This window comes from Actinomadura luteofluorescens (assembly GCF_013409365.1).
Taxonomy (GTDB): Bacteria; Actinomycetota; Actinomycetes; order Streptosporangiales; family Streptosporangiaceae; genus Spirillospora; species Spirillospora luteofluorescens.
In genome coordinates, this window is record NZ_JACCBA010000001.1 from 8,562,019 (window position 1) to 8,675,717 (window position 113,699).

General features: G+C 70.4%; 105 protein-coding genes, 1 tRNA gene, 5 pseudogenes and 1 riboswitch (2 of these 112 only partly in view). Of the genes and pseudogenes, 72 read left to right on the plus strand and 39 right to left on the minus strand.

What is annotated here, in order from left to right:
* Both BJY14_RS39420 and BJY14_RS39425 read left to right on the plus strand, forming a co-directional pair.
* A protein-coding gene (locus tag BJY14_RS39420; protein WP_179848249.1) for a CaiB/BaiF CoA transferase family protein crosses the window boundary here: on the plus strand, window positions 1-1,043 show its 3' portion. 148 nt of this gene lie to the left of the window's left edge; 1,043 of the gene's 1,191 nt are visible here — the last part of the coding sequence; its start codon lies off the left edge, out of view; the stop codon is at window positions 1,041-1,043.
* Window positions 1,033-2,550, plus strand: a complete 1,518-nt coding sequence (locus BJY14_RS39425) for a carboxyl transferase domain-containing protein (RefSeq protein ID WP_312879653.1) — start codon at window positions 1,033-1,035, stop codon at window positions 2,548-2,550. The genes BJY14_RS39420 and BJY14_RS39425 overlap by 11 nt, the downstream gene beginning before the upstream one ends.
* A gap of 22 nt (window positions 2,551-2,572) precedes the next feature.
* Here the strand turns inward: BJY14_RS39425 and BJY14_RS39430 are convergent, their stop codons facing one another.
* The 3 genes from BJY14_RS39430 to BJY14_RS39440 form a co-directional block, all read right to left on the minus strand.
* Window positions 2,573-5,515, minus strand: coding sequence for a helix-turn-helix transcriptional regulator (locus tag BJY14_RS39430; protein ID WP_179848251.1), 2,943 nt, complete (start codon window positions 5,513-5,515; stop codon window positions 2,573-2,575).
* Between the two features lie 777 nt (window positions 5,516-6,292).
* Window positions 6,293-6,868: a dihydrofolate reductase family protein gene (locus tag BJY14_RS39435; RefSeq protein WP_179848252.1), complete on the minus strand. Its 576-nt coding sequence runs from the start codon at window positions 6,866-6,868 to the stop codon at window positions 6,293-6,295.
* Window positions 6,869-7,671: 803 nt separating this feature from the next.
* On the minus strand, window positions 7,672-8,256 hold the full coding sequence (locus BJY14_RS39440) for a carboxymuconolactone decarboxylase family protein (protein WP_218905794.1): 585 nt from the start codon (window positions 8,254-8,256) through the stop codon (window positions 7,672-7,674).
* 143 nt (window positions 8,257-8,399) lie between these two features.
* Here BJY14_RS39440 and BJY14_RS39445 point away from each other — a divergent pair.
* Window positions 8,400-8,531: pseudogene (locus tag BJY14_RS39445) on the plus strand (IS481 family transposase); the annotation flags it as partial.
* A 400-nt stretch (window positions 8,532-8,931) separates the two neighbouring features.
* On the opposite strand, the gene BJY14_RS47915 reads toward BJY14_RS39445, so the two are convergent.
* The 3 genes from BJY14_RS47915 to BJY14_RS39460 form a co-directional block, all read right to left on the minus strand.
* Complete coding sequence (locus BJY14_RS47915; protein ID WP_179848253.1) at window positions 8,932-9,165, minus strand: transposase; 234 nt, start codon at window positions 9,163-9,165, stop codon at window positions 8,932-8,934.
* 120 nt (window positions 9,166-9,285) lie between these two features.
* On the minus strand, window positions 9,286-10,032 hold the full coding sequence (locus BJY14_RS39455; RefSeq protein ID WP_179848254.1) for an alpha/beta fold hydrolase: 747 nt from the start codon (window positions 10,030-10,032) through the stop codon (window positions 9,286-9,288).
* 125 nt (window positions 10,033-10,157) lie between these two features.
* Window positions 10,158-10,721 carry a YybH family protein gene (locus tag BJY14_RS39460; RefSeq protein WP_179848255.1) on the minus strand — a complete coding sequence of 188 codons (564 nt, stop codon included), beginning with the start codon at window positions 10,719-10,721 and terminating at the stop codon, window positions 10,158-10,160.
* A 164-nt stretch (window positions 10,722-10,885) separates the two neighbouring features.
* Between BJY14_RS39460 and BJY14_RS39465 the strand changes: the two genes are divergently transcribed.
* The 6 genes from BJY14_RS39465 (at window position 10,886) to BJY14_RS47925 (ending at window position 14,678) form a co-directional block, all read left to right on the plus strand.
* Complete coding sequence (locus tag BJY14_RS39465; RefSeq protein ID WP_179848256.1) at window positions 10,886-12,001, plus strand: serine hydrolase domain-containing protein; 1,116 nt, start codon at window positions 10,886-10,888, stop codon at window positions 11,999-12,001.
* Between the two features lie 97 nt (window positions 12,002-12,098).
* Window positions 12,099-12,530, plus strand: a complete 432-nt coding sequence (locus BJY14_RS39470; RefSeq protein ID WP_218905795.1) for a GNAT family N-acetyltransferase — start codon at window positions 12,099-12,101, stop codon at window positions 12,528-12,530.
* Between the two features lie 343 nt (window positions 12,531-12,873).
* Entirely contained in the window at window positions 12,874-13,338 is a 465-nt protein-coding gene (locus tag BJY14_RS39475; protein WP_179848258.1) for an SRPBCC domain-containing protein, read from the plus strand.
* Between the two features lie 56 nt (window positions 13,339-13,394).
* Window positions 13,395-13,721 (plus strand): ArsR/SmtB family transcription factor, encoded by a 327-nt coding sequence (locus BJY14_RS47920; RefSeq protein ID WP_376770062.1) that lies wholly within the window; start codon window positions 13,395-13,397, stop codon window positions 13,719-13,721.
* Between the two features lie 55 nt (window positions 13,722-13,776).
* A complete protein-coding gene (locus tag BJY14_RS39485; RefSeq protein ID WP_218905797.1) occupies window positions 13,777-14,322 on the plus strand; it encodes a pyridoxamine 5'-phosphate oxidase family protein in 546 nt (181 codons plus the stop codon).
* Window positions 14,323-14,366: 44 nt separating this feature from the next.
* Entirely contained in the window at window positions 14,367-14,678 is a 312-nt protein-coding gene (locus BJY14_RS47925; RefSeq protein ID WP_179849919.1) for an aldehyde dehydrogenase family protein, read from the plus strand.
* Here the strand turns inward: BJY14_RS47925 and BJY14_RS47930 are convergent.
* A pseudogene (locus tag BJY14_RS47930) lies at window positions 14,671-14,862 on the minus strand (ABC-three component system protein); the annotation flags it as partial. The gene BJY14_RS47925 and the pseudogene BJY14_RS47930 sit on opposite strands and share 8 nt — an antisense overlap.
* Between BJY14_RS47930 and BJY14_RS39500 the strand changes: the two are divergent.
* Window positions 14,809-15,426 (plus strand): annotated as a pseudogene (locus BJY14_RS39500) (aldehyde dehydrogenase family protein); the annotation flags it as partial. The pseudogenes BJY14_RS47930 and BJY14_RS39500 overlap by 54 nt on opposite strands.
* Here the strand turns inward: BJY14_RS39500 and BJY14_RS39505 are convergent.
* The gene (locus BJY14_RS39505) at window positions 15,414-15,818 is read right to left on the minus strand and encodes a hypothetical protein (RefSeq protein WP_179848261.1); all 405 of its coding nucleotides are present in this window, start codon (window positions 15,816-15,818) and stop codon (window positions 15,414-15,416) included. The pseudogene BJY14_RS39500 and the gene BJY14_RS39505 overlap by 13 nt on opposite strands.
* A gap of 861 nt (window positions 15,819-16,679) precedes the next feature.
* On the opposite strand from BJY14_RS39505, the gene BJY14_RS39510 reads away from it, so the two are divergent.
* Together BJY14_RS39510 and BJY14_RS39515 are read left to right on the plus strand one after the other, a co-directional pair.
* A complete protein-coding gene (locus tag BJY14_RS39510) occupies window positions 16,680-16,910 on the plus strand; it encodes a helix-turn-helix domain-containing protein (protein WP_179848262.1) in 231 nt (76 codons plus the stop codon).
* A gap of 745 nt (window positions 16,911-17,655) precedes the next feature.
* Window positions 17,656-17,919 carry a hypothetical protein gene (locus BJY14_RS39515; RefSeq protein WP_179848263.1) on the plus strand — a complete coding sequence of 88 codons (264 nt, stop codon included), beginning with the start codon at window positions 17,656-17,658 and terminating at the stop codon, window positions 17,917-17,919.
* Between the two features lie 3 nt (window positions 17,920-17,922).
* Here the strand turns inward: BJY14_RS39515 and BJY14_RS39520 are convergent, their stop codons facing one another.
* The gene (locus tag BJY14_RS39520; RefSeq protein WP_179848264.1) at window positions 17,923-18,123 is read right to left on the minus strand and encodes a hypothetical protein; all 201 of its coding nucleotides are present in this window, start codon (window positions 18,121-18,123) and stop codon (window positions 17,923-17,925) included.
* A 137-nt stretch (window positions 18,124-18,260) separates the two neighbouring features.
* Here BJY14_RS39520 and BJY14_RS39525 point away from each other — a divergent pair, with 137 nt between their 5' ends.
* A complete protein-coding gene (locus BJY14_RS39525; RefSeq protein WP_179848265.1) occupies window positions 18,261-18,614 on the plus strand; it encodes a hypothetical protein in 354 nt (117 codons plus the stop codon).
* Window positions 18,615-19,160: 546 nt separating this feature from the next.
* Window positions 19,161-19,490: a VOC family protein gene (locus tag BJY14_RS39530; protein ID WP_179848266.1), complete on the plus strand. Its 330-nt coding sequence runs from the start codon at window positions 19,161-19,163 to the stop codon at window positions 19,488-19,490.
* A 155-nt stretch (window positions 19,491-19,645) separates the two neighbouring features.
* Here BJY14_RS39530 and BJY14_RS39535 read toward each other — a convergent pair whose 3' ends face one another.
* The 3 genes from BJY14_RS39535 to BJY14_RS39545 all read right to left on the minus strand — a co-directional run bounded on the left by BJY14_RS39535 (window position 19,646) and on the right by BJY14_RS39545 (window position 22,110).
* Window positions 19,646-19,954, minus strand: coding sequence for a hypothetical protein (locus BJY14_RS39535; RefSeq protein WP_179848267.1), 309 nt, complete (start codon window positions 19,952-19,954; stop codon window positions 19,646-19,648).
* A gap of 348 nt (window positions 19,955-20,302) precedes the next feature.
* On the minus strand, window positions 20,303-21,634 hold the full coding sequence (locus BJY14_RS39540) for an MFS transporter (RefSeq protein WP_312879655.1): 1,332 nt from the start codon (window positions 21,632-21,634) through the stop codon (window positions 20,303-20,305).
* Complete coding sequence (locus BJY14_RS39545) at window positions 21,631-22,110, minus strand: cupin domain-containing protein (RefSeq protein ID WP_218905798.1); 480 nt, start codon at window positions 22,108-22,110, stop codon at window positions 21,631-21,633. The genes BJY14_RS39540 and BJY14_RS39545 overlap by 4 nt, the downstream gene beginning before the upstream one ends.
* Before the next feature lie 125 nt (window positions 22,111-22,235).
* Here BJY14_RS39545 and BJY14_RS39550 point away from each other — a divergent pair, with 125 nt between their 5' ends.
* Window positions 22,236-23,108 (plus strand): LysR family transcriptional regulator, encoded by an 873-nt coding sequence (locus tag BJY14_RS39550; protein ID WP_179848269.1) that lies wholly within the window; start codon window positions 22,236-22,238, stop codon window positions 23,106-23,108.
* Between the two features lie 359 nt (window positions 23,109-23,467).
* Here BJY14_RS39550 and BJY14_RS39555 read toward each other — a convergent pair whose 3' ends face one another.
* A complete protein-coding gene (locus tag BJY14_RS39555) occupies window positions 23,468-23,866 on the minus strand; it encodes a GmrSD restriction endonuclease domain-containing protein (RefSeq protein WP_179848270.1) in 399 nt (132 codons plus the stop codon).
* A 419-nt stretch (window positions 23,867-24,285) separates the two neighbouring features.
* Between BJY14_RS39555 and BJY14_RS39560 the strand changes: the two genes are divergently transcribed.
* Complete coding sequence (locus BJY14_RS39560) at window positions 24,286-24,798, plus strand: DinB family protein (protein ID WP_179848271.1); 513 nt, start codon at window positions 24,286-24,288, stop codon at window positions 24,796-24,798.
* A gap of 619 nt (window positions 24,799-25,417) precedes the next feature.
* On the opposite strand, the gene BJY14_RS39565 is transcribed toward BJY14_RS39560, so the two are convergent.
* Window positions 25,418-25,729 (minus strand): histidine kinase dimerization/phospho-acceptor domain-containing protein, encoded by a 312-nt coding sequence (locus BJY14_RS39565; protein ID WP_179848272.1) that lies wholly within the window; start codon window positions 25,727-25,729, stop codon window positions 25,418-25,420.
* Window positions 25,730-25,772: 43 nt separating this feature from the next.
* Entirely contained in the window at window positions 25,773-26,405 is a 633-nt protein-coding gene (locus BJY14_RS39570) for a TetR/AcrR family transcriptional regulator (RefSeq protein WP_179848273.1), read from the minus strand.
* Between the two features lie 491 nt (window positions 26,406-26,896).
* Here BJY14_RS39570 and BJY14_RS39575 point away from each other — a divergent pair, with 491 nt between their 5' ends.
* The 5 genes from BJY14_RS39575 to BJY14_RS39595 all read left to right on the plus strand — a co-directional run bounded on the left by BJY14_RS39575 (window position 26,897) and on the right by BJY14_RS39595 (window position 30,374).
* The gene (locus BJY14_RS39575; protein ID WP_246396287.1) at window positions 26,897-27,184 is read left to right on the plus strand and encodes a Uma2 family endonuclease; all 288 of its coding nucleotides are present in this window, start codon (window positions 26,897-26,899) and stop codon (window positions 27,182-27,184) included.
* Window positions 27,185-27,714: 530 nt separating this feature from the next.
* Entirely contained in the window at window positions 27,715-28,299 is a 585-nt protein-coding gene (locus BJY14_RS39580) for a helix-turn-helix domain-containing protein (protein WP_179848274.1), read from the plus strand.
* A gap of 1 nt (window position 28,300) precedes the next feature.
* Window positions 28,301-28,669 carry a hypothetical protein gene (locus BJY14_RS39585; RefSeq protein ID WP_179848275.1) on the plus strand — a complete coding sequence of 123 codons (369 nt, stop codon included), beginning with the start codon at window positions 28,301-28,303 and terminating at the stop codon, window positions 28,667-28,669.
* Window positions 28,666-29,580 carry an ABC transporter ATP-binding protein gene (locus BJY14_RS39590; protein WP_179848276.1) on the plus strand — a complete coding sequence of 305 codons (915 nt, stop codon included), beginning with the start codon at window positions 28,666-28,668 and terminating at the stop codon, window positions 29,578-29,580. Before BJY14_RS39585 ends, BJY14_RS39590 begins: the two co-directional genes overlap by 4 nt.
* Window positions 29,577-30,374: an ABC transporter permease gene (locus BJY14_RS39595; RefSeq protein ID WP_179848277.1), complete on the plus strand. Its 798-nt coding sequence runs from the start codon at window positions 29,577-29,579 to the stop codon at window positions 30,372-30,374. Before BJY14_RS39590 ends, BJY14_RS39595 begins: the two co-directional genes overlap by 4 nt.
* Window positions 30,375-31,231: 857 nt before the next feature.
* Here the strand turns inward: BJY14_RS39595 and BJY14_RS39600 are convergent.
* The 5 genes from BJY14_RS39600 to BJY14_RS39620 are packed head-to-tail and all read right to left on the minus strand — an operon-like array spanning window position 31,232 to window position 36,615.
* Window positions 31,232-32,023, minus strand: coding sequence for a DUF1295 domain-containing protein (locus BJY14_RS39600; protein WP_179848278.1), 792 nt, complete (start codon window positions 32,021-32,023; stop codon window positions 31,232-31,234).
* On the minus strand, window positions 32,020-33,339 hold the full coding sequence (locus BJY14_RS39605) for a class I SAM-dependent methyltransferase (protein WP_179848279.1): 1,320 nt from the start codon (window positions 33,337-33,339) through the stop codon (window positions 32,020-32,022). Before BJY14_RS39605 ends, BJY14_RS39600 begins: the two co-directional genes overlap by 4 nt.
* Window positions 33,336-34,592, minus strand: coding sequence for an SAM-dependent methyltransferase (locus BJY14_RS39610; RefSeq protein ID WP_179848280.1), 1,257 nt, complete (start codon window positions 34,590-34,592; stop codon window positions 33,336-33,338). Before BJY14_RS39610 ends, BJY14_RS39605 begins: the two co-directional genes overlap by 4 nt.
* The gene (locus BJY14_RS39615; RefSeq protein WP_312879656.1) at window positions 34,589-35,338 is read right to left on the minus strand and encodes a DUF1365 domain-containing protein; all 750 of its coding nucleotides are present in this window, start codon (window positions 35,336-35,338) and stop codon (window positions 34,589-34,591) included. The genes BJY14_RS39610 and BJY14_RS39615 overlap by 4 nt, the downstream gene beginning before the upstream one ends.
* Window positions 35,339-35,352: 14 nt before the next feature.
* Window positions 35,353-36,615 (minus strand): NAD(P)/FAD-dependent oxidoreductase, encoded by a 1,263-nt coding sequence (locus BJY14_RS39620; RefSeq protein WP_218905799.1) that lies wholly within the window; start codon window positions 36,613-36,615, stop codon window positions 35,353-35,355.
* 263 nt (window positions 36,616-36,878) lie between these two features.
* On the opposite strand from BJY14_RS39620, the gene BJY14_RS39625 reads away from it, so the two are divergent.
* The 4 genes from BJY14_RS39625 to BJY14_RS39640 all read left to right on the plus strand — a co-directional run bounded on the left by BJY14_RS39625 (window position 36,879) and on the right by BJY14_RS39640 (window position 41,840).
* A complete protein-coding gene (locus tag BJY14_RS39625) occupies window positions 36,879-38,303 on the plus strand; it encodes a DUF4331 domain-containing protein (protein ID WP_179848282.1) in 1,425 nt (474 codons plus the stop codon).
* 55 nt (window positions 38,304-38,358) lie between these two features.
* Window positions 38,359-39,660: a tetratricopeptide repeat protein gene (locus BJY14_RS39630; RefSeq protein WP_179842310.1), complete on the plus strand. Its 1,302-nt coding sequence runs from the start codon at window positions 38,359-38,361 to the stop codon at window positions 39,658-39,660.
* A 137-nt stretch (window positions 39,661-39,797) separates the two neighbouring features.
* Window positions 39,798-41,264 (plus strand): High-affinity nickel-transporter, encoded by a 1,467-nt coding sequence (locus tag BJY14_RS39635; protein WP_218905800.1) that lies wholly within the window; start codon window positions 39,798-39,800, stop codon window positions 41,262-41,264.
* A 294-nt stretch (window positions 41,265-41,558) separates the two neighbouring features.
* A complete protein-coding gene (locus BJY14_RS39640; protein ID WP_179848283.1) occupies window positions 41,559-41,840 on the plus strand; it encodes a hypothetical protein in 282 nt (93 codons plus the stop codon).
* Window positions 41,841-42,447: 607 nt separating this feature from the next.
* Here the strand turns inward: BJY14_RS39640 and BJY14_RS39645 are convergent.
* The 3 genes from BJY14_RS39645 to BJY14_RS39655 all read right to left on the minus strand — a co-directional run bounded on the left by BJY14_RS39645 (window position 42,448) and on the right by BJY14_RS39655 (window position 43,900).
* Window positions 42,448-42,843, minus strand: coding sequence for an STAS domain-containing protein (locus BJY14_RS39645; RefSeq protein WP_179848284.1), 396 nt, complete (start codon window positions 42,841-42,843; stop codon window positions 42,448-42,450).
* A 78-nt stretch (window positions 42,844-42,921) separates the two neighbouring features.
* Complete coding sequence (locus tag BJY14_RS39650) at window positions 42,922-43,500, minus strand: DUF5994 family protein (RefSeq protein ID WP_179848285.1); 579 nt, start codon at window positions 43,498-43,500, stop codon at window positions 42,922-42,924.
* A 67-nt stretch (window positions 43,501-43,567) separates the two neighbouring features.
* The gene (locus BJY14_RS39655) at window positions 43,568-43,900 is read right to left on the minus strand and encodes a hypothetical protein (protein ID WP_179848286.1); all 333 of its coding nucleotides are present in this window, start codon (window positions 43,898-43,900) and stop codon (window positions 43,568-43,570) included.
* A 594-nt stretch (window positions 43,901-44,494) separates the two neighbouring features.
* On the opposite strand from BJY14_RS39655, the gene BJY14_RS39660 reads away from it, so the two are divergent.
* Both BJY14_RS39660 and BJY14_RS39665 read left to right on the plus strand, forming a co-directional pair.
* Entirely contained in the window at window positions 44,495-44,929 is a 435-nt protein-coding gene (locus BJY14_RS39660; protein ID WP_179848287.1) for a hypothetical protein, read from the plus strand.
* Between the two features lie 162 nt (window positions 44,930-45,091).
* Complete coding sequence (locus BJY14_RS39665) at window positions 45,092-45,865, plus strand: transposase family protein (RefSeq protein WP_179848288.1); 774 nt, start codon at window positions 45,092-45,094, stop codon at window positions 45,863-45,865.
* A gap of 276 nt (window positions 45,866-46,141) precedes the next feature.
* Here the strand turns inward: BJY14_RS39665 and BJY14_RS39675 are convergent, their stop codons facing one another.
* Together BJY14_RS39675 and BJY14_RS39680 are read right to left on the minus strand one after the other, a co-directional pair.
* Window positions 46,142-46,861 carry a YhjD/YihY/BrkB family envelope integrity protein gene (locus tag BJY14_RS39675; protein WP_218905801.1) on the minus strand — a complete coding sequence of 240 codons (720 nt, stop codon included), beginning with the start codon at window positions 46,859-46,861 and terminating at the stop codon, window positions 46,142-46,144.
* A gap of 839 nt (window positions 46,862-47,700) precedes the next feature.
* Entirely contained in the window at window positions 47,701-48,144 is a 444-nt protein-coding gene (locus BJY14_RS39680; protein ID WP_218905802.1) for a hypothetical protein, read from the minus strand.
* A gap of 1,184 nt (window positions 48,145-49,328) precedes the next feature.
* Here BJY14_RS39680 and BJY14_RS47935 point away from each other — a divergent pair.
* Complete coding sequence (locus tag BJY14_RS47935; protein WP_376770063.1) at window positions 49,329-50,948, plus strand: zinc-ribbon domain-containing protein; 1,620 nt, start codon at window positions 49,329-49,331, stop codon at window positions 50,946-50,948.
* Between the two features lie 100 nt (window positions 50,949-51,048).
* Here the strand turns inward: BJY14_RS47935 and BJY14_RS39690 are convergent, their stop codons facing one another.
* Complete coding sequence (locus tag BJY14_RS39690) at window positions 51,049-52,002, minus strand: HNH endonuclease (protein WP_179848292.1); 954 nt, start codon at window positions 52,000-52,002, stop codon at window positions 51,049-51,051.
* 385 nt (window positions 52,003-52,387) lie between these two features.
* On the opposite strand from BJY14_RS39690, the gene BJY14_RS39695 reads away from it, so the two are divergent.
* On the plus strand, window positions 52,388-53,824 hold the full coding sequence (locus tag BJY14_RS39695) for an AbiJ-related protein (RefSeq protein ID WP_179848293.1): 1,437 nt from the start codon (window positions 52,388-52,390) through the stop codon (window positions 53,822-53,824).
* A gap of 174 nt (window positions 53,825-53,998) precedes the next feature.
* Window positions 53,999-54,625 (plus strand): hypothetical protein, encoded by a 627-nt coding sequence (locus tag BJY14_RS39700; RefSeq protein ID WP_179848294.1) that lies wholly within the window; start codon window positions 53,999-54,001, stop codon window positions 54,623-54,625.
* A 177-nt stretch (window positions 54,626-54,802) separates the two neighbouring features.
* On the opposite strand, the gene BJY14_RS39705 is transcribed toward BJY14_RS39700, so the two are convergent.
* Both BJY14_RS39705 and BJY14_RS39710 read right to left on the minus strand, forming a co-directional pair.
* Window positions 54,803-55,522 carry a PP2C family protein-serine/threonine phosphatase gene (locus tag BJY14_RS39705; RefSeq protein ID WP_179848295.1) on the minus strand — a complete coding sequence of 240 codons (720 nt, stop codon included), beginning with the start codon at window positions 55,520-55,522 and terminating at the stop codon, window positions 54,803-54,805.
* 6 nt (window positions 55,523-55,528) lie between these two features.
* Window positions 55,529-56,359 (minus strand): GntR family transcriptional regulator, encoded by an 831-nt coding sequence (locus BJY14_RS39710; RefSeq protein WP_179848296.1) that lies wholly within the window; start codon window positions 56,357-56,359, stop codon window positions 55,529-55,531.
* A gap of 810 nt (window positions 56,360-57,169) precedes the next feature.
* On the opposite strand from BJY14_RS39710, the gene BJY14_RS39715 reads away from it, so the two are divergent.
* From BJY14_RS39715 to BJY14_RS39800, 18 genes are all read left to right on the plus strand, one after another.
* Complete coding sequence (locus BJY14_RS39715) at window positions 57,170-57,526, plus strand: hypothetical protein (RefSeq protein WP_179848297.1); 357 nt, start codon at window positions 57,170-57,172, stop codon at window positions 57,524-57,526.
* Between the two features lie 2 nt (window positions 57,527-57,528).
* Window positions 57,529-57,711 (plus strand): hypothetical protein, encoded by a 183-nt coding sequence (locus BJY14_RS39720; RefSeq protein WP_218905803.1) that lies wholly within the window; start codon window positions 57,529-57,531, stop codon window positions 57,709-57,711.
* A 584-nt stretch (window positions 57,712-58,295) separates the two neighbouring features.
* A complete protein-coding gene (locus tag BJY14_RS39725; protein ID WP_179848298.1) occupies window positions 58,296-58,673 on the plus strand; it encodes an RRQRL motif-containing zinc-binding protein in 378 nt (125 codons plus the stop codon).
* 104 nt (window positions 58,674-58,777) lie between these two features.
* Complete coding sequence (locus tag BJY14_RS39730; RefSeq protein WP_179848299.1) at window positions 58,778-59,107, plus strand: hypothetical protein; 330 nt, start codon at window positions 58,778-58,780, stop codon at window positions 59,105-59,107.
* A 39-nt stretch (window positions 59,108-59,146) separates the two neighbouring features.
* Entirely contained in the window at window positions 59,147-59,716 is a 570-nt protein-coding gene (locus tag BJY14_RS39735) for a hypothetical protein (protein WP_179848300.1), read from the plus strand.
* A complete protein-coding gene (locus BJY14_RS39740; RefSeq protein ID WP_179848301.1) occupies window positions 59,713-59,982 on the plus strand; it encodes a hypothetical protein in 270 nt (89 codons plus the stop codon). Before BJY14_RS39735 ends, BJY14_RS39740 begins: the two co-directional genes overlap by 4 nt.
* 92 nt (window positions 59,983-60,074) lie before the next feature.
* Window positions 60,075-61,217, plus strand: a complete 1,143-nt coding sequence (locus tag BJY14_RS39745) for a hypothetical protein (RefSeq protein ID WP_218905804.1) — start codon at window positions 60,075-60,077, stop codon at window positions 61,215-61,217.
* A gap of 102 nt (window positions 61,218-61,319) precedes the next feature.
* Entirely contained in the window at window positions 61,320-61,967 is a 648-nt protein-coding gene (locus BJY14_RS39750; RefSeq protein WP_179848302.1) for a hypothetical protein, read from the plus strand.
* 6 nt (window positions 61,968-61,973) lie between these two features.
* Complete coding sequence (locus BJY14_RS39755) at window positions 61,974-62,903, plus strand: hypothetical protein (RefSeq protein ID WP_179848303.1); 930 nt, start codon at window positions 61,974-61,976, stop codon at window positions 62,901-62,903.
* A gap of 125 nt (window positions 62,904-63,028) precedes the next feature.
* The gene (locus BJY14_RS39760) at window positions 63,029-65,164 is read left to right on the plus strand and encodes a hypothetical protein (protein WP_179848304.1); all 2,136 of its coding nucleotides are present in this window, start codon (window positions 63,029-63,031) and stop codon (window positions 65,162-65,164) included.
* Between the two features lie 234 nt (window positions 65,165-65,398).
* Window positions 65,399-65,710 (plus strand): hypothetical protein, encoded by a 312-nt coding sequence (locus BJY14_RS39765; protein ID WP_179848305.1) that lies wholly within the window; start codon window positions 65,399-65,401, stop codon window positions 65,708-65,710.
* On the plus strand, window positions 65,707-66,036 hold the full coding sequence (locus BJY14_RS39770) for a hypothetical protein (protein WP_179848306.1): 330 nt from the start codon (window positions 65,707-65,709) through the stop codon (window positions 66,034-66,036). The genes BJY14_RS39765 and BJY14_RS39770 overlap by 4 nt, the downstream gene beginning before the upstream one ends.
* Window positions 66,033-67,004: a DNA cytosine methyltransferase gene (locus tag BJY14_RS39775; protein WP_179848307.1), complete on the plus strand. Its 972-nt coding sequence runs from the start codon at window positions 66,033-66,035 to the stop codon at window positions 67,002-67,004. Before BJY14_RS39770 ends, BJY14_RS39775 begins: the two co-directional genes overlap by 4 nt.
* Before the next feature lie 14 nt (window positions 67,005-67,018).
* A complete protein-coding gene (locus tag BJY14_RS39780) occupies window positions 67,019-67,936 on the plus strand; it encodes a bifunctional DNA primase/polymerase (RefSeq protein WP_179848308.1) in 918 nt (305 codons plus the stop codon).
* A complete protein-coding gene (locus BJY14_RS39785; RefSeq protein ID WP_179848309.1) occupies window positions 67,933-69,507 on the plus strand; it encodes a hypothetical protein in 1,575 nt (524 codons plus the stop codon). The genes BJY14_RS39780 and BJY14_RS39785 overlap by 4 nt, the downstream gene beginning before the upstream one ends.
* Window positions 69,508-69,888: 381 nt before the next feature.
* Entirely contained in the window at window positions 69,889-70,104 is a 216-nt protein-coding gene (locus BJY14_RS39790) for a helix-turn-helix domain-containing protein (protein WP_218905805.1), read from the plus strand.
* Between the two features lie 30 nt (window positions 70,105-70,134).
* Window positions 70,135-71,451: a site-specific integrase gene (locus BJY14_RS39795; protein ID WP_179848310.1), complete on the plus strand. Its 1,317-nt coding sequence runs from the start codon at window positions 70,135-70,137 to the stop codon at window positions 71,449-71,451.
* 117 nt (window positions 71,452-71,568) lie between these two features.
* The gene (locus BJY14_RS39800) at window positions 71,569-72,090 is read left to right on the plus strand and encodes a hypothetical protein (RefSeq protein WP_179848311.1); all 522 of its coding nucleotides are present in this window, start codon (window positions 71,569-71,571) and stop codon (window positions 72,088-72,090) included.
* Between the two features lie 105 nt (window positions 72,091-72,195).
* Here BJY14_RS39800 and BJY14_RS39805 read toward each other — a convergent pair.
* Window positions 72,196-72,269, minus strand: a tRNA-Pro gene (locus BJY14_RS39805).
* Between the two features lie 372 nt (window positions 72,270-72,641).
* On the opposite strand from BJY14_RS39805, the gene BJY14_RS39810 reads away from it, so the two are divergent.
* From BJY14_RS39810 to BJY14_RS39865, 12 genes are all read left to right on the plus strand, one after another.
* Entirely contained in the window at window positions 72,642-73,238 is a 597-nt protein-coding gene (locus BJY14_RS39810) for a hypothetical protein (protein WP_179848312.1), read from the plus strand.
* 214 nt (window positions 73,239-73,452) lie between these two features.
* A complete protein-coding gene (locus BJY14_RS39815; protein WP_312879662.1) occupies window positions 73,453-75,315 on the plus strand; it encodes a PP2C family protein-serine/threonine phosphatase in 1,863 nt (620 codons plus the stop codon).
* 478 nt (window positions 75,316-75,793) lie between these two features.
* A riboswitch (cyclic di-AMP (ydaO/yuaA leader) is annotated at window positions 75,794-75,940 on the plus strand.
* A gap of 11 nt (window positions 75,941-75,951) precedes the next feature.
* Window positions 75,952-76,719 (plus strand): CHAP domain-containing protein, encoded by a 768-nt coding sequence (locus tag BJY14_RS39820; RefSeq protein ID WP_179848313.1) that lies wholly within the window; start codon window positions 75,952-75,954, stop codon window positions 76,717-76,719.
* A 206-nt stretch (window positions 76,720-76,925) separates the two neighbouring features.
* Window positions 76,926-79,817 carry a bifunctional glycosyltransferase/CDP-glycerol:glycerophosphate glycerophosphotransferase gene (locus BJY14_RS39825; RefSeq protein ID WP_179848314.1) on the plus strand — a complete coding sequence of 964 codons (2,892 nt, stop codon included), beginning with the start codon at window positions 76,926-76,928 and terminating at the stop codon, window positions 79,815-79,817.
* A complete protein-coding gene (locus BJY14_RS39830; protein ID WP_179848315.1) occupies window positions 79,801-81,063 on the plus strand; it encodes a glycosyltransferase in 1,263 nt (420 codons plus the stop codon). The genes BJY14_RS39825 and BJY14_RS39830 overlap by 17 nt, the downstream gene beginning before the upstream one ends.
* Window positions 81,064-81,087: 24 nt before the next feature.
* Window positions 81,088-82,326 carry an acyl-CoA dehydrogenase family protein gene (locus BJY14_RS39835; RefSeq protein WP_179848316.1) on the plus strand — a complete coding sequence of 413 codons (1,239 nt, stop codon included), beginning with the start codon at window positions 81,088-81,090 and terminating at the stop codon, window positions 82,324-82,326.
* Window positions 82,323-83,102, plus strand: a complete 780-nt coding sequence (locus BJY14_RS39840) for an SDR family oxidoreductase (RefSeq protein ID WP_179848317.1) — start codon at window positions 82,323-82,325, stop codon at window positions 83,100-83,102. The genes BJY14_RS39835 and BJY14_RS39840 overlap by 4 nt, the downstream gene beginning before the upstream one ends.
* A gap of 44 nt (window positions 83,103-83,146) precedes the next feature.
* Window positions 83,147-83,764, plus strand: coding sequence for a TetR/AcrR family transcriptional regulator (locus BJY14_RS39845; protein ID WP_179848318.1), 618 nt, complete (start codon window positions 83,147-83,149; stop codon window positions 83,762-83,764).
* 24 nt (window positions 83,765-83,788) lie between these two features.
* A complete protein-coding gene (locus BJY14_RS39850) occupies window positions 83,789-84,946 on the plus strand; it encodes an acetyl-CoA C-acetyltransferase (RefSeq protein ID WP_179848319.1) in 1,158 nt (385 codons plus the stop codon).
* 204 nt (window positions 84,947-85,150) lie between these two features.
* Window positions 85,151-86,317, plus strand: a complete 1,167-nt coding sequence (locus BJY14_RS39855) for an NADH:flavin oxidoreductase (RefSeq protein ID WP_312879663.1) — start codon at window positions 85,151-85,153, stop codon at window positions 86,315-86,317.
* 34 nt (window positions 86,318-86,351) lie between these two features.
* Window positions 86,352-87,329 (plus strand): SDR family NAD(P)-dependent oxidoreductase, encoded by a 978-nt coding sequence (locus BJY14_RS39860; RefSeq protein ID WP_179848320.1) that lies wholly within the window; start codon window positions 86,352-86,354, stop codon window positions 87,327-87,329.
* A 19-nt stretch (window positions 87,330-87,348) separates the two neighbouring features.
* Window positions 87,349-88,155: an HTD2 family dehydratase gene (locus BJY14_RS39865; protein ID WP_179848321.1), complete on the plus strand. Its 807-nt coding sequence runs from the start codon at window positions 87,349-87,351 to the stop codon at window positions 88,153-88,155.
* 9 nt (window positions 88,156-88,164) lie between these two features.
* Here BJY14_RS39865 and BJY14_RS39870 read toward each other — a convergent pair whose 3' ends face one another.
* The 3 genes from BJY14_RS39870 to BJY14_RS39880 all read right to left on the minus strand — a co-directional run bounded on the left by BJY14_RS39870 (window position 88,165) and on the right by BJY14_RS39880 (window position 92,332).
* Entirely contained in the window at window positions 88,165-89,829 is a 1,665-nt protein-coding gene (locus BJY14_RS39870; RefSeq protein ID WP_179848322.1) for a glycerol-3-phosphate dehydrogenase/oxidase, read from the minus strand.
* Between the two features lie 112 nt (window positions 89,830-89,941).
* Window positions 89,942-91,462 (minus strand): glycerol kinase GlpK, encoded by a 1,521-nt coding sequence (gene glpK / locus BJY14_RS39875; protein WP_179848323.1) that lies wholly within the window; start codon window positions 91,460-91,462, stop codon window positions 89,942-89,944.
* A 42-nt stretch (window positions 91,463-91,504) separates the two neighbouring features.
* Window positions 91,505-92,332 carry an MIP/aquaporin family protein gene (locus tag BJY14_RS39880; protein ID WP_179848324.1) on the minus strand — a complete coding sequence of 276 codons (828 nt, stop codon included), beginning with the start codon at window positions 92,330-92,332 and terminating at the stop codon, window positions 91,505-91,507.
* 246 nt (window positions 92,333-92,578) lie between these two features.
* Between BJY14_RS39880 and BJY14_RS39885 the strand changes: the two are divergent.
* Both BJY14_RS39885 and glpK (BJY14_RS39890) read left to right on the plus strand, forming a co-directional pair.
* Window positions 92,579-93,347 (plus strand): annotated as a pseudogene (locus tag BJY14_RS39885) (IclR family transcriptional regulator).
* Window positions 93,348-93,416: 69 nt separating this feature from the next.
* The gene (gene glpK / locus BJY14_RS39890) at window positions 93,417-94,943 is read left to right on the plus strand and encodes a glycerol kinase GlpK (RefSeq protein ID WP_179848325.1); all 1,527 of its coding nucleotides are present in this window, start codon (window positions 93,417-93,419) and stop codon (window positions 94,941-94,943) included.
* A 9-nt stretch (window positions 94,944-94,952) separates the two neighbouring features.
* Here the strand turns inward: glpK (BJY14_RS39890) and BJY14_RS39895 are convergent, their stop codons facing one another.
* Window positions 94,953-96,104, minus strand: a complete 1,152-nt coding sequence (locus BJY14_RS39895; protein WP_179848326.1) for an acyl-CoA dehydrogenase family protein — start codon at window positions 96,102-96,104, stop codon at window positions 94,953-94,955.
* A gap of 120 nt (window positions 96,105-96,224) precedes the next feature.
* Between BJY14_RS39895 and BJY14_RS39900 the strand changes: the two genes are divergently transcribed.
* The 7 genes and pseudogenes from BJY14_RS39900 to BJY14_RS39930 all read left to right on the plus strand — a co-directional run bounded on the left by BJY14_RS39900 (window position 96,225) and on the right by BJY14_RS39930 (window position 103,177).
* Window positions 96,225-96,920, plus strand: coding sequence for a GntR family transcriptional regulator (locus BJY14_RS39900; RefSeq protein WP_179848327.1), 696 nt, complete (start codon window positions 96,225-96,227; stop codon window positions 96,918-96,920).
* A gap of 67 nt (window positions 96,921-96,987) precedes the next feature.
* The gene (locus tag BJY14_RS39905) at window positions 96,988-97,782 is read left to right on the plus strand and encodes an enoyl-CoA hydratase/isomerase family protein (protein WP_179848328.1); all 795 of its coding nucleotides are present in this window, start codon (window positions 96,988-96,990) and stop codon (window positions 97,780-97,782) included.
* Between the two features lie 13 nt (window positions 97,783-97,795).
* Window positions 97,796-98,974, plus strand: coding sequence for an acyl-CoA dehydrogenase family protein (locus BJY14_RS39910; protein ID WP_179848329.1), 1,179 nt, complete (start codon window positions 97,796-97,798; stop codon window positions 98,972-98,974).
* A pseudogene (locus BJY14_RS39915) lies at window positions 98,971-100,166 on the plus strand (CaiB/BaiF CoA transferase family protein). Before BJY14_RS39910 ends, BJY14_RS39915 begins: the two are co-directional and overlap by 4 nt.
* A gap of 53 nt (window positions 100,167-100,219) precedes the next feature.
* On the plus strand, window positions 100,220-101,080 hold the full coding sequence (locus BJY14_RS39920; RefSeq protein ID WP_179848330.1) for a helix-turn-helix transcriptional regulator: 861 nt from the start codon (window positions 100,220-100,222) through the stop codon (window positions 101,078-101,080).
* Between the two features lie 106 nt (window positions 101,081-101,186).
* On the plus strand, window positions 101,187-102,197 hold the full coding sequence (locus tag BJY14_RS39925) for an aldo/keto reductase (protein WP_179848331.1): 1,011 nt from the start codon (window positions 101,187-101,189) through the stop codon (window positions 102,195-102,197).
* The gene (locus BJY14_RS39930) at window positions 102,197-103,177 is read left to right on the plus strand and encodes a quinone oxidoreductase family protein (RefSeq protein ID WP_179848332.1); all 981 of its coding nucleotides are present in this window, start codon (window positions 102,197-102,199) and stop codon (window positions 103,175-103,177) included. Before BJY14_RS39925 ends, BJY14_RS39930 begins: the two co-directional genes overlap by 1 nt.
* A 33-nt stretch (window positions 103,178-103,210) precedes the next feature.
* Here BJY14_RS39930 and BJY14_RS39935 read toward each other — a convergent pair whose 3' ends face one another.
* The 5 genes from BJY14_RS39935 to BJY14_RS39955 all read right to left on the minus strand — a co-directional run bounded on the left by BJY14_RS39935 (window position 103,211) and on the right by BJY14_RS39955 (window position 106,963).
* Window positions 103,211-103,369, minus strand: a complete 159-nt coding sequence (locus BJY14_RS39935) for a hypothetical protein (RefSeq protein ID WP_218905807.1) — start codon at window positions 103,367-103,369, stop codon at window positions 103,211-103,213.
* A gap of 169 nt (window positions 103,370-103,538) precedes the next feature.
* Window positions 103,539-104,618, minus strand: a complete 1,080-nt coding sequence (locus tag BJY14_RS39940; RefSeq protein WP_179848333.1) for an NAD(P)H-dependent flavin oxidoreductase — start codon at window positions 104,616-104,618, stop codon at window positions 103,539-103,541.
* A 10-nt stretch (window positions 104,619-104,628) separates the two neighbouring features.
* Window positions 104,629-105,360, minus strand: a complete 732-nt coding sequence (locus BJY14_RS39945; RefSeq protein WP_179848334.1) for a CoA-transferase subunit beta — start codon at window positions 105,358-105,360, stop codon at window positions 104,629-104,631.
* On the minus strand, window positions 105,357-106,220 hold the full coding sequence (locus tag BJY14_RS39950) for a CoA transferase subunit A (protein ID WP_179848335.1): 864 nt from the start codon (window positions 106,218-106,220) through the stop codon (window positions 105,357-105,359). Before BJY14_RS39950 ends, BJY14_RS39945 begins: the two co-directional genes overlap by 4 nt.
* The gene (locus BJY14_RS39955) at window positions 106,217-106,963 is read right to left on the minus strand and encodes an enoyl-CoA hydratase family protein (RefSeq protein WP_179848336.1); all 747 of its coding nucleotides are present in this window, start codon (window positions 106,961-106,963) and stop codon (window positions 106,217-106,219) included. The genes BJY14_RS39950 and BJY14_RS39955 overlap by 4 nt, the downstream gene beginning before the upstream one ends.
* A 111-nt stretch (window positions 106,964-107,074) precedes the next feature.
* Here BJY14_RS39955 and BJY14_RS39960 point away from each other — a divergent pair, with 111 nt between their 5' ends.
* Both BJY14_RS39960 and BJY14_RS39965 read left to right on the plus strand, forming a co-directional pair.
* Window positions 107,075-107,848 (plus strand): SDR family oxidoreductase, encoded by a 774-nt coding sequence (locus tag BJY14_RS39960; RefSeq protein WP_179848337.1) that lies wholly within the window; start codon window positions 107,075-107,077, stop codon window positions 107,846-107,848.
* Entirely contained in the window at window positions 107,845-108,753 is a 909-nt protein-coding gene (locus tag BJY14_RS39965; RefSeq protein WP_179848338.1) for an SDR family oxidoreductase, read from the plus strand. Before BJY14_RS39960 ends, BJY14_RS39965 begins: the two co-directional genes overlap by 4 nt.
* 24 nt (window positions 108,754-108,777) lie before the next feature.
* Here BJY14_RS39965 and BJY14_RS39970 read toward each other — a convergent pair whose 3' ends face one another.
* The gene (locus BJY14_RS39970) at window positions 108,778-110,196 is read right to left on the minus strand and encodes a serine/threonine-protein kinase (protein ID WP_179848339.1); all 1,419 of its coding nucleotides are present in this window, start codon (window positions 110,194-110,196) and stop codon (window positions 108,778-108,780) included.
* 231 nt (window positions 110,197-110,427) lie between these two features.
* Between BJY14_RS39970 and hrpA the strand changes: the two genes are divergently transcribed.
* Window positions 110,428-113,699: the 5' portion of an ATP-dependent RNA helicase HrpA gene (gene hrpA / locus BJY14_RS39975; RefSeq protein WP_179848340.1), read on the plus strand. It continues 661 nt past the right edge of the window; 3,272 of the gene's 3,933 nt are visible here — the first part of the coding sequence; the start codon lies at window positions 110,428-110,430; its stop codon lies off the right edge, out of view.

Sequence of the window (113,699 nt, forward strand, 5' to 3'; positions counted from 1 at the left end):
TTGATGCTGACCAACGTGAATCGACCTACTTCCTGTCGTGCAACCGCAACAAGGAATCCGTAACCGCCGACCTCAAAACCGCAGAGGGCCGACTGCTCCTGGAGCGCCTGGTGAGGCGCGCGGACGTCCTGTGCGAGAACTTTCGGCCGGGTGTGCTCGGCAGACTGGGGTTCTCGGCCGAGCGTCTCCGGGAGCTGAACCCGGGTCTCATCACTCTGTCGATCACCGGGTTCGGCCACGACGGACCGGAAGGGGGGCGTGCGGGTTACGACCAGATCGCGCAGGGCGAAGCGGGGCTCATGAGCGTGACCGGCCCTGAAGCCGCCGTGCCGACGAAGGCCGGTGTCCCCATCGCCGACGTTCTCGCCGGCATGTACGGTGCCTTCGGCGTCCTCGCGGCGCTGCACGAACGCGCAGCTACCGGCCGGGGGCGGGTCGTGCGCACCAGCCTGCTCGCGGCGATCGTCGGGGTCTTCGCCTTCCAGGGAACCCGCCACACGGTGGCGGGGGAGGTGCCGACCGCCACAGGCAACCACCATCCGGCGATCGCCCCGTATGGGTTGTTCGAGACCGCGGACGAACCGATCCAGGTGGCCGTCGGCAGCGAGCCCCTGTGGCGGCGGTTCGCTCCGATCGTTGGCCTTGACCCGGCTCACCCCCGCTTCGCAGCCAATCCAGACCGGGTGGCCAATCGTCAGGAGCTCCAAGCGGAGATCGAGCGCGCGTTCTCCTCCGCGTCCGCGGAGCGTTGGCTGGCATTGCTGGACGGCGCCGGAGTCCCTGCCGGCCGGGTCCGCAATCTCAAGGAGGTGTTCGCCTGGGAGCAGACCCTCTCCCAGGGACTGCTCATCGACGTCCACCATCCGTCGGCAGGGCTTCTCCGGTTGCCGGGACCACCGCTGCGGTTCGACGACCAGGCATACGCCGGTGCGCGTGAACACCACCTGCCTCCACCGCGACTCGGCCAGCACAACGACAGCGTGCGCGCATGGCTGGATGGCCTGGAACAAGCCACCAGGCAGGAGGACCTTCGTGGCCGTTGACGCGGAGCCGCCCGGCGTGAGGCGGCTGATCGCTCTCATAGTGGACGAGGGGTCGTTCCAGACCTGGGATGCCCCGGTGCGCGCACTGCACCACCTCCCGGAGTCCTACGCCGCCCAGCTCGCCGCCGCCCAGAGGCGCACGGGCATGGACGAGTCGGTGATCACCGGCGCCGGACGGGTGCGTGGCCACCGGGTCGCCCTCCTCGCCTGCGAATTCTCCTTCCTGGCCGGATCCATTGGCGTGTCGTCGGCCGAACGCCTTGTGGCCGCGATCGAACGGGCCACCGCCGAGCGGCTGCCACTGGTGGCCGCACCGGTCTCGGGCGGGACGCGCATGCAGGAGGGCACGCCGGCCTTCGTGCAAATGGTGAAGATCGCGGCCGCGGTCGCCGAGCACAAGGCCGCCGGGCTGCCCTACCTGGTCTATCTGCGCCACCCGACCACCGGCGGTGTCTTCGCGTCCTGGGGGTCGCAGGGCCATGTCACCCTTGCCGAGCCGGGGGCACTTCTGGGCTTTTTGGGCCCACGCGTATACGAGGGCCTGCGCGGCCGGCCGTTCCCTGCCGGCGTTCAGGTGGCGGAGAACCTGTTCGACCACGGTCTTGTGGACGCCGTGGTCGAACCGGCGGAGCTGGCCGATGTCCTGGGACGCGCCTTGACGGTGCTCTGCGGTGATCGCGACCACCCGGACCCCCCAGAACCCGTTGAGGAGACCGTCCGATCTCATGACGCGACAGTCTGGGACTCCGTCGTGAGGTCGCGCAGGCCCGCGCGTCCCGGCGTCCTGGATCTGCTGCAACACGCGACCGGCGAGCTGCTGCCGCTCAACGGCACGGGCCGTGGCGAGGCCGATCCCGGGATGCTTCTGGCGCTCGCCCGATTCGGGCGGACGCCCTGCGTTCTGGTGGGACAGGACCGACACCGGCAGCTCGAGCGTTCTCTGGGGCCGGGAGCGCTGCGAACCGCGCGCCGAGGGCTGAGGTTGGCCGACGAACTCGATCTGCCCCTTGTGGCGGTCATTGACACCCCGGGAGCGGACCTGTCGGCGAAGGCGGAGGAGGGAGGGCTCGCCCAGGAGATCGCTGGTTGCCTCACGGACATGGTCACCCTGCGCTCCCCATCGCTGGCCCTGCTGCTGGGACAGGGCGCGGGCGGCGCCGCGCTCGCGCTCCTGGCGGCCGATCGCATCGTCGCGGCCCAGCACGCCTGGCTGGCGCCGCTGCCGCCGGAGGGAGCAAGCGTCCTCGTGCACCGAACATCCCGGCGCGGACCGGAGATGGCACGATCCCAGAGCATCGGCGCCGGCGCCCTTCTCATGCACGGGATCGTCGACCGCGTCGTGCCCGAACTGCCGGACGCGACCGACGAGCCCGAGGAGTTCTGCCGGCGGACCGGAGCCGCGATCCGCGAAGAGTTGGCCTTGCTCCTCGCGAAGACTCGATCGGAGCGCCTCCGGGAACGCCGCACCAGGTACCGGACCCTTGGCGTCGCCGGCACCCCTGTGTAGGTGTCCGGCGACACCTGAAGGTCTAGGCCGACTCCTCGAAGATCCGAAGCCGGTGCGCCATGGCTGCGGCTTCGCCCCTGTTCGCGGCGTCCATCTTGGTCAGGATCCTGGAGACGTGCACGCTTGCCGTCTTGGTGGAGATGAACAGCTCGTTGGCGATCTGCCGGTTGGTCCGTCCCAGCGTGACGAGCCGCAGTACCTCGCTCTCCCGCGCGGTCAGGCCGAGTTTCGAGCCGACGGTCTCCGACTCCTCGTCACCGGCGGGCTCGGCCAGCGACAGCTGCGCCCGGTTCGCCAATGATTCCACCGCCCCTAGTAGGCGCTGGGAGCCCAGGCTCCCGGCGATGTCGGCCGCTCGCCGCAACTGCTCTGCGGCGGCCGCCCGGCTGCTCCTGGCGAGAAGGCCCTCAGCCGAGTGGAGCAGAGCCCACGCCAGCGGGTACGGCTGGGGGGCGAGCTCCCACGCCCCGAGTTCCTCTTCTCTGGCCCGCCATCTGTCCGACGTGGGCGCCAGGGAAGCGGTGATCGCGGCGCACCACGCGCGGTCGGCATCGCTTCTGATCGGCGTGTCCGCCACCGTCCCCTTCAGGGTCTTCAAGGCGCCGTCGCGCGGCTGCGGGTGCAGCCGTGCGGGTAGCAGCCTCGCCCGGACGTCGGCCTCGGCGAGCGCCCGTGCTCCTACGGCGAGCATCGGCCACGCGCGGCTCGGCGACAGGTGGGCCGGGTACGCTTCGAGCGCGTCGAGGACCGTGTTGAGGGCGGAGCCTGCCTCTCCCTGCTGCAGCAGAACGGTGGCCTCGAAGGTCGCCTGTCGGAACTGGTTCGCCGGGGTTTCGAACTTCCCGTCGAACAGACCGCGGATCTCGGCGAGCAGGCGGGCAGCCGACTCGGTATTCCCGCGGGCGGCAAGGATCTGCCCCTGGACGGCCAGAAGTGTGGCGCGGTACGCCCGCGGAGGCTCGAGGTCGAGGGCGTGGGAGAGAACTTCGACCGCCTCGTCCCACATGCCGGACGAGAGGAGCGCCTCGGACAGGCACGCCGCGACACGGACTCCGAGCGTTCGGGCGAGCCCGACCTCGGCCGCTCGCCGCACGCCGACCCGGCCGGTCTCTGCCGCCGCCGCGTGATGTCCGAGATCTTCAAGGACCGAGGTCTCATTGATGTAGGCCGTGATGACGAGCGTGGGCGCCCCGATCCGGTCGGCCAGTTCGCGTGCGGCAGCGAAGTCGGCTCTCGACGCCTCGAGGTCGTCCTCGGCGACCAGCCCCGCGAGCGTGATGCCCGCGTTCGCCTCACTGTAGGCGTCGGCGGTCTCGTGGGCCAGCTTCAACGCCTGCTCTGAGAGATCGCGTGCTTCCCTTGTCTCGCCTTCGGCCCAGAGGCGCTGTGCGAGATGGCTAAGGAGGCGGGTCCGCAAGGGACTCGGAGGTGACTCGGGCAGGAGGCGCAACGCCGCCTCCAACTCGCTCGTCACACCGGCGACGCCGAGCCGCGATCGGATACGTGCTCGCCGTTCGAGAATCTGTGCCTCCAGACGGGTGTCACCCTCCGCCCTGGCTGCGTCGAGCGCGTCCGCTGCGAGCGACATGCCGAGGTCGATGTAACCGCTGTCGTCTGCGGCTTCGACGATGTCGCGCAGCACATCACCCCTGCTGACGCCGATGATCTTCGATGGGTCGTCGACCAGCTGCCAGAGTTCAAGGACGCGCTGGAGCATCCGGAGGCGTTCGGGGTGGGCGAGCAGATCTCTGCCGTCCCGTGCGGCCTGCCAAGTCGCGGCCAGGGCGGGCACCGGCTCCCCGGCGGCCGCCCAGTGGCGGGCCACCTCCCCTGGAGCGTGGCACAGCACTGGCGGCGCCAGTGATGGATCTCGTTCGATCGCCTCGGCAAAGCGGCGGTGGAGACGCCTGCGTTCCCCGGGGAGGAGGAGCCCCTCGTAGACGGCCTCGACGATGAGCGTGTGCCTGAAGCGGTATCCGTCATGATCTGTGGCCAGGATCCGCTGGTGCACTGCGGGCCGGAGTGCTTCCTCAAGATCGTCTTCTGAGAGCTCCGACACCGCGCTCAGGACGTTGTGCCCGACCTCTGCGCCGCCGACGGCGGCGACACGGAGGACGCGCTGAGTGGGCGCGGGAAGCCGCTCGACCGGAGCGATGAGCAGGTCGCGGATCTGCCCTCCGGGAAGCTCCCCCGGCGAACACTGCAGCAGGGCCTCTACGAACAACGGATTTCCGCAACTGCGGCGCATGATGTTGTCGAGTAGCGCCTCTTCGGGGCGACGTCCCAGCAAGGCCGCGGCCTGAAGGGCTACGGCCGCGCGTGGCAGCCCCTCCAGCTCGATCTGGAGGACGTGGTCGCGCTGCCGCAGTCCGGCCAACGGCCCCCGCAGCGGGTGGCCATGGGGAAGGTTCCGATACGTGATGATCGTGAGGAGGGGCGACTCGGGCGCGTTACTGACGACGTAGGAGAGTAGATCCCAGGTGGACTGGTCGGCCCAGTGCACATCCTCGACCATCAGCACCACCGGCTTCTCCCGTGCCAGCTTCTCCAGGAGAGTGAGGAATGCGTCGAACATCCGTGCCCGAGTGCCCTCGTACGGTGGCAGTGGCTCGGCGAAATCGGGCAGCAGCCAGGCCAGGGCGTTGACGACGGCCGTGGTGAGACCGGACCGTAGCGTGTCCAGACCGACCTGCCGGACCAGCGACCGAAGCAGACCGACGAAGGGCGCGTAGGACGGTGCGTCGCCGAGATCGAGGCATCCGCCGACCAGGAAGGTCGCGTTCGGGGCCGTTTGCTGGAACCGGCGGAGCAGCGCCGACTTGCCGATCCCAGGTTCGCCCGTGACGAACACCGCTCGTGGCACGCCCCGGCGGGCCTCCGCATACGCCTCTTCCAGGACCCCGACCGCCTCGCGACGCCCGACGAACGGAGGAAGGCACTCTTGGTCGGTTTTGCTGACCTTCATCGCGGCTCACTTCTAAGTCGGGCGCAGAGCATGTGGTCCCACCCGCGTTTGCTCCCGGCCGCCTCCAGCCCCCTCGCGGTGCTCCGATCTAGTTCCGTCGCACGGCTCAAAGCCCGTCGATTGCCTCGATCGCTACGCGAACTATGCTATACCGCTGTTTTCGCCCAGGCCATGTTGACCAAACGTTCTCTGGCTGAGGCCGGACCGAGGTCCAGGCTGCCGACCTGTGGCGCCAATCGGTCTCACCGTCTCGGACGCGTCGGAGTTAGGGCGCGTCTCGAGTGCTGGTCAGCCAGTCGTCGATGCAGCGATGTGGAGGGCTGCCTGGTGGCAGACGGCAAGCTCGTTGTATCGGGTGGCCGCGGTGCGGTGGCGCTTGAGGAGGTTGATACCGCATTCCACGGCGTCCCGCCCCGGCCGCTCAGCAGTCTGCGGTGTGGCTGACCTGGTCGGCAGGCTACGGAATCGTCGCACCGATCCCGCGCCGGCACAGGTAGGCACAGTTGGCGCGAGAGGAGTATGCCTTGTCGGCCCGTACTCGCGTTGGCCGGTCCGACTTGACGTATAGACAACGACGTCAGGGGCGCATCCGCTCGTACAGTTCTTGGTCGTGCGCGAAGCGGCGGGCAGGCTCTCCTGAACTCGGAATAACCAGGGGAGACTGAGTGCGCTTAACAGTGCCCTAACCACTTACCGGTCGTGTTCCATTCTGTCGGCAGTTACCCGAGTACGTATCCATCGAGCATTCTAGCCGCGAGGAGCAGGCTTTCTGGTCGGTTACTTAATCGTGTAGACCAGGCTCACGAGGCCGTCGGGGAGTTGCTTCACCCTCTGCAGGTCGAGTGAGTGCCGGTGTTCTATCGTGGCAAAGAGCGCCTTCGCCTCACCGGCAATGAGCGGATAGATGATGAGGCGGAGCTCGTCCAGCAGCCCCGCGTCCAAGAGGCTCGCGGTGAGGCGCGCACCGCCCATCAGGTAGATGTCCTTTCCGGGCTGCCGTTTGAGGTTGGCGATGTCGTCGGTTCCGCCGATGAAGCGGGTCTGCTTCCACTCGGAAGTGGTGACGGTACTCGACATCACGTAGTGCGGGGTCTCTGCAGCGAAGCGAGACCATTCGAGCTCGGCCGGCGTGGGATTTACACCGGTTAGCGGGTGAGGCTGGTCTGGCTGGTTCTCGATCGCGGTCCAGTACTGCTCATAGCCGGGATACATGCCGCCCCCGATCACGACCGCATCGATTTGCGGTGTCAGGCCGTAGTCTTCCGACCACGCCGACACCCAGTCCGCAAAGCCCTCTGGCCCCTCCACCTTTGAATCGAGGGACACCTTCAGTCCGGCGATCAATTTTCGCATGTCTATCCTCCTGGCAGGAATCGCAGGGTCAGGTTCAGAACTAGTTTGTGCGGCGGGCACGTCGCGCCCCAAACTCTGCTGTGACACCATTTCGCTCCTGGCTGGTTCTCGTCACAGTTCGGACCTTTCGATGCACTAACTGCAAGCCCGGCCCTTGTATTGGGACCGTATTCAGCCAGGTGCGACAACGATATGCTTGTAACGTGCATATTTTGGCGACGCGCTGGCCATCCACAAGAGGCTCGGCTGGCAAGTGAGCGGCGCTTTCATGCTGCCAATTCAACAATAGCCTATTCAGCGGTACGGCGCCACCATTCAAACGCTTGTGGTGATTGTCCTCGTGATGATTCGGTTCTTCGAATACTTCTTACCTGCGCCTGCGGCCCCTTTTCTCGGCTCTCGTCGGCGCAGGTGATGGGAGGACACTGGAAAGCGGCAAACGATCACACATGGACGGAAGATGGACCGCCTCCGGTCCGGTCCTCCGGTTGTGGAGTGGAGTTGTCTGGGAACCGCTCCGCCAGCAGGAGGCCTTCGTGTCCCACGCTTACGCTGCCTGACCCTCGCAGCCGATGGTCCGCACGATTGTTCACCTGCGATGCAAGCCGCGGCTGGGTCCAGCGCGGATCGTCTGACACCTGAACATGCCGGCCTCGGCCGTCCACGCCGCGCTGACCAGATGCTGCCTCAACCGGCTTCTCCAGATCGACCGTGCCACCGGCGAACCGATCCGCCGCTTGCGAACACGACCGGCCCGGCGCGATGGTCCACCTGGACGCTCGGCCTCCGCTATGCGGAGCCTCTTACGGACGGTTGGCCAACGGGACTTCACAGGCATCGGAGTAACCCTGCGAGGTGACGCCATGCGCGGTGTTGACCCGGCCAGCCAGGTTGGCGAAGCCGATGAACACCGTGAGCTCGACCAGCGCCGCCGGGCCAAGCTCCTTGAGCAGCCTCGCCGACAGCTCGTCGGTAACGGTCGTCGGCGTGTTGGTCATGGCCTCGGCGTACTCCAACACGGCCCGCTCCAGCGGCGTGAACACCGTCGTCTCGCGCCAGCGCGGAACCTGGCTCGCTTTGGCAAGGTCCAGGTTGTTGTTCAGCGCCATGAAGTAGTTGATGTCAAGACACCAACTGCAGCCGACCTGCGCCGCAACGGCCATGTGCGCGAACGTCTTGAGGCCCGCGTCCACCGCGCCCCACGTTCCCACTCTGCTGGCGAACTCCTGGTTCGCCATGGCCACCGCAGGGTTGTTGAACGAAATCTCCATGGGTTCGGGTACGGAACCGAGCTGGCTGAGCATGGCCTCCTTGAGCTCGACGGGAACCTCTGCCTTTGGGATACGTACAGTCACGATTTCCTCCTTGATGCCCGCATGTTCGACCATCAAGACGCCGCTGGACAGGCGGCTGTGACACTCGCTACGACATTAGTCCGCAATGTGATGACGCTCACATTCGCCCGGTGCTTCGACCAGGCGCAGCTCCTCCTGCCTCAGGAGAACTGCCTGATGACGGCTACCGCGACCGCCGCCGCACCACTAGCGGGTTCGACTACATCCACTCGGCCGTCGACGACCACACCCGCATCGCCTACAGCGAGACACCCCGACGAGAAAGCCGCCACCTGCGCCGCTTCCCACGGCGAAGAGCCGCCCTCTTCAAACTGGTCGGGCCAGGTACGCGGACGGCCCAGCCCGGTTCTGCGGATCGAAGGCCTGGACGACGTCGATTGCCGGGTGCCGCGGTTGATGTTGCAGGTAGCCACGGGGAGGGCCAGCGACAAGCCGCGCCTGTAGCGGCGGCAGGTGGATCTCGCTGGTCAGTCCGCCGCGGGACCGCGCGAGGGCTTGCCCTCCGGACGGTGATACCGGGTTGGTCCCCAAGTGGTCCCTTTGTGCGGCCGCCGGCGCCGTGCCGGTGAGGGCACGATGGTGGAGTTCGCGCGCGCACCGCCGACTAGCCCACCACCCCAAGAGCGTCGTCGTGGGCCTGGACGTGCGTCATTCGCCGGTTTCAGCCCAGCCCGCTCGCTGCCGGCGGAACCGCTGGTAGAGCTTCTGCTACGGCCCGAAACGTTCGGGCACGTCCCGCCAGCCCGCGCAGGTCCGGACCTTCCACCAGATCCCGTTGATCATCCGCCGCTGATCACACCACCGCTTACCGGAACCGGAAGCGACCGGCAGCAGCGGCTTGGTCCGCGCCTGGCGGCATCGGTCACCACTCTTCAGGACTCGTTCGACCGGCCCGCGCCCGGTCGTGGCCCGGTTCGCGCCCGGTCGCGCCGGAAAGATCATCGGGCCGTCGAAACCGCGTCCGCCCTGTTCAGCGCGACGTGGGACGGAACTGAATGAATTCAGACGGCCGGGAGCCCGGCAGAGCCGTGGGAGTGAGCGGCTGAGGGCGCCGGACGTGGGTCAGAGGCGGTCGGCCGTCGCCCGCGCCGCTTCCTGCTCCGTGGCCTCTGACTCGGCAGCCTCAAGGTGGGGAAGCAGAACCCGCAGGACGGCGGATGGATCCTCGATCATGGGCAGATGCCCGAGTCCGCGCAGGACCCGGTGGCGGCCCGCGCCTCCGGCCGCCATCCGCCGGCCGGCCTCCGGCGGGCACCCGGTGTCGAACTCGCCGGTGAGAACGAGCTTGGGGCACCGCACGTGCGGTGCCCACGCGGTCGCGTCGGACGTGTGCGCGGCTCGCAGCACGCGGCGGACCACCCGCTCGCCATGGGTGTTGGTCAGATGCCGGACGGTCGTGACGACCACCTCCGGAGAGTCCGGCGCCACCGCTTCGACGGCCAGGCGGTCGAACATCTCGTCTACCGTCATGGAGTCGAGCATGGTTTCCGGACCCGGTCCCCGTCCGCCCGGCGGCGCCTCACCGAGGGCGCTGCCCATCGCCGTCACCGACAGGGCCCTCTCCGGCAGCTCGGCGGCCAGGCAGAGCGCGATGGCCCCGCCGAGGGAGCCGCCGACCAGGTGGAAGCGATCGAGACGCAGGGAGAGCGCGGCGTCCCGGCAGTCTGAGACCCAGTTCTCCAGCGTGCAGGTCTCGTCGTCGTCCGACTCGCCGTGGCCCGGGAGGTCCACCACGACGCAGAGCCGGTCACGGGCGAGGGCCGGGACGAGCCCTAGCCAGCACTCCTTGCGCAGGTTGATCGGGTGCACGAGGAAGACCGGCGCGCCGCCCGCCCCGACCCTGGGCTCCGTGTCGCCGAGACGGCCGGCACCGACTGCGGCGAAGGCGACGTCATTGCCCCGGCGGGTCCGCAGAGTCCCGCAGCGGAACATGGTCAGTCACGCCCGTCGATGTAGGCCGAGTAGTCGGTGCGCATCCCCGTGCTGTAGGGGGTGTTGCCCAGCCCCCGGGCCTCGGCGGTGTCGTTCCCGGTCTTGGCCGGGGGGACCTCGTCGTCGGCCGGGCGGGTCGAGCAGTGGAAGTGCCACATCTTCCACTCCGGCCGCCCCTCCCCGTCGTCACGTTTGTAGACCTCGGTCGAGCGGTAGTTGAAGACGACGGGGATCTCCTCGGGCAGCGGGCTGCCGTCGTCGTCTCTGACGATCCACGACGGATAGACGCCCTCGGAGATCACGTAGGCCATGTCGCCCGACACGTCCAGCCGCATGACATGGTCCTCGCAGAGCCCCCAGCGGTCAGTCCGGGCGTAGAACGACCACAGGTTCGCCAGGTCGTCCACCCCGAAGTACGGGTGGTCGTTGAGGTTGAACATGATGAAGTCCCGTTTCCCCGGCGGGAACACGGTCCGCATCAGGGGGATATTGATATCGAAGTTCGAGTAGTACCAGTCGCGATGAAGCCGCAGTATCTGTTGTTCGTCGGATGCCAGGTCGTCCATCGGGATCCTCCACAGCCGTCGAGCGATGTGTAATTAGATTACAGACCAGTTGGCTCGATGGCCATACCCTGGCGGGAGGCGGCCTGACCACCCCTTGACGTGGGAGGGGATGCAGGTACGCTGAACTGTAATTTCATTACACCACCGCCTCCTGGAGGTCCACCGTGAGCGTCACCGGGTTCACTGCGAGCGGATACGAGCCGCTTCGGGACATCTTCGAGAGGCTCGTGGGCGATGGACGCGAGACTGGTGCGGGCCTGTCGGTGTGGGCCGGCGGCCGGGAGGTCGTCGGGCTCAGCGGCGGCTGGAGCGACACCGCGCGGACCCGCCGCTGGACCAGCGACACGTTGGTCCACACGTACTCGACCGCCAAGCCGTTCGCCGCCCTCACCGCCCTCGCCGCGGTCGCCCAGGGCGCACTCCCGTTGGACGGGCCCGTCGGGGACTACTGGAAGGAGTACGCGGCGCACGGGAAGGGCGACACGACGCTGCGGCAGATGCTCGTCCACCAGGCAGGGCTTCCGGCGTTCCCACCTTCGGCTGCGAGCCTGGACCTGCTGGACGACGACGCGCTCCGGCACTCCCTGGCCTCCGCGCAGCCCGAGTTCACGCCGGGTTCCGGGCTCGCCGAGCACGCCCTGACCTACGGGCATCTCATCGACGGTGCGCTGCGCGCGGGGGCCAGTGTTTCGCTGGAGCAGCTCTACAAGGAGACCGTCCAGCCGGAGCTCGGCATCGACGCCTGGTTCGGCGTGCCCGAAAGCGAACTGCCCCGCGTGGCCGATGTCGAACACGCCCTCCCCGGCGGACCGGAGCAGTTCGTGGCTGAACTCTGCCCCACCTACGACCGGGTGCTCGCGGTCCCGGCCGGCGCCCTGGAACCGGAACGGCTGAACTCCACCAGATGGCGCCGCGCCGTCTTCGGCTCGATCAACCTGCACGCCTCGGCCACCGCCCTCGCCGGCTTCTATGCGCACCTGACCAGCCCGGATGGCCCGGTCCGGCGGTTGCTGGGGGAGAACCTGCACGCCGAGTACCTCACGCCCCAGGTGTGCGGCCTCGACGAGACCATCGGCCTGACGGTGAACTGGACTCCCGGCTTCCTGCGCACCGACACCTTCATCGGCCTCGGCGGCCTGGGCGGCTCCGCGGCCTGGTGGTCGTTCCGCAACGACCACGCGGTCGCCTACGTCACCCGCCGGCTCCACGACCATTCGCGCGTCGCCGAGATAGCGATCGCCCTGGGCGACGACCTCAACATGGAGGTCACCTGTCAATAGGCCCAAGAGACCGATGTCCTTTGAACTCACTCCACGCGGGCGGTGACCAGCGATGATGTTGCGAAACGCGCGCCCCCACGAGGCGCCGGAGCTCGCCGTGCTCTGGCGGGCGGCATGGCTGGACGGGCACACCGGCCACGTACCGGACGAGCTGATGAAGGCCCGAGGTCCGGAGCACTTCTCCGTACACGCGGAAAAGTTCGTGGGGTCGACGATCGTGGCGACCGACGACGACGAGCTCCTCGGCCTGGTCGTTCTCGCTGAGGACACCGGAGAAGTGGTCCAGCTGGCCGTCGACCGCGCGGCGCGTGGATTCGGTGTCGGTGGAGCGCTACTGCGTTGCGCGGAGGAACGACTCTCGGGCCGGCATCGCAAGGCCCACCTCGCGGTGGTTCCAGGCAACACGCGAGCACGCCGCTTCTACGAGTTCCACGGATGGCGTGACGAAGGCCCAACGGTGTACAGGGCGCCCTCGACGGCCGGACCTATAGAGGTCCCCGTGCACCGGTACACCCAAGTCCTTGGCTGACCTGGAACTTGCCGCCCAGCAGCCGTGACCGCACTGCGCGAGCCGACCACTGCTTCCGTGGTCGGATCACGAACGGCTCGTCATAGGCGACGGCGGCGCATCTGGCCCGCGTCCTAATGGCGGCGGTCGAAGTGAGGCGATCACGGCCACGCTCGCCCCGCTCGCGGGCACGACGGGGGTCTGCCGGAGGATGTCCAGATCACTGCGGCACACCTTCTCCCTGTGGGAGATCGGCCTGGGAACGTCTGTGCCCCGCCCCCGGTAGCAACCAATGGTTGCGCATTTGGATCGAGTGTCGTACAGTCACACGCAACCAAAGGTTGCGTGTAGAAAGGGAGACGTGATGGACTACGGCAGGATCGAGCGGGAGCTCCACATCGAGGCCGCGCCCGAGGTGGTTTACCAGGTCATCAGTAAGGCCGAGCATCTGCGGGAGTGGTGGCCGGACGAGGCGGAGGTCGAGGCGGTGCCCGGCGCCCGCGGGGTGGTCTCGTTCGGTGACCCGAACGCACCGGATGCCAAGGTTGTGCCGCTGACGGTGGTGGAGGCCGACCCGCCCAGGCGGTTCTGCTTCCGGTGGGCCTACGGCCAGGGGGAGGCCGCGGAGCCGGCCAACTCGCTGCTGGTGACTTTCGAGCTGGTTCCGTCTGGGACGGGGACGCTGTTGCGCTTCACCGAGACCGGATTCCGCGACAGGGGCTGGCAGGAGGAGGTGCTGGTGGCCCGGTACGGCCAGCATGCCGCCGGGTGGGACCACTTCCTGCCGCGCCTGGTCGCCTACGCCGCCCGGACGGTGTCGAAGCCGTGAGCGGACCCGTCGACGACGACCTGTGGTCGGCGGTGGGAGACCCGACCCGGCGTCGGATGCTGGACCTGCTGCTGGCCCAGGGCGGCGGCACCGCGACCAGGCTGAGCCAGCAGCTCCCGGTCACCCGGCAGGCCGTCGCCAAGCATCTTGGTGTACTCGAACGGGTCGGGCTGGTTCATGCCACCCCGTCTGGACGCGAACGCCGCTACCAGGTCGACCAGACCCAGCTCGCCCGGGCCGTCGCTCAACTGTCGTCGGTCGGGGGCCTCCTGGGATGCCCGCCTGCAACGCATCAAGCAGATCGCCGAAGCGATCCAGCGCAGCCAGGGCGGCTGACCCCTTTCTCACCGATCGGTACGTCGCCATGCACGTGGCGACGCTGAACAATCGCGCCCACCCCTCAGGCAGGGCGCCGCGACGCAGGAAAGGCGGACGACCATGACCGCACCCATGACCGCAGCCATGAGCACCCAGGACATCACCGAGGTGATGAACAGGCCGTACGCGCGGGAGTTGCTGGCCTCGCGCATCCCCGCCCGGCTCGCCTACACCGGTCTCGACCGCACCCCGCGGGTCGTGCCGGTGGGCTACGACTGGGACGGCGCCCGCATCACGGTCGCCAGCGCTGTCAGCTCGGCGAAGACCAAGGCTCTGCAGGAGACCCCCAACGTCGCGCTGACCATCGACAGCGAGGACTTCCCGCCTAAGGTGCTGCTGCTGCGCGGCACCGCGCAGGTCGACGTCGTCGCCGGCGTCCCGGACGTCTTCCTCCGGGCATCGAGGAGGCGGATGTCGGACGACCACTGGCCCGACTGGAAGACCGGCGTGCACGCTCTGTACGACCAGATGGCGGTCATCACGATCACGCCCACCTGGGCCAAGCTCCTCGACTTCGAAACCACCATCCCCAAAGCCGAACACGACATGATGCACGCCCGCAGCCACGATGCATCAGTTGCCGATGGGGCCCTCCACCAAGGCTGACATCAGGCCGCCGCCGGCCATAGTCGGCACCCGGCGGCGGCCTGATAACCGGTGACACCGGCCCCACCAAGGCCGCCGGGCCGGCCGACGCCGCCGACGCCGTGGCCGTGGCCGTGGCCGTGGCCGTGGCCGCCGCCCGCGCCGCGTTCCCCGCATGGCGGGACCTCAACCCCGCCGAGCGGGCCGCAACACTGCGCCGCTTCGCCGACCTGATCGAAGCCCGCAAGGACCAACAGCCACAAGACCTGGATGCTGGAGGACGCCATTCCGGAGGTGCTCCAGGCCGGCCGCTTCATCGGTATCCTCATCCAACTCCAGGAGCATCCATTCAAACTCCCGTTCCCACTCGTCGATGAGTTCCGCCTCGAACCTCTCCAACTCAGGCATGCCGATGAGTTGCTCATCCAACCACTGGACGGTGTGCGTGTAGGCACGGAAGTAGTCGACAACTCGGCGGCAAGGACCCCGTGATCGGTCGCGCACAGCGCCTTCGTCAATTCGGGCCAGATCTGCACCTCGATGGAACGCGTCTACGTCCACCGCGCCATCGCCGACCGGTTCGTCGACGCGCTGGTGGACGCCGCGCGCGGGTACACCTACGGCGACGGGCGCGACGCGTCGACGGTCCTCGGGCCGCTGGTCGACCGGCGCCAGCGCGATCTGGTCCACGGGCACGTCCTCGACGCCGCCGCCAAGGGGGCGAGGATCCGCATCGGCGGGGAGGTGCCGGCCGGGCCGGGCTTCTTCTACCCGGCCACGGTCCTGACCGGTGTGGACGACTCGATGGCGGTCATGACCGAGGAGACGTTCGGCCCGGTCGCCCCGGTGCGGGTCGTCGACTCCTTCAAAGAGGGGGTGAAGCTCGCCTCGCGCTCACGCTTCGGCCTTGCCGCGACCGTGTACACCGGGAACCCCGACCACGTGACCGCGGCCCGCGCGATCCCCGCCGGGTTGCTCTGGGTGAACGAATGGCAGGGCGGCGGCCCCGGGCGGCTCTTCGAGCCGGCGAGGGACAGCGGTATGGGCGCCTGGGGCGCGCAGGCCGCCTACGACGCCGCGACCCGACCGGCGGCGATCCGCACCGCCCCGGTTCAGAGGAGCTGAGCGTGCAGTTCGTCAGCGGCGTCCCGCAGGAGCGACAGGACCTCGCCGCGCATGACCTCCGCGGAGAACCGCTCGTCCAGCGCAACGATGAGCGGCGGGTCGCGAGCAACTCCAACAGCCAGCCCTGGCGAGTCGACATTCTGATGGGCGCGGCCAAGCACAGCTTGACAAGCGCGCTGCTCGAAGCATTCGAAAACGGTCGGCGGCTTCCGGAAGCCGATCTGGAATACCTGTACCAGCCCGCCCCCGATGCCTGGCCGGAGCCCTTCCTCACGCGACGGCATAGCTTCGGAGAATGGCTGTACGGAGACCTTCTGGGGATCAGTCGGGCCGACAAGGTACTGCGAGGCGCCTACCACGCCGCCATGCCGCCCGTCGGCCGCGGCGAGCATCAGGTCGTCCCCGCGGTCCTCTCGCTCACCAACGCCTCCGAACTCGGCACGGTGTACCGGCCGGCCCAGGTGGCAGAGCTGTGTCCTTCAGGGTCTGCGCAATGCCCTGCTCACCTTGGCGGTGGAACAGGAGTTCCCGGTTGGCGATCTCGCTTTGGCGCTGAAGGCAGGGCAACGCTGCATGCCCGACATGAGCTTCGACAGGCTGCCGGCCAGCGGTGGCAGGAAGTTCGTGTTGGTCTCAGAACGAGGTCATCCAGGCGTTCTCCGAGGCGTGGGGACTGGTACGCATCCCCGCACCCGAATCCCGGTACACCGTGTACTTCGGCGACAGGTCGTTGTGGCACACCACCTCACCCTCGCGGCAAGATCCGTCGCGGCCGTCAGGTCGTGAAACTCCCGGACCAGCACGGCGACCCGTATCAAGCTCTGGTCGCTGTCGACCCGGGTCGACTGAACCTGCTCCCACGCAACATGGCCGTCGAGGAAACTCAGCACCTCCCGCCCTTGTTCATCGATCCCCCCAAAACCGCGGGGCGCCTTCCCACCCGGCTCGCTCTAAAAGACCCAGCAACCGGTGCACAAACTCCGCACGAGCAGCAGGCCGTCGGCGCACCGTGTCACCCACGCGAACGCTCCCACTCACGAACCCGCCAGGCAGCGAAACCTCAGCCACCGCACTAGTCTCCGTTACTGCTTCCTCACAACAGAACATTCCCTATCGCTCCGACGCTCCACTCGTGAGTGTCACGCACAGGTGCGGCCTTCCCGGCGGCGACGGGCGCATTTGACATCGGCTGATGCTTCGCAAGACCAGTTCACTCACAAGGACCAAGAACTCCTGGACCTGGAGGTCGACGTATGCAACCGCTGAAGAACGCCGAACTCGCCGAACTCCCCACCGTGGTCGACATCAACACCGCAGCCCGAGCCCTCGACCTCTCCCGCACCTACGCCTACCAACTCGCCAAACAGAACCAGTTCCCCTGCAAGATCCTCCGCATCGGCACCTGCTACCGCGTCCCCACAGCAGCCCTACAAGCCCTTCTCAGCTCCGACTCATCGGAGCACTGCTCCTGCCAATCGCCTTGAGGAGGCAGCAAAGGCGGTCGAGCGCTGGGGGTGCAGAGCAGACCAGCTCTGAGGCAGACGGCCCGGCGATGAGGGTCCGGCCCGCTGGGAAGACGTGAGCACTGGCCGTCCGGGGCCGGGTCTGCGGATTCGGCTCCTCGGCCGAGCGGTCGCTGGAGTTGGGCGACGCGCCTGATACCGGGGCTGCGGAGGGGATGGAGGCCTGATAGCTCGGCGTGGCTCGGTTGAACACTGGAGAGGTCCCGTCGACGGTTCTCGGGTTTTCTGGTCCTGTGTGAATTATCCGGATGTGCCGGGGGAGACGGCTCGGTTCGCTAACGAACGGACAACGGCCAGTAGTTGCGGTACAGGAAGCGGGGCGGGGAATGAATGAGCCTTGGGCTCGCCCCGGGCTCGCCATCCGCTGTTGGTCTTGGGTACGGTGTCGGCCCACGCGTCTCCGGGGTTGAGGAACCTGCGGACCGGGGTGCCGATGACGAGGATGTGCGTCGTTCGCCGACCGTCCACGGCGCCGCTGCGGTTCCATATGACCATGATGCGAAGAAGGTCATCGACTGCCGTCGTCGCCGTTGTTGTCTCCGTCGTGTTCGCCGCTCTCCCGTCCTGTTCCTCGGATTCCTCGAACGGGTCTCCCGCCAAGGGCCAGCCCGCCAGATCCGGTTCCGGGTCACCGGCGCCCGATCCCACGCCGACCGGGCCGTGCGCTGACGGGACGTGCGAGATCAAGGTCGCCGTAGGGGACGTGGTGACAGTGCCGGGAAGGTACGGCCTCGGGCCGATCAAGGTGACGGCGATCACCGGCCGCGCGGTCGAGATGGTCGCGCCGCTGACGGGGTCGGGCTACAGCATTTCGGGCTGTTCCGGTGGCGGCGGCGTTTCGTCGCAGGGCGGCGACGTCCGGCTGAGCTGCGACAAGGGAACCGCCGCGACCATCAACAACGCCATGAACCTGGAAGTCGTCAAGATCCTCGACACCGCCGCCGTCCTGCGTATCGAACCCACCGGGTGAACGCTAGAACCAGGTCTGGAACCAGCCCACACCCAACCGGCGCAGCCAGATACAAGCAGCCACCATGCCCACACCTATCAGCAGGAACAACCCCCCAAGACCGCGGATCATCATCGGATCGTTGAACAGGGTCATCCAACAACCCAAGCCGATGAAGGCGAGGCCAAACACCAAGTAGGAAAGCGGGCTCATCGGGACGAACATCAACTCAGTATCACCCTCGCCGGTCCGCCCGTCCGCCCGTCTGCCCGCTTGATGACTTCGCGTCCGGGACGATCAGCGACGCTCCCGGTTCAAACGGGCACTTACGATGCAGGCACACCTCGCTTGGGAGGGAAGTCATGGGCTATCGGGAACGACGGATCGAACTGATCGCCAAGCGGGCCGCACCGCAATTGGAACCAGGGGAGCAGATCCAGACGGGCTTCATCGCCCAGACCGGTTGGTGGATCTTCACCGTGCTGGTGGCGACGTTCGTGGCCACCGACCGCGCAATCCTGATCGTGCACCGCGACGGCGTACAGCGCCTCCCTCGTGACTTCCGCTTCGGCGAGCCGAACGGGCTTTACCACCGGATCGAACTCGACCGCACCTACAAGGTGCATCGGCAGTACCACCCTGAGATCACAGCTGCCGACGAGGCATTTCGCGAGATGCAGGCCCGCGGTGGCCTGCAGGACAGCGAGCAGCACTGAACCCCGGGATGAGCCAGTGCCACCACCATCACGGCATTCGGACGCCGTTCACCCGCTGACGGGGGCGCACGCCTCCGCCCCCGACCCCACCTGAGACTTGCTCCGCGACCCGTTAGGACCGATCGCTGTGGCGTCGCTGTGGGGGACCGATGATCAGGTTCAGCAGTGCGCCGACGAGCCAGGGCAGGTCATCCGGCGGCTGGGCGGGGTCGATGGTGTAGCTGGTGCGGCGCACGGTGCGGGTGCAGGTGAGGTACCCGTCGGTTTCCAGCTCGGTCAGAATGCGCTGGACAGCGCGTTCGGTGATGCCGGTCCGGTCGGCGTTGTCGCGGACGCGGCTGTGGGATCGTGGACGACCGCGACACTGGCATGGTTGGTCGGGAACGTCCAGGGCTTCTCAGCCGGATGCTCCGCGGGCGGCCCCCCTCTCGTCCAGCACCCCGCCGGGCGTTTCCCGTTCACCGGCCCCATTGGGCGGCGCCCCGCCCACTCCGCTCCGGACGCTCGGGTTCCAATCCAACCAGCGGCTGCCTCAGGAAGGACCTCATGCACAGCACGTTGACCGTGATCTACACCAGCAGATTGGAAGAGTGCCGCGCGTTCTACGCCGGGCTCGGCCTGGACCTGCGCCCCGAGCGACACGGCACCGGGCCGGACCACTTCGCCGCCGTCCTGGACGACGGCACGGTGTTCGAGCTGTACCCGGCAGGCGCACACGAGCCGACCGGCCGCGTGCGGCTCGGGTTCGGCGCCGACGCCGGCGTCACCGGTTTGGATCCGGGCCGGCATCTGCTGCACGACCCGGACGGCCGTTCCATCGAGATGACCATTAAGGAGGCCGTCGTGACCCCGAGTACAGGCCCGCGCAGAGATTGAAGCCGTGTTCGGCGAAGTGGGCCGCTGCGGCGGCGGACCGGACGGAGTCAGGGGGAAGGGTCACCGACCACGTCGGCTACGACAAGCACTACGCGTCCGGCCGGGGCAGCGGCAACAGCCGCGACGGAACACGGGTTAAAGAGGTCCTAACAGAATCAGCGGACGAGGCGTCGCCAGCAGAGGATGGCGGCGGCGAGGGTCATGAAGGCTTCATGGATGTCGTCGCGGATCTCCCAGCGGATGCGTAAGCGGCGGAACCAGTGCAGGAGGGCGATCGTGCGCTCGACGGCGTAGCGGTGGACGCACAGCCCCGAGCCGTGCGGGCTGCCGCGGTGGACGATGACCGGTTCGACGCCCTTGCTCCAGACCAGGCGGTGGTGCTTGTCGTGGTCGTGGCCGCGGTCGGCCAGCAGCCGCTCGGGTCTTCGGCGGGGCCCTTCGACCCGGCCTCGGACGGGCGGCACCTTGCCCGCTCGCCGAGGCAGCCGGCAAGCCCTCGACATGCACCCAGGTCGGCAACCCCAACACCCACCCCGCCTCCGCCTACGCGATCGACGGGACCCTCGCCGCCCTCAGCGGGAATCGAGGAAGCGGACCCGCAGGGCACCGGGCTCGGCTTGCCCATCGCCCTAGAGGTCGCCTGGTTCTACGACGGTTTGCTGACGATTTCAGACGGCCGCAAGATGCCCGGTTCGTTCTGCGCCTGCCCTGAACGGCGAACCGTCCAGCGACGACACTCCGAGCTGACGGTTTCCATGATCCGCCAACACCTGCGGCGCCCCTCCGCCCGGCGGAGGGGGCCGCAGCAGCCTTCAATTGGAGCGGCGGGCGGTGGCCAGGGCGGCGGCAGTCAGGGGGGAGAGGGCCGTGACCGCCAGGATGGGGGAGGGGCTCCGTGACTCCGCGAGCGCCCCGGCGAGAGCCGAGCCGACCCCGCCGCCGACGAAGAACGTCAGGTTGAGCAGGCCCATGCCCGCGCCGCGCAGCGGCATCGGGAGTCGTGCCGACACCTCACCGGTGATCACGACCTGGGTGACGGCGAACGCTGCGAGGCAGAGCGACGCCGCGACGACCGGCGGCCAGGGGCCGCCCTCACCTGTGGAAGCCGCGGCCAGTGCGGCGGCCGCGGCGAGCGCGGTGCCGGCCAGCAGCAGGCGGCCGCCCCGCGCGCCGAGAGAGCCGGCGCGCCGGGCCAGTGCCGCGCCGACCACGGCGCCCGGCAGCAGCGCGGCACCGATCTTGAGGACGTTCCAGCCGTGCTCCCCAGCAAGGACCTGTGGGACCACGTACATCGCGGCGAAGAGCCCGCCGAACACCCCGGCCCCGATCACCGCCGAGACCCGGTAGCCCGTCTCGCCGAGCACCGGGTGCGGGACGAACCCGTCCGGCCGCCGCGCCACCCGCCATGCCAGCGCCCCGCCGGAGAGGACGAGCGCCGCCGCGAGCGCGGCGACGACCGCGCCGCCAAGGTCGAGCGTCCTGGCCTGGATGAGCACGAGCATCGCGCTCACGGCCGCGGTCAGCGCGGCGGCCCCCGCGACATCGACGAAACGGCGCGACCCCGGCCGCCGCGCCAGCCCGAGGCAGAACGGGACGGCCGCCACCGACAGCACAGGAAGCACGACGGTGACACGCCAGCTCAGCCAGGTCGTCACCGCGCCCCCGGCCAGTGTCGCCGCGGAGGCGAACACCGCCATGACCGCGCCGTATCCGGCGAGCACCCTCGGACGATCGGCGGGCTCCACACCGGCGAGCAGCGCGGCGCCCACCGCCGCCGTCCCCCCGGACCCCGCCGCCAGGACGAGCCGTCCGGCCACCAGGACGCCGAGGCTCGGCGCCGCGGCGCACACGACCGCCCCGGCGGCCAGCACCGCCGCCGCGATCAGCAGCGTGGCCCGCGCGCCCCACCCATCTGCCAGACGGCCGAAGACGGCGGTGCCGACGCCGAGCGCCAGCGCGTGCGCCGTCAGCACCCATGCGACCTCCGCGGGCCCGGCGTGCAGCTCCCTGGCGATCTCCGGGAGGGCCACGGCCGCCGCCGTCACGCCGAACACCGACGGCCCGAACAGCGCGCCGAGCCGCAGCGCCGTCGGCACCGGGCCCATGCGCGGCGCCGCGACCCCGGCCTCCGCGGTCGCGGTCACCGGTCGCCCCGCAGCGACGACCAGCGCTCGTCGTCCACGAAGTGCACGTCGTAGCGGTCCTGCTCGGCCCGCAGTCCCTCGAACGGCTCCAGCCCGTGCTGGACGCGGGCCAGCCGCCGAAAGTAGCCGAAGCGCTCGACCCCGGGCGCGAGGACGGCCAGCAGGTCGGCGCCCGTGCCGGCCGCCGCGCCGAAGGCGTGCGGTAGCCGCGGCGGGACGACGACCAACCCGCCCGCCGCGACGGTCTCAACCCGATCGGCGAGGAGGAATTCCATCGTCCCGTCCACGACATAGAACAGCTCGGTGGACAGCGCGTGGTAATGCGGGGCGGCGCCGTCGCGGCCCGGCCCCACCGTGAGCCGGTTGGCGCCGAGCGCGCCCGCGGTCTGGCTCGCGTCGGCGAGCAGGGTGAACGCCCCACCTTCCGGAAGTCCGACGACCTCCGCGGCCTCCGGGATGACGACGAGGGGATGCAACGACCTCACGCTCCTGTCGAATATCGGGTCTTCGTCCGAGCTCCATTCGAGCCGGGGAACAACCCGCGAACCACAGGCGCTTGGGACCCTGAGTCATCACGGATCGAGATGAATCGAGGGGGCCGGTGGAACTGCGCCAGCTGGAGTACTTCGTAGCTGTCGCCGAAGAGGGCGGGTTCGGGGTCGCCGCCGAGCGCATCGGCATCGTCCAGTCGGCGGTGAGCCAGCAGGTCCGCCGGCTCGAACGCGAGCTGGGCGTGCGGCTCTTCGACCGCACCACCCGGCGCGTCCAGCTGTCCGGCGCGGGCGAGCGGCTGCTGCCCGAGGCGCGTGCCGTCCTCGCCGCCCTGCACCGCACACGGCAGGTCGCGGCCGACGTCCGCGCCGGTGTCGACGGCGTCCTGCGCCTGGGCACCGTGCACGGCCCCGGCGACCGGATCTACCGCGTCCTCAGCGAGCTGGCCGCCGTGGCGCCGCGCGTCCAGGTCCGCCCCCGCCGCCTGGCCCTGTCCGACCGGCTGTCCGCGGTCCGCTCCGGCGAACTCGACGCCGCTCTGATCCGCGCGCTCAGCGACGCCCCCGGCCTCGAACTGCTCCCGGTCTGGACGGACCCGTTGTACGTCGCCCTGCCCGCCGGGCACCCCCTGGCGCAGCGCCCCGCACTCGACCTCGCGGATCTGGCGGACCTCCCCCTCCGCCTCGCCCCGCGCGAGGACAACCCGCCCTTCCACGACCTCATCACCAGCGCCTGCCGGACGGCCGGGATCGCGCCACCACTCGGCCCGCCCTTCACCACGTTCCAGGAGACCCTCACCGACATCGGCGTGGGCGACCCGTCCTGGACCGTCTTCTACGAGGTGGCGGGCCTCCCCGAAATCCCCCGCGTCACCGTCCGCCGCCTCACCTCTCCCACGATGACGACCTACCTCGCCGTCCCGCCGGGCCCGCCCGTCCCGGCCGTTCGCCACCTGCTGGAAGGCTTGATCCGGGTCACCTGACGAAGACCGTGGGCAGCTGGTTCGGCTTGGCAGAGGAAGGAGCCGTACGGGCCGCGCGAAACGGTAGGACGCGAAGAGGTGTTTCCAGGTGGCGCTGATGTCGCGGGCGACGTGCTCGGGAGATCGATGAGCATCTCTGCGAAAAGGGGTGGCCCTGGCGTCGGTTCTGGTCACGGCATATCAGCGGCTGTTCTCCGAGCCTGCGTCACCAAGCCCCCTCCGCGAAGGCTTCGTTACGTAGCGGGAAGTGATTTCCTGGTGTCAGATCTGACACGGCCACCAGCAGCGCGGCCTGAGCCGCGGGCTTCCTCCGCCGCGAGCTCGAATCCGCGCCCCGTCCTCGCCTCGTCCACGCCGTTTCAACGCCTCGGCCGCTTCTGGCGTTCACCCGCCCGCCTGTGGTGACCGCGCCGGATCCGGCCACCCGGGTCCTTGTCGCCCTTGGCCTGGTTGACGTTGTCGGTGACCGTCCACAGCTGCGAGGAGGTCAGGTCGTGGGCGAACTGGCGGCGCCGGGCGGTGGTCCAGGCGTTGGCGCCCGAGCGCCAGGCTTGGGCGAGTGGGACCACGTGGTCGATGTCCAGATCGTCGCGCTGGGTCCAGGTCGCCCCGTCATAGGGGCTGGTCCGGGTCCCCGAGACGGCCTGGTACTGGTCGTTGGTCTGGACGTTTTCGCCGTCGCGTTCCAGGACGGTCTCGCGGGTGTTGCACGTTCCGGAGATGGCGCTCGACGCCGCGCATGACCTGGCGCGCTTCAAGCAGGTTCAGACGTTGCTGCGCCGCTGGCGGCTGCGGGCCATCGCCTATGCCCGTCCCGATTACGAAGAGGCTGTGCAGGACCCTCTTGAGGGCCGAGAGGACACGTTCGTCCGCTACACGAAGTGGACCTGGAGCGGGGTGTGCGGCTACTCGAAACCCGCACCAAGGACCCCGCCCTCAACGACACCACCCGCTGGGTACTGAACACGACCAAGATGGCCGTGGAGCGGGCCGCTCGGGTGCCCCGTCATCGCGAGCTCGTCCACACGCCCGTCGTGACCGCCCCTGGGCACGCCTGCAGATCGCCACGATGGGCGGAGGACGCTGTCGGCGGCCTCCTCCACGGCGCTTCTGTAGGGCGTCGGCCTCGACGAAGACCGGGGCGGCGGGCACGCGGCATGGAACGAAGGTGGACTGGATGACCGAGGTCAAGCAGGTGCTCCAGCAGCAACTGTCGACCGCTTGGACGCTCTTCGAATACCACGCGCCGCAGTGGCACGAGGACGACCTGTTGTGGGAACCGGCACTGTCGCACTGGACCATGCACCAGGTCGAGGGCGGTTGGGCCTCCGACTTCTCCGACGTCGAGCCCACTCCCGTCCCGGCCCCCACGATCGCCTGGCTGACCTGGCACATCGGCTGGTGGTGGACCACGGCGCTCGCTCATCTGAAGCAGACCGACATCCCGGCACGCGAAGAGATCGAGTGGCCGGGCACCTGCACCTCGATCACCGAATGGCTGGGCGACATCCACGAGGCATGGCGGACGGCGCTGGCGGCCACCGACCGCCTCGACGAACGATCGGCGTTCCCCTGGCCCGAGGAGGCGGGCCACACCGTCGCCGACATGTGCGCATGGGTGAACATAGAGCTCATGAAGAACGTCTCCGAGATCGGCCAGCTCCTTATCCTGCGACGCGCACGGCATTGACCGGCGCACCGTCCACCTTGCCGACCACTCGATACGGCGAGGACGGGAGCCGGGCCGGGTGCTGATCCGGTTGCGTGCATCACTGAGGGGCGGTGAAGTCTGGACGCCTCACCGGGCCGCACGGCGCCCCCTGTCCTGCTGCGGGTCAAATCGGCGCGAATACGGCGAGCCCGCGTGGTCACCGGGTGCGGGGCGGCTGGGATCGTTCACTGGCAAGAACCGGACCGTCTTCATAGGTGTAACCCCGCGGTGAGCAGCTGGTCTGATCCGGTGCGGGTCAGTGGGGCAGGCCCATGCGGGCGGCCAGGCCGCGCAGTTCGCGGCCGCCGGCGTCGGTGAAGGCGAGACTGGTCCGGGCAGGGATGCCGTACTGATCAACGCGGCCGCCGCGATCGCCGCCTACCGCGGGCTGGACGGCGATGTGCGCGCCCGCATGGCCTCCGGCCTTAGGGGGCGGCAGCGGTCATCGACTCCGGCGCCGCCGAGAAGACGCTGGACCGGTGGGCTCAGGCCGCCGCCCAGCAGAACGGCCTCCCATCTCAGTCCGTTGACCGGGCCATCCCCTGACCGACCCGCCATGCCGGTGCCGGCGGCGGTAGTACTCGCCCGACGCTGCAGCCTAAGGGTGCTCCGAAGCGTCCCTTTGGAGCGACCAGAGCAGGGCGATGACCGTGTTCTCCAAGCGCTCGACGCTCTGCAATGCTTCCTTCAACGCCGCGAAAGGGTCGGCGACATCCCTGTTGGTCAGGGCTTCTTCCAACTCCAGTCGTAGCGCGGCAAGCGGTGTGCGCATCTCGTGCGAGGCCTGGACGGCGAATCGGCGCCGCCTTTCGGCCGGCGCCTCGCCGTTGAACCGGGCGCGCCGGTCGGCGTCGAAGCTCTTGCATACCTCGGTCGTCCTGGCCGAGATGAACTCGATGTCCTGGCGCATTGTGCGCGTCCTTTCGCTGGTGCGACGGGTGTACGCCGCTGCCTTATGGAGGGCCGGGGGAGTCACCGGGGGTGAAGACGCCGCTGAGGGCGGCGGCGTACGCGGCCGCGGCGGCGCTCTCGGCGATCTCGTCGTCCACCGGCCCGCGGGCGACGAGCAGGCGGTAGTAGAGGGGGGCGCCGACGGCGCTGGTGACCGCGATGCCGTCGGTCCCCGGCGGCAGTTCGCCGCGTCCCACGGCCCGTTCGACGATCCGGGACGCGAGGCGGTTGCGCTCGGCGATCACCGTCGCCCAGGCGGTGGACGCCTCGGGAGACCGGACGGCGGCGGCCACGACGCCCTCGACGAGCGCCCGGGTCCTGGGCTGCCGGTACAGCGCGGCGATGTCCAGAGCGAGCGCCCGGAGGTCGTCCTTCAGCGAGCCGGTGTCGGGTATCGGGATCTCGGTCTTGCCCATTTCGCCCAGCAGGTCGACGACGAGTCCCTCGACCGTCCGCCATCGCCGGTACAGCGTGGCCAGATGCACGCCCGAACGCTCGGCCACCTTCTCCAGGGTGAGCCCGGCGTAGCCGCCGGCCTCCAGTTCCTCCCGGGTCGCGGCCAGCACCGCCGCACGGGTGCGCGCCGTCCGGCCGCCGGGGCGTACGGCCCCCGTCGCGTGCGGCTTCGCGTCCATCCGAGACGCCCCTTCCTATGGGTTGTGTCACAGGATAACGCGAAATCGTTCGCATTAACAGTCGAGGCGAGGCAGGCGCCGGCGGTGACCAGGGAGCCATGGGAGCCAAGTTCGGGAGCCACCGCCCGCAGGTCAGAGCGTTGTCCATAGCCTGACATCGTGTGTCCCGATGACCGCGTCCCGGGAGCCGGCCGGGGAGCCAATCCGTACGCTCCGCGGATTCCCGGAGCGCTCACCCAGACGGTTGATCATGGTGCCTGCGTCGCCCTGGTCGGCTGAGTTCGGCAACGGAAGCCCTACCGGCCTCCTTGAGATTCTCGTTGGCCCGCTTACAGTCAGCGTTCTCGGGCACGCAACTGCTTCAGTTGCTGGCGCTTGACCGAGGAGCGCGATGACGGGGTCATGGGCAAAGCGACCGCTGACAGCGTCGGCCCCGGTCTCGATGGCCGCTGCCCTGGCCGACAGCTACAGTCCTGCAGAGTTCGTCGTGCTTGACGACGCCTTCCGCGGCGGTGATGCGTGCGGCGATGGTCCTGGAGGTGACGTCCGGGAGCCGACGGGACCGCAAGGGCGCCGAACGCGATCGCGGACCCAAGCGGCGCGGCTACGCAGCCGCCGATATCCCGCTGTACCTGCTCATCGACCGGTTGGAAGGAAAGGCCACGATCTTCTTCGAGCCGCGCGGGGACGACTACGCCCACATCGTCTCGGTCGCCTTGGGGGAGGACCTCCCCATCCCCGCCCCGCTCGAAGGCGTGCTGCCCACCCGCGATTTCTGATCGCTCACGCCCCGGTGCATGAAGCCCTGCGCTGAGGGCGTCCGGCTGGTGGGCGGCTTCTTCTTCGTGGACGTTGGGCAGGAAGCCTTTCAGCTGATCGCTTACCGAGGATTGCCGCCGCGGTTGAGGCGGTACCGGCCACGGTGATGCCGCTGTCGGTTGGCAGCGGTGCGGCTCTAGCCATATGGCAAAGCCGGCCATGCTGCACAGCCGGTGCGGGTTGTCGCCCGGAGCAAACAAGCGTGGCCACGCCCGGCCCGATGCCGTCCAACTTTACGGGTTCCGGCCGGACTGGTCGTCTACCGGCCGGGCGTACCACCAGCAGCCGGCCGAGAGCGATCGGCACGAGATTCCGTTCGCCTCGTGGAGGACTTCATCGAAGCCTTTGGGCCCACTCGATGCCAGTCGGGGACCCATCGGCCTCCGCCCCGGGGCCGTGCTCGGGCTTCGTTGCTGGGCAGAGTGCCTGCCGCCCCGACCATGGGTGCCGAGGACGGCGTTATCATTATCGATAATGATAATGTGGTCGGGTGAGAGATTCCAGGGAGCGCTGGGCGGAGCTGGCCCTGCATCCGGTGCGGATACGGGTTCTGCGGGTGGTCGGCGGCGGGCGCCGTAGCACGCGTGAGATCGCCGGTCGGCTGCCGGACGTGCCGCAGGCGACGCTCTACCGGCACCTGGCCGCGCTCGCCAAGGGCGGCCTGCTCGAGGTGGTCGAAGAGCGCAGGGTCGGCGGGACGAACGAGCGTGTCTACGCGCTGCCGCCCGGTGGGGCGGTTCTCAGTGGTGAGGCGCTGGCCACGGCGACGGCTGAGGACCACGGGCGTTACTTCACCGCCTTCGTCTCCAGCCTGCTCGCCGAGTTCTCCCGCTACCTGGCGCGCGAGCAGATCGATCTGGCTGCCGATGGCGTCGGCTACCAGCAGTCGGTGCTGCATCTGGACGATGAGGAGTTCGCCGACTTCGCCCGAGGTTTCACCGAACTCGTCCGGCCACTGCTCGGCAACGAGCCGAGGGAGGGGCGGACGGCGCGGCTGCTCGCGACCGTGCTCATGCCCGTGGACCCTCCGTCCACGCAGAAGGGCGGCGAACCATCCCCAACGGAGAGGACTTGACATGGCGAAAGTGGCGGTGGCCGAGGACACGGTCGCGATCGCGTTCAACGCCTGGGAGCGGATCTGGACCAGGCGCTCGGAGGTGAGCGTCCCCCTTGCCGGGATCGTCCGGGTCGCCTGCGTCGATGCGCCCCTGCGGGTCGCGCGCGGGGGGCACCGCGGGCTCGTCGTCTCGGGCCTTACCAAGATCGGAGTTTGGGGTGTGCTGCGCGGTCCGCGCCAGCTGGTGTCGGTGCGGCGTGGGCCCGGCCTGCACCTGACACTGAACCGCGGGGTCACCGGGGACGACTTCGACGAGATCGTGGTCTCCCACCCGAACGCCGCGCGGCTCACCGAGCGCATCCGGCAGGCTGCTGGGGCGCGGACGTGACCGGCGGGGAGCTCCGCGTCGAGGTGAGGGACCTGACCAAGCGCTTCGGTGACGTCATCGCCGTGGACGGCCTCGGCTTCGCCGTGGAGCCCGGCCGGATCACCGGATTCCTCGGGCCCAACGGCGCCGGCAAGACGACGACGATGCGCATGATGATCGGTCACATCGCCCCCACCTCGGGCTCGGTCACCATCGGCGGGAAGAGGTACCACGAGCTCGCCAACCCCTCGTCCACCGTCGGCGCCGTCTTCGACGCCGCCTCCTTCCACCCGGATCATTCGGCCCGCGCCCATCTGCGCGTGTACGCCGCGATGGGCGGCCACCCCGATGAACGCGTCGACGAACTGCTGGCGTTGCTGGACCTCACCGGAGTCGCCCATCGCAGGACACGTGGTTTTTCCACCGGCATGCGCCAGCGGCTCAACCTGGCGACCGCGCTGCTGGGCGACCCCCGGGTGCTGCTGCTGGACGAGCCGACCAACGGCCTGGACCCTGCTGGCACGGCCAGGCTCCGCTCGTTCCTACGGGACCTGGCGGGGGAGGGCCGCACCGTCCTGGTCTCCAGCCACGTCCTCGGCGAGATCCAGCAGGTCGTCGACGATGTCGTGGTGATTCGCCAGGGGCGGCTGGTCGCCGCGGGACCGCTGGCAGAACTGTCCGGCCCGGCACCGGCGATCCTCGTCCGCTCGCCCGACGCGGACGCGCTGGCCCAGGCGCTGTCCCGGAATCCACCCGCCGGGTTCACACCGCGCCTGGAGCGGGTCGATCCGGAACAACTGCGCGTGTGGGGACTGAACGCGGCGCAGGTCGCCGACCTGGCCGCGGCACACCGCGTCCGGGTCCACGGCCTGACCACCGAGCGACCCGATCTGGAACGGCTCTTCCTCGACCTGACAGGGAGCGCGCGTTGAACGGTTTGATCAAGGCCGAGTTCCGCAGGTTGCTGGCCACCCGGATGTGGTGGGGTGTCCTGCTGGTCGGCGGGTTCCTGGGCGGCGGACTGATCGGCATGCTGACCTTGGTAGGCCCGGAGAACTTCGACCCCCCGATGCCGGGCCTGCAAACCGAGGAGGGGGTGCGGACGATCCTGGGGTTCCTTGGATACACCGCGTTCCTTCCCGCCGCGATCGGGACCCTGGCGGTGACGTCGGAGTACCGGCACCGGACGATCAGCTTCACGTTCCTGTTCGCGCCGCGCCGCTGGCAGGTGCTGGCGGCGAAGCTCGTCGCCCACGGCGTGTCGGGGGCGCTCTACGGGCTGGTCCTCTCCACGACCGCCGCAGTGGCGTTCTTCGGTGCTGCGGCGGCGAGAGGCGTGACGTTGGGCATGCCCGCCGCGAGCATCATCGAGCTGCTGGCCAGGATCGGTGTCGCGATGGTGGCCTACACGGTGCTCGGGATCGGCATGGGCGCCCTGATCCGCAACCAGGTCGCGGCCCTCGCCGTGGTCGTCGGCTACCTGTACGCGGGCGAGGTGCTCCTGATGATGGTCCCCGGCGTCCGCCACCTCTACCCTTGGCTGCCCGGCGGCGCCGCCGCGGCGCTGACCGACTTCACCGCGGTCGGCGACGCGCTGTCGCAACAGCTGTCCGCCGATCCCATCCCCCTGCTCTCCCCGCTGGCCGGTCTGCTCGTCCTCCTCGCGTACACGGCGCTGGCCAGCGCCGCCGCCCTACTCAGCCCGTTGCGCCGCGACATCACCTGACCACGGGAGTTTCAGAGTATCGCTCACCCGCTGCGCGTGGACATCTCTCACGCCGGAACTTGGAAGTCAGGAGAAAGCCGCTTTGGCGCCAACCCCTGCGCCACGGGCGCTCCACGGCCTGGCAGGGAGGCCAGTGCGTTCAACTGGGAGGGATCTGGGAGATCATCTCTCTCGCCCGAATGAGGTCACCAGATCCCACCGTCGATAGGTCACTCTCCGCAAAAGTTCGTGGTGCTGCAGACCTGGTTCCTGTCTGCGCTGCTCTGTTCGTCCGAAGAAGTCGAGCGCGCCGTGGTCGCCTCCATGTCGCGACCTTCGTAGGAGGTCTGGTGGACGCGCCAGAAGTAGTTGTGCCGCGCCGACAGATGCTTCCATCCCGGGTGATGCGGCGCCGGGTTGTCAGGTAGGAGGCTGATCCTCGCGGTTGAGTCAAAGACCACCCGGTCCGCCGCCGCCAGATGTCCACAAGAACGTGTCGCCTTTGCGTAGATGGACCAGCACCATCAGGGCTTGCTGCCCGGGGTTGAGCGGCCGCCAGGCCGATTCGATCGCTTTGCGGTGCCGCTGGATCACTCCGGCCAGGTAGTTCTGCGTCGGACGCGACAGACCGACGGCAGCGCGGTAGAACAGCCCCCATCGCGATCATGCTGTGATCGGTGTCCGCCCCGCCGGATGAAAAGGCTCAATGTAAAGGCAGCGGCTGAGTGAGTTGCTTCGCCTCCAAAGGAGGCTCTCGTCCCTGGTGCCTCAGATTGGTAACCGGATCAGCTTTCGCAGTTTCCCCGTGGCGTCGCGACGGCGAACGTCGTGCTAAATGGCCTGTCTGTGTAGAGACCTAGAAGCGTTGACCGTACCTTTTATTGCCGTTTCGGTTGAGGTGGAAGAGGAATGAAGCCGCTGGTGCGTGCCGCGTAGTCGGCGTAGCCCGGTCGGGTGCGGGCCATGCGGGTCTCCAGGAGCGGCTTGCCGGTGCCCTTGGCAAGTAGCAGGGTCATCGCCACGGGCGACAGGACGGTGAGCGGTCCGGTCCACTCGTCGCAGGTGGTGAGGAACAGGCCCCACCAGACGAGCGCGTCGCCGAAGTAGTTGGGGTGCCGGGTGTATCGCCACAGTCCCCGGTCCATGACGCGGCCCTTGTTCGCCGGGGCGGCCGCGAAGCGGGAGAGCTGGAAGTCGCCGATCGCCTCGAAGGCCAGGCCGATCGCCCAGACGACCACACCGGCGTACAGCGCGATGCCTGGCGCGCCGTTCTGGAACATGGCCACTTGGATGGGCAGCGACACGAACCACAGGACGACGCCCTGGGGGAGGTACACCTTTCGCAGGGCGTACAGGTTCCTGCTGCCGGGAGCCTTCGAGAGCAGGTCCTCATAGCGCGGGTCCTCTCCGCCGCCCCTGGCACGGTGGGCGATGTGCGCGGCCAGGCGCAGGCCCCAGGCGAGCGTCATCGCCAGGACGGTCCAGCGGCGCGCGGCGTCTCCGTGGCCCGCCGAGACGCCCGCGCCGACGGCCGCCACGGCGCAGAAGCCGAGACCCCAGGCGACGTCGATGACGCTGTGCCGGCCGAGCCGGGACGCCACCGCGAACGTCACCGCGAGCACGGCGGCGACGGCCGCCGCCGTGCAGGCCAGGCTCCACCAGAACGTCATGAGGGGCCCGTGCCGTAAGCGCCTTCGGCGCCGTCCGCGGTGGAGCCGAGGTCGGAGCGCGCCGGCGGCAGGCCGCTGCGGCCTGCGGCATCCGGGCGGACGGCCAGGATCTGGTCGACGCCCATCCGCCCCTGCTCGAACGCCAGGCCGCCGCCCGCCAGGTAGAGCCGCCACACCCGGGCCGTCTCTTCGCCCGCGACCGCGACGATCTCCTCGTGCCGGTCCTCGAAGGTCCGTCGCCACTCCTGGACGGTCCGGACGTAGTGTTCGCGCAGCCCGTGCACGTCGGCGACCTCGAGCCCGGCCGACTCCAGCAGCGCGATGGTCTCGCCGACGGGGCGCATGTGCATGTCGGGTGCGATGTAGCGCTCGATGAACGCGCCGCCGCCGGGGGCGCGGGCGCCGCGCGACATCTGCTGGACCAGCACCCGCCCGCGCGGCCGGACGAGCCGGTGCAGCGCGGCGGCGAACCCGGGGTAGCCGCGCCGCCCGACGTGCTCGCCCATCTCGATCGAGGCGACGGCGTCATAGGGACCGCCGCCGATGTCGCGGTAGTGCCGGAGGCGGATCTCGACGGGCAGCCCGGCGGCGCGCTCGCGGGCGGCCGAGGCCTGCTCGCGCGACAGGGTGACGCCCGTGACGTGCGCGCCGTACTCGCGGGCGGCGTGCACGGCGAGCGCGCCCCAGCCGCAGCCGACGTCGAGCAGCCGCATGCCGGGCCGGAGCCCGAGCTTGCGGCACACCAGGTCGAGCTTGGCGCGCTGAGCCTGCGCCAGGTCCAGGTCCGGGCGCTCCCAGTAGGCGCACGAGTAGACCATCCGCGGGTCCAGGACGAGCGCGTAGAAGTCGTTGGACAGGTCGTAGTGGTGGGCGATGGCGGCGCCGTCGCGGGCGCGGGAGTGCAGGCGGCCCCGGAGCCGGGCCTCGCCGCCGGGCGGCGCCGGCGGCCGCCCGGCGGCGCCGAGCACCAGCAGGGCACGGGCCGCGGCGAGCAGCGTCGCCGGTGACGGGCGTCCGGCGCGGGCTGCGGCCCGCACTCGCCGCAGCCCGTCCAGTAGGTCACCGTCCACGTCCAGGTCGCCGGCGACGTAGGCGCGGGCCAAGCCGAGTTCGCCGGGTGCGCTCACGAGCCGGCGCAGGGCGTCCGGTGAGCGCAGCACGACGGTGGGCGCGGCAGCCGGACCGGTCTCGCTGCCGTCCCACGCGCGCAGCCGGACGGGCGGGGCCCCGCCGAACAGGCCGTCCAGGACGGGGCGGAGCAGTGCCGCCGCGCCGCCCTCGCGGATGGCGGGACGGGGGCCGGTCCGTGTCGTCATCGGTGGTCCTCCGAGCGGGTGAGCAGGAACTGCTGGACGTCGAGGTAGCCGGAGGCGAACCCGGCGAGGGAGTAGGCGAGGTAGAAGTCCCACATGCGGCGGAAGACCGGGTCGAAGCCGAGCGCCGCGACCTGCGGCCCGGACGCGAGGAACCGGTCCCGCCAGCGGCGCAGCGTCTCGGCGTAGTGGGGGCCGAACGAGAGGCGCCCCGCCGGGCCGGGCGGGGCGGGGCGCAGTCCGGCGTCCTCGGCGTGCTCCTCGATCGCCCGGGTGGAGGGGAGCATTCCGCCGGGGAAGATGTACTTCTCGATCCAGGTGTGGGTTCCCCGGGAGGCGAGCATCCGGTCGTGCGGCATCGTGATGGCCTGCACGGCGGCGCGCCCGCCGGGCGCGAGCAGCCGGTGCAGCACCGCGAAGTACTCCGGCCAGTGCCGCATGCCGACCGCCTCGATCATCTCGACGCTGAGCACGGCGTCGTACGCGCCGTGGGCGTCGCGGTAGTCGCGCAGTTCCACGCGGGCCCGGTCGGCGAGGCCGGCGTCGGCGATCCGCGCGGCGGCGAGGTCGCGCTGCTCTCGCGACAGGGTCAGCGACCGCACCCGGGCGCCGCGCCGGGCGGCGCGCAGCGCCAGTTCGCCCCAGCCGGTGCCGATCTCCAGGACGCGGGAGCCGGGCCGCACGGCGGCGAGGTCGAGCAGCCGGTCGATCTTGCGGTGCTGCGCGGCGTCGAGGCTCCCCGCGAGCGTCCCGTCCGGGCGCTCCTCGAACAGCGCGGACGAGTAGGTCATCGACTCGTCCAGGAACAGCGCGAACAGGTCGTTGGACAGGTCGTAGTGGTGGGCGACGTTGCGCCGGGCGCCCTCCGCGCCGCCGTCGTCCTCGTCCGGGCGGGCCCGCACCGCCAGCCGCCGCAGCCGCTGCAGGGGCGGCGGCACGAGCGCGGGCAGGTGCGCGGCGAGCGCCGTGAGCAGTGCGGGCAGGTCGTCGGCCTCCCAGTCGCCCGCCATGTAGGACTCGCCGAAACCGATCAGACCGGAGTCGCCGACGCGGGCGTAGAACGCCGCGGGCCGGACGATCCTCATCACCGGCCTCCCGGGCTCCGCGGGGCCCCGCCGTACGCCCTCGACGCCGATCGCCGACCGGGCCGCCCCGCGGTCGAACAGCCTGCGCGCCACGGCGGCGCGCACACCGTACCGGGGCACCGCGGCGACCCCCGGCCAGGACGCCCGGCCGGCGAGTGCGCTGGTGGTCATGATCGGACCCTCCCCTTGGAGACGGCGCCGGACGGATCGCGGCGGGCCGGACGAGGGTGGGGCCGCATCCCCCGCAGATAGAGCCCGACGCCCTGGACCCGGATACGGACCGCGCCGACCAGCGGCGCGCACGGATGGCGCAGGAACATCCTGAGCAGCCCGGACTTGGTGGCGGGTCGCCGCACGCCCCGCAGCGTGGCGACGAACGGGGGCCCGTCGCCGCGGTGCAGCCTGATCGTGAGGGCGAGTTCCTCACCGGGGACGGGCAGGCTCATCCGGTATACGCCGTCGACCGGGTAGAACGGCGAGACGAAGAACTCCTTCGCCGTCTCCGCCCGTCCGTCCGCGCCGGTGTGCAGGAGATAGCGGTGACGCCCGCCGTAGGTGTTGTGGACCTCGGCTACGACGCAGCGCAGGTCGCCGGAGGCGGCGAAGCACCAGTACACGGTGAGTGGGTTGAACACGTGTCCGAGGACGCGCGCGTGGGTGAGCATCAGCGTCTGGCCGCCGCCCGTCCGAATGCCGTGTTCGGCGAGGAAGCCGTCAAGGCCGTCGCGGATGGACCGGGCGGGATCACCGGCATGGTCACGGGCGCGGAAGTCCGCCAGCACGCGCATCGGCCAGCGCGGGGACGGGAGCGCGTCCAGATCGACCAGCCACAGGTACGTCCTGTAGCGGAAGGCATGGCGCACCGGGGCGGGGCGCGTGTGCGCGAGCGTGCACGCGTACAGCGCCGGTACGGTCACCGCAGGATGCGCTGTCACCACGCACCGCCCAGCGACACGGCCGCCTGGACTCCCGAACGACAGCCGTCCTCGTGGAACCCCCATCCGTGGTAAGCGCCCGCATAGGCGAGCACACCGTCGTTCAGAGCGGGAAGCCTGTGCTGCGCCGCCACCGACTCCGGCGTGTAGATCGGGTGTGCGTACTCCATGCGGGCCAGGACGTGGTCGTCGGCGATGTCGCCGTTCAACGTGACGATGTGCGGCCGTTCGCCGGGCAGCCCCTGCAGCAGGTTCATGTCGTAGTGGACGCGGACGTGACGTGGCCGCGCGGTGCAGGAGTCCATCGAATAGTTCCAAGCCGCGCGCGCTCGGCGGGCGCGAGGGAGGACGCGGGCGTCGGTGTGCAGGACGGTCGGGTTGCGGGAGTAGTCGAACGCGCCGAGGATGTCGCGCTCGGCGCGGGTCGCGTCCACCCGCATGGCCAGCGCCTGGTCCGGATGCGTGGCTATGACGGCGCCGTCGAACACCGCCGCGCCGTCCGCTCCGTCGCGGACCTCGACGCCGTCCGCGACACGGCGCACCGCCCGTACCGGCGTGGCGGTCCGCACGGCGGTGAGGGGCTTGACGGCCTGCTCCACATACGTCCGAGAACCGCCGACCACGGTCTTCCACTGATGTGAGCCCTTCACCGAGAGCATCCCGTGGTGCGCCAGGAAGGTGAACAGGTAGCGGGCCGGGTAGCGGTCCGCGACGGCGGGCGCGGACGACCAGACCGCCGCGACGAGCGGCGTCATGAAATGCGCGCGGAAGTAGGGGGAGAACTCGCCGGCGTCCAGAAAGGCCGTGAGCGTCCGCTCGTCACCGGCGTCGTCGAGGACCGCGCGGGCCGCGCGGTGGAAACGCGGCACCTCGGCGAGCATCCGCAGGTACCGGAAGCGCAGCGCGGCGGAAGGCCGCGCGAACACCCCCGCCGCGCCGCGCGCCCCCGCGTACTCCAGCCCGCATCCGGCGCAGCTCACCGACAGGCTCATCTCGGCGTCCCTGGTCGTCACCCCGAGTTCGCCGAACAGCCGGACCAGGGACGGGTACGTGCGGTCGTTGTGCACGATGAAGCCGCTGTCAACCGCGAGGAGCCCTTCGCCGGTGGCGACATCGTGGGTGTGGGCGTGGCCGCCCAGCCGGCTGTCCGCCTCGTACAGGGTGACGTCGCAGGACCTGCGCAGGATGTGCGCGGCGGTCAATCCGGAGACCCCGGCCCCGACCACCGCGACCGCCCGCCGACCGTTCGCCACAGGCATGTTCTCCCTCCAGAGCCGGGGGCCTTTGGGGCCGATTTCGTCCCTAGTTCGGAGTCGCGCGCCGGCTGGACGGCTCGGCGATGGTGTGTTCTGGGTCACACTCCTGGGTTGTGCGGTGAGCGGCGTTGTTTGCCGAAGGTCGCCGTTTCCTTTTCTTTTCCATGCCCATCCCCGTGCCGGTGTTCTCCGAATGTCGAATGAAGACACCCGGGCGACGACATCCAAGTCCGTTTTAGGGTGGTATCGAGAGGAATTCAACTATCGTGATAAAAGTAAGTAAGCCGGTGGCCGCCGCTGCCGGGGCGGGGGTGATCGCGGCTGGAGGGCTGGTCGCCGTCGTCGCGCTGAGGCCGGCGCCATCCAGCGCGTCCAGCCACCGCGAGGCGCCGCTGATCGCGGGTGACCCACAGGCCGACAACACCGACCTGTACGCCTTCACCAGTCCTGACAGGCCCGACACGGTGTCGCTGGTGGCCAACTGGATTCCGTTCCAGGAACCGAACGGCGGACCGAACTTCTATCCGTTCGCCACCGGGGCGCGCTACAACATCAAGATCGACAATGACGGTGATGCCGAACCCGACATCGTCTACCGCTGGACGTTCCGGAACGAGGACCGGCGCGGCAACAAGACGTTCCTGTACAACAACGGACCAGTGACGTCGCTCGACGACCCCAATCTGCTGTTCCGCCAGCACTACACGCTGCAGCGGATCACTCGTAAGGGCACTCGCACGCTGGTCCGCGACGCTCTCGCCGCGCCCTCGCGGACGGGCGCGGCGTCAATGCCCGACTACGGGACGCTGCGCCGGCAGGCGACGCGGCAGCTCGCGGGCGGTGCCCGTACCTACGCCGGGCAGGCCGACGACTCCTTCTTCCTCGACCTGCGGGTCTTCGACCTGCTCTACGGCGGGAACCTCAAGGAACGGGGCAACGACACCCTGCGCGGCTACAACGTCAACACCATCGCGCTCCAAGTCCCCAAGAAGGACCTCGCGCTCAAGGGTGACCCGGGCCGCAACCCGGTCGTCGGGATCTGGTCGACCACCGACCGCCGCGGCGCGCCGGCGAGGCTCGGTCACCACCGCGCGGGCGGCTACCACCAGGTCTCGCGACTGGGCAACCCGCTGGTCAACGAGGTCGTCTCGTCAGCCGGGCTGAAGGACGCCTTCAACCGTCTCGCCCCGGACAAGGACCACACGGTCAAGCCGCTGGTGAAGCGGGTCCTGGAACCTGAGGTCCCCGTCCTGGTGGAGAAGATCTACGGCGTCAAGGCGCCGCCGACCCCGCGCCGGGACCTGTTCGAGATCTTCCTGACCGGCCTGGCCAAGAAGACCGGCGGGCCGCTCCAGGCCGACCTCAACTCCCAACTGCTCAACAAGGACGCCCGCGGTGCGCGGTTCACACCCGCCGAGATGCTGCGGCTGAACATGGCCGTCCCGGTCACCCGCGACCCGAACCGGCTCGGCGTTCTGGCCGGTGACCTGCAGGGCTTCCCGAACGGGCGGCGGCTGACCGACGACGTCGTCGACATCGAACTCCAGGCCCTGGAGGGCGCGGCCCAGACCGGGCGGCTCGTCCCGGCCCTGGCCGACGGCGACCGCGTCAATCGCAACGACACGCCGTTCGGCGGGACGTTCCCGTACGTGGCGCTGCCGCAAACCGCCGCGGTCAACCAGGCCGGCTGAGCAGACGGGGTGCAGGAGGCCGCCGCCTCCTGCACCCCTCATCCGAGAGGGAAACGTGCTGTCCACATCAAAGCTCAGACATGCGGCCTTCCTGCTGCTCCCGGCCACGGCGCTGGCCGTCGCCTCGATCGCGGTCGTGGGCGTCGTGCGCGGGCCAGCGCCCGCGCGCCGCGATCCCGGCCCCGCCGCATCCGCGCGGCCGGCGGACGCGGCGGCGGGCGCCATCGCGCGCTACCAGCGGACGCTCCGGGGCACACCCGGCGACTACGCGACATGGGCGGCGCTGGGCGCGGCCTACGTGCAGCAGGCCAGGATCACCGTCGACCCGGCGTACTACGCCAGGGCCGAAGGCGCGCTACGCCGGTCCCTGGCGCTGAACGCGGCCGGCAACCACCGAGCGATGATCGCCATGGCCGCGCTGGCCAACGCCCGCCACGAGTTCACCGACGCCGTCCGCTGGGGCCGGCGGGCCGAGCGGATCGACCCGGCCAGCCCCGAACTGTACGGCGTGCTCACCGACGCCTACACCCAGCTCGGCGACTACCCGGCCGCGACCGCCGCCGTGGCCCGCATGAACGATCTGGGCCCCGGCGTCGCGGCGTTCACCCGCGCTTCCTACGAACTTGAGACGCACGGCGACGACGCGGGCGCCCGCCGGGTGCTGACGCAGGCGGCCGAGGACGCCTACACCCCGTCGGACGTCGCGTACTGCCGCTACTACCTGGGTGAACTCGCCCTGCACTCCGGCGACCTGGAGGAGGCCGTCCGCCAGTACCAGGCGGCCCGCAGCGCCGATCCCACCTACGTCCCCGCCGCGCAGGGCATAGCCAAGACCCAGGCCCTGCGCGGAGACCTCGCGGGAGCGATCAACGGCTACCGTGACGTGGTGGGCCGCGTCCCGCAGCCGCAGTACATCGCCGAGTACATCGAGTTGCTCCGCGCGGCCGGTCGCACCGGCGAGGCCGCCGAACAGCATCGGCTGCTGCTCGCCCAACGCGGGCTGATGGCCGGCAACGGCGTCGTGGACGATCTGAGCGCGTCCGAGTACGCCGCCAGCGCAGGCGACGCGGCCGGGGCGCTGCGGCACGCCCGCGCGGAGTGGGCGCGCCGCCGGAGCGTCGTCGTGGCCGACGCCCTCGCCTGGGCGCTGCACCTCAGCGGCCGCGACCGGCGGGCACTGCGACACGCCGAGCAGGCGACCCGCCTTGGCTGGCGCAACGCACTGTTCTACAGCCACCGGGCCGAGATCCACGCAGCCCTCGGCGACCACAACGCAGCCCGCCGGGACCGCGCGACGGCCCGGCGCATCAATCCGCACCTCGACCTGAGATTCCCCGCGATCGGCAGAGCATCATGACCCGAGCCGACCCAGGCACCGCCCTGAACGGACACCCCCAGCCGACGTCTCGGCCGTGCGGCCGGACGTGCCGCCCGGCCGCACGGGCCGCAGCACGAACCGCGCCAGGCCGCGCCGGACTATCGGCCGCTCCGGCGTTGATCTTCGCCCTGATCGCGGTGATCTGTTGGGGACCTCCCCTCCCCGCCAACGCCGGCACCTTGTTGCCCCACCATCCGCTGGGCAACTTCACCGTCAACCACTACGACGGGCTGCGGCTGGAGACCGACCGCATCGAGGACACCGCGATCGTCGACTCCGCGGAAATCCCCACCCTCCAGGAGCGCGGCGCGGTCGACACCGACCGGGACGGGACGGTCAGCGCACCTGAGGCGGCCCGCTACGCCGAGCGGCAGTGCGCAGCCGCCGCCCGAGCCAAGCCGCTGACCGTAGGAAACAGGACGGTCGCCTGGCGGCCGACGGCCACCTCCTACACCCGCGTCCCCGGCTCGGCAGGACTGCCCACCAGTCGCCTGACCTGCACGCTCTCGGCGCCCGCCACCATAACGGCGGCCACACGGATCCACTTCAGCGACACCTTCCGCAACGACCGGATCGGCTGGCACGAGATCACCGCCACCGGCAAGGGGGTGCGGATCGACCGCTCGCCCGTCCCCGCGAGCAGCATCAGCGACCAACTGCGCCACTACCCCAGCGACCTGCTCACCTCGCCACTGGATGTCCGATCGGCAACCCTCGACGTCCGACCCGGCACCGGCTCGTCCTTCGCACGACTACCCGGGCTGCCCACAGCCGGGCCCTTCACCCGAACCCTCGGACACCTCACCACCTACTTCAACTCCCTGGTGGGAGCCCGGCACCTGTCCCTGAGCGTCGCCCTGCTCGCCGTTGCTCTCGCCGCCGTCATCGGCGCCGGACACGCCGCGCTCCCCGGCCACGGCAAGACGGTCATGGCCGCCTACATCGCCGGACGCCGGGGCAGGGCCCGCGACGCCATCATCCTCGGCGCCACCGTCACCCTCACCCACACCGGCGGCGTCCTGATCCTGGGCCTGCTGCTCTCGACCTCGGCAGCCCTGGCCGGAGAAACCATGCTCGCCTACCTCGGCGTCGCCAGCGGCCTCCTGGTCGCCGCCATCGGCATCGGACTCCTCCGCTCAGCCTGGCGCACACACCACAACCGCCACCCCCACGCCCACGCCCACGGGCACGGCCACAGGCACGGCCACGGCCACGGCCACGGCCACGGGCACGGGCACGGGCACGGCCACGGCCACGGGCGCTTCGGCAAAGCCGGACTGATCGGGTTAGGACTCTCCGGCGGCCTGGTACCCAGCCCGTCCGCGCTGGTGGTACTGCTAGGCACGATCGCCCTTGGCCGGACGTTCTTCGGAGCCGGTCTCGTCCTCGCCTACGGAATCGGCATGGCCGCCACCCTCACCGCAGCGGGCCTCACCCTCATCCGCCTGCAAAGCATGCTGGGCCGGACCTCCCTCACCCGCAAAGCGAAGTGCTTGAGCCGCCTCGTTCCCTTCGCAACCGCCGCGCTGGTCATCGTGGTCGGCCTCGGCCTGATGCTGCGCAGCTTCAACGGCTCGGTGTAGGCCGACACCCCATGACCACCATCAGGGTCCGAGTCGATGCGGAGGGTGATGACGAGTGGTGATCGATGTGATCGTCCCGTGCCTCAGCCAGGCCGAAGCCCCGCCGTGTGGGCACTGTCGCGAATGCCCCGCAACGGCGGAGGAGCTGACAGGTGTCGACAACGCACCCGACACCGAGCCACAGACCGATACCGAGACCTTCGCCGTAACCGGCGCCAAGCAGACTCTCGGTGGCCGGTCCGCCGCGGGGGTCCGCGCTCTTGGCACCCGAGCCGCCGAGGGGACCGTCCCGGCATGATCGGCGAACTGTTCGAGGAGGCGCTGTATGGCAGCGCACGGGTGGAGATCGAACACCTCGACGGCCGACGGCGGCGCTGGCCCACCGCGGACTTCCAGTACTCGGCATCGACGCGGCACCGCGCGCGGTCGAACTGGCCATCGCGGCCGGCGCCCCGACCCTGTGTCGAGACGTGTTCGGCCGCGTGCCAGGCGCCGGGCGATGGCGGACGATCCTGCTTGCCGCCGGAAACATCGGCATCGGCGGCGACCCCGCAGCACTGCTGCGCCGCGTCCTGAGACTGCTGGGGCCAGGCGGCCAAGTGTTGATCGAAGTCGACCCGCCCGGCACGAGCTCACGAACCGAGCCGATGCGGCTGCGTTCAGCCCGGGCGATCGGCGATTGGTTTCCCTGGGCTCATGTTTCCACCGATGGCGCCGACGCGCTGGCCGCCTCATGCGATGCGGCCGTCACCGAGCGAAGGGAGGAGGCGGACCGCTGGTTCGTCGCCCTCCACCGCCCGGCAACCAGCACCACACTTCCCGGAGAATGTGGTGGAGGCGAACAGGACACCGCACGCCGGGGGCGCCATCAACAACGCTCACGAAGAGATTCCCCCGGTTAGTACCAGCAACGGGAGTGATGGACGTTCAGCCGGCCAGATCGCGTTCACATTTCCCATGGCCATCAGGTGTGTTGAGCGACCAGGCGGAGATGGCATCCCGATTCGGGGAGTGTCGAGTCAACGGCGGATCCGATGATCAAGGAGACGCCAGGTGACCGACAGCATCGTTGGGGACGAGTCCGCTGAGCAGCCGGTCCGGGCGCCGCAGGGGGCGGTCCAGCCCGTTTCGGAACCGCCGAGCGGACAACGAGCCAACATCTCTGTGCCCGGCGCCCACGCGGTCATGCGGCGAGCCCGGCGCGGACTGCCCGAGCGGGCAGGACGATGAGCGCGCGGTCGAGCCCGGTGGCGCGGAGCAGCGCGGCGACCTGCGGGCCGGGGGCGGCCAGGCGCAGGGTGATGCCGAGTCCGGCGGCGCGGCGGCGGATGCCGATCAGCACGGCCAGTCCGGCCGCGTCGGCGGACGTCACCGTGCTCAGGTCGAGTATCAGCAAGCGGCCGCTGGGCCGCAACGCGTCGATCAGGTGTTCGCGCAGCGCTGCTGCGGCGGCACCGTCCAGGGCGCCCGACAACGCGACGATGGTGTGACCGGGGCGCCGGTGAGCGGGCATCCGCACCTCGTGGGGGCCTCGTACGAGATCTGCGGCGGCGGGCGGGGTGGTGGTGAAGGTGGTCATGGTGATCTCCGTTCGGAGAGGGGCGGAGGTTCCGTGCCCGGGCGGCCGCCCGACGGGCCGGCCGGGCAACGGGTCGGATCAGCGTGTCGCCGGGTCTCCTCGAAGGCGCCCGCCCTCGGATTCCCAAGCGTCCTCCGAGGCGTTCTGGGTGCCGGCCCGGTCCGGTCGGCCGGGTGCCGCGGTGAGGGCGGCCAGCAGGCCGGGGGTGTGCAGATGGTTGGCGGGGTGGGACGCCAGTTCCATCACCGCCTCGGCTTCGGTGCGGGTCGTGGAGACCGGGACGGTGAGCAGGTCGACGCGCCGCCCGTCGGCATGGATCGCGGTGAGGAGCCCGGCGGGAAGCGAGTCGAACCAGCTCAGCCGCACCATTCTGCTGTCGGCCGGGCCGTCGATCCGCAGCCGGCGCGGTCGGCTGTCCCAGTCGTCCATCCGCAGCAGGACGTGGGTGATGGGACGGTGGTCGTCGATGGGGCCGTGGTCCTGCAGCGCCAGGACCAGCCCCGGCAGCTCCGCGACCGGGTCGGCCGAGCGGGGCCACCAGGCGCCGTCCAGCGCGGTCCGCACCGAGCCGGGAGGAGCCGCGGGACGCAGCCGCAGCCGTGGGGTCGAGGGTGGTGACAGGCTGATCGTTGTGCGGCGTTCGGTGGTGGTCCACATGGCCGGCACCTTCTTTTGGATTTCGATCGATGCGGCGAGCCGGTTCCTCATCGGAGGCGCTTGCGCGTCAGCGGCCGCGTTGGGCGAGGCGGGCGGTGCCCAGAATCAGGGGGACCGCGAGTCCGGCGGCCATCGCGGCCAGGAGCACGACCGCCAGCGGCAGGACACCGCTGATGCCGGCGAAGGAGGTTCGCGCGTCGCCGGTGTTGCTTACCACGACCACCATGAAGACGGCCGAGATGACCGCGACGGCCAACATCCCGGGCCACGCCACGCTGGTGCGGGTCACCGTCACCGTCTGCGGGGCCGACCGGGTCTTGCGCTGTCCGGGCGAGCTGGGGCCGGGCCGGAAGCCCGCGCCGGGACGGCCGCTGGTGCGAGGCTCGTACGAATTCGGCATGACTCCCCCTCTCGGGGGCGAGCCGGTGTGACGGAACAACCTCAGAATGAGGACGTCATCGTTGCCGGATAATTTGATCCTACCCGACGATTCATGAATATTTGCAATTCTCTAAAGAGATTTCTTTTGAAGGTGTGCAGGGACACGGGATCAGGATTCATTCGAGCTCCGGGCGGGCGGTCATCGGTGCGAGTGATGGCGTGTGCGCGCTTTGCCTGTTTCCCGCCTTCAGGCCGTCCGACTTGAATGAGAAACAGCCGGTCACCGCTGGGGGCTGCGCCCGGCTGGTCCAGGACCGTCCGCTCCTCCCCGAGCCGGCCGGTCCTGGACCATGGCCGACCCGTGGTGAGGCGAGACCTTTGGTCGGGTTGCTGAACAGGAAGTGAGCCCCATGACCGTCCGAGACCGGGTCTCCCCGATCCGAACCTCGAAATGCAGCCCCCCTCCCGGCGCGCCGGACTGGGCCGACCACGAACAGCGGCCCTCGAACGCGGACGCCGCCTCGCCGGCGGTCGTGTCCGTCGGCCTGCCGGCGCCTGCACCGCGTTCCGTCCAGCAGGCACGCGCCTTCCTGACCCCCGCCACGCCACCGGCGTGGACGAGTTTCTCTGGCAGTCCAGGGAACGGCCGATGCCCGACCGCGACGCCATCGGCGCGGTCCTCGACGCCGGCGACCGGGCCCAGCACGGAAACGGCGACAGTCCCGAGCCGGTCGAGGTCGCTGCGGTACTGCTGGTGCTGGGCGCGGTTCGCCTGGATCTGGACCAGACCGAGGCGCGCCTGCTCAGCACCGCCCAAGCCGCGGGCCTGAGCTTCGAACAGATCGCCGCCGTCCTCGGCCTCGGCGTCGAGGAGACAGAGGAGCGCTACCGGCAACTCAAACCCCGCCTGGACGAACCGGCCGCCGCACCGTCCCCGGCACCGCCGCCCCGCGCCGGCGCTTCCGGCAGATCCCCCCACCGTCCGGGCACACGGCCCACGGATCAGCCGACCTGGGACGAATTGGACGACGAAGACTGGGGAAACTGATTCAACCGGAAATGAAGGAGTCCCAATGACCCTTTTTCATCCTCGGGCGGGGTCGATTGATCACAGCATGATCGCGAGTTGATGGAGTCCCCTCGGACGCAGAGAAGCCCCTGGTAGACGGGTTGATCACCACAACCACATCGTCTCACCAGGAGCTTCTGCATGCTGTTCTATCGTGCCGCCGTGGATTTGTCGCGTCCGACGCTGAACTATGTGGCGGGGGTCGTCCGTCGCCACCGCCGGGCGATCAGGTCGCGGTGGCGGCTGCCGAACCCCGGCCAGCAGGCCCTCCTGGCGCTGGTGCACCTGCGCAAGGGTGAGACGTTCGCCGAGGCCGCGGCGGGCTTCGGGGTATCGGTGGCCACCGCCTGGCGCTACGTCGAGGAGATCATCGCGCTGCTGTCGGCGCGTTCCCCCAAGCTCGCGGCCGCGTTGCGCAAGGCCAGATCCGACGAGGTGACGCACCTGGTCCTAGACGGAACACTCGTCCACACCGACCGGGTCAAGGCCGACCGCCCCTACTTCTCTGGCAAGCATCGGGTGCACGGGATGAACGTGCAGGTGATCGCGAGCCCGGACGGGACGATCCTGTGGACCTCGGGCGCGATGCCCGGCAAGATCCACGACCTGACCGCCGCCCGCGTCTGGGGAATCCTGCGCGCGCTGCAGAAGGCAGGCATCCTCACCCTGGCCGACAAGGCCTACCAAGGAGCCGAAGCCTCGGTCGTCATCACGCCCTACAAGGGCAAGAACAAGCCCGAGTCGCAGAAGCAGGCCAACCGGGCGCACGCCAAGCTCCGCGGGCCCGGCGAACGTGCGAACGCCCAGCTCAAATCATGGCGAATCCTCCGCAAGTTGCGCTGCAGCCCCAGCAAGGCCGGCCACCTGGTCAAGGCCATCGCCGTCCTGCACAACTACGAGACCACCCGAGGATGAAAAAGGCTCAATGATCCAGATGGCCGACATCAGGGAATGGCGCACCCGCGCCGTCCTCGACTCCGGCGGCCACAAGATCGGCACACTGGAGTCGGTCTACGTCGACACCACAGCACCGACGAGCCCGCCATGGCCACCGTACGGATCGGTCTGCCCACCCGGCACCGCCTGGCCTTCGTCCCCCTGGAAGGCGCGACCGCCGGGCCCGGCTACGTGCGGGTCGCCCACGACAGGTCGCGGGTCAAGCACAGTCCCGCGATCGGCACCGACGACGTGCTATCCGCACAGGACGAGGAGGCCGTCTTCCGGCACTACGGACTGCACTACGAATCCGGCGCCGGCGGCGAGCGTCAGCTCGCCCGCCGCTGAGCGCTCGGCCCCCGAACGAAGGAGTGAAGGCACATGATGGTCTTCGTCCTCGTCGCCGATCTGGTGTTCCTCGGCGTGCGCTCGACCAGGCGCGAACGGCCGCTTCGCTGACCGCCCGCACGGAAGCGGCCCCGACGTCAGTCCGCGTCGTCCGCGGGCGGGTCGAAGCCGACGTGGACGTTCTCGAACCCCTTGTGGCGTTCGGTCTCGGCATAGGAGGCGTAGGCGCGCCGGTCTCCGGCGGTCAGCTCGACATTTGCCGGTGAAGGGCGTCAGCAGGCTCCGGGGCCACAGCCGCCGCTCGCGCACCACGTTGATCTCCGCCCCGACAACGAAGGGGAGCGCGCCCAGATAGATCCACGTCAGCAGGCCGAGCACGATACCGAACATGCCGTAGGTGGCGGTCGCGCCCTCGAGCATGTGGGCGAGCAGGAACGCACCGGCCCATTGCAGGGCCTGCCAGACCAGCGCCGAAACGATCGCCCCCACCCGGACCTGCGCGACAGTGAGCGGCCGGACGGTCAGTACCCGGAACGCCACCGTGAACAGCACGACGTTGACCGCGACCGCCGCCGCGATGGCGGCCGCCCGAACACCGGCACCGAAGACGCCACCGGACGCGGTCACCGCCGACAACAGCGTGGGTCGCCAGGACCGCCCCGCCGCCGACCGCCGGCAACACCAGACTGCGCACCCTGGCGGCGGGCTCATGAGGGACACCAGCATGAGCTGCGCGTTGGTTACTCCAGCTCGGGACGCAACGGCCCGCCGACCGCATGGAGATGGCGCAGCGCCTGCGCGTAGGACTGGAGGAGACCCGTCTCGCAATAGGGACGCCGTGGCGTTTGCTGAAGGCGCGCACGAGCGTCTGCGCGCGGATCACCGACCCCCAACGACAGATCGCCCCGTTGCCGTGGGACAGCAGGTCCATACCGCGTATCGAGAGCCAGAGCGCCGCGAACGCCGTGATCGCCGCCTCCAACTCGTCGGTGTCCTCGGCGACACCGCCAGCTAGAAGGTAGCGGGCCGCGAACTCGCGCAGGTTGTCGTCGAGAAGTACGTGCAAGGGCCACGCGCGTATGAGTATTGAGGGGCAGAGGCAGGCCTTCGTCCGCCTTTGCTGTTGACTGCGCCGCCCCCCACGGCCACCAGATGGGAAGCGCATCGATGATGCCGCCAGCGGGATGCGAGCCTCCGGATTCACTCTGCGGGAGGGTGTTGCTGACTGCTCTGGTGGTCCTGCAGTCGGTTCAGTGGGTGGTATGACCGGCTTGGGTGAGCGAAGAGCGCCCGGGTTCGAGGCTCGACCAAGGTGGACGCATGGCCCGGATCGAGCCGCCGAGCCGCCATCGAGCAGCCACCGGGACAAACCGGCGCATGTCGGGCGAGGGATGAACTGGGCATTCTCGCGTTTCCCCTGGTCGGGGGTGGTGGGTCGCGTGGGACTCGAACCCACAACCTACGGATTAAAAGTCCAGTTCACGGTCGCGTGCGTTGGCTAGGCGCCACCCTGTGTTCTGCCCGCCGCCGCTGCGCCGTCTCGTTACGTCGTCGTCGCTGACGGTCAGATGCAGGGCGCCGTGGCAGATGGCCAGCAGCAGGGATTCGGCCATCAGCCGCACGTGGCTGACGGAGGTGACGAGGCTGGATTCGACGCGGAGCGGCAGGTGCTTGGCGTCGGTGTCGAACTGCTGGGGCGCAGACTCCCAAGGGCGGCGCGTATGGAGGACGATCTGGGTGGCGCACTTGTCGACCACGTTGGACTGGAACTGGTCGATCTCATCGATCACGACCGCATGCGAGGTCCGCACCACGAACTCGCGGATCGTCAGGCCGGTGGTCGGCCGCCCGTCGAGGTTCAGCCCGATTTTGAGCGTGCCGTCGATGAAGTTGTGGAGGTTGGTAACCACCACCGCGGCGTCGCAGGAGGCGTAGACGGGAGCGAACTTCCCGCATTGCGGGATCCACGGGCAGGCGGCGAAGGTGGTGCCGCGCTGTAGGGTCAGGCAGTTCTCCTGCCCGGGAGGGTAGGTGCCGGCGCTGTCGAGGAATCGGGTCTGGGCGCAGCCGTAGGCGAGGACGTCGATGTCGCGGGCCCCGCGTTTTCCCCACTCGCCGGGGGCATGGGGGTCCTCGCGGATCAGGGTGGCGTGCTTGAGGGCACGTTCGTGCCTGCGGCCCCGGCGACATGAGGGGAACGCACGTTGCTGGCTTTTTGAGGTGGCCTTCCTGGTGCAGGTAGTTCAGGTCGGCGGAGATGTCCCACGCGGTGGACAGGGTGGCTTTTACAAGTCGTTCAAGCGAGAGCAGGTCCGATCCCGCACTCGACCGCGTGCCGCTGCTTGTAGTCGTCCTTGTCGAACTCGGGCGGACGGCCACCGCGCCACCGTATCCCGTCGATCAGCTGCCGCCGGGTCCAGATCCGCGGCCGACCCGGCTTCTTGCCCACCGACAGCAACGGCTCCAGCCGCTCCCACTGCCTGCGGTCGCTGGAGTTGGGCGACGCTCCTGGTACCGGCGGCTGCGGAGGGTGGAGGCCTGATAGCTGGGCGTGGCTCGGTTGAATACGGGGAGAGGGCGCGCCAGCGGTTCTCGGGTTTTCTGGTCCTGTGTGAACCGTCCGGGTGCCGGGGGAGACGGCCGGGTTCGCTAACGAACGGCTAACAAACGATCAAGAGGCCGGTTCTCCGTGATGGAGAAACGGCCTCTGAGCTGGTACTTCTTGTCGGGACGGCGGGATTTGAACCCACGACCCCTTGACCCCCAGCTACCGGCGACCAAGATCAGACCGTATATCGCCCAGCGTCAGGCGTCCGTGGGAGTCCGTGAGAGGCCGTCCCGCGCCCTGGACGTTGCTGTACTTCTTGGCTGTACTTCCAGCGCAGTGCTGAGCGTACGGAGCGGGCCCGCAAGCTCTCGGGACGCCGCCCGTCGAGCCATAGCGCAGCCGAAGCCGAAGTCCTTCCCCTCTTGCTGCCGCAGACTGTCGGTGGCAACCGTCATGATGAGCCACGTGTCCTCGAAGCAGGCAAGTCGTCATGTGGTCGACGGTATTGCGCGCCCGGCCAAATTAGGGCAAAGCGTCCGCGATCGCATGCCCGAGTTTGCTGATGACTGGCACCCGACCAATAATGGCGTCGCTACTCCTGAGACGGTGGCATGTACTAGCCATCTATTGGTCGACTGGAAGTGTCGACGTTGCGGCTACGAGTTTCGCGCGACCCCTGCGAATCGATCAACCATCTATAAGTCCAAGGGTGCAGAATTTGGTTGTCGAAGATGTTCGCTGGCGCGACGAGATCTCCCTAAGCCAGGCCGCTCGATCGCTGACAGACTCCCACACCTTGTAGCCGAATGGGACAGGCATGCCAACCTGCCGGCGACCCCTGAAACGGTTAAAGCAGGGTCAAATAAAAAATTCTTCTGGCAATGCTTGCATGAACCGACACATCCACACTACCAAGCGAGTCCGGCGAATCGCCGAAGAAGCGGTTGCCCAGTGTGTGCAGGGCGCGCGGTTGCTCCGACACGAAATCTGGGTGTTGAATATCCTGATGTTGCAAGGCAATGGCATCCGACAAAGAACGCCGAAATTTCTCCCGAGAATCTTCCGCCATATTCGAATCGAAAGGTATGGTGGCTCTGCGCCCGTGGTCACGAGTGGCGGGCAGTGGTGAGTATGCGCACGGGGCAAGGTACTAGCTGTCCTGTCTGCTGTACCTCTCAGCGCTCCGGCCAGGAGGTGCGCCTTTATGCTGAGCTCGCGACGCTTCTGGGTCGAAGTGCGGTGCGTCACAATGTGAGACTTCCTGGACTGTTGCCAAGCGCCGGAAAAGTTGACATTACTATAGAAGCATTCGCGAAAACTGTCGTTATCGAGTTTGACGGGGCCTACTGGCATGCTTCCCGCGGTGACGTTGACCGGCGGAAGGGTATGTTGATCCGCAAGGCAGGCCACCTGTTGATTAGAGTGCGAGAGAAACCGTTGGAACTCCTGGACGCCGATGATGTGAGTGTGCCTATAGGGGCGCCAGTCGAAGAGACCGCGACTTTGGTTCTAAGCCGAATGCTCGAACGAGGCTGGCTGGGTGAAGAATCTACTGGCAAGGCTCGGACTTATATCGGGGCGCGTCGTGCTATTGGAACTTCTCTTGCTGAATCTCTCCTTGCTGATGTTGCATACAGAGACCTAGGGGAGGAGTCTCTCGCCGCCACTCACCCTGGCCTGGTCGCCGAATGGGATTACGAGGCAAATGGGGAGCTTGCGCCGCAACATGTTAGATCGGATAGCAGCAAGGCGGTCGGCTGGATTTGTCCAGTCGGTGACCGTTACAAGCAATCACCGGGTCGCCGTGCAAGGGGCCATGGTTGTCCGTACTGTGCAAATAAGAAAGTCAATTCACGAAACTCCCTTGCCGCATTGCATCCCGATTTGATAAAAGAATGGGATGAGGAGTGCAATTTGCTGACGCCGCAACAGGTGTCTAGCGGAAGTCATAAGCGTGCCTATTGGTGCTGTCGTTCCTGTGGCTGCCGCTGGGGGACTGCGATCAAGAACCGCACGCGCCAAAAAAATCCGTCCGGATGTCCATCCTGCGCGAAGACCAAACGACGTGGGGTCGGGCGCATTGATCGCTTGAACCACATGCAGCCAGCACAATCAAATTCCCACGTCAGTGGAGCCGTAGCTGTGCAGCTAGAACTGCCTATCTAGGACAAGTTCCATAACCTGTTCAGCGCCTGGTCTCCACCCGAGGGCGACCTACATCCTGTGGGCGCACGCCGGCCCGGACACCTGGCCCGCGTCGATCAGGCTAGACGGCCCATGCCTCGGTGGCGATCTTGTGGTGTTCGTCGAGGTAGCTGCTATCCGGCCGCTTTGACGTGGGGAGCTTCAGAGGCTGGCCGTGGAGCGGGGCGAAGTCTGCGTACTTGGGGTTGCGGAGGCGTGGCGCGAGCTGGACCGTCCAGGTGGTGGTGTCGATGGTGAGCAGGCCGCGGTCCAGAAGGGCGTGCAGGTCGCGGCGCAGGAGTAGCCCTCCGTTGGGGTCGTGGTGGGGTGTGGTGGCGTACCGGTAGAGGTGGGCTGCCTCCAGCACCTCCTCGGGCTGGTCGCCGGTGATGGCACAACGCGACCCGTACCGTTCGAGCATTCGCTGGCGGAACTGCTGCTGGCCTACGCGTGCCTTGTGCAGGATGAGGGTGTGACCGCCCGGGATGGGCGGGCGGAGCCCGCCGTCTTCCTTCCACCACAAGGGCCCGGCCCCGGCCGAGCCGGTGAGAGCGGCGCGGATCCCTTCCAGGTCCATCGGGCGGATGGACTGTTGTCCCGACCTGTTGAGGAACAGCCCCTGGATCTGCTGCACTCGCACGAGAGGATCCAGTGGACGCCAGGTCCGCGCGTAGTCAGCCTCGAAGACCGTCACGTCCAAGACGTTGGTGACCGGGGTGTCGAACTCGGCACCGCATCCCGAGCATTTGAAGGTCGGGGTCTTGGTGGTCCGGCGTTTGATCGATGTAGCGGTGCACTGTGGGCAGCGCCGCAGCACCTTCTTGCCCGGCCCTTGCGCGATGTCGTCCACCCAGGCCAGCCCCAGGACCCAGGTCTTGTCGCGCAGCACCACCAGGTCGCCGGGCTGCACCGCCCGGTAGTTGGGCACCGTGTTGTTCCACAGGTACCGCTCACCGAGGACGTCCTCGTAGCCGAGATTCCCGCCGAACTGCTGGTCTGCCTCTTCGACGGTGAGGAAACTCCAAGCCGCAACCATACGGCCGATACTGGCATGTACCGCTGACACTCGCCGGGCACAGACCGAAATGTCGGCGAGGTAGGTCAGGCTACTGGTGTGACCACTTCCGAGTTCGTCGGGCTACTAGCCCCCAGGCTATAGACGAGACGGCCGGCGAGATGCCCCGCACACCGCAGCGAAGCCCTGGTCATCTGCGTGATGACCAGGGCTTCTTCTGTTTCTGCCGACGACGGCTGAGAGGGGGGCAGTCTCCCCTCATCTCCTACGGGCTGCGTTTCAGAAGCGGATCGTCACTCCAGAGAGGTGCGTCCTCCCCACGGTCTGAAGCCGCACCGAGCACCGCTCTGTCCGGCGAACAGTGGCAGTCAAACCAAATGTCGGTCGTTTCAGCGATAATCGTGGGATGAAGCCTGACGACTTCTTCGAGGGTGACGGCTGGCACAGGCGCCTTGACGTTACTCTCCTTCGGCTCGTCCGCAAGGGCCCGCTGGACGGCGTTAGCGACCTGGACGCCGCCTTGGGGCTGACGCAGTTGGCTGAGGAGGGGTTCAACCGGCTTGGCAACTTCGGGCAGCGGTTGGATGACGGCGGGATAGCTGAGGTTCTCCAGAGTCAGCGTGTGGTATTGAGGCGACTTGGAATAGACTTTCGCTTCCCCTTCTACGACTTTCGAGCGTTCTACCGCTACTGCGAGAAACATCAGTTCGCCACATGGGACCACCTTCCTCTGATCAATGAGTTTTTTGCACCAGCACTGGAACGCCTGGAAGAACTGAACGGTCTTAGAGTCAAGGGCAGCGATCTTCCAATTCCGGCTAGACGCATCACCGAGGTCACTCGTCGCCGCATCATGGAGTCAATTAGAGTCACCAACAATGCCTGGCAGTACTTGAACTGGACGGGCTCCATTCTAACTGAAATTGAGTTCCTCGATCAGATATATGATCTCGACTCTCTGCCTAGTAGCGACTCACGCTTCCTTACGGCTCGAAACGACATCTATCAGCATTGCATCAACAATCCTGACGACTTGCCCACTGATTGGATATTTCATGACTGGCGTTTTGGGCTGACGGATAGCGATGATCACCTGCTGAGATTCTTGGCTCAAATGCTGCATCCTGAGGTGCGCCCTGATGCAGAAGAAGTGGAAAGGCTGCGAGTCCGCTTTAATGAGATTCTGCAACACGATGGTTATGAAATCGTCCCGGTGGAGTGGATCAGCGGGGCTCCGGTATTCGGATCTCGCAGGATCGGAGCTGCTACGCCTGGAGCCGTAAAGCAACTGGTTTTTGCCGCGGACGGTCCAAAGCCTAAGATCGTGCTTGCCGACCTCGTGTCTGGCGACATCCGGATCACGGAAAATGAACAGTACTGTCTTGTCTACGATCAACCGATCAAAAGAGCCGGCCTCACCTGGGGGGACCTTCTTGCCTGGTGGCGCACTAGGAGATCTTTTCCTAAGGAAGTGCCTGACGTCGATGTGGGCCGTGATCTCTGGCGGCGACTCTACGCATCGCTACACAAGCTTCCAGAGTCAGCGGAGCGTAGGCAGAGAAGCCCAGAGCAAATGCTTTTTCACACCTACACCGATATGTTCCCAATTAGCGATGCTGGTTCCCGCTTCCCTGCTCTGGTGCCACAAGTATATGTGCATTATGATCCACAGACACGCAGGCAGCGCGGGGGCGCGGATAGCGCGCTTGGGCGCGAACGCATGGATTTTCTTCTTCTACTTTCACACGGCGTCCGGGTTGTGGTGGAGGTAGATGGCAAGCAGCACTACGCCGATGGCAACGGCCTAGCGTCGCCTCGCCTTTATGGCAAAATGGTTGCCTAGGATCGAGCTCTCCGACTCAAGGGCTACGAGGTTTTCCGCTTTGGCGGCCAAGAGTTGTCTGATGTTAACCCTGCCGGTGTCTTGATGCTCAAGAAGTTTTTTGCACAGCTAATCGAGAGATACGGAAACTCGGAGGTCGCCCCGGTTCTGGGGCCCTAAATAGGAGTACGATCGATGGCCATCAACAACATATCGTTCGACGATTCCGAAGATGAGGAGCTGTATGTATTCTCGGGGTACGATCTTGTGCTTGCTTTTCACGACGAAGTGGACTTGGACTGGCGCGAAGTAGCAGAGCGGACGCTCATAGACGAGCGGCGCGGCCTAGTCGTTCTGCAAGTCGCTGCACTCGAAGACCTGATCGACGAATTTATCATGCATCTTGAGGACGATCCCGATCAGGAAAGCTTTTATTCGAGACTGACGAGGAAGACAATCGGGCCCCGCCTGGAATATCTCTTTAAAATGCTCAGAGAACGGGACTTGATGGATGACGAACTGGAGAGCGTGCTCATAGACGTGCGAAAGCTGGTAGAGCGGCGCAATCTTCTCGCACATGGCACTATTCACTTGAGGCCTGTTGGTGATGCGAGAAGAAGCTTCCCAAGAAAGCCAGATTTCGAGCTAGAATGGGTAATTAAAAGCCGTCGTTCGCCAACTCCGCAGCGGTTGACTATGTCTGAACTGCGCGACGATCTACATGAAGCAATAGGTTGCTTCATGGCTATGCTGAAGTGCGCTAACTCGCTAGCATCAAGGACTCCAAAGCCGCAGCATTATAACGGCGGACTCTACCTTTGAACCGCTCATACTCAGGAAGGTTCACAGTAGAGTGCTTCGACGCCTGGTTTTTGCCGGGCCTAGCTCACATGGCGCGAACCAGGACCTATGGCCGACGTGTCGCGGATGTGAAGATAAGTGCGTCTCGCTTCGATATCTGGGCCCGCGGTCATGCCCTGCAAGGGCCAGCCCCGCCTCTTAGGCTTCGAGTCTGCGAAAGTCGATGACTACGACGGTGGCGTTGTCGGGGCCACCATGGTCGATGGCGAGTTGGATCAGTTGATCGGCTGTAGCGGCCGGCGCTGCTGACGAACTAAGCGCAGCGTAGATGAGATCGTTGGGCGCGACTGGGCTTAGCCCATCTGAGCACAGCAGAAACCGATCGCCAGCGCGCAGATTCCTCGTGGTCAGATCGGGAGATCGGCCATCGGCGCGGCCGTCGAGGAAGCGGGCTAGTCGCTCGGGCAAGTGCGGCACGCTGTTGGCATCGGACAGCAGGTTGCCGTAGATGTGATCCTCGGTGATTGGGATCATCTGTGGGGCGCTGCTAGGGCGCAACAGGTAGCCGCGAGAATCGCCCACGTTCGCGAGCACGAACTTCGACCCGGACCACAGTATCGCGACCAGGGTGGTGCCCATTCCCGCCAGTTCTGGCTCAGCTTCGATCTTGTTGCGCAGGGCTGTATTGGCTGCACTGACTGCCTGTCCGGCAACACGTGCGAGGTCCGCCTCGGCGACGGGGCGGTCATAGCGGCGCAGAGCCTCGATCGCAGTGGCGCTCGCTATGTCACCGGCCACGTGGCCGCCCAGGCCGTCGGCGACTGCGAACAGTGATTGGCCCACATAGACCGAGTCTTCATTGCGACGGCGCACGAGACCGACGTGCGTGCGGGCGGCCGCTTCGACCGTCAGGCTCATGCCCGCTCACCTGTCCGTCTGCGTGTCGTCGGAATCCGTAGATTCTTCCGGCCACGGGTCTTGTGCCGACTCATCACGATGCAAGACATGGACGGTCTCGACTCGATCGCTGGCCACGATGTACTCCGTCACCTCTATGGGCTTGTCGTCTCCTCCCGACGTGCCCACCCGCACGATCTCCAGCACCGGCAAGCTGAGCGGGATCTCCAGTAGCCGTGCTTCGTCTTTGGTGGGCATGCGGGCGCGGTGGAGTTCCATCCAGGTGATCGGCCAGTGGCCGGCCTTCTCCAGCCGATACAGCCAGTCCCCGGGGCCAGGTGCTTGGGATGCAACCTCTGGGGCGGCTTCGACGCCACGAGGGTGGATCCACGAGATGTTGATTTGAAACGGAGGTTCGGAGGCGGGGCCGGTCACCCGGAAGCGACGCATTACCGAGCTGCCTACTGGGACACCCAACAGACCCGCGATTCGCGGGTCGGTCAGCGGTTCATATGAGGAGGTTGGTGGGACGTGATGCTTCCACACCTCCTGGCCGGACGCCGATGGGAAGGAGTACCCGGGGCTGTCTGTGGCTACGTTCCGCTTCACCAGGTTCCCTCGTGGCCTGCGTAGCCGCATCATGCCGTGGCGGACGATGCTGCCTCGGCCCTGGACGGCCCAGACGTAGCCTTCCGTTTCCAGAGCTCCGATCGCCCGCGCGATCGTGTCTCGGTTCGCGCCGTACTCGGCGGCGAAGTCGTCTAGCCGTGGGAGCTTGGCTCCCGGTTCCCACTCGCCAGCCTCGATCCGTGCTCTGATCTGGGCGGCGATGTCCAAGTAGCGCGAGTGCACGGCCACCGAGCATCCCCTCCTCTCGCGATTGTCTTGGGATAATCCTTGACAAGCTCTGCCCTGGCCCCAACTATTGTCCCAAGACTATCCCTCGGGAGGTCGCAGGGCGAGGACGGACGCCGAAGCGTCGTCCGAACGTCCTGCCACAACTGCACATGGCATCGGTGGTCGGAGCCCTGGAGCGTCCGGGTTGACGAATCACGAGGTCCCTGGACCGGCACTGATCAGGTGATGCCGCCTAAGCCTTGCAGCGCTTGCGCTGCCTGTCCCGCGCGGGACGGCGGTTCGATCTGAACACGTCGGTCCCCGTACGGGGCGGGGAAGGCAAGCGCCAACATCTGGAGGGCCCTGCCCTATGAGGCACAACGGACAGCCGGTCATTCTCGCCAGCAAGTTGCCTCCGAACCTGATCAGTCTTTCCGAGCGCAGTTGCGCGCTGGTGGTGTGTCCCGGGTGCGGTAAGTGGAAGTCGATCAAGCGGGGGATGGTCACCGCGCATCGTGGCCCCCACGTGCCGGGCGCTGATGCGTGGCCGGCGGAGTTCCGGCCGTCGCCGCCGCGGTGTCCCGGTAGCGGTCAGCGGGTGCGGGTTGACCTGTCCTCCGAGGAGTGGCAGCAGCGGCTCGCGGATGCGAGTCGGGAAGCTGGCCGACGCCGCGCCACACGGGTTATCCCGCGACCGAAGCCGCCCGCTGTGCGGGCCCTGGTCCAGGTCGCCGCCACCTGACCTTCTGGTTTCACTGTCGAGCGCTCCGCCCCGATCGGGCCGGAGCGTTTTGTCTTCTGTTCACCCCTGAGCGAGAGGAAGCCCTGCTCATGTACGTCACAATCGCCGACAGTGATCGGACGCGCGCCGGTTACATTGCCGGTCTGCGCAAGTTGGCCGACCTGCTGGAGGCCCAGCCCGACATCCCGCACTACCAGCACGGGCGGCTCAGTTTCGCCTTGGGCGGTACGGAGGCCAAAGCCGCCGAGACCATCGAGCGGACCGCAGCGGCGCTGACCGCTGCGGGGATCGAGTTCGACCGCCGCGACAACGACCACTCCCAGGGAATCGAGTTCGTGCTGGCCGGGGTCGGCTACGGCTTCTCCCGGGTGCACGACGCGGCGTGGGCCGTGCATAAGGCCCAGCAGTCCTATGAGGAGAACGTCCAGGTCGCGTTGCCGTCCTGAGTGTGCGGCTGATCGGCTTGCCCGATGACGCCGCGGCCGGGATCGCCCGGCTGCGCGAGACCTTCGAGGTGATCGAGGTCTGTTCGCCGCGGCCGTGCCGCGGCGAGTCCGCCCGGGTGCGGGTCTATGTGACGGCCCGCATCCCTGCCCCTGATGCCCGGGACGCCGACGCCTGCCAGCAGTGACGTCCCGGGCCCCTCCCAACAGGAAGGAAGTTCCAACGATGGCCGACGACCCCACCAAGGACAAGTCCTCGACGTGGCCCAACGGCGAGCCCAAGAGCGTGCGGGACGCCTACGACGCCAAGACCGGGAAGAAGAGGTGATCGCCGTGAGCACCTGGAACGAGTGCCCCAAGTGCGGCACGGCCTACGACACTCCCGCCGACGCGGCCCGGTGCTGCAACTGACATCGAGTCTCTGACATCGAGTCCGGGCGGCCCCGCCCCGCTGCGACAGGGGCGCGGCGGGGCGGGGCGGGGCCGTCTCACCCGGTGCCAGACGCCCGGACACCTCGTCATCCGTTCCCCTGCGAGGGGGAGAAGGGAGCGCTGTGCGCGATGACGATCCTGAAGGCGGTGCCGGTCGCGGTCCCGACCGGCCCCGTACCCTCCGCCAACGCCACGACCGGTGTGACAGGCGGGTGTTCCAACTGCGGAAGTGTCCGCAGCGTTCGGGTGCTGCCCGATGGGCGGTACCGGTGCGGGTGCGGACACCGCTGGACGCCCACCGTCCCGCCCACGGCCCGGCCGACGAGCGGGCATTCCGCCGATGGCACGCCGTAGCTCCGCCACGTTCTGGGACCCGTGCGGGGAGCGGTACGGCATCCCCACCTATCCGTGGCGGCAGGCGCCGCCGCACCTGGCTACCCGCCGCCAGCTCGCCGCCGCCGGGCTCCGCCCCGGCGGCTACGTGGTGGCGCAAGTGCTGTGGCGCCGGTGGCGCGGCCAGGGGGTGGCTTACCTGTATGACCGGCGGTGCGCGCTGCCCAAGCGCATCCCGAGCCCCGCGCAGCGTGCCGCGCTGGCCAAAGCGCTGGCCGCGCGGCGTACCTGTCCGCGTTGTCTCACCGATGTGGGTTACGTGCTGCCCCGGCGCCTGGGCTGCTGCCTGGGATGCGCCAACGATTGGGAACGCGACGCCGCCTGACCCCCGCGCTCCCCGCCCCGTGTGCTCGGGCCCGCCGCCACCGCGGCGGGCCCGCCCCTTTCCCTCTCCTGTTCTCTCTGCATCTAGATAAGGACGACCCTGCTATGAGCGTTGACCTGACCGCCGCCACCCGCCGCCGCACTCCCGCCGCCAAGCCCGCCAAGGTCACCGCCCCGGCCGGGGAGAGCACTGCGGCGCGGCTGCTGCCCGATGACGGGATCGTGGATCCGATCGCGATCGAGATCGCCGCGAGCGGTGTCCGCCCGGTCGCTCTCACCCACACCGAACGGGTGCTGGCCGCGGCCCGCATCCTGGCCGCCGGCGGCAGCCAGGCCACCATCACGGCCCGGCTGCACGTGCCCGCCAAGACCGCCCGCACCCTGACCGCCCAGGCCCGCCGCATCGGCGACCCCGGCGACCTGTGGGCCGCCTGACCCGTTCATCCCGCCTTTCTCAGCAAAGGGAGTTGTCCCATGCCCGAACCCGTCCCGTTCTTCCCGCCCCCCGGCCCCAGCGCCGATACCGACGACCTGGCCTGTGACCTAATCCATGACCTGGCGGAGCTGCGCCAGGCCGACCGCCGCCGCACCGTGACCCGTACCGCGTTCGCCGCCGGGTTCGTGCTGATCGGTGCGGCGCTGGCCGCGCCGGTCGTCGCCCAGGTCCCGCCCCGCCAGCTCGGAACCGCGCTGGTGGCAGCGCTGGCGGTAGCCGCGGTCGTCGGTCTGTGCGGCGACGCGTGGCACTCGCTCACCCGCTGCTACGAACTGATCCGCGGCGACGGTCCGGGCGCGCGGCGGCGGATCGTGCGCCGCTGGTATGCACCCGGTTCGACGGTGTGGCGCGCCGACCCGAAGCCGTGGCACGGCCCGCTGGCGGTGCTGGGTTGGGTCGCCGATCCGGCGTGCCGGGTGCCGTGGGCGCTGGTCTACGACGGCACCCCGAGCACGTGTGGCGGCGCCGCGCTGTGGCTGCCGCTGGACGAACTTGCGCCCCACCCGACCTCGCCTCGCCCGGTACCGGGGTTCGAGGTGGTGGTATGAGCTCCCGCCAGGTCCTGGCCCGGCTCGGGCTGATCGATGTGGTGATGCTCGCCGGTATCGCGGCCGGGGTGGTGTGGCTGGTGCTGACGCACTTCACCGCGATCGACCGGGCCGCCGCTGTGATGCTGGCCGGGCTCGCCGCGCTGGCCGCGTTCAGTGCCCTGCACAAGCGGTTGCGGCACACACCCGGCCCGCGCCACACCGCCTTAACCGGTGCCCGCACCTCGCCCCCCACGCCGTCTGGTGATCAGACCTCACGCGAGTGAGGCGTCCGCGGGGCCCGCGCCCCTGACCGACCCGTCCACCGCCCCCGAGCCGCCCCGGCTCGGGGGCGGTGCGGTGAAAGGAGACCGCTTCCATGAACGCCGCCCTGACGTCCCCCGCCCGGGTGAACACCGGCCCCGAACACGCCGGGACGCGTTCACCCCGCACCCCCGCCCCGTTCACGCCCGACCGCGAGCCGTTCACGGCCGAGCGTGACGCGTTCACGCCGGACCCCGGCGCGGTGAACGGTCCGGTGGACGCCGATCAGATCCGTTCAGCCGAGCGTGCGCTGTCGGCAGGGACGTGGCTGATCGTGTTCGGCGCCATGCTCTACTCGGTGCTGACGGTCACCCCGCTGATGCGGGCCCACACCCCCGACCGATGGGACTGGACGGCGCCGATCCTGCCGCTGGTGGTGGACGCCGCCGTGGTGATCGTGGTCCGGCTCGACTCGGTCTTGGCCCGCCTGGGCCACCATGGCGGCCGGTGGCCGGCCGTGCTGCGGTGGATGACCGGCACCATGACCCTGTCGCTCAACGTCGCCGACTCCGCTCTGAAGAAAGACATGGTCGGGGTAGCGGTGCACGCGGTAGCGCCGCTGCTGTTGATCGTGACCGCCGAAACCGGGCTGGCCTACCGGCGGGCTATCACCGCCGCGCTGACCGCCGAGCGCGCCCGCCAGGACGCCGCACGCACAGCGGCCGAGCGGGCCGCAGCCGACCGCGCTGAGGCCGAGCGGCAGCGGGCCCGCGAGGAACGCGAGCATCAGGCCCGGCTGGCCCGCGAACAGCGCGAGCACGAGGCCGCCATGGCGCGCCAGGAAGCCGAGCGCCGCGAGCGCGCCGAGCATGCCGAGCGGGAGCGCGCCGAAGCCGCCGAACGTGAGCGGCGCGCAGAGCGTGAACGCGCCGAACAGGAACGTGAACGCGCCGAGCGTGAACGCGAGCGGCAGCAGGCAGCGGCCGAGCGGCGTGAACGCGAGCGTGAACACGCCCGGCGTGAGGCCGAGCGGCAGCGCGCCGAAGCGGCCGAGCGTGAACGCCGCGCGCTGCTGGCGGCCGGCCCGGTCAACGGCAAGCTGCCCGAGGACCGGGCCCGCCAGGTGGTGGCCGCCGCCTACGACGCCGGCATGTCGGTGCGCAACGCCGCCGAGCGGTGCGGCTGGTCCATCGGCTGGGTCGCAGCCCGCTACCAAGAGCTGCGCGACACCCCGGCCGATCAGCCCGCCACCGTCTGACCCCGTCCCCCATCCGTCGCCGCCCCGGGCCGTGTCTGGCACGCGCCCGGGGCGGCCCTGCGCATGCCCTCCTGTCTGTCTCAATCGAAGGGAACTCATCTCATGGAAGTCGGCAAGTGGATCGTGTTCGCGTTCCTCACCGGAGTGGTCATCGTCGGGTTCAAGACCCGCTCGCTCAAGGGCTGGGAGTTCGCCGCGTCCGGCGCGTTCGTGCTGCTGCTGGACCAGTTGGTGTTCAAAGGCCAGATCTCGACCTGGCTGGGCAACCTGGGCTCCAACGTCAAGGGCGCAGCCGGGAACGCCTCGGCCGGGATGCTGCTGTTCACCCCCGGCGCCTGGCCGCGGGCCCGCCGGTTCGGTGCCCGCATGTGGAAGCACCGCCCCGGCCCGGTAGACCTGGCCACCTACGCGGCGGGAGGCGTGCTGATGCACGTGTGGCTCGGCGCGCCGTGGCTGGTGGCGGCCCTGACCTTCACCGGCCTGCCGATCGCCTTCACCGCGATCAGCGCCGCAACCGCCCCCCAGCCCCGCACCAACGCCCCCACCCGCGCGGCCCACACCGAGCCGGAGGGGGCGGGGGACGGTCCGGTGTGCCCGGTGTGCGGCGACCCCGCCACCACCGTCGACACCAGCCCCGCCAGCGGGGACGGAGCCGGGGCGGGCGGTGTGGAGATGTGGCGGTGCCGCGAGGGGCACCGGTTCGCGCTCACCCCGGACGGGCACGTCCGCGGCCTGACGGTGCGGGAGTGATCGCCCGTGGTCGATCCGATCATCGGCGGGGCCGTGATCTTCCTGGTCCTGACCAGCGGCACAAAGACCGGCCGGTCCGCCGTCCGCAACGCGGGCACCTCCGCTTACAAGGCGACCGGGTGGAAGTCGCCCAGGACCGCGATCGTGCACTACTCCGGCCGCGCCGGGGACAAGACCGGCGCCGCGTTTGCCGCCACCGCCCGCAAGACCCGCAACGCCGCGGTGAAGCTCGCCGAACGCCGCTGGGACAAGCGGGCCGCCAGCGACGACCCGCCCGGCAGCCATCCACCAGTCCGCCGCATCCGGCCTGACCAACCCGCCTCCGACCCTGCCCAAGGCCCCGCCGCCCCGGGCCCGGGTGACACCGGTTCTGCTGGCGCGGGCCCGGCTGGCCCGCCGCCGGCCTGGGGCCGTCCGCCCGAGCCCGTGCCCGTGCCCGCGCCCGCGGCCGGGGCGGCGGGCCCCGCGCCGGGTGACCCCCGCATCCGGGACCCGTTCATCAGCTCGGTCGTTCACGACGACGACACCTACATGCTCAAGCCCGCCACCAAGTTCGCGGCCTGGCCCGCCGCCGGGCCTGCCGTGCCCAGCAGTGGCGGCACGACCGCCCCAGACAGGAGGACCATGTCCGCCCACCACTCGCGGTACCAGGTCGAGTTCGAGAAGCCCACCACCGATGCCGAGTTCCTCGAAAGCTGCGTGACCCTGGCCGACCTGCTGCGCCAGCTGGCCAAGTCGGTCGAGGAATGGGCCGGTGAGGTGTCCAGCCTCGGCCTGCCCAAGCAGGTCACCGCGCCGCTGGACGCCGTCTCCGAGGGCATCGGGGAGGCCGCGACCGCGGTCAACCGGTCCGCGTCGACCTTCGCCGACCTGTTCGAGGACGCCCGCGACATCGCCGCGCGCGGGATGAAGTTCACCGGCGAAGACGCCGCCTGACCCGCCGGGGCCGCACCCGCTGCGGCCCCGGCCCGATCCCGTCCCCGCTCCTGCTGTGTCTCGCACGGCCCCGGCCACCTGGCCGGGGCCGTGCCCCTTTCCCACCCCTGAAGGAGGCTGCCCCGATGGCGCGCCGCACCCGTCAGCACCGTTCCGCCACCAGCTGGCGGGACGCCGCCCACCACAACCCCAACCGCACCCGCCGCGGCCCCACCGCCGGGGCCGTCGCGCTGACCGCTGTCCGTGGCTATGGCCGATGGGTGGCGCGCTCGCCCGACACCCGCGGCCTGGCCAACGCCCTGGCCGTGCTGTATCCGCTCGGTGAGATCGGCCACCAGACCGGCGCTGACCCGCTCATGCTGGGGGCGTTCGCGCCCCCGGCGGCGCTGGCCGCCTGGGTCGGCACCCACAAAAAGCACGCCAGCCCCCGCTACTCGGCCACCGTCGCCGCGACCGCCGCCGGTGTCCCCGCATGGCTGGCCACCGCCGCCCAGCTCGGCATCGTCAACCTGCACACCCTGCTGGCCTACACCGTCTCCGCTTCGGTGACGTGGTCGGCCTACACCTGGTCCGACGTGCTGAAACAGCGGCGCGCATGGGCCCGCGAGCAACTGAAGTGGGAAGAGCTGGCCACCGCCGCCGGGCTGGAAGGCTCCCGCCTGGTCGGCATGGACGACACCCGGCTCGGCGTCCGGTTCCGCGTCGATGTCCGCGCCACCAACAAACGCGCCAGCCAGCTGGCCGGGAACGGCAAGGGCCTGGCCGAAGACATCGCCGCGCAGATCGGCCTGCCCGCCGAACGGGTCCGCATCACCACCGACGACAAGCACGCCGGGATCATCCGCGTCCTGGTCCAGATGACCGACCCCTGGGAAGAGCCCGTGCTGCACCCGGCGATGCCCGCCCACCCCGACCGCGCCACCGTGCCCGCCTCCCGCGAACAGATCGCCGCCGCCCGGCGCTCGATCAAGGGGATGCCGCTGGTGGTCGGAATGGACCCCGACACCGGCAACGACATGACGGTCACCCTCTTCGACCACGAGGGCGGTCACCACGCGTTCATCGTGGCCCCGACCGGCAGCGGGAAGACCACGCTCTACAACAACCTGATCGAACAGGCCACCACCTGCGATGACGTGCTGGTGTGGGGGATCGACCTGGGCAAGGGCACCATCGGTCGGTTCTGGGGCCCGACCCTGGACGCCGACGCCGGTATCAGCGAACAGGACAGGGCCCTAGCCATCCTGCAATGGGCGCGCACCGTGGTCGAGGACCGCTCGCAGGCCAGCGGCGGAAAGAACCACATCCCCAGCCCCACCGAGCCCGTCATCCTGGTGTTCGTCGACGAGCTGGACACCCTCACCGGGATGCACTCACCCATCGCGTATGAGGCCAAAGAGCACGTGGAGCAGCTCTGGCGGCGGGGACGCTCGGCCGGGGTGATCCTGCTGACCGCCTCACAGCGCGGCGTCCAGCAGTACACCGGATCCAAGGACCCCAACGCCAACGCCGACTACCGCATCGTGCTGCGGATGAAGCGCGCCAGCGAGATGGGCAACGCCATCGAGGATTGGGAAGCCGCCGGCATGCCCAACATGGCCACCTACGCCCGCGGCGTGAAAGGCGTCGCCCTGGTGGTGGACGGCGAAAACACCTGGACCGCCGGACGCGTCCGCGACCTGTCCGACCTGAACGCCGTCGAAGACCTCGCCAAGCGCCGCGGCGCACCGGTCGCCACCCTGGAACCGGCCATCGCCGCCAAGCTGCCCGGCTACGCCGACCGGCACCGCACCCCCGCCCACACCGGCGGCCGATCCGGCGGCGCGCCCAGCGGGCACACGCCCGACCACGACCCCGCCCCCACCGCCCTGCCCAAGACAAGGGACGGGTTCGGGGTCGACCCGGGCGACCGTGACGCCGTCGACCGGCTCGCCAGCGAGCTGGTGGCCGAAGTGGAAGCCCGGCTGCGCGACATGCCCGAACCGCCCAAGCAGGGCATCCCGCTGGCCGACCTGGTCAAGGCCAACCAGTCCATCAAGGTCCCCGACGACGCCGCCCGGACCATCCTGGACCTGCTCACCGAACGCGGCCCGGAAGGTGCCCGCCGAGACGAGCTGGTGACCGCCCTGGGCAAGCCCGAGAGCACCGTCAAAAAGTGGCTGGCCGCCATGCGCAGCCACGACCTGATCACCCGACACGGCAGCACCAAAGCCGCCCGCTACTACCTCCCCGACAACCACCCCGACAACCACACACAGTGACCGAACCGGGGCCGACTTGGCCCACGACTTGGACCACGACTCGGCTCCACGACTTGGCTCCAACGCCCCCTATAGAGGGGGCAACGAGCCAAGAGAGCCAAAACCGAGAGAGCCAAAACGGCTCTCACATTCCGTAACCACTCCTGCGGGTCCGCACCCCCGGGACGGCACGGCCACCGCCGCGCCGCCCGGGGGTGTTTCGCATGCCCGCAACCATCTGGAAGGCGCCCAACCATGCCGCTGTCCGCGCTGCACTCCCTCGCTCTGCTTGCCGTCGACACCGCCCCCCAGGACGACCGCGGCGGGCGCGGGTGGCTGCTGCTGATCCTCGCCGCCGCCGTCTACGGCCTCGGCTACGCGATCTCCATCCGCATCCACCCCTACAAGAACTGCCCCCGCTGCAACGGCTCGGGCCGCCACCGGGGCGCCCTGTTCAGCCACGCCTACCGGGCCTGCGACCGATGCGGCGGAAAGGGCCGCGAGTACCGCGCGTTCGCCCACCGCCCCTACGCCCAGAACGAGCACAAGCGCCGGGGTCGTCGATGACCCGCATCGGCCTGGACTGGCAGCACCGGCCGATGCTGTTCCACCCGTCCGGGTGCCTGCTGTGCTGCACCGTCCGCGTCACCAACGCAGGCGGCGGCAACCCCCGCCACCCGGCCAACTGCTCCAACTGCGGGCCGTCCTGGGAACACCGCCGCCCCGACCAGTGCGTCCACTGCCACTGCACCGCCCACTTCCGCGACGACACCGGCCACCCCTGCCACAAGACATGCGCAGAGACCGCCATGCGACCCACCGCACTCAGCGGCCAGCGCGACGCCGACGACGCGGCCGGCACCGTTTGGGGCCTGAAAGGCAACGCCGCATGACCTTTTCACTGCCGCTGTCCCTGGGATCGATGTGCACCGGCTACGGCGGGCTGGACCTAGCCGTCGCCGAGGTGCTCGACGTGGCCCCGGTGTGGGTTGCCGATCCCGCGCCCGGCGCCGCGGCCGTGCTGGCGCACCGGTTCCCCGGTGTGCCCAATCTCGGCGACCTGACCGCCGTCGACTTCGGCCGGGTGCCGCCCGTGGATGTGCTGTGCGCCGGGTTCCCCTGCCAAGACCTGTCCTACGCCGGCCGAGGTGCCGGTATCCGTGAAGGGACCCGTAGTGGACTTTGGCACGTCATCGCCGACGCCGTGGGCGTCCTACGACCCCGCTACCTCGTCCTGAAGAACGTCTCAGCCATCGTTGCCCGGCGTCCCGGACTCGACGTCGTACTCGCCGACCTTGCCGCCCTCGGGTTCACTGCGGAATGGACGTGTCTACGCGCGTCCGACATCGGCGCCCCGCACGCCCGCAACCGCTGGTTCCTGGCTGCTGAAGACCCCCACCGCGCAACTGGCGGTCAACGGCGGCAGCCAGCACCCCGACAAGCGCAGAGCTGGCGGGCACGGCCCGACACTGGCCGACGAGGTGGAGCACCTGCTCCCGACGCCCGCTGCCAGGGACGTCAAAGGGCCGGCGGCGCGCAAGAGCGGCATCCCGCAACTGCCCAACGTCGCCCTGGCGGTATCGGCTGGGGCGCCTACCGCCCCGCGATCGACCGGTGGGAGCACCTCACCGGCCGAACAGCTCCTCATCCCACTGAACCCACCGGACGCAACGGCGCCCACCGGTTGAGCCCCCTCTTCGTCGAATGGCTCATGGGCCTGCCCAACGGATGGGTCACCGACGTCCCCGCACTGTCCCGCAACCAGCAACTCACGCTGCTCGGCAACGGCGTGCTTCCACGCCAGGGCGCCGCCGCCCTAGCGGGCCTGTTCGCCCGCCTGTCCGCCGATCGCACGCCTTAGGAGGGGAACGCAGCATGACCTCCCACCAGCCACCGGCCCCCGGCGTGCTGGCCCGCTACGCGCTGGCCGCCGCCGCGCGCGGCTGGCACGTCTTCCCGCTGGCCCCCGGCGACAAGGAACCGCCCCGCGGGGTGCGGTGGACCAAGGTCGCCACCACCGATCCCGAGGTGATCCGGCGTATCTGGGCACGTCGCCCTTACAACATCGGGATTGCGTGCGGGCCCTCGGGCCTGGTCGTGATCGACCTGGACATGCCCAAGCCCCGCGAGCACCCGCCGGAACGGTGGGCGGTGCCCGGCGTCAACGACGGAACCGACGTGTTCGCCATGGTGTGCGAACAGGCAGGCCAGCCGATGCCGCTGGAGACCTTCCACGTCCGCACCCGCCGCGGCGGGTCTCACCTGTACTTCACCGCGCCCGAGGGCATCCGGCTGACCAACACTTCCGATGACCGCGGGAACGGGCTGGGGTGGAAGGTCGACACCCGCGGCGACGGCGGATACGTCGTCGGCCCCGGCTCCTACGTCGATCTGCCCGACGGCACCGGCACATACGACCCGATCCATACCCCGGCCCCGGCCCCGCTGCCCGGCTGGCTCGCCGAACGGCTCCGACCCGCGCCGCTGCCGCCCCAACGCCCCGTCACGGTGCAGCTGGCGACCGGCAACCGCGGCGCCTACCTGAACAAGGCGGTCACCGCCAGCCTGACCGCGATCGCCGACGCCTCCGAGGGGTGCCGCAACGCCACCTTGTACGGCGCCGCCGTCGCCCTCGGCCAGCTGGTGGCCGGGGGCGCCCTTGACCCCGATGACACCGAGCAACTGCTGACCGCTGCCGCCGTGCGCGCCGGGCTGGCTCTCATGCCTTCCCGTCGGACCGTCCGGTCCGGGTTCCGCGCCGGCACCCAACGCCCTAGGAGCGTCCCCACATGACGACCAAGCCGCACCTGCAAGTCGGCTCCGGCCCCGAGACCATCCGCGTGCTGAAGTCCGAACTCGCCAACGGCGCCCTGCCCGACACCTACGTCTCGGCCGGGTCCCTGGTCCACATGGAGACCGTCTCGGGTGGGCAGACGTCCCCGGCGGCCGACGAGGACTCGCCGCTGCCGGTGACCGCCAGCCCGGTCACTCCGGCCACCCTGGCGGGTCTGCTGGCCGAACACGCCTACGTCTACCGGCTCCGGACTCGCAGGAGCGGTCAGGGCAAGGAAGAGGTGGAGTTCTACGAGGAGGAGGTCACCCCGCCCCGCGAGATCCTGTCCTCGGTCCTGGCCGGGAAGACCTGGCCCGGCCTGGCGCCGCTGCACGGCGTCATCGGTGCCCCCGTGCTCCGCCGAGACGGCACCCTGGTTCAGAAGCCCGGCTATGACCCGGCCACCGGCCTGTATCTGGCGTCCAAGGTGGCGCTGCCGCCGGTCCCCGATCGGCCCCCCGCCCAGCAGGTGGCGGACGCCCGCGACTTCGTGCTGAACCGGTTCCTGCGCGACTTCCCCTGGTCCAGCGCGGCCGACCGCGCCAACTACCTGGCGCTGCTGGTCACCCCGATCCTGCGGCACTTCACCCGGTCGCTGACCCCGTTCGCGCTGATCGACGCGACCATGCCCGCGTCCGGCAAGTCCATCCTGACCGGCGGGCCCGGCATGCTCTACGGCCAGCGCGTCATCCCCTGGGCCTACACCGAAGAGGAACTCCGCAAGTCCATCACCGCCGTGTTCGCCGAACAGGTCGGCGTCGTGGTGTGGGACAACCTGGCCGAAGGCACCGTCATCGACTCGGCCACCCTGGCCCTGCTCGTCACCGCCGGCGTGTGGTCAGACCGCCAGCTGGGCGCGTCCCGCAACGTCGCCACCGTCAACGACCGGCTCTGGATGGCTACCGGAAACAACCTCCAGGTCGGTGGGGACATGGCCTCCCGCACCGTCCGGGTGCACCTGGACCCCAACATGCCGCGGCCTGAGCAGCGCGACCAATCCCGGTTCGGGATCCCGCACCTGGACCAGTGGATCACCGACCCGCGCAACCAGCTCACCGTGCTGTGGCACCTCCTGGTCCTGGTCCTTGACTGGACCGGGAACGGTGCGCCGCGAGCCGACACGCTGTCGATGCGGCAGTTCACGCCGTGGGCGCAAGCTCTCGGCGGGTTCCTGGCCCATCACAGCATTGACGGGTTCCTTGCCAACGCCGCCGACGTCCGCGGCATCGACGAGGACGAGAGCCGTTGGCGCGCGTTCCTGGCCTGCTGGCACGACCTGCACGGCATCGAGCCCATGACCGCCGCCGAGTTGCGCCGATCTGGCGACCCCGACCGGGTCGGCCTGGACGAACACGACCGGTGGGACGGCCAGTTCATCACCACCCACACCGGCCGCCTGCCCAACGCCCTGTCCCTCGGCCGACTGCTCACCGGGCAGGCCGGGCGGTGGCGCGGCGACTACGTCATCCGCTCGGCCAAGCACGACCGGGGCAACCGCAACGTGTTCTGGGTGGAGCACCACGAGCAGTGACCCCGACCCAAAACCGCTGAAACATCCCGGCAACTCGGCAACTCGGCAAACCCGCCATCGACCTGCACAGACTCTTGCCGAGATACAGCGACCCGGCAAAAGTCCATCTCGGCATCTCGGCACCGGTTGCCGAGATAACCCCCGATTGCCGAGATAGCCCGGGGTCGAGCATCCCCATCTCGGCACCCATCACCGCAGGTCAGGCCCACATCTGCCGAGATGCCGAGATGCCGAGATGCTTCAGCCCCTCCCGCGCAGCGCAACGGCCGCCCCCACCTACCGGGACGGCCGTCCCTCGCTCAGCACGTTGAAAGAGCCCCGGCGGACACACGACCAAGCACACCCGCCGGGGCCTCCCTCACAGATGGAGGTCGCCCCATCATGTCCGAACAGCCGCTGACCGTGCCGCCCGACATGCGCCTGTTCAAGGTCGAAGACGCTATGACCCTGCTGTCCCTCGGCCGCAACACCATCTTCGAACTCATCCGCTCCGGCCGCCTGCGATCGGTCAAGGAAGGCCGCTCCCGCCTCATCCCCGGCACCGCCATCACCGAGTACATCCAGCTGCTGGAGCACGAGGCCGAACACGCTGCCTGAGCCTCGCCCCCTACCCGTGAAAGGCCTTAGATGACGAAGACCGCACTCGGCACCCCGGAAGAGCCGGACGCCGCTGGTAAGCGCAAGCAACGGAGTCGCTCCCGCGCCAACGGTGAAGGGTCGATCTTCCCCTACCGCAACGGCTACGCCGCCTACGTGTGGGTGACAACGCCGGCGGGGGAGCGCAAGAAGCGATGGGTCTACGGAAAGACGCGCGACGTCGTCCACGACAAGTACGTCAAGCTGCTGAACGAGGCCAAGCAACGGCCGATCGCCACGACGGTGCCGACTGTCGAGAACTACCTGATCTACTGGCTCAGCGAGGTCATCGAGCCGAATCGTGAAGCCCAGACCTACGCCCAATACGAGACGCTCGCACGCCTCTACGTCATCCCCGCTCTCGGCCGCAAGCGGCTCGACCGGCTGACCGTGCGCGACGTCCAGCAGTGGGTCAACAAGCTGCCGAACACGTGCCAGTGCTGTGCGCAGGGCAAGGATGCCGCACGGCCAGAACAGCACAGCGACCCGCGGAAGCGGCGCCGGTGCTGTGCAGTGGGCAAGTGCTGCAAGGCGTACCCGAGCCGACGGACGATCCAGGCGGCACGAAACACGCTGCGCGCGGCGCTTACCAACGCTCAAACGGAGGAAATCATCTCCCGCAACGTTGCGCGCATGGTGAAGTTGCCGACCATGCGCAAGCGAGCCCGTGGCAAGACGACATGGAGTGTTGAGGAGGCCCGAACCTTCCTGGAGTCTGCCAAAGACCAAGGGGACCCGCTCTATGCCGCATGGGTGCTAATCCTCGTCCTGGGGCTCAGGAAGGGTGAGGTTCTGGGGCTCCGGTGGGAAGACTTGGACCTGGACGCCGGCGAGTTGTCCGTCAGCATGCAACTGCAGCGGGTGCGCGGGCAGCTCATCCACAAGGAGCGCACCAAGACACAGGAATCCACCGACGTGCTACCACTCCCGGCAATCTGCGTGACCGCGCTCCGGATCCGTCAGAAGCGCCAGGAAGCTGAGAACGTTGCCCGCGACCGCAGGTGGGACGGCAAGGGACTCGTCTTCACCACGCGCCAGGGGCGACCGATAGAACCTCGGAACGTCAACCGCAGCTTCCTTCACCGGTGCGAGCGTGCCGGAGTCCGGACGATTCGAGTGCACGACACTCGCCACACGTGCGGCTCCCTGCTCGCCGCGCTTGACGTCCACCCACGGACGGCAATGCAGATCCTCCGACACAGCCAGATCAGTATCACGATGGAGATCTACACCGAAGTGCCCGCAGATATCACCAGAGAGGCCCTGAAGCGCTTGGGAGAGAGTCTCGGTAGACAACAGGAGGGCTAATTGATCAAGTAGGGCATCGTGCGCTAGGTGGGTCCTCCCGTCAGCCTGATCTAGCGCATGGTGCCCATTCCTCCATTGATCCCACGAGAAAGTATGTCCCGTGGCAGCCTGGTACGCATGACACCTGCTGCTGTGGTAGCCCTCGGCGCCCTGCTGTTTACCGTGCTGTCGTTCTGGTTGCTCAACGCTCGGCCTGGGCGACTCAAGTCGTACGAGCCGCACACGTTCGCCGCCATCCTGGGAAGCGCGGTAAGGATCAGGCTTCCGCTTGTTCTGCACAACACGGGGGCGCTGCCGATCATCGTGCAGAACCTTCGCCTGTGCGTACCCGACGACGCACCCTTGCTATGGATCACGACGCGTTCTCAACTCAAGCCAGCGTCCTCTGACAACCACCAGTTCGCTTCTGTCTTCCACGTGCCCGGACGTACCGCGAAAGAGGTGTTTGTGGAGTTCGGGCGGGACGATCCGCTAGCGGCCAAGGACTACCCCGTGCGGGTTGAGGTCAAGCTTGCACACAAAGATCAATGGCAGCCACTCGTCTCGTTTCTTCTGCTGGCAGGTCAGGCCGGGCAACCTGCTTACATCACCTACAGCAACGATCCAGAGATCGTCCCGCGGCGAGAGCTTGAGGCATGAGGGAGCGTCGGAGCGTGTGCGGAGGGACCGCGGCGGCTGTACATCGTGGCTGTACAGACGACTAGAGGCCAGCTCCCGATGATCGGAAGTGGCCTCTGAGCTCTGTCGGGACGGCGGGATTTGAACCCACGACCCCTTGACCCCCAGTCAAGTGCGCTGCCAAACTGCGCTACGTCCCGGTGCCCGTTTGAGCGGGCGTGATTACTCTAGCGCAGTCTGCGGGGTCGTGCGTACCGAGATACGGGGGTGCGGATCTCTGGTAGGCAGGCCTGATGGTGCGTGTGCGGGTGGTGCTGGCCGGGGTCGTGGGTCTGGGCCTGGTGTGCGGGTGCGGGGACGGTGGAGGGGCTCGGCCGGTGAGCGGGAGTCTTGAGTCGAAAGGCGCCGTGCCGCGGGTTTCGGAGAAGCCGTCGAAGGTGCCGGTCGTGCGGGTGCCGGCTGGGGTGCGGGCCTCGTACGAGGTGTTCGATCGGGCTTCGGGGCGGGTGGTGGCCGCTCGGGCGACGCGGCAGACGTTTCGGTCGGCGTCGGTGGTGAAGATCCTTATCGCGTTGGACTACATGGATCGGCACGAGGTGTCGGCGGCCGATCGCCGGTTGCTGGTGCCGATGCTGCGGTCGAGCGACGACGGGGCGGCCACGGAGTTCTGGCGTCGGGGCGGGCAGGGGCGGGTCATCGAGCGGATGGTGCGGAAGGTCGGGTTGGAGGACACCGCGCCGCCGCCCGCGGAGAAGCCCGGGTTCTGGGGGTATACGGCGCTCAGTGCGCGGGACGTCGTGCGGATGTACCGGTATCTGCTGGACGAGGCGCCGGAGGGGCAGCGGGAGTTCGTGCTCCAGCAGTTGCGCAGGTCGACGCCGTGCGGGACGGACGGGTTCGACCAGACGTTCGGGATTCCGCGGGCGGTGAGGCGGCCGTGGGCCGTCAAGCAGGGGTGGTCAGGGTTCGGGGAGACGCCGGCGGAGCCGTGCCACGTGCGGCCGGCGGCGTGGCGGCCCGACCTGGGGCTGGGGCGGCCCGTGCTGCACACGACAGGGGTCGTGGGGGACAGGATCGTGGTGGTGCTGACGCTGCATCCGGCGGGGACGTCGTTCCGGACGGCGGCGGCGCGGATCACCTCGCTGACACGGCAGGTGGCCCGGGCGTGACGTGGGTCACACGGTGTGGCAGGGGTCCGTTTTGAGAGGGTCACCGGAAGCGGTCGAGTTCGGACGCCAACGGAAAACCCGGGCAAAGATCTGGACACTTTACTCAGGGATGGGCGAATAGTCCCTCGCTGACGTATGTAGCTTTTTTCTCCCAGGGGCAGGTGACGCCGAACGGGGGACAGGGTTGGTGGAAGCGGAGGGCATCCAGCCCGGGGTGCACGTTGCGGACCTGGAGGACCTGCGGGGCGCCGCGCACGACCGTGCGGTGCTGGCGGAGGCGCGGGTCGTGCTGGCCCGGCGTCTCGGCGTCCCGCCGGGCGAGGCCCTGCAGCACCTGATCTGGCTCGCGCGCGACCTGGACATGGAGATGGTCGAGGCGGCGTCGCTGCTGGTCAAGGACGGGGGCGGCGGGCCGGTGGGGGCCGTGTTGGCGGGTCGCCGGGCGCCGCGCACGGAGGAGGTCCCCGCGGAGCGCCAGGCCGTCCTGTCGGAGGCCGAGGACGTGCTGCGCCGGGTGACGGCCGAGGACACCGCGGGGGACGCGGAGGTCCTCGCGCGGGTGCCCGAGGATCCGGCGGCGACGGCGGTGCTGGAGGGGGCGCTCGACTCGGCGGCCCATCTGGTCCCGGTGCGGGGGCCGGACGGCAATGTGGCGGACTTCCTCTTCGCGGAGCTCAACGGTGTTGCCAAGGACATGTTCGGGCGGGGCCGGGAGGAGCTGACCGGGCTGCGGCTGCTGCGGACGGATCCGGGTGCGGTGCTCAGCGGCCTGTTCGACGACTATGTCGGGGTGCTGGAGTCCGGGACGCGATTGGAACGTTCCTCGATCCAGTACTCGACGGCTCAGCGCGGCCTGTCCCGCTCGTCGCGGATGAGCGTGCGGTGCGTGCGGGTGCCGACCGGCATCTGCGTGACCTGGCGTTACCACCTGGCCGAGGACCGCATCGCGCGGCGGCTGGAGCGGGTCGAGCGGCTCGCCCTGATCGGGTTCGGGGAGTGGGACCTCGCGACGGGGGAGGCGGACTGGACGCCGCAGATGCTGGCCAACTACGGCCTTTCCCCCGACGAGGTGCCGCCGATGCCGCACGACCTGCCGAAGGTCGTGGCCGACGACGACCTCCCGCTGGTCGAGGAGGCCGTGCAGACGATGTTCTCGCGTCGTGAGCCGGTCGAGGCGGAGCACCGCGTGATCGGCCACGACGGGACGCCCCGCCACCTGTGGGTGTTCGCCGAGCCGGTGCTCGGGGAGTCCGGGCTGCCCGTCTCGATCAACATCGTCTCGCAGGACATCACCCGGCGGCGCGGGGTGGAGCGCGCGCTGGCCGAGACCCGCCGGCAGATGCTGCGCCAGCAGGCGCGGACGGCGCAGGAGCGGCGCGTGGCGGTGACGCTGCGGCGGGCCATCCTGCCGGACGAGGACGAGGTGGAGCAGCTTCCGGGCATGTGCACCTCGATCCGCAGCATGGCGGCGGAGAGCACGGCCCGCATCGGCGGCGACTGGTTCGCGACCAAGGCCCTCCAGGACGGGCGGGCGATGTTCGCCATCGGGGACGCGGCCGGGCACGGGCTGCCGGCGGCGGCGGCGATGGCGCGGACGCGGAACGGCCTGCTCGGCCTCGCCTGTACGGGGGAGCGGGCGGGACGGCTGGTCGGCTGGCTGAACGAGTTGATCGGCGCCATGGACCCGCCCGCGACGGGCACCGCCATCGTCGCCCACTACGACCCGGCCCGCCACGTCCTGGAGTGGACGTGCGCGGGCCATCCGCCGCCGATCCTGGTCCGGGACGGGCGGGCGACCCCGCTGGAGGTGGTCCGGGACCCGATGCTCGGCGCCATGCCCGGCTGGGAGTACACGACGATCACCACCGGGCTCGACTCGGGCGACATGCTCTTCCTCTACACCGACGGCCTGGTGGAGCGCAGGGACGCGGACCTGGACGAGCGGATCGGCCGCCTGACCCACATCCTGCGTGACAGCTCCTCGCGTCCCGAGCGGGTGCTGGACGAGGTGCTCGCGCGGATGGAGCACGACCGGGCGGCCGACGACACCACGCTCTTCGCCCTTTACGTGGAGTGACCGTCCGGGCCTCGCGGTGACGAACCGCACGCCTGGCCAGCCAAGATCGCCGAGTGTGACGTGCGCCTCACCCGGCGGGGTGGTCGAGGTCGCGGACACCCGGGCGGCAGGTGCCGGCCGCCCGCAATTCGATCTTCTTTACCTTTTCCCGAAGGGCCGGTAAGTACGGCGGGCAAGGGGTTGCGGGGCGTCCTGACAAAGATCGGGAAGACGCGGGACCGTCTCCGTGTTGGGAGTCTCTTGGAAGGGCTTTGAGCAGGCAAGACTTTACTTTATGCCTGGTTTGCTTTTCTTGAGAAGGTTGGTACCTTCGATCCCGAATCACGCAACGCGTCCCATGCGTTGCCACCGGCCGCACCATGCGCGGCCGAGGATCGCGGAGCGGAATCCGCACGCGATGCGCGCCATGTGACGCGCGCCCCCTCATCAAGATCTGTCAGTGAAGGCATCCGTATACCTGCACCGCTCGCGCGGTGCGAGGCCGAGTCCGCCCGGTCGATGCGACCGGATCGGAGCCGGGGACCCACGTTTCTGGGGTGAATCGGCGCGCCCGAGAGTCGCGCCGTAGGGCTGCTTCCATGCCCGAATCCGTCAGCTAACCCGGTAGGCGCCATGGAAGACAAGGAGATTCCCTGCATGTCCGGTCTGTTCGATCGACTTTCGCTCCACCGCCTCACGCCCGAGGACAAGGCCGTCGGCGTCGCCGTCGGCGCGGTCCTGGCCGGCGCGGTCGGGCTCTCGGTGGTCAACCCCCTCGCCGGCGGCCGCGCGGTCGCCGAGACCTCCGCCCAGACGGCGGCGGTCGCCGAGCAGGGCACCGCCGCGCACGACTCCTCCCAGGTCAAGACTGTGAAGGCCGAGAACGTCGCGGCCGAGGCGCGGCGCGAGGGCTTCAAGGTCCCCCCGCACGCCGTCAAGCCCGCCGAAGTGATCAAGCTCGCGCAGCAGCAGGTCGGCGTCCACGAGGGCAAGGGCGGCCAGACCAAGTACCACAAGTGGTACGTCTCGACCCCGCAGGCGAAGGCCACCGCCAAGCGCGACGGCGGCTTCTCGGTCAAGGAGTACAACGGCGCCCAGTGGTGCAACATGTTCGTCTCCTGGCTCGGCGCCCAGACCGGCGTCAAGAACATGGGCTGGGACGCCTACACCGTCCAGCACGCCAGCTGGTTCAAGCAGACCGACCGCTGGGGCCACAAGGCCAAGCCGGGCGCCGTGGTGTTCTTCGACTGGCAGGACGGCTCGAAGGCCGGCATCGGTGACATCGACCACGTCGGCATCGTCGTCAAGGACAACGGCGACGGCAGCATCACCACCATCGAGGGCAACACCGAGAACGCGGTGAAGAAGAAGGTCCGCGAGAAGTCGCAGGTCGTCGGCTACGGCTACCCCGACTACGCCCGCTGACCCGAACGCCCCCCGAGAAGGCGCACACTCCATGAGGGCGCCCGGCCCCCCGGCCGGGCGCCTTCAGGTGTTCCGGGTGTTGTGCCCAATGCCTCCGCTCACGGTGGGTAATGCGAAGCGTTGACAGCTTTTGATCCCTCTTGGACCTCAGTGCGGCGTTCGTGGAAAGGAAAGCAGCACGCCGGAGTCTGCGGAGGGGGATGCCCATGGCGGTGCGCCCGGATGTCAGCGTGGTGGTGATCGCCTACAACGACGCGCGGAGGCTCCCGCGGGCGGTGGCCTCGACGCTGGCGCAGTCGCTGGGCGGCGTCGAGACGGTGATCGTCGACGACGCGAGCACCGACGGCACCGGCGAGGCCGCCGACCGGCTCGCCGCGGCCCATCCCGGACGGGTCCGGGCCGTCCACCTGCCGGCCAACTCCGGGGGATGCGGCCGTCCCCGCAACACCGGGATCGAGACGTCCACGGGCCGGTACGTGATGTTCCTCGACAGCGACGACCTGCTGGACCGGCACGCCTGCCTCAACCTCCTCGCCGCCGCCGAGGACACCGGCGCCGACATGGTCTCCGGGCTCTGCGACCGGATCTTCCTCGACGTGCCCGAGGGCGCCAAGGGACGCATCCGCCCCTGGTATCCGTGGCTCTACCGGCACAGCGCCGTCTACGAGTCGCTGAACGAGAACCCCGACCTCCTCTACGACACCCTGTCGACCAACAAGGCGTACCGGCGCGGTTTCCTGGAGGAGCACGGGCTGCGGTTCGTGGAGCGGCTGCACTACGAGGACCTGCTGTTCACCGCCGAGGCCTACCTTGAGGCGGGGCGCACCGCCCTGATCCCGCACCGCGTCTACAACTGGCTGGTCAAGGAGCGGACGCGGGCGCCGTCGATCTCCAACCGGCGCACCGAGCTGGCCAACTTCGCCGACCGGCTGGAGATCCACCGCCGCATCGACATGCTCTTCGCGCTGCGCGGCGCCTACGACCTGCAGCGGGCCAAGGACGTCAAGTTCGTCAACCACGACCTGGTGCTCTACCTGCGCGACCTGCGCGACAAGGCCCCCGCCCACCAGGCGCGCTTCCTCGATCTGGCCGCCGCCTACCTGGCCGAACTGGACCCGCGGGTCTTCGAGCAGGCCAACCCGCTGCCCGCGATCGCCGCCCACCTGATCCGCGAGGGCGACCACGCGGGGGCGCTCGCCGCCGCCGAGTACGACCCCGTGAAGCGTCCCGAACTGCGCGCCCGCCTCGTGGAGCGGGACGGGCGCGTCTACTGGGGCGCCGGGCGCCCCCGCGGGACGCTCGGCCGCCGCGTCCTGGACGTCACGGCCTTCGGCTTCCACGTGCGGCCCCTCCGGGAGCTGCGCCCGGCGAACACCGTCACCCGGCTGGAGACGCGCGGCGGCCGCGTGCTCATGGCCGGGTACGTGCTGAACCCGCTGGAGCGGATCCCGCGGGGAGCGGAGCTGGCCGGAACGCTGGAGTTCCTCGACCGGCGCCGCCGGGCGAGGAAGGGACGGATCCGCGCGTCCGTCCGGCACGAGGGCGACCGGCTCACCTGGCGGGCCGAGTTCGACCCGGCCCGCAAGATCCGCCCTTTCGGGTTCATCGACCCCGTCTGGGACGTCCGGCTGAGGATCCGGGTGGACGGCGAGGAGGTGGTCACGCGGCTCGGCGAGGGCCGCGGGTCGCCGTCGCTCGGCGGCGTCGCGCTGCCCGTCCGCCCGCGGCTGACGCGGTTCGCGGGGGACCGGCTCCGCTCGTACGTCACCGAGGGAGGGCACCTGGCGTTCGCCCTGGAGACGGGGAGCCCGTGGGCGCGGCTCACCCGCGCGCTCGCCCGCCGCGCCGCCCTGTCCCGCCCGGCGCGGCTGGCCCGCCGTCGGGCGCGGTCGCTGGACAGGGCGGTGCGCCGGACGCTGACCGGCCGGAACACCAAGATCGTCGTGTTCAACCGGGTGCTGAGCCGGCTGCCCGTCCGGACCGGCCTGGCGGTCTTCGAGAGCCAGCTCGGCCGCCACTACTCCGACAACCCGAAGTACCTCTACCGGGAGCTGCGCAGGTCCGGGCGTCCGGTGACGGCGGTGTGGTCGTACGCGTCGTCCCCCAAGGGGTTCCCGGACGACGCCCGGCTCGTCAAGCGCGGATCATGGGCGTACTACCTGGCGCTCGCGCGGGCCCAGTTCTGGATCGACAACCAGGGCTTCCCGGACCGGCTGCGCAAGCGTCCCGAGACCACCTACATCCAGACCTGGCACGGGTCGGCGTTCAAGCTGATGGGGCTGGACCAGCCGCGGTTGAAGTCGGGCCCCGCGGGCGACCAGGCGCGGCTGCGGAGGATGGTGGAGCGCTTCGACTGCTTCCTGGTGCGCTCCGGGCACGACACCGAGACGCTCTGCGGCGGTCTCGGCGTCCGCTCCGAGCTGCTCCCGGTGGGGTATCCCCGCAACGACCCCCTGGTCAACGGGGTGGACGGCGATCCGGAGCTGGCCTCCGAGGTCGCGGCCCTGCGCGACGCGCTCGGCCTGGACGACGGGCGCCGCGCCGTCCTGTACGCGCCCACGTACGTCACCGGGCCGAAGGGGCGTCCCGTCCGGCTGCTGGACCCGCCGGTGGATCCGGCGGTCTTCGCGCGGGAGCTGGGGGAGGAGTACGTCCTGCTCGTCCGGCCCCACTACCTGTGCCGGGCGAACGTGCCGCCGGGCGCCCGCGAGGTCATGCGCGACGTCGGCGCGGTGCCCGACGTGACGCCGCTCCTGCTGCTGGCGGACGCGCTCGTCACCGACCACTCCTCGATCATGTTCGACTTCGCCCTGCTCGACCGGCCGATCGTGCTGCACCTCCCGGACGGCCGGGACCTCGCCGCCGGCTACTTCGACCTGGAGCGGCACGGCCCCGGGCCGATCACCCGCACCGAGGACGAGCTCGTCGCCGCGCTCGCCGGCCTGGAGGCGGCCGAGGCCGTGCACGCCAGGCGGCGCCGCGCGTTCGCCACGCGCTTCGGCGAGCACGACCGCGGCACCGCCGCCCGGGCGGTGGCGGACCGCTACTTCCCGGCCGCGCCGAGCAGGAGGGGGAAGCGCCATGGCCGCGCCGCGTGACGTCTTCATCGTGTGCAACAACGCCGACGACATGGGCGGTCTCCAGCGGTGGGCGCACCACATGGCGCGGCTGCTGGCGGGGCGCGGCGACCGCGTCACCCTCGTCGGCGTCACGCGGGGGACAGAGCCGCACCACCACGGCCGCGACGGCTCCTACGCCGTCGAGGTGCTGCACGGCGAGTGGCGGTCGCCCACGCTCGCGTGGCGTCCGGGGAAGGCGCTGCGGCGGCTCGACCCGGCGGCGCGGGCCCGGGACCTGCGGCGGACGGCCGCCCAGCGGCGCGGCGCGGCGCGCCTGTCGGAGCTGTTCGCCGCCGCGCGGCCGGGGGCGGTCGTCATCGTGGCGCAGGTGTGGGCGATGGAGTGGGTGCGGCTCGCCGACACCTCCGGGCTGCGCGTCGTGGGCATGAGCCACGAGTCCTACCAGGCGACCCGCGGGTCGTCGCGGTACCGGCGGGTCAAGGAGCACTACGCCCGCGCCGACCGGATGCTGGTCCTCACCGCCGAGGACGCCGACGCCTGGGCCCGGGACGGCATGACCAACGTCGACCACATCCCGAACGCTCTGCACGTCACACCGAGCGTGCATCCCACGCTCGACCTGCCCGTCGTCGCCTGCGTCGGCCGCCTGGCCTACGAGAAGGGCGTGGACCTGCTGCTGGAGGCGTGGGAGCGCGTCGCCGGACGGCATCCGGGGTGGCGGCTGCACGTGTACGGCAACGGCCCGGACGAGCCGGAGCTGCGGGCGCGGGCGGACGCCGCCGGGCTGTCCGGATCCGTCGAGTTCCGGGGCGTGGTGGCCGACGTCGAGGAGGCGCTCGTCGAGGCGTCGGTGCTCGCGCTGCCCTCGCGGGCCGAGGGCTTCCCGATGTCGGTGCTGGAGGCGATGGCCTACGGGCTGCCGACGGTGGCGTTCGACTGCGCGCCGGGCGTCCGGACCCTGATCGAGGACGGACGGGACGGTCTGCTGGCCGCACCGGGCGACGTCACCGCGTTCGCCGCCGCGCTCGGCCGGCTCATCGAGGATCCGGAGCTGCGCCGCTTGCTCGGGGCCGGGGCCCGCGCGTCGGTTCTCCGGTTCCGCCCCGACGTGGTCCTCGCCCGGTGGGACCGGCTGTTCGACCTGCTGCACCGCGAGTTCGCGGCCGCCGCGCCGGCTCCCGCGCCGGTCCGGCCGGTGCCGCCCGTCCCGGGCCGGGTCGCGGCCCGGGAGGCCGAACCCGCCCTGGGGGGTGATTCTTTCTAACAACTGTTTGGTAGAGTTCGCGGCGTGAAGCAGAACGAGTCCCCCGCGGACCGGGCCTTCCGCGCCGAGGTCCGCGACTGGCTCCAGGCCAACCTGTCGGGCGAGTTCGCGCACGCCCGCGGGCTCGGCGGCCCCGGCCGCGAGCACGAGGCGTTCGAGGAGCGGCTGGCCTGGGAGCGCCACATGGCCGCCGCCGGCTGGACCTGCGTCGGGTGGCCCCGCGAGTACGGCGGACGCGGCGCCACCGTCGAGCAGCAGGTGATCTTCCACGAGGAGTACGCGCTCGCCGACGGGCCCGCCCGCGTCAACCACATCGGCGAGAACCTCCTCGGCCCCACGATCATCGCGTTCGGCACCGACGAGCAGCGCGCCCGCTTCCTGCCGCCGATCGTGGCGGCGCGGGAGCTGTGGTGCCAGGGGTACTCCGAGCCGAACGCGGGCTCCGACCTCGCCAACGTGCAGACCCGCGCCGAACTCGCCGGAGACCACTGGGTGGTCGACGGCCAGAAGGTGTGGACGTCGCTGGCCCTCGAAGCCGACTGGTGCTTCGCCGTGTGCCGCACCGAGCCCGGGTCGTCCCGCCACAAGGGACTGTCGTACCTGCTCGTCCCGATGCGGCAGGACGGCGTCGACATCCGGCCGATCGTCCAGCTCACCGGCACCTCCGAGTTCAACGAGGTGTTCTTCGACGGCGCCCGCACCGACGCCGGCAACATCGTCGGCGCGCCCGGCGACGGCTGGAAGATCGCGATGGCGACGCTCGGGTTCGAGCGCGGCGTCGCGACGCTCGGCCAGCAGGTCGGGTTCCGGCGCGAGTTCGAGGGCGTCGCCGACCTCGCCCGGCGCACCGGGGCCATCGAGGACCCCCTGCTGCGCGACCGGCTCACCCGGTCCTACATGGGCCTGGAGATCATGCGGCTGAACGCGGTGCGCACCATGGCGGGCGTCGCGGCGGGCGCGCCCGGCCCCGAGTCGTCCATCTCCAAGCTCGTCTGGGGCACCTGGCACCGCGAGCTCGGCGAGCTGGCCATGGACGTCCTCGGCGCCGCCGGCCTCGTCGCCGACGGAGCGCCGGGCACCGGCCCGGACGGCGCGGCCGCGCAGGAGCAGCCCTACGACCTGAACGACTGGCAGCGGCTGTTCCTGTTCTCCCGCTCCGACACCATCTACGCCGGGTCCAACGAGATCCAGCGCAACATCATCGCCGAGCGCGTGCTCGGCCTGCCCCGTGAACCGGCCGCCGACAGGAAGGCACGCGGATGACCCCGCCCCCCTACGTCCCCGGGCACGGCCTGCTCGCCGGCCGCGCCGTCGTGATCACCGCGGCGGCCGGAGCCGGGATCGGCGGCGCCACCGCCCGCCGCTGCCTGGAGGAGGGCGCCCGCGTCCTGCTCTCCGACGCGCACGAGCGTCGGCTCGCCGCGACCGCGGCGGAGCTGGAGAAGGAGTTCGGCGCCGACCGGGTCGACGTGCTGCCCTGCGACGTCACCTCCGAGGACCAGGTCCGGGCCCTCTACGGCCGGGCCGTGGAGCGGTTCGGCCGCATCGACGTCGCGGTCAACAACGCCGGCCTCGGCGGGACGGCGGACCTCGTCGACATGACCGACGAGCAGTGGGACCGCGTCCTCGATATCACCCTCACCGGCACGATGCGCTGCACCCGCGCCGCCCTGCGCCTCATGCGGGAGCAGGGCTCCGGCGTCGTCGTCAACAACGCCTCGGTGATCGGCTGGCGGGCCCAGAAGGGCCAGTCGCACTACGCCGCTGCCAAGGCCGGGGTCATGGCCCTCACCCGCTGCTCCGCGCTGGAGGCCGCCGACTTCGGCGTCCGGGTCAACGCCGTCTCCCCGTCCCTGGCCATGCACCCGCACCTGGTCAAGGTGACGTCCGAGGAGCTGCTGGAGGAGCTGACGCGCCGCGAGGCGTTCGGCCGCTACGCCGAGCCGTGGGAGGTGGCCAACGTTATCGTCTTCCTGGCCAGCGACTACTCGTCGTACATGACGGGCGAGATCGTCTCCGTCTCCTCCCAGCACGCATAGGGACACCAGTTACATGAGGAACACCGGTACATGAGGAACAGCGCATGAGTCCACGACGGCGCGACGCCGAGGGCACCGCCGCCGCCCGCGCGGGACGGCGGGCCGAGCTGCTCGCCACGGCCGCCGAGGTGTTCGCCTCCCAGGGCTACTCCGCCACCACCGTCCGGAAGGTGGCCGACGCCGCCGGGATCCTCGGCGGCAGCCTCTACTACCACTTCGACTCCAAGGAGTCGATGGCCGACGAGATCCTGTCGACGTTTCTGGACGACATGTGGGCCGCCTACGACCGCGTTCTGGACGCCGGGCTCAGCGCGCGCGACACCCTGGAGGCCATCGTCGTCGAGTCGTTCCGCTCGATCGACAAGCACCGTCCCGCCGTCGTCCTCTACCAGAACGAGTCCAAGCACCTCGCGACGAGCGAGCGGTTCCACTACCTCCTGGACTCCCAGCGGCGGTTCGAGGAGATGTGGCTGTCCCTCCTGGACCGCGGCGTCAAGGAGGGCGCCTTCCGCGCCGACCTCGACCGGACCCTCATCTACCGCTTCATCCGCGACACCGTCTGGGTCGCGGCGAACTGGTACCAGCACGGCGGACGGCTGTCCGCCGACGACATCGCCAAGCAGTACCTCGCCATGTTCCTCGAAGGGATCCGGGCGAGCTAGGCCCCGTACGAAGGAGACACCCCCATGGCCGAGGCTTACATCGTCGACGCGGTCCGCGCCCCGGTCGGGCGCCGCAACGGCGGGCTCGCCGGAGTGCACCCCGCCGACCTCGGCGCGCACGTGCTGACCGCCCTCATGGACCGGACGAAGATCGACCCGGCCGCCGTCGAGGACGTCGTCTTCGGGTGCGTCGACACCCTCGGCCCGCAGGCCGGCGACATCGCCCGCACCTGCTGGCTCGCCGCCGGGCTCCCCGAGGAGGTCCCCGGGGTCACGGTCGACCGGCAGTGCGGCTCCTCCCAGCAGGCCGTGCACTTCGCGGCGCAGGCCGTCCTGTCCGGGACGTCCGACCTGGTCGTCGCGGGCGGCGTGCAGAACATGTCGCAGATCCCGATCGGCTCGGCGATGACCGCCGCCGCCCCGCTCGGCTTCACCGAGGGCCCCTTCGCGGGCTCGGCGGGCTGGACGCGCCGCTACGGCGACGCCGAGGTGTCGCAGTTCAACGGCGCCGAGATGATCGCCCGCGACTGGGAGATCTCCCGCGAGGAGATGGAGGCGTTCGCCTACGAGTCGCACCAGCGCGCCATCCGCGCCATCGACGAGGGCCGCTTCGAGCGCGAGACCGTTCCCCTGGAGGGAGTCGCCGCCGACGAGGGCCCGCGCCGCGACACCACCCTGGAGAAGATGGCGGGCCTGAAGACCCTCGTGGAGGGCGGCCGGCTCACCGCGGCCGTCTCGTCGCAGATCTCCGACGGCGCCGCCGCGCTGCTCATCGCCTCCGAGCAGGCCGTCAAGGACCACGGCCTCACGCCGCGCGCCCGCATTCACCACCTCTCCGCGCGCGGGGAGGACCCCATCCGGATGCTGTCGGCGCCCATCCCCGCCACCGCGCACGCGCTGAAGAAGACCGGGATGACGATCGGCGACATCGACGCCGTCGAGATCAACGAGGCGTTCGCGTCCGTCGTCCTCGCCTGGCTCAAGGAGACCGGCGCCGACCCGGCGACGACCAACCCCAACGGCGGCGCCATCGCCCTCGGCCACCCCCTCGGCGCCACCGGCGCCCGCCTGATGACCACCCTCCTGCACGAACTCGACCGCACCGGCGGCCGCTACGGCCTCCAGACCATGTGCGAAGGCGGCGGGCAGGCCAACGTCACCATCATCGAGCGGCTGGGCTAGCCCTGGGGGCGACCCCCTGGAACCCCCGTTGCGAGCCGGGGCGATCCTCACGCCACGGCTGAGGTGCCCGTGCGGGTTGTTGTCGTGTCGCTGCGGTCGCCCGGCTCGGCGGATCGTGCGACCTCCAGGCGCCGGAGCGCCTTCCGGCCGCCCGACCCGTGGTTGTGGTCGATGTTCCGGATCAACGAGGCTGGGAGGCGGATTGTGGAGGTCTTCGAAACGGCGCGGCTCGGGCCGCTGACGTTGCGGAACCGGGTGATCAAGGCGGCGACGTCCGAGGGGATGACGCCCGACGCGCTGGTGACCGACGACCTGATCGAGTACCACCGGCGCCCGGCCGCCGGCGGGGTGGGCATGACCACCGTCGCCTACTGCGCCGTCGCGCCCGAGGGACGGACCGAGCGGCGGCAGATCTGGATGCGGCCGGAGGCCGTCCCCGGGCTGCGGCGGCTCACCGACGCCGTGCACGCGGAGGGCGCCGCCGCGTCCGCGCAGCTCGGTCACTCCGGCCCGGTCGCCGACGCCAGCTCGAACGGGCTGCCCGCCGTCTCGGCCGGGCGGTTCTTCAACCCGCTCGGCATGGCCTTCACCAAGGTGGCCACGGCGGAGGACATCGAGCGCATCACCCGCGCCCACGCCGAGGCCGCCCGGCTCGCGATCGAGTCCGGATTCGACGCCGTCGAGATCCACCTCGGGCACAACTACCTGGCCAGCTCGTTCCTCAGCCCCCGCCTCAACCGCCGCGAGGACGGCCACGGCGGGCCGATCGAGAACCGGGCCAAGGTCGCGCTCGGCATCGCCCGCGCCGTCCGGGACGAGGTCGGCGACCGCATCGCGATCACCGCCAAGCTCAACATGCGCGACGGCGTGCGCGGCGGCCTGGAGATCGACGACAGCCTCCACGTCGCCCGCGCCCTCCAGGACGAGGGCACCGTGGACGCGCTGGAGCTGACCGCCGGAAGTTCGCTGCTCAACCCCATGTACCTGTTCCGCGGCGATATGCCCATCCCCGAGTTCGCGGCGAGCTACAAGCTGCCGATGCGCATCGGCCTGCGGATGTTCGGCAAGCGGTTCCTGCGCTCCTACCCGTACCAGGACGCCTACCTGCTGGAGCACGCCCGCAGGTTCCGCGCCGAACTCGACCTCCCCCTGATCCTTCTGGGCGGCATCACCGACCGCGCGAGCATGGACACCGCGATGGCGGAGGGCTTCGAGTTCGTCGCCATGGCCCGCGCCCTGCTCCGCGAACCCGACCTCGTGAACCGGATCGCCGCCGACCCGTCCACGCCGTCCCTGTGCGTCCACTGCAACCGCTGCGTCCCGACGGTCTACCGGGGCACCCACTGCCCGCTCATCCCGCGCCCGGATTGACCTGGAGCGCGCTCCAGCTCGTAGCGTTCGGAGCATGACCACTCCACAGCACACGATCGGATCGGGTTTCGGCTTCGAGAGCACGGCCGGGGACGTCCTCGCGGGCATCGACCTTTCGGGGAAGCTCGCCGTCGTCACCGGCGGCTACTCGGGCCTCGGGCTCGAGACGACGCGGGCCCTGGCGGGCGCGGGGGCGCAGGTGGTGGTCCCGGCGCGGCGGCCGGACGCGGCGAAGGAGGCGGTCGGCGGCATCGACGGCGTCGAGGTCGACGAGCTGGACCTGGCCGACCTGGAGAGCGTGCGCGGGTTCGCGGAGCGATTCCTCGCGTCCGGGCGCGGCATCGACATCCTGATCAACAACGCCGCGGTCATGGCCTGCCCGGAGACGCGGGTCGGGCCCGGGTGGGAGGCGCAGTTCGCCACCAATCACCTCGGGCACTTCGCGCTGGTGAACCGCCTGTGGCCGGCCCTCAGGCCGGGGGCCCGTGTCGTCGCGGTCTCGTCGCGCGGGCACCATTTCTCACCCATCCGTTGGGACGACGTCCAGTTCGAGCGCGGCTACGACAAGTGGGAGGCGTACGGGCAGGCGAAGACGGCCAACGTGCTGTTCGCCGTCCACCTGGACGCGCTCGCCAAGGACGACGTACGGGCCTTCTCGCTCCATCCGGGAAGCATCCTGACGCCGCTCCAGCGCCACATCCCCCTGGAGGAGAAGGTGGCGAACGGCTGGATCGACGAGGACGGGAACGAGATCGGCCAGGGGTTCAAGACGCCGGAGCAAGGCGCGGCGACGGCCGTGTGGGCGGCCACGTCCCCGCGGCTGGACGGCATGGGCGGCGTGTACTGCGAGGACTGCGACGTCGCCGAGCAGGTCCCGGACGGCGAGCCCGGGCGCCGCGGCCGGATCGACGCGCCCTCCAGCGGCGTGTGCTCCTACGCGACCGACCCGGGGCAGGCCGGGCGGCTGTGGGAGCTGTCGGCGGAGCTGACCGGGGTGAACGCGTTCGCGTAGCGCCTGCGACGATGGGGCCGTGATCGACATCGCGGGATGGGCCCCGGAACCGCAGGAGACGAGCGAGGTCCTCGGCGCCGGGCCGGCGGCGGCCCTGGCCGGGGTCCTCGACGTCGAGCCGCCGGGGGAGGAGTTGCCGCCCCTGTGGCACTGGCTGCACTTCCTGGAACGCCCCGCTCAGCGCGAACTGGGGCCGGACGGGCATCCGCGCGAGGGACGGTTCCTCCCGCCGATCCCCGAGCGGCGCCGCATGTTCGCCGGCGGGCGGTTCCGGATCCACGAGCCCCTGCGCGTCGGGGACGCCGTCACGCGCCGGACTGAGCTCGCCTCCACCGCGGTGAAGCGGGGGCGCAGCGGGGAGATGCTGTTCGTGACCGTCCGGCACACCTTCGTGCGGGACGGTGCAGAGATCGCGGCCGAGGAGCAGGACCTCGTCTACCGCAGCGGCGACACGGCGTCGCGTCCGGAGCGGGCGGCGTTCGAGGCGCCGGACGTGGACGCGCCGTGGACGCTGAGGACGGCCGCCGATCCGGTCATGCTGTTCCGGTTCAGCGCCCTCACCTACAACGCCCATCGCATCCACTACGACGAGGCGTACGCGACCGAGGTCGAGGGGCACGCCGGGCTCGTCGTCCACGGGCCGCTGCTCGCGATCCTCTGCCTGGAGCTGCCGCGCCGGGCGGGCCTGAAGGTGCGCGAACTGTCGTTCCGCGCCCGCAGGCCCGTCTACGCGCGGCAGCCGTTCGTGGCCGCCGGGTCCCCGGACGGCACCCTCTCGATCCACGCCCCGGGCGACGCCACGGCGATGACCGCCACCTTCGCGTAGGCGTGTCGCCTAGGCGGCGGTGACGGGCGCCTCCTCGACGGCCGGGCCGCCGCGGCGCTCCGCCGCGACCTGAAGGACGTACCGCTTGACCTCGCCGCTGACCCGCTCGCCGTCCCAGCCGAGCCAGGGCGCGACGAGTTCCGCGACGCGGGACGCCGCCGCCACGCCCCCGTCCCACTCCTCGATCGAGACGCGCAGCCGCCGCGACAGGACGTCCTCCAGGTGCAGGGCGCCCTCGTGCGTCACCGCGTAGACGGCCTCGGCGCACAGGTAGTCCCCGGCGCCGGGCAGGGGCGCGCCGAGCGCCGGGTCGCCGGCGACCATGGCCAGCACCTCCCGGGCGCACGACCCGTACCGGTTCAGCAGGTGCTCGATCCGCGCGACGTGCAGCCCCGACTCGGCGGCGAGCCGGCGCCGCTCGTTCCACAGCACCTCGTACCCGGTGGCGCCGAGGATCGGCAGCCGGCCGGTGACCGACGCGGGCACGGAGTCGTCGAGGCCCTCGGCGACCACGTCGATCGCGTCCCGCGCCATGACGCGGTAGGTGGTGAACTTCCCGCCGGTCACGACGACGAGTCCGGGTACCGGCTCGGCGACGGCGTGCTCGCGCGACAGCCGCGTGGTGTCGTCCACCTCGCCGGACAGCAGCGGCCGCAGCCCCGCGTAGACGCCCTCGATGTCGTCGTGCGTGAGCGGCGTCCGCAGGACGGCGTTCGCCTGGTCGAGGAGGTAGCCGATGTCGGTGTGGTCGGCGACGGGCTCGTCGGGGCCGTCGGCGTGCGGGGTGTCGGTGGTGCCGACCAGCCAGTGCCGGCCCCACGGGATGATGAACAGGACGCTCCTGGAGGTCCGCGTGATCAGCCCGGTCGTCATCGGGATCCGGTCGCGCGGCACGACCAGGTGGACGCCCTTGGACGCCCGCACGCCGAACGCGGCCCGCGACCCCGTCATCGCCTGGGCGCCGTCCGTCCACACCCCGGTCGCGCACACCACGCGCCGGCCCCGCACGGCGATCTCCCGGTTGCCCTCCAGGTCCAGGACGTGGACGCCGGTCACCCGCTCGCCCTCGCGCAGGAAGCCCGTCACCTCGGCGCGGGTGGCCACCCTCGCGCCGTACTGCGCCGCGGTGCGGGCGACCATCATCGTGTAGCGGGCGTCGTCGACCTGCGCGTCGTAGTACTGGACGGCGCCGACCAGCGCGTCCGACCGCAGGGCCGGGGCCTCCCGCAGCGCGGCGCGCCGCGTGAGCTGGCGGTGCCGGGGCAGCGACCGCGCGCCGCCCATCGTGTCGTACAGGGACACGCCCGCGCTGACGTAGGCCCGCTCCCACACGCGGTTGCGCAGGGGATAGAGGAACCGGACGGGGCGCACCAGGTGCGGAGCGAGCCGCTGCAGCAGCAGCCCGCGCTCCCGCAGCGCCTCCCTGACCAGCCCGAAGTCGCGCTGTTCGAGATAGCGCAATCCGCCGTGGATCAGCTTGCTGGACCGGCTGGACGTGCCGGCCGCCCAGTCCCGCGCCTCCACGAGGGCGACGGACAGGCCCCGCGAGATCGCGTCGAGCGCCGCGCCGGCGCCGACGATGCCGCCGCCGACGACCACGACGTCGAACTCGGTCTCCGCCAGGTCGCGCAGGGTGTCCTCGCGGTACCGCGGGCCGAGGGCTACAGATGTCACTGCGTGCTCCCGAGGAGAGGTCGGATCCAGTGTCGCGCCGCCGGGTTGCGGCGAGTCGTCGCCCGGAGGACCTCCGGGCCAACAACCCGCCGCACCCCGGCGAAGGCGCCGCTCAGTCGCCGAGGTCGACCCAGTCGAGGGTCCGGTCGACGGCTTTCTTCCAGCCTGCGTAGCCCTGTTGGCGTTGGTCGTCGTTCCAGGTGGGGTGCCAGCGTTTGTCTTCGTTCCAGTTCTGGCGGAGTTCGTCGGTGGTGTTCCAGAATCCGACGGCCAGGCCGGCGGCGTAGGCGGCGCCCAGGGCGGTGGTCTCGGCGACGACGGGGCGTGAGACCGGGACGCCGAGGATGTCGGCTTGGAGTTGCATGCACAGTTCGTTGGCGGTGACGCCGCCGTCGACCTTGAGGACGTCCAGGGAGACTCCGGAGTCCTCGCGCATGGCCTCGACGACGTCGCGGGACTGGTAGCAGATGGATTCCAGGGTGGCGCGGGCCAGGTGGGCGTTGGTGTTGAAGCGCGACAGGCCGACGATGGCGCCGCGGGCGTCGGATCGCCAGTAGGGGGCGAACAGGCCGGAGAAGGCGGGGACGAAGTAGACGCCGCCGTTGTCGTCGACCTGCCGGGCCAGTGCTTCGCTTTGCGCCGCGCCGGAGATGATGCCGAGCTGGTCGCGCAGCCACTGCACGGCCGACCCGGTCACCGCGATCGACCCCTCCAGCGCGTATACCGGCTTCTCGGATCCGAACTGGTAGCAGACGGTCGTCAGCAGCCCGCTCTTCGAGCGGACGAGTTCCTCGCCCGTGTTGAGCAGCAGGAAGTTGCCGGTGCCATAGGTGTTCTTGGCCTCGCCGGGGGAGAAGCACACCTGCCCGACCGTGGCGGCCTGCTGGTCGCCGAGCGCCGCGGTCAGAGGGACCTCGCCGCCGAGCGGGCCGTTCGCGCGGGTCGTCCCATAGGCGTCGGGCGCCGAGGACGGCTTGATCTCCGGCAGCATCGCGCGCGGGATCCCGAACAGCGCGAGGAGTTCGTCGTCCCAGGCGAGGGTCTCCAGGTCCATCAGCATGGTGCGGCTGGCGTTGGTCGGGTCGGTGACGTGCACGCCGCCGTCCGTCCCGCCGGTGAGGTTCCACAGCACCCACGAGTCGGTCGTGCCGAAGACCGCGTCGCCGTTCTCGGCGGCCTCCCGGACGCCGTCGACGTTCTCCAGGATCCACTGGATCTTGCCGCCGGAGAAGTACGTGGCCGGAGGGAGGCCGGCCTTGCGCCGGATGAGGTCGCCCTTGCCGTCCCGCTCCAGGGCGGCGGCGATGCGGTCGGTGCGGGTGTCCTGCCAGACGATCGCGTTGTAGTAGGGGCGCCCGGTGCGCCGGTTCCACACCACGGTCGTCTCGCGCTGGTTGGTGATCCCGAACGCGGCCAGGTCGCCGTGCGACAGGTTCGCCTTGGTCAGCGCGGACTGGATGACCGAGCGCGTCCGCTCCCAGATCTCGGTGGGGTCGTGCTCGACCCAGCCGGCCTGGGGCAGGATCTGCTCGTGTTCGAGCTGGTGGCGGGCGATCTCGTTGCCGCCGTGGTCGAAGATCATGAATCGGGTGCTGGTCGTGCCCTGGTCGAGGGCCCCGACGAAGTCAGCCATGCGCGGGTTCTCCTGGAGTGGTGGCGGGCGGGACGGGGCGGGTCACGCCGTCTCGTACTCGGGCTCGGGCTTCGTCAGCCCCTGCGGGTCCTCGTCGGCGGGGGGCAGGAACCGTCCGATCAGCGCCTTGTAGAGCCCGACGCCGAGCACGCCGCCGATGAGCGGTCCGATGATCGGCACCCAGAAGTAGAGATCGCCGTTCTGGTCGCGCCATGCCGAGCCGTAGCCGGTGAGGAACGAGGCGAGCCGCGGCCCGAAGTCGCGGGCCGGGTTGATCGCGTAGCCGGCGTCGGTGCCCCACGCCATGCCGATCCCGACGACCAGCAGGCCGATCATGAAGGGGGCGAGGTTGGCGAGCGGCGGGGAGTTGCGCACGTCGGTGAGCGCCTTGATCACGAACAGCAGGATGGCGGTGCCGATCACCTGGTCGCGGAACGCGCCCCAGGTGCCGACCGGGAGCGTGCCGTTGCCCGGCAGGGTGGAGAACACGCCCTGGGTCTTGATGGTGTGGCCGGGGTCGACCTTGGCCAGCACCTCGCTGTAGTTCCAGCGGACGATCAGCGCCGCGACGAACGCCCCCGCGGTCTGCGCGGCGATGTAGGGCGCCGTCTTGCGCCAGGCGAACTCCTTGAACGCGGCCAGCGCGATGGTGACGGCGGGGTTGAGGTGGGCGCCGCTGATCCGGGCCGCGACGTACACGCCGAGCGTGACGCCGAGGCCCCAGGCCCAGGCGATGCTGTCGTGGTCGCCGATCTCGGCCGCGGCGACCTGCGCGACGACGCCGACGCCGAACAGGATGAGGATCAGGGTGCCGGCGAACTCGGCGGCGAGTTCACCGGCCAGCGAGGGGATTCGGGTGCGTTCCGCCATGGATGCTCCTCGGCAGGTGGGGTGGACGCGAGCCCCGTGAGGCTGGCTGGACCGTAAGCCGGGACGGAACGCCTGACAACGGGAGGGTGCCGACAATGTCGAACACTTTCGTCCCGGCTCGGCGGCGGTTACCCTCCACCCTGTGCACCAGATCACACAATCCGGGCAGTTCAGGGCACATAGGACGATGATCGCGGCGGCCGCCGACATTGTCGGCACGTCGCCGATGGACCTACCATCGGCCCCATGCCCGGACCTGTGCAGTCGATCGAGCGGGCGGCCGCGATCCTGCGCCTGCTGGCGGCGAGCTCGGGCCGGCTCGGGGTCGGCGAGATCGCCAGTTCGCTGGGCCTCGCACGCGGCACCGCGCACGGCATCCTGCGCACCCTGGAACGCGTCGGCTTCGTCGAGCAGGACGGCGGCACGGGCAAGTACCAGCTCGGCGCCGCGCTGCTGCACCTCGGCACCAGCTACCTGGACGTCAACGAGCTGCGGTCCCGCGCCATCAACTGGGCCGACGCGCTCGCCTCGCGCAGCGGCGAGGCCGTCCGGATCGGGACGCTGCTGGACGGGAAGGTGCTGGTCGTCCACCACGTGTTCCGCCCGGACGACACGCTCCAGGCCATGGACGTCGGCTCGCTGCTGCCGCTGCACGCCACCGCGCTCGGCAAGGCGCTGCTCGCCCACGACGCCAACGCGGCGGCGTCCATCCGCGACACCGTCCTGGAGTCCTACTGCCGGCGCACCATCACCGACCCCAAGGAGCTCGCACGGGCCGCCACCCGCGTCCGGGAGAACGGCTGGGCCGCCGAGACCGAGGAGCTGTCCATCGGCGAGGGCCGGGATCGCCGCCCCGATCCGCGGGCACGGGGGCCTGGTCGTCGGGGCCATCGGCATCTCCGGCGCGGTCGAGCGGATCTGCGACTCCCGCCGCGTCCCCGACCCGAGGCTCGTGGCCTACGTGCGCGACGCCGCCCGCGCCGTCTCCCGGGACCTCGGCGGTTCGCGCTGGTGACGCCGGGCCGACCGTCCTGACGCCGGCGCGGCCGCGCGGGAAGGCGCGTCCAGGGGGAGGGGGCCGGCCGTGACCGAACGGTACGTGATGTCGATCGACCAGGGCACCACGTCCACCCGGTGCATCCTGTTCGACCACGGCGGCCGGCTGGTGTCGGTGGCGCAGCGCGAGCACCGGCAGCACTTCCCGAAGCCCGGCTGGGTCGAGCACGACCCGATGGAGATCTGGCGCAACCTGGAGCGCATCGCCCCGGAGGCGCTCGCCCAGGCGGGCGCGACGCCCGGCCAGGTCGCGGCGGTCGGGATCGCGAACCAGCGGGAGACGACCGTCCTGTGGGACCGGCTGACCGGCGTCCCGATCGGCCGCGCCATCGTCTGGCAGGACATGCGGACCGGTCCGCTCGTGGACGAGCTGGCCCGCGCCCCGGGCGCCGCGATGGTCACCGAGCGCAGCGGGCTGCCGCTGGCCACCTACTTCTCGGCCCCGCGCGTCCGCTGGATGCTGGACCACACGCCCGGCCTGCGGGAACGCGCCGAGCGCGGCGAGGTGCTGTTCGGCACGATGGAGAGCTGGCTGATCTGGAACCTCAGCGGCGGCGTCGACGGCGGCGTCCACGTCACCGACGTGACCAACGCCAGCCGCACGCTGCTGATGGACCTGCACACGCTCACCTGGGACGACGGCCTGCTCGACTTCTTCGGGGTGCCGAAGGCGATGCTGCCGGAGATCCGGTCGTCCACCGAGACCTACGGGACGGCCCGACGCGTGTTCCCCGGCGTGCGCGTCGGCGCCGCCCTCGGCGACCAGCAGGCCGCGCTGTTCGGGCAGGCGTGCTTCTCCCCGGGCGAGACCAAGTGCACCTACGGGACGGGCGCGTTCCTGCTGATGAACACCGGCACGACGCCGGTGCGGTCGGACAACGGGCTGCTCACCACCGTCGGCTACAAGATCGGTGACGAGCCCGCCGTGTACGCGCTGGAGGGCTCGATCGCCATCACGGGGGCGCTCGTGCAGTGGCTCCGGGACGGCCTCGGGCTGATCAGCACGGCGCCGGAGATCGAGACCCTGGCCCGGACCGTCGACGACAACGGCGGCTGCTACATCGTCCCGGCGTTCTCCGGGCTGTTCGCCCCGCACTGGCGCAGCGAGGCCCGGGGCATCATCGTCGGGCTGACCTCCTACATCACCAAGGGGCACCTGGCGCGGGCCGTGCTGGAGGCGACGGCCTGGCAGACCCGCGAGGTCGTGGACGCGATGAACGCCGACTCCGGCCTCTCGCTGAAGGAGCTGAAGGCCGACGGCGGCATGACGTCGGACAACCTGGTCATGCAGATGGTCGCCGACGTGCTGAACGTCCCGGTGGCGCGGCCGATGGTGGTGGAGACGGTGTCGCTCGGCGCCGCCTACGCCGCCGGGCTCGCGGTCGGCTACTGGGCGGGGCTGGAGGGGCTGCGCCGCAACTGGCACCGCGCCGCCCGCTGGGTCCCGGCGATGGAGCCCGCCCGGCGGGCCGCAGAGTACGACAACTGGAAGCGCGCCGTGGAGCGCACGTTCGACTGGATCCGCGCGGGAGAGGACCCTGCCGCGGCGCCCTAGGCCGGTTCCCTAGGCCTTGTACCGCTCGACGAGCTGCCGGACGATCACGTTGCGCTGGATCTCGTTGGTCCCCTCGCCGACGATCATGAGGGGGGCGTCCCGGAAGTAGCGCTCGACGTCGAACTCGGTGGAGTAGCCGGCCGCGCCGTGGATGCGGACCGCGTTCAGCGCGATCTGCATCGCCGCCTCGGACGCGTAGAGCTTGGCCATGCCGGCCTCCATGTCGCACCGCTCGCCCGCGTCCAGGCGCTCGGCGGCGTCGAGGGTGAGCAGCCGGGCCGCCCGCAGCTGGGTGGCCATGTCGGCGAGGTAGTTGCCGATGGACTGGTGCTGCCAGATCGGTCTGCCGAAGGCCTCGCGCTGCTGGGCGTAGCGCAGGGAGTCCTCCAGGGCGGCGCGCCCGACGCCGAGGGCCCGCGCCGCCACCTGGATGCGGCCGACTTCGAGGCCGCGCATCATCTGGGCGAAGCCGCGCCCTTCCTCGCCGCCGAGCACGGCGCCGAGCGGCGCCTCGTAGCCGTCGAAGGACAGCTCGCAGCTCTCCACGCCCTTGTAGCCGAGCTTGGGCAGGTCGCGCGAGACGGTCAGACCGGGCCCCTTCTCGACCAGCAGGATGCTGATCCCCCTGTGCCGCGGCGACGCGGCCGGGTCGGTCTTGCACATCAGCGCGATCAGGCCGGACGTGCGCGCGTTGGTGATCCACATCTTGGCGCCGTCGACGCGGTACCGGTCGCCGTCCCGGCGCGCGGTCGTGCTCATGGCCTGCAGGTCCGAGCCGCCTGACGGCTCGGTGAGCGCCATCGTGGCGCGCAGTTCGCCCGTCGCCATCCGGGGCAGGTACCGGGCCTTCTGCTCCTCGGTGCCGTACACGGCGAGCAGGTGGGAGACGACCGTGTGGCCGCCGAACGCGCCCGCGAGCGTCATCCAGCCGCGCGCCAGCTCCTCGGTGACGAGCGCGTAGCAGGCCTTGGAGACGGCGGCGTCGCCGTACGGCGCGGGCACGGCGAGGCCGAAGACGCCGAGCCGCTTCATGCGGTCGATGAGCTGGGCGGGATAGGTGCCCGCGTGCTCCAGTTCGCGGGCGACCGGGCGGACCTCCCTGTCGACGAAGTCCGCGACGACCTCGACGATGGCGCGCTCCTCGTCGCTGAGCGTGAACACGGCTCCGCCCTTCTCCCGCCCTGTGTTTCATATATTTGATAGGAAAATACCCGGTGTCAACGGGCGGCGGGCCATCGCCCGCCCATAATGTGAACCCCACCACCGGGCGCACGGGAGACGATGAGCGTGGCGATTTCCGGCGACCAGGCCCTCGGCCGGCGCCGCCAGCTGAGCGACGAGGTGGCCGCCTACGTCCGCGACCTCATCATGTCGGGCCAGGTCAGGCACGGGGAGTTCCTCCGCCTGGAGCGCATCGCCGAAGATCTCGGGATCAGCGTCACGCCCGTCCGGGAGGCCCTGCTGTCGCTGCGCGGCGAGGGGTTCGTCACGCTGGAGCCGCGGCGCGGGTTCATGCCGGCGCCGCTCACCCGGCAGGACGTCCAGGACCTGTTCGAGGCGCAGGCCTACTTCGCCGGCGAGCTGGCCGCCCGCGCCGCCGGGAGGATCACCGGGGCGGAGCTGGAGTCGCTCGACCGGACGCAGGCGCTCCTGGAGGAGGCGTCCAAGGCCCGCGACTCCGCGGCCATCGAGCGCGCCAACCACCAGTTCCACCGGGTCATCAACCTGAGCGCGGGTTCGCCCAAGACGGCCTGGCTGCTGCAACTCGTGGTGCGGTACGCCCCGCGCCGCTTCTACTCCAGCATCGAGGGCTGGACGCAGGCGTCGGTCGACGACCACCATCTCGTCCTCGCCGCGCTGCGGGCGGGGGACGGCGACGCGGCACGGCAGGCGATGCGCGCCCACGTCCGGCACGCCGGGACTTTGCTGGTCGTGCACCTGGAGGCGCAGGGCTTCTGGAACGAGCGACCCGGCTGACGGCCCCGGCCCTCTTCCCCCAGCCCCGGAGGGCCGCATATCGTATAAAAAATTTCCAGGAGGGCTGATGGACGACCGGGACTCCGAACCGGCGCGCGTGGTCACCGCCGCCGACCACGGCGCCACGCGGGTGCTGACGCTGAACCGGCCCGAGGCCCGCAACGCGATCGACATCCCGATGCGCGAGCGGCTCGCGGACGAGGTGCGCCGCGCCGCGGACGATCCCGGCGTCCGCGCCGTCGTGCTGACCGGCGCGGCGGGGACGTTCTCGGCGGGCGGCGACGTCCGCTCGATGGAGGGCGCCGGACCGGACGCCGTCCGGGCGCGGCTCGACCCGGTGCACGAGACCGTCCGGCTCATCGCGACGTGCGGGACGCCGTTCATCGCAGCGGTCGAGGGCGCCGCCGCCGGGCTCGGCGTGTCCCTCGCCGCCGTGTGCGACCACGTGGTCGCCGCCGAGGACGCCCGGTTCGTCGCCGCGTTCGGAAAGGTCGGCCTCGTCGCCGACGGCGGGCTGCTCTGGACGCTCCCGCAGCGCGTCGGCATGGGCCGCGCCAAGCAGATGCTGGTGTTCGGCCAGACCGTGCCCGCACCCCGCGCCTGCGAGATCGGACTTGCCGACTCCCTCGTCCCGTCCGGCACGGCCCTGGACGCCGCACTGGAGCGCGCCGCCGAGGCCGCCGCGCTCGCCCCGCTGTCGGTCGCCGCCGCCAAGCGCCTCCTGGCCCGCACCGACCTCAGCCTGGAGCGACTGCTGGAGGCCGAGCGGGAGGAGCAGACCGCCCTGTTCGGCAGCGCCGACTTCGCCGAGGGCCGGGCCGCGTTCGCCGAGCGCCGCCCGCCGCGCTTCGAGGGCCGTTAGGGAGGATCGGGACGTGAGCAGGCTGCAGCAGACCCACGGGCTGACGGACGAGCAACGGGAGATCATCGCGACCGTCCGGGCGTTCGTCGACAAGGAGATCATCCCGGTCGCGACCGAGCTGGAGCACGCCGACGCCTACCCGCAGGCGATCGTGGACGGGATGAGGGAGCTCGGGCTCTTCGGCCTGACGATCGGTGCGGAGCACGGCGGGCTGGGGGAGTCGCTGCTGACCTACGCGCTGGTGGTGGAGGAGCTGTCGCGCGGCTGGATGAGCGTGTCGGGCATCGTCAACACCCACTTCATCGTCGCGTGGATGATCGCCCAGCACGGCACCGCCGAGCAGAGGGCGCACTACCTGCCGAAGATGGCGGCCGGCGAGATCCGGGGCGCGTTCTCGATGTCGGAGCCGGGCTGCGGGTCGGACGTCTCGGCCATCAGGACCCGCGCCGTCCCGGACGGGGACGACTACGTCGTCGACGGCCAGAAGATGTGGCTGACCAACGGAGGCTCGGCCAACCTGGTGGCGACGCTGGTCAAGACCGACCCCGCCGCCGGGCATCGCGGCATGACCACGTTCCTGGTCGACAAGGACCCGGGCTTCGGCGAGGTCGCGCCCGGCCTCACCGTCCCCGGCAAGATCGACAAGATGGGGTACAAGGGCGTCGACACCACCGAGCTGGTCTTCGACTCCTACCGGATCCCGTCCGCGCGGATCCTGGGCGGGACGCCCGGAAGCGGCTTCTACCAGATGATGGACGGCGTCGAGGTCGGCCGCGTCAACGTGGCGGCGCGCGGCTGCGGCGTGGCCCGCCGCGCCTACGAGCTGGCCCTGGACTACGCGCGCCGGCGCGAGACGTTCGGTAAGCCGATCGCCGAGCACCAGGCCGTGCTGTTCCGCCTGGCGGAGATGGCGACCAAGGTCGAGGCCGCGCACCAGATGATGGTGATGGCGGCGCGCCGCAAGGACTCCGGCGAGCGCAACGACCTGGAGGCCGGGATGGCCAAGTACCTGGCCAGCGAGTACTGCAAGGAGGTCGTGGAGGACGCGTTCCGCATCCACGGCGGCTACGCCTACTCCACGGAGTACGAGATCGAGCGCCTGTACCGGGAGGCCCCGATGCTCCTGATCGGCGAGGGCACCGCCGACATCCAGAAGATGATCATAGGCCGCAGGCTGCTGGAGGAGCGGTGACCTCGGCGGGCGCCCCGCTGCCGCTGGAGGGGATCACCGTCGTCGCGCTGGAGCAGGCGGTCGCGGCGCCGTTCGCCACGCGGCAGCTGGCCGACCAGGGCGCCCGCGTCGTCAAGGTGGAGCGCGTGGACGGCGGCGACTTCGCCCGCGCGTACGACACGGGCGTGCGCGGCGGGCTCGGCACGCACTTCGCGTGGCTCAACCGGTCGAAGGAGTCGGTCGCGCTCGACCTCAAACGGGACGAGGGCCGCGCGGTCCTCGCCGACCTGGTCGCGCGCGCCGACGTCTTCCTGCAGAACCTGGCGCCGGGCGCGGCGGCCCGGCTCGGGTTCGGCGCCGAGGAGCTGCGCGCCCGCGACCCCCGGCTGATCGTGGTCGAGATGTCCGGCTACGGGACGCGCGGGCCGTACCGGGACAAGCGCGCCTACGACATGCTCGTCCAGGCCGAGGCGGGGCTGATCTCGGTCACCGGCACGCCCGAGACGCCGGTGAAGGCGGGCTCGCCGACATCGCGGCCGGCATGTACGCCTTCTCCGGGACGCTCGCCGCGCTCGTGCGGCGCGGCGCCACCGGCGAGGGCGCGTCGATCGAGATCACGATGTTCGACGCGGTCGCCGAGTGGATGGGCCAGGCGATGTACACGACGCTCTACACCGGCTCCCCGCCGCCGCGCACGCGGCTGGGCCACCCTGTGATCGCCCCGTACGACGCCTACCCGACGTCCGGCGGCGCCGACGTGGTGATCGGCGTGCAGAACGACCGCGGCTGGGCGGCCCTGGCGACCGGCGTGCTGGAGCGGCCGGACCTGGTGACCGACCCCGAGTACGCGACGAATCAGGCGAGAGTCCGCAACCGGGAGAAAGTAGACGCGCTCGTCGCCGGTGTCACCTCCCGCATGGGACGGGACGAGCTGCTGCGGCGGCTCGACGAGGCGGGCGTGCCGAGCGCCTCCCTGAACGACGGCCACGGCCTCATCGCCCACCCGCAGCTCGCCGAGCGGGACCGGTGGCGGGAGGTGGGCTCCCCGGTGGGCGACATCCGGGCCCTGCTCCCGCCGATCACGTTCGCCGGCGCCGAGCCGCGGATGGACCCGATCCCGGCGCTCGGCGAGCACACCGACGCCGTGCTGCGCGAGCTGGGACGCGACGAGGCCGCCATCGCGGCCCTGCGCGCCGCCGGCGCGGTCGCCTGACGGCCGCCCCACCGCCGATCCGCGGCCCCGGGCCCGGCGGATATCGTGGCGGCATGGCCAGCCGCACTCCCGCCTCAGCTCCCGGCCGCCGCAGGGAGGAACTGCGCGACTTCCTGCGCACCCGCCGTGCCCGCCTCACGCCCGCCGACGTCGGCATGCCCGACGGGGGACGGCGCCGGACGCCCGGCCTGCGCCGCGAGGAGGTCGCCGTCCTCGCCGGGGTCGGGGTGTCCTGGTACACGTGGCTGGAGCAGGGCCGCGACATCAAGGTGTCCGGGGACGTCCTCGACGCGATCGCCCGGACGCTGCGGCTGGACCGCGCCGAGCGCGAGCACCTGTACCTGCTCGCCGGGCTGAACCCGCCGCAGGCGGAGGCGGGCCCCGCCGTCCCGATCACGCCGGAGCTGCGGCGGGTGCTGGACGCCTGGTCCCCGCGCCCCGCCTACGTCCGCGACCGGCACTGGAACTTCGTCGCGATCAACGACGCGGCCCGCGAGGTGTTCGGGTACGGCGACACCGACCACAACTGCCTCGTCACCTACTTCACCAACGTCCGGTACCGGTCGATGAACACCCACTGGGCCGCCGCAGCGCCCGACGACGTGGCGCGGTTCCGCGCCGACGCCGCCCGCTACCCCGACGACCCCGAGTTCGACCGGATCATCGAGGACCTCCTGACGGTCAGCCCCGAGTTCGCCGAGCTGTGGCCCCGCCACGAGGTCAGCGGGGGCGGCCAGGCGGTCAAGGGCATCCGGCATCCGGACGCGGGCGAGCTGGTCTTCGAGGGCACGCTGCTGCCGCTCGCCGACCGTCCGGGCCACGCCCTGGTGCTGCACAACCCGCGCCCCGGCACCGGCACGCAGGAGCGCCTCGAACGGCTGATGGCGCGCCGCGCCCTCGCCGCCGCGGGCTGACCGGCGGGCCGCTCAGGGTGGTGGTGCCGCACCCAGGATGAGCGGAGTCTGTCTGCTCTCCGGCCCGTCCAGCACGATCGTCCTCATGAGGAACGAAGGAGACGGTATGAGGACGCGGGACTTCGCCGGGACGCGGGTAGGGGCCGTCGGGCTCGGGTGCATGGGCATGAGCTGGGCCTACACAGAGTCGGAGCGCGATGACGACGCCTCGGTGGCGCTGATCCGGGAGGCGCTCGACCTCGGCGTGACGTTCCTGGACACCGCGCAGCCCTACGGCGACGGCCACAACGAGGCCCTCGTCGGGCGGGCGCTGGCGGGACCCCGGGGCGAGGCGGTCGTCGCCACCAAGACGGGCCTGGTCGTGGAGTCGCCGGCCACCGGTGACCTCGTCCGGAACGGAACGCCGGAGCACGTCAAGGCGTCCGCGGAGGACAGCCTGCGCCGCCTCGGCACGGACGCGATCGACCTGTACTACCTGCACCGGGTCGACCCGGAGGTGCCCCTCGCCGACACGTGGGGCGCGATGGCCGAGCTGGTCGCCGAGGGCAAGGTCCGCAGGCTGGGCCTGTCGGAGGTCAGCGTCGCGCAGGCCGCCGAGGCGCACGCGATCCACCCGGTCGCCGCCGTCCAGTCGGAGCTGTCGCTGTGGACCCGCGACGCCATGGGCGCGCCCGGGGGGATGGCGGGCACCATGCCGGGCGACTCCACCGGGACGGGGGAGGGGCCGGGCGACGTGGTCGGCTGGTGCGCCGCCAACGGCGCGGCGTTCGTTCCGTTCTCGCCCCTCGGCCGCGGCTTCCTCACCGGGACGGTCACCGCGGCCGACTTCGAGGCCACCGACTTCCGCGGCGGCAACCCGCGCTTCCAGGAGGACGCGCTGAAGGCCAACCTGCGCATCGTCGACGTCGTCAAGGCGGTCGCCGCGCGGCACGGAGCCACGCCGGCGCAGGTCGCCATCGCGTGGACGCTGGCGCAGGGCGAGCACGTCATCCCGATCCCCGGCACCAAGAAGCCCAGGTATCTGCGCGACAACGCCGGCGCCGCGGCCCTGGACCTCACCAAGGCCGACCTCGCCGAGCTGGACGGCGTTCCCGCGCCCGTCGGGGGGCGGTACTGATGCGGGCCGTCACGATCCCCGAGTTCGGCGGCGCGGACGTGCTGCGCCAGGCCGAGGCGGACGTCCCCGAGCCGGGGCCGGGCCAGGTGTCCATCGACGTCGCCTACGCGGGCGCGAACTTCGCCGAGGTCCTGTACCGGCGGGGCGTGGTGGACGTGCCGCTGCCGTTCGTCCCCGGCATCGAGGTGTCCGGGCACGTCCGGGCGGTCGGGCCCGACGTGGAGGGGCTGCGCAGGGGCCAGCCCGTCGCCGCGTTGACGATCGTGGACAGTGGCGGCTACGCCGAGGTCGCGGTCACCTCCGCCGACCTCGTCGCGCCGCTCGACGGTCTCGGCCTCGGGCTGGACGTCGCGGCGGCCGTCCCGTCCAACGGGGCCACCGCGTTCCTGGTCCTGGACCGGGTCGCGCGCATCGAGCCGGGCGAGACCGTGCTGGTGCACGCGGCCGCCGGGGGCGTCGGCAGCCAGCTCGGCCAGGCGGCCCGGCTGCTCGGTGCGGGCCGGGTGGCGGGCACGGTCGGCGGCCCCGCCAAGATCGAGACCGCGCGCGGGTTCGGCTACGACGACGTCGTCCTGCGCGACGCGCCGGCGGGCGAGGTCGCGGGCCTCACCGGCGGGCGCGGCTTCGACATCGTCGTGGACATGGTGGGCGGCCCCGCCCGCCGCGCGAGCCTGGACGCCCTCGCCCCGATGGGCCGGATGGTCGTGATGGGCAACGCGTCCGGCGCCGACGACGTGGGCGTCTCGGCGAACGAGCTGTGGTTCACCAGCAAGACGGTGTCGGGGTTCAACCTCGCGGCGTTCGCGGGCGCCGCGCCGGCCGAGGCCGGACGCGCCCTGCGCCGGGCGGTCGCCGCCGCCGCGTCCGGCGACCTGCGGGTCCAGGTCGAGGAACTGCCCCTGGAACAGGCCGCCGAGGCGCACAAGCGCATCGAGTCGGGCACCACCACCGGCAAGCTCGTCCTGGCGGTCAGCCGCTGAGCCCGAGGTGACCGCCCTCCTGGCGGAGGGCGGTCACCTCGCCGTCTTCCGCCCCGGGGACGGAGCCTGAGCCGCCGGAGCCAGCAGCTCGTCCACCGTCCACTGGTCGTAGGCGTGCTCGCCGTACCTGGGCGCGACGGCCTCGCCGGGCTGTCCATGCGCGCCGTCGCCAAGGAGCTCCGGGATGAGCACCGAGGAACTGGAAGGGTTGGTCGTCGACCTGGTGCACGCCGGCGAGTTCCCCCATCTCAAGCGGACCGTCCAGCACGGCCGCCGGATCGGCCCCGACGAGGAGTTCCACGGGGTCCTGGCGGCCGTGCTGCGCGGCCTGGGGAAGGACGCGTCCTGGAAGGCCCGGGCCCTACCGGCCCGCGAGGTACGACTGCTGCGCGGCGATGGCGTCGGCCGCCTGCCGCACGATCGCGCCGATCAGGTCGGCGCAGTTCGGCAGGTCGTCGATCACGCCGACGACCTGCCCGGACGCCATCACGCCGAGGTCGGGCCGGCCGTCAACCATGGCGGCCTTCAGCAGCATGGGCGTGTTGGCGGCCATGAGGACCTGCGACCACGACAGGTCCTTGCCGTGCTTCATCGCCTTCCCGTCGGCGAGCATCTCGCGCCACGACATGCCGGACAGCTTCTTGAACCGGGCGCCGTTGCGCAGCGCCCGGACCAGCCCGCCGACCCGCCCGGAGTCCTCCAGCGCGTCGACCAGCCCGCTGCGCAGCACGCGGTGCGGCATGCCGTCCACCTGCCGCGTCACCACGGTCTCGCCCGTCTCGAGGTAGACCCGCTTGACCGCGTCCGGCACCGAGCTGTCGGAGGTCAGCAGGAACCGGGTGCCCATCGCGACGCCCGCCGCGCCGTAGGCGAGTGCGGCGGCGAGACCGCGCCCGTCGAAGAAGCCGCCGGCCGCGATCACCGGGATGTCGACCGCGTCCACGACCTGGGGGAGCAGCAGCGTGGTGGCGACCGGGCCGGTGTGCCCGCCGCCCTCGCCGCCCTGCACCAGGACGGCGTCCGCCCCCCAGCCCGCGACCTTCTCCGCGTGCCGCCGCGCGCCGACCGAGGGGATCACCACGAGCCCGGCGTCCTTCAGCTTGGCGATCAGCTCCCGTTTCGGCGCTAGCGCGAACGAGGCGACCTTCACGCCCTCCTTGATGAGCAGGTCGATCCGGTCACCCGCGTCCCCGGCGTCGGCCCGCAGGTTGACGCCGAACGGGGCGTCCGTGCGGTCCTTGACCTCGTGGATCGCGTCCGCGAGCCGGTCGAGCGTCATCGTCGCGGACGCCAGGACGCCGAGCCCGCCCGCGTTCGCCACGGCCGTGACGAGGCGCGGCCCGGCCACCCACCCCATGCCCGTCTGGACGACCGGGTGCCGCACGCCCGCCAGCCGGGTCAGCGGGGTGTCGAGCACCCGCCCGGTCTCCGCTCCGCTCATGCCTGCTCCTTCATGCCGGGACCTCGCGCTCCCGCAGGCCCTTCGGGTCGAGGACCTCGCGCATGATCCGCAGTTCCCCGGCGTCCGGCAGCCGCGTCTCGGGCACCTCGTCCGGGACGGCGAGCTCGAAGCCGGTGGCCGCGAGCACGTCCTCGACGCGGACACCGGGATGGACCGAGCGCAGCCGCATCCGCCTCTCGGGGGTGTCGAAGTCGAGCACGGCCAGATTGCTCACCACGGCGCGGATCTCGTGCGCGCCGCGGTCCCAGCCGACGCCGCTCACCATGTCGACCTTCTCGGTGAACACGCGCGCCGAGTGCTTCGGCACCCAGTAGCTCGTCGTGTTCAGCAGCGTGTTGCCCGGCCCGCCGCGCACCCCGAGGAGCTGCCGCGAGGGCTGCTTCCAGTCGCCGATGCACGAGATGTTGGTGTTGCCGTGCGCGTCGATCTGGCTCGGCCCCATCACCACGTGCCGCCGCCCGTTCAGGACGAGCCACAGGTGGTCGCGGAAGGGCAGCCAGCCCTCGACCGTCCCGGCCTGCGCGCCGAGCGGGACGGGCTCGGCGCTCAGCGACGGCCCGCCGTCGGTGGTCAGCAGGTCGGGCGCGAACGTCGCGCGCGCCAGCCGGGATCCCAGCATCGGGACGAACCCGGCCACCGCCGCCGCGACGATCTCCCCGTCGCCCCGGAACAGGTCCGCGCACGCGGCCGCGCACACCTCGGCCCTGGTCGCCTCGCTCATCGCGCCTCCTCCCGCCAGACCCGGACCGCGTCCTGGTAGGCGGCCTCGTCGCCGGACAGGAACCGCTCGCTGAACGCCGACCACTTGTCCGGGTCGGCGGCCGACTGCGCGTACAGCTTCTGGAACGCCTCGTCCCGCCCGGAGTCGGGCAGGCAGTCGGTGAAGTGCGCGCCGTTCGGCGTCTCCACGACGCCCGCCACCTGCGACCGGCTGATCAGCAGCGACTGCACCGGCCCCTCCTTGAGGAAGTCGGCGGTGTCGACGAGCCGCTCGCACGACACGTACGTCCGGTCGGCCGCCTTGGCGAACAGGTCGTCCATGTACGGGTCGGGGCCGAGGTACTGGGCGTTGCCGCGCGCGTCGGCGCGGTTCATGTGCACCAGCGCCGCGTCCATCCGCAGCGCGGGGACGGCGACGAGCTCCCGCCCGTCCTCGTAGGGCGACCGGACGGTCCGCAGCTCCGGGTTGACCCTCATCACGTCGGAGCCGAGGCCGACCGGGGTGGGCAGGAACGGCAGCCGGTGCGCCGCCGCGTACAGCCCGAACATGAACATGCCCTCGTCGTACTCGGTCAGATCGAGGGCCCCGGACTGGCGCGCCTGCCGGAAGTGCGGTTCCAGCGGGATCGAGTCCATCGTCACGAACGCGGTGACGAGCCTGCGGACCTTGCCCGCCGCGCACAGCAGCCCCACGTCCGGCCCCCCGTAGGAGACGACCGTGAGGTCGGTGACGGGGGAGCGCAGGATCGCCCGCACCAGCGCCATCGGCTTGCGCCGCGAGCCCCAGCCGCCGATCCCGATCGTCATGCCGCTCTCCAGCGACCCCGCGATCTCCTCGACGGACATCACCTTGGAGCTCATCGGCCCCCCTTGGCGACGAAGGCGTCGCGGTGCTCGTCGCCCGCTCCGACGAGGTTCAGCTCGAACGTGAACCCCTGCTCGTAGCGGTAGCTGCGCCTGACGTCGACCGGGTCGATGCCGTTCAGCGACTCCTTGGCGCGCCGGATCACGTACCTGTCCTTTGCGGCGATGCCCGCGGCGACCTCCATCGCCTTGGCGCGCAGCTCCCCGGCCGGGACGACCTCCAGCACCGAACCGTGGTGGTGCAGCTCCTCGGCCGTGACGTTGCGGCAGGTGTAGACCATCGCGCGCATCAGGTGCTGCGGGACGAGCCGGGCGAGGTGGGTGGCGGCGCCGAGCGCGCCCCGGTCCACCTCGGGCAGCCCGAAGTAGGCGTCCGGCGAGGCGATCACGATGTCGGCGTTGCCGGCGAGGCCGACGCCGCCGCCCAGGCAGAAGCCGTGCACCGCGGCCACGACCGGGACCTCGCAGTCGTAGACGGCGGCGAACGCCGCGAAGCAGCCGCGGTTGGCGCCGACCAGCGCGGCGTGGCCCTCGGTGCTCTGCATCTCCTTGATGTCGACGCCCGCGTTGAAGCCCCGGCCCTCGGCGCGGAGCACGACGGCCCCGACCCCGGGGTCGCGGCCCGCCGCGAGCACCGCGTCGGCCAGCTCGTACCAGCCCGCGACGGTCAGGGCGTTGACCGGCGGCGCGTCCACGACGATCTCGGCGACCCCGTCCAGGGTCGTGGTGGAGACTCCCATGCGCTACCTTTCCACCAAACATTTGTTAGAACAGACGGTAGCAGAGCCGTTCGGAGGAGGCGGAATGTCATCGGTGCCGGAGGCGGCAGGGCACGCGGAGCCGGAGGCGGCATGGCGCTGAAGCTCGACCTTGGGGGCAGGACCGTCGTGGTGACGGGGGGCGTGCGCGGGGTGGGCGCCGGGATCAGCCGCGCCTTCCTGGAGGCGGGCGCCGACGTGGTCGCGGTCGCCCGCCGCGAGCCGGACACGATGCCCGAGGCCGGCGGCCGGACCGCGCGGTTCGTCCCGCTGGACGTGCGCGACCCCGACGCCGTGCAGGCCTTCGCGGACGGCCTCGACCGCGTCGACGTGCTGGTCAACAACGCGGGCGGCGCCCCGTACCTGCCGGTCGCCGACGGCGCCCTGCGCACCCACGTCAAGATCATGGAGCTGAACCTGACGGCGCCGCTGATCATGGCCCGCGCGCTGCGGCCCCGGATCATGCGGAGCGGGGGCGGCTCGGTCATCAACATCGGCAGCGTGAGCGGGGTGCGCCCGTCGCCCGGCACCGCCGCCTACGGCGCGGCCAAGGCGGGCCTGCACAACCTCACCCAGTCCCTGGCGGTCGAGTGGGCCCCGCACATCCGGGTCAACACGCTGATCCTCGGCATGGTCCGCACCGAGCTGGCGCACCTGCACTACGGGGACGAGGACGGCGTCGCGGCGGTGGCGGAGACCGTCCCGCTCGGCCGCCTCGCCGACCCCTACGACATCGGCGCCGCCTGCGTGTTCCTGGCGTCCGACCTGGCGTCCTACGTGTCCGGCTCGTCGATGCAGGTGCACGGCGGGGGAGAGCGCCCCGCCTTCCTGGACGCCGCCACCGTCAACAAGGAGGAAACGCGATGATCTGCAAGGACCGGGTGGTCGCCGTCACCGGCGCCGGACGCGGCCTCGGCCGCGCGCACGCGCTGGAGTTCGCCCGGCAGGGCGCCCTCGTCGTCGTCAACGACCTCGGCGTCGATCGCGACGGCACCGGCGACGCCTCCGAGGGGCCCGCCCACGACGTCGTGCGGGAGATCGAGGCGCTCGGCGGGCGGGCGGTCGCCAGCACCGACGACATCGCCACCGACGAGGGGGCCGCCGCGCTGGTCGCCGCGGCGACCGGCGCGTTCGGGCGGCTGGACACCCTGGTCAACAACGCCGGGTTCCTGCGCGACCGGATGCTGGTCAACCTCGGTGAGGACGAGTGGGACGCGGTCATGCGCGTGCACCTCAAGGGCCACTTCCTGCCGCTCAAGCACGCCGGGCGGTACTGGCGGGCCGAGAGCAAGGCCGGCCGCGCCGTGGACGCGCGCGTCGTCAACACCTCCTCCGGCGCCGGGCTGCTCGGCAGCGTCGGCCAGGGCAACTACTCCGCCGCGAAGGCGGGCATCGTCGGGCTGACGCTCGTGGCGTCCGCCGAGCTCGGCCGGTACGGCGTGACGGTCAACGCGATCGCGCCCGCCGCCCGCACCCGGATGACCGAGGAGGTCTTCGCGCAGACGATGGCCGCGCCCGCCGAGGGCGAGTTCGACGCGATGGCCCCCGAGAACGTCTCGCCGCTCGTCGTCTGGCTCGGCTCCGCGCAGTCGCGGGACGTCACCGGGCGGGTCTTCGAGGCCGAGGGAGGCAAGATCTGCGTGATGGACGCCTTCCGTCACGGCCCCGCCGCCGACAAGGGCGCGAGGTGGGACCCCGCCGAGGTCGGCGACGTCGTCAAGGACCTCCTGGCGAAGGCGCCCGCCCCCGAACCGGTGTACGGAGCGGGCTGACCGTCGCCCGCGCCCCGGCCGCCCTCAGCGCGGGCGGTAGTCGTCCATGAACCGGCGCACCTTCTCGGTGTAGGGCCGGACCCTGGCCGGGACGCCGCCCGTCTTCACGACCGTCGTGGCCGACGTGCGGTAGGCGGCGGCGAGGTTCAGCGCGGGGTCGCCCGGGACGTCCTTCAGGTCCTTCCCCCAGTAGCACAGGAACCGGCCCATCGCGGGGATCGACAGCTCCGCCGTGATCTGGGCGGGCCTCGGCTCGGGATTGTCGAGCCCGCCGGGCTGCCAGAAGGCCAGGACGTGCGGAGTCCACCGGGCGATGCCGTACTCGTCGCGCCCCGGGTCGGCCAGGCGCGGGTCGAAGCCGCTCTCCGCCTTCAGCATCGCCGCGATCAGCGTCGGGCTCAGCCCGCGCAGCTCGCACCACGTCCCGGCCTGGACGATCAGGTCCCGGTAGCGGGCGGGGACGTCCGACCCGGCCCGCAGCCACTGCCGGTTCCGCTCCTGCGGCGTCGCGGCGCCGTCGCCCTGGTGGGGGAGCACCACGAACGCGACGGCGGCCACGGCCACCGCCGCGGCCGCCCCGGCCGCCGCGAGGGCCCGGCGCCGGCCGCGCGGGCGCTTTCCCGGCGGGCGCCTCTTCGGCGCGAGTGCGCCGGTGCGCGTCTCCCCGGAGGCGTGCGCCAGCGCCTCCCCGAAGTCGGCCGCCGACGCCCAGCGCCTCTCCCGGTCCGGATCGAGCGCGCGCATCACCGCCGTGCTGACCCCGGACGGGATCGCGGCCCGGGTCTGGGCCGGCGGGCGCGGCGGCACGGCGGGCGGTTCCCCGGTCAGCAGGTGGTGGGTCAGCGCGCCGAGACCGTAGACGTCCGCGCGGCGGTCCGGCGCGCCGTCCACCTGCGTCTGCTCGGGCGCCATGTATCCGGGCGAGCCCGCGGGCAGCGTCAGCCTCGACAGGTGCTCCCCGGTGCGCGCGATGCCGAGGTCGGCGATCATGACGCGCTCGCCGCCGCCGGGCGCCGACCGCAGCAGCACGTTGGACGGCTTCAGGTCGCGGTGCACGATGCCGAGGTCGTGCAACTCCTGCACGCCCCGGATGATCTCCTGCGCGGTGCGCAGCGCCTCGCCCGGCGGGAGCGGCCCGGCGGCGAGCCGCTCGGCCAGCGTGCCGCGGTCGGCGTAGGTCATCACGAAGTAGGGGCGGCCGTCCGGCAGCTCCCCGATGTCGAAGACCTGCACCAGCCGGTGCGAGTCGGCGCGGCGCAGCAGCCGCGCCTCCTGGACGAACCGGTCCCGCACGTCGGTGCGCAGCGTCCAGTGCCCCGCCAGGATCTTGATCGCGACGGGGGAGTCGAGGTCGGGATCGTGCCCCCGCCAGACCGAGGCGAAGCCGCCGGATCCGAGGTGGCCGTCGATCCGGTAGCGCCCTGCGGCGGTCGGGGTCTCCACGTCTCCCAATCATGAATGACGGACGAGGGCCTGCGCAGTGGCTTTGGGTGAAGGATCAGAAGCGAAACGTGGCCGCGGAGCCTGGCCGCGGAGCGTGGAATGCGCCTTCCCGGCGCGGCGTTGTACGGGCCGGATAATGGATCGCCCCACGCGGTGCGTTCCGGCTACGGTGCGAAGGTTGTGGGGTCAGTGAGGCCCGGGGGGCCTGGAACCCTATCCTTGTCGATGGTTATGGGGACGAGTGTGGAATCGCCGCTCGCCGGCCTGCGCGCGCGCCTGCCGCAGTTGATGGTGCGCGACCAGCACCGGCTGCGCCGCAGGATCGACGGCGTCCAGAAGATGCGGGACGCCGGGCGCCGGGCCAGGGTCGCCGAGGAGATCGCCGCCGAGGTCGAGACCGCCGAGCGGCGGGTCGAGCGGCGGCGCCTCGCCGTGCCCGCGATCACCTATCCGGCGCAGCTGCCGGTGTCGCAGAAGAAGGACGACATCCTCGCCGCGATCCGCGACCACCAGGTCGTGATCGTCGCGGGCGAGACCGGCTCCGGCAAGACCACCCAGATCCCCAAGATCTGCCTCGAACTGGGCCGGGGCGTGCTCGGTTCCATCGGCCACACCCAGCCGCGGCGGCTCGCCGCGCGGACGGTCGGCGACCGCATCGCCGAGGAGCTCGGCACCGAGCTCGGCGAGACCGTCGGCTACAAGGTGCGCTTCACCGACCGGTCGAGCGACGGCACGCTCGTGAAGCTGATGACCGACGGCATCCTGCTCGCCGAGATCCAGACCGACCGGCTTTTGCGCCAGTACGACACGCTGATCATCGACGAGGCGCACGAGCGCAGCCTGAACATCGACTTCCTCCTCGGCTACGTCCGGGAGATCCTGCCCCGGCGCCCCGACCTCAAGGTGATCATCACCTCGGCGACGATCGACCCGGAGCGGTTCTCCGCGCACTTCGGGGACGCGCCGATCGTGGAGGTGTCCGGGCGCACCTATCCGGTCGAGGTCAGGTACCGTCCCGTCACCGACCCGGACGACCCGTCCGCCGACCCCGACCGCGACCAGGTCCAGGCGATCGTCGACGCGGTCGACGAGCTCGGCCGCGAGGGGCCCGGCGACGTCCTGGTGTTCCTCAGCGGCGAGCGGGAGATCCGCGACACCGCCGACGCGCTCACCAAGCACTTCACCCGGCAGCGGGGGACCACCGAGGTCCTGCCGCTGTACGCGCGGCTGTCGTCGGCCGAGCAGCACCGGGTGTTCCAGCAGCACCGCGGCCGGCGGGTCGTGCTCGCCACCAACGTCGCGGAGACGTCGCTGACGGTCCCCGGCATCAAGTACGTCGTCGACCCCGGCACCGCGCGCATCTCCCGCTACAGCCACCGGCTGAAGGTGCAGCGGCTCCCGATCGAGCCGGTCTCGCAGGCGTCGGCGAACCAGCGCAAGGGCCGCTGCGGCCGCGTCTCCGAGGGCGTGTGCATCCGGCTGTACTCCGAGGAGGACTTCGAGTCCCGCCCGGAGTTCACCGAGCCGGAGATCCTGCGGACCAACCTCGCGTCGGTCATCCTGCAGATGACCGCGCTCGGCCTCGGCGACATCGCCGCGTTCCCGTTCGTGGAGCCGCCGGACCGCCGCAACGTCAAGGCAGGCGTGGACCTGCTGCACGAGCTCGGCGCGATCGACCCGGCCGAGAAGGACCCGCGCAAGCGCCTCACCGAGCTCGGCCGCCGGCTCGCTCAGCTGCCCGTCGACCCGCGGCTCGGGCGCATGATCCTGGAGGCCGACCGTAACGGCTGCGTCCGCGAGGTGCTGATCATCGCGGCGGCGCTGTCCATCCAGGACCCGCGCGAGCGTCCCGCCGAGAACCAGCAGGCCGCCGACGACCGGCACCGCCGGTTCGCCGACCCCGGCTCCGACTTCCTGGCCTACCTGAACCTGTGGAACTACCTGCGCGAGCAGCAGGCGGAGTTGTCGGGCAGCGCGTTCCGCCGCATGTGCAAGAACGAGTTCCTGCACTACCTGCGCATCCGCGAGTGGCAGGACCTGCACGGCCAGCTCAAGCAGGTCGCCAAGTCGCTCGGCGTCACACTGAACACCGCCGACGCGCCGCCCGACCGCATCCACACCTCGCTGCTCGCCGGCCTGCTCTCCCACATCGGCCTGATGGACGTCGACAAGAAGGAGAAGCAGCGCCGCGGGCAGGAGTACCTCGGCGCCCGGGGCGCGAAGTTCGCGGTGTTCCCGGGGTCGGCGCTGTTCAAGAAGCCGCCGCGCTGGGTGATGTCGGCGGAGCTGGTCGAGACGTCCCGGCTGTGGGGGCGGATCAACACCAGGATCGAGCCCGAGTGGGTCGAGCCCCTCGCGCAGCACCTGGTGAAGCGCAACTACAGCGAGCCGCACTGGTCGAAGAAGCAGGCGGCCGTCATGGCGCGCGAGAAGGTCACCCTCTACGGGGTCCCGATCGTCGCCGACCGCCGCGTCAACTACGGCTCCATCGACCCGGCGCTGGCGCGCGAGCTGTTCATCCGGCACGCGCTCGTCGAGGGCGACTGGGAGACCCACCACCGGTTCTTCCACGACAACCGCGCACTGCTGGACGAGGTGGAGGAGCTGGAGCACCGCGCCCGGCGCCGCGACATCCTCGTCGACGACGAGACCCTCTTCGACTTCTACGACGCGCGGATCCCCGAGGACGTCGTCTCCGGGCGGCACTTCGACGCCTGGTGGAAGAAGGCCCGGCGCGCCGACCCCGACCTGCTCGGGTTCGAGAAGTCGATGCTCATCAACGAGTCCGCGGGCGGCGTGAGCGAGTCCGACTACCCGGACGCGTGGCAGCAGGGAGCGCTGCGGCTGCGCCTCACCTACCAGTTCGAGCCGGGCGCCGACGCCGACGGCGTCACCGTGCACATCCCCGTCCAGGTCCTCAACCAGGTGCGGCCGGCCGGTTTCGACTGGCAGGTGCCGGGCCTGCGGACCGAACTGGTCACCGAGCTGATCCGGTCGCTGCCGAAGCAGCTGCGCGTCAACTTCGTCCCGGCGCCCGACTACGCCCGCAAGATCCTCGACCGTGTCGCGCCGCGCACCGAGCCCCTGCTGGACGCCCTGGAGCGCGAGCTGACCGCGATGACGAGCGTGCCGGTCGCGCGGGAGGCGTGGGACCCGTCCCGGCTGCCCGCCCACCTGCGCATCACGTTCCGGGTCGTGGACGCGGCGGGACGGACCCTCGGCGAGGGCACCGACCTGGACGGACTGAAACGCCGCCTCGCCGGGAAGGTGCGCGGGACGCTGTCCAAGGCGGCGGCGACGATCGAGCGGTCCGGCCTCACCGAGTGGACGATCGGCGAGCTGCCCCGCACGTACGAGCGCAACCAGGCCGGCTACGACGTCAAGGCCTATCCCGCGCTCACCGACGAGGGCGACACCGTCGCCGTCCGCATGTACGAGACGGAGGCCGAGCAGCGCCGCGCGATGTGGCTCGGCACGCGGCGGCTGATCCTGCTGAACGCGCC

Bases quoted from the DNA above. Each gene is read 5' to 3' on its own strand.
- BJY14_RS39430 (WP_179848251.1), bottom strand. From the start codon at position 5,515: ATGAAGGTCAGCAAAACCGACCAAGAGTGCCTTCCTCCGTTCGTCGGG.
- BJY14_RS39435 (WP_179848252.1), bottom strand. From the start codon at position 6,868: ATGCGAAAATTGATCGCCGGACTGAAGGTGTCCCTCGATTCAAAGGTG.
- BJY14_RS39440 (WP_218905794.1), bottom strand. From the start codon at position 8,256: ATGGTCGAACATGCGGGCATCAAGGAGGAAATCGTGACTGTACGTATC.
- BJY14_RS47915 (WP_179848253.1), bottom strand. From the start codon at position 9,165: ATGATCTTTCCGGCGCGACCGGGCGCGAACCGGGCCACGACCGGGCGC.
- BJY14_RS39460 (WP_179848255.1), bottom strand. From the start codon at position 10,721: ATGGACGACCTGGCATCCGACGAACAACAGATACTGCGGCTTCATCGC.
- BJY14_RS39475 (WP_179848258.1), top strand. From the start codon at position 12,874: ATGGACTACGGCAGGATCGAGCGGGAGCTCCACATCGAGGCCGCGCCC.
- BJY14_RS47920 (WP_376770062.1), top strand. From the start codon at position 13,395: ATGCTGGACCTGCTGCTGGCCCAGGGCGGCGGCACCGCGACCAGGCTG.
- BJY14_RS39485 (WP_218905797.1), top strand. From the start codon at position 13,777: ATGACCGCACCCATGACCGCAGCCATGAGCACCCAGGACATCACCGAG.
- BJY14_RS39505 (WP_179848261.1), bottom strand. From the start codon at position 15,818: ATGCTCGCCGCGGCCGACGGGCGGCATGGCGGCGTGGTAGGCGCCTCG.
- BJY14_RS39510 (WP_179848262.1), top strand. From the start codon at position 16,680: ATGCAACCGCTGAAGAACGCCGAACTCGCCGAACTCCCCACCGTGGTC.
- BJY14_RS39520 (WP_179848264.1), bottom strand. From the start codon at position 18,123: ATGTTCGTCCCGATGAGCCCGCTTTCCTACTTGGTGTTTGGCCTCGCC.
- BJY14_RS39525 (WP_179848265.1), top strand. From the start codon at position 18,261: ATGGGCTATCGGGAACGACGGATCGAACTGATCGCCAAGCGGGCCGCA.
- BJY14_RS39530 (WP_179848266.1), top strand. From the start codon at position 19,161: ATGCACAGCACGTTGACCGTGATCTACACCAGCAGATTGGAAGAGTGC.
- BJY14_RS39560 (WP_179848271.1), top strand. From the start codon at position 24,286: ATGACCGAGGTCAAGCAGGTGCTCCAGCAGCAACTGTCGACCGCTTGG.
- BJY14_RS39565 (WP_179848272.1), bottom strand. From the start codon at position 25,729: ATGCGCCAGGACATCGAGTTCATCTCGGCCAGGACGACCGAGGTATGC.
- BJY14_RS39570 (WP_179848273.1), bottom strand. From the start codon at position 26,405: ATGGACGCGAAGCCGCACGCGACGGGGGCCGTACGCCCCGGCGGCCGG.
- BJY14_RS39585 (WP_179848275.1), top strand. From the start codon at position 28,301: ATGGCGAAAGTGGCGGTGGCCGAGGACACGGTCGCGATCGCGTTCAAC.
- BJY14_RS39600 (WP_179848278.1), bottom strand. From the start codon at position 32,023: ATGACGTTCTGGTGGAGCCTGGCCTGCACGGCGGCGGCCGTCGCCGCC.
- BJY14_RS39605 (WP_179848279.1), bottom strand. From the start codon at position 33,339: ATGACGACACGGACCGGCCCCCGTCCCGCCATCCGCGAGGGCGGCGCG.
- BJY14_RS39610 (WP_179848280.1), bottom strand. From the start codon at position 34,592: ATGACCACCAGCGCACTCGCCGGCCGGGCGTCCTGGCCGGGGGTCGCC.
- BJY14_RS39620 (WP_218905799.1), bottom strand. From the start codon at position 36,615: ATGCCTGTGGCGAACGGTCGGCGGGCGGTCGCGGTGGTCGGGGCCGGG.
- BJY14_RS39640 (WP_179848283.1), top strand. From the start codon at position 41,559: ATGATCGGCGAACTGTTCGAGGAGGCGCTGTATGGCAGCGCACGGGTG.
- BJY14_RS39645 (WP_179848284.1), bottom strand. From the start codon at position 42,843: ATGACCACCTTCACCACCACCCCGCCCGCCGCCGCAGATCTCGTACGA.
- BJY14_RS39650 (WP_179848285.1), bottom strand. From the start codon at position 43,500: ATGTGGACCACCACCGAACGCCGCACAACGATCAGCCTGTCACCACCC.
- BJY14_RS39655 (WP_179848286.1), bottom strand. From the start codon at position 43,900: ATGCCGAATTCGTACGAGCCTCGCACCAGCGGCCGTCCCGGCGCGGGC.
- BJY14_RS39665 (WP_179848288.1), top strand. From the start codon at position 45,092: ATGCTGTTCTATCGTGCCGCCGTGGATTTGTCGCGTCCGACGCTGAAC.
- BJY14_RS47935 (WP_376770063.1), top strand. From the start codon at position 49,329: ATGCCCGAGTTTGCTGATGACTGGCACCCGACCAATAATGGCGTCGCT.
- BJY14_RS39690 (WP_179848292.1), bottom strand. From the start codon at position 52,002: ATGGTTGCGGCTTGGAGTTTCCTCACCGTCGAAGAGGCAGACCAGCAG.
- BJY14_RS39695 (WP_179848293.1), top strand. From the start codon at position 52,388: ATGAAGCCTGACGACTTCTTCGAGGGTGACGGCTGGCACAGGCGCCTT.
- BJY14_RS39700 (WP_179848294.1), top strand. From the start codon at position 53,999: ATGGCCATCAACAACATATCGTTCGACGATTCCGAAGATGAGGAGCTG.
- BJY14_RS39705 (WP_179848295.1), bottom strand. From the start codon at position 55,522: ATGAGCCTGACGGTCGAAGCGGCCGCCCGCACGCACGTCGGTCTCGTG.
- BJY14_RS39715 (WP_179848297.1), top strand. From the start codon at position 57,170: ATGTACGTCACAATCGCCGACAGTGATCGGACGCGCGCCGGTTACATT.
- BJY14_RS39725 (WP_179848298.1), top strand. From the start codon at position 58,296: ATGGCACGCCGTAGCTCCGCCACGTTCTGGGACCCGTGCGGGGAGCGG.
- BJY14_RS39730 (WP_179848299.1), top strand. From the start codon at position 58,778: ATGAGCGTTGACCTGACCGCCGCCACCCGCCGCCGCACTCCCGCCGCC.
- BJY14_RS39735 (WP_179848300.1), top strand. From the start codon at position 59,147: ATGCCCGAACCCGTCCCGTTCTTCCCGCCCCCCGGCCCCAGCGCCGAT.
- BJY14_RS39740 (WP_179848301.1), top strand. From the start codon at position 59,713: ATGAGCTCCCGCCAGGTCCTGGCCCGGCTCGGGCTGATCGATGTGGTG.
- BJY14_RS39745 (WP_218905804.1), top strand. From the start codon at position 60,075: ATGAACGCCGCCCTGACGTCCCCCGCCCGGGTGAACACCGGCCCCGAA.
- BJY14_RS39750 (WP_179848302.1), top strand. From the start codon at position 61,320: ATGGAAGTCGGCAAGTGGATCGTGTTCGCGTTCCTCACCGGAGTGGTC.
- BJY14_RS39760 (WP_179848304.1), top strand. From the start codon at position 63,029: ATGGCGCGCCGCACCCGTCAGCACCGTTCCGCCACCAGCTGGCGGGAC.
- BJY14_RS39765 (WP_179848305.1), top strand. From the start codon at position 65,399: ATGCCGCTGTCCGCGCTGCACTCCCTCGCTCTGCTTGCCGTCGACACC.
- BJY14_RS39770 (WP_179848306.1), top strand. From the start codon at position 65,707: ATGACCCGCATCGGCCTGGACTGGCAGCACCGGCCGATGCTGTTCCAC.
- BJY14_RS39775 (WP_179848307.1), top strand. From the start codon at position 66,033: ATGACCTTTTCACTGCCGCTGTCCCTGGGATCGATGTGCACCGGCTAC.
- BJY14_RS39780 (WP_179848308.1), top strand. From the start codon at position 67,019: ATGACCTCCCACCAGCCACCGGCCCCCGGCGTGCTGGCCCGCTACGCG.
- BJY14_RS39785 (WP_179848309.1), top strand. From the start codon at position 67,933: ATGACGACCAAGCCGCACCTGCAAGTCGGCTCCGGCCCCGAGACCATC.
- BJY14_RS39790 (WP_218905805.1), top strand. From the start codon at position 69,889: ATGTCCGAACAGCCGCTGACCGTGCCGCCCGACATGCGCCTGTTCAAG.
- BJY14_RS39795 (WP_179848310.1), top strand. From the start codon at position 70,135: ATGACGAAGACCGCACTCGGCACCCCGGAAGAGCCGGACGCCGCTGGT.
- BJY14_RS39800 (WP_179848311.1), top strand. From the start codon at position 71,569: ATGACACCTGCTGCTGTGGTAGCCCTCGGCGCCCTGCTGTTTACCGTG.
- BJY14_RS39820 (WP_179848313.1), top strand. From the start codon at position 75,952: ATGTCCGGTCTGTTCGATCGACTTTCGCTCCACCGCCTCACGCCCGAG.
- BJY14_RS39825 (WP_179848314.1), top strand. From the start codon at position 76,926: ATGGCGGTGCGCCCGGATGTCAGCGTGGTGGTGATCGCCTACAACGAC.
- BJY14_RS39830 (WP_179848315.1), top strand. From the start codon at position 79,801: ATGGCCGCGCCGCGTGACGTCTTCATCGTGTGCAACAACGCCGACGAC.
- BJY14_RS39840 (WP_179848317.1), top strand. From the start codon at position 82,323: ATGACCCCGCCCCCCTACGTCCCCGGGCACGGCCTGCTCGCCGGCCGC.
- BJY14_RS39845 (WP_179848318.1), top strand. From the start codon at position 83,147: ATGAGTCCACGACGGCGCGACGCCGAGGGCACCGCCGCCGCCCGCGCG.
- BJY14_RS39850 (WP_179848319.1), top strand. From the start codon at position 83,789: ATGGCCGAGGCTTACATCGTCGACGCGGTCCGCGCCCCGGTCGGGCGC.
- BJY14_RS39860 (WP_179848320.1), top strand. From the start codon at position 86,352: ATGACCACTCCACAGCACACGATCGGATCGGGTTTCGGCTTCGAGAGC.
- glpK (WP_179848323.1), bottom strand. From the start codon at position 91,462: ATGGCTGACTTCGTCGGGGCCCTCGACCAGGGCACGACCAGCACCCGA.
- BJY14_RS39880 (WP_179848324.1), bottom strand. From the start codon at position 92,332: ATGGCGGAACGCACCCGAATCCCCTCGCTGGCCGGTGAACTCGCCGCC.
- BJY14_RS39900 (WP_179848327.1), top strand. From the start codon at position 96,225: ATGAGCGTGGCGATTTCCGGCGACCAGGCCCTCGGCCGGCGCCGCCAG.
- BJY14_RS39905 (WP_179848328.1), top strand. From the start codon at position 96,988: ATGGACGACCGGGACTCCGAACCGGCGCGCGTGGTCACCGCCGCCGAC.
- BJY14_RS39920 (WP_179848330.1), top strand. From the start codon at position 100,220: ATGGCCAGCCGCACTCCCGCCTCAGCTCCCGGCCGCCGCAGGGAGGAA.
- BJY14_RS39925 (WP_179848331.1), top strand. From the start codon at position 101,187: ATGAGGACGCGGGACTTCGCCGGGACGCGGGTAGGGGCCGTCGGGCTC.
- BJY14_RS39930 (WP_179848332.1), top strand. From the start codon at position 102,197: ATGCGGGCCGTCACGATCCCCGAGTTCGGCGGCGCGGACGTGCTGCGC.
- BJY14_RS39940 (WP_179848333.1), bottom strand. From the start codon at position 104,618: ATGAGCGGAGCGGAGACCGGGCGGGTGCTCGACACCCCGCTGACCCGG.
- BJY14_RS39945 (WP_179848334.1), bottom strand. From the start codon at position 105,360: ATGAGCGAGGCGACCAGGGCCGAGGTGTGCGCGGCCGCGTGCGCGGAC.
- BJY14_RS39950 (WP_179848335.1), bottom strand. From the start codon at position 106,220: ATGAGCTCCAAGGTGATGTCCGTCGAGGAGATCGCGGGGTCGCTGGAG.
- BJY14_RS39955 (WP_179848336.1), bottom strand. From the start codon at position 106,963: ATGGGAGTCTCCACCACGACCCTGGACGGGGTCGCCGAGATCGTCGTG.
- BJY14_RS39960 (WP_179848337.1), top strand. From the start codon at position 107,075: ATGGCGCTGAAGCTCGACCTTGGGGGCAGGACCGTCGTGGTGACGGGG.
- BJY14_RS39965 (WP_179848338.1), top strand. From the start codon at position 107,845: ATGATCTGCAAGGACCGGGTGGTCGCCGTCACCGGCGCCGGACGCGGC.